This is a genomic window from Anaerostipes stercorihominis (assembly GCF_057535655.1).
This window is the reverse complement of record NZ_BAAJCL010000011.1, coordinates 1-97,775: the sequence shown is the minus strand read 5'-3', so window position 1 is coordinate 97,775 and position 97,775 is coordinate 1. Positions and strand designations below refer to the sequence as shown.

The 97,775-nt window shown below is 37.4% G+C and carries 75 protein-coding genes and 1 pseudogene; 60 read left to right on the top strand and 16 right to left on the bottom strand.

Translation table 11 applies throughout. The annotated features are described in order from the left end of the window. The first annotated feature begins 438 nt into the window (after window positions 1-438). The 10 genes from kdpF (at window position 439) to AC27EF_RS10420 (ending at window position 11,648) form a co-directional block, all read left to right on the top strand. Window positions 439-522, top strand: a complete 84-nt coding sequence (kdpF, locus tag AC27EF_RS10465; protein WP_487110703.1) for a K(+)-transporting ATPase subunit F — start codon at window positions 439-441, stop codon at window positions 520-522. A 36-nt stretch (window positions 523-558) separates the two neighbouring features. Beyond that, complete coding sequence (gene kdpA, locus AC27EF_RS10460; RefSeq protein ID WP_487110701.1) at window positions 559-2,292, top strand: potassium-transporting ATPase subunit KdpA; 1,734 nt, start codon at window positions 559-561, stop codon at window positions 2,290-2,292. A gap of 32 nt (window positions 2,293-2,324) precedes the next feature. Then, window positions 2,325-4,379 carry a potassium-transporting ATPase subunit KdpB gene (gene kdpB, locus AC27EF_RS10455; RefSeq protein ID WP_487110700.1) on the top strand — a complete coding sequence of 685 codons (2,055 nt, stop codon included), beginning with the start codon at window positions 2,325-2,327 and terminating at the stop codon, window positions 4,377-4,379. A gap of 11 nt (window positions 4,380-4,390) precedes the next feature. Next, on the top strand, window positions 4,391-5,038 hold the full coding sequence (gene kdpC, locus AC27EF_RS10450) for a potassium-transporting ATPase subunit KdpC (protein ID WP_487110699.1): 648 nt from the start codon (window positions 4,391-4,393) through the stop codon (window positions 5,036-5,038). 61 nt (window positions 5,039-5,099) lie between these two features. Then, window positions 5,100-7,100, top strand: coding sequence for a DUF4118 domain-containing protein (locus AC27EF_RS10445; protein WP_487110698.1), 2,001 nt, complete (start codon window positions 5,100-5,102; stop codon window positions 7,098-7,100). Between the two features lie 87 nt (window positions 7,101-7,187). Beyond that, window positions 7,188-7,643: a hypothetical protein gene (locus AC27EF_RS10440; RefSeq protein ID WP_487110697.1), complete on the top strand. Its 456-nt coding sequence runs from the start codon at window positions 7,188-7,190 to the stop codon at window positions 7,641-7,643. Then, window positions 7,621-8,604, top strand: a complete 984-nt coding sequence (locus AC27EF_RS10435) for a hypothetical protein (protein ID WP_487110696.1) — start codon at window positions 7,621-7,623, stop codon at window positions 8,602-8,604. Before AC27EF_RS10440 ends, AC27EF_RS10435 begins: the two co-directional genes overlap by 23 nt. Before the next feature lie 53 nt (window positions 8,605-8,657). Next, window positions 8,658-9,473, top strand: a complete 816-nt coding sequence (gene cdaA / locus AC27EF_RS10430; RefSeq protein WP_487110702.1) for a diadenylate cyclase CdaA — start codon at window positions 8,658-8,660, stop codon at window positions 9,471-9,473. Beyond that, window positions 9,457-10,680, top strand: a complete 1,224-nt coding sequence (locus AC27EF_RS10425) for a CdaR family protein (RefSeq protein ID WP_487110695.1) — start codon at window positions 9,457-9,459, stop codon at window positions 10,678-10,680. The genes cdaA and AC27EF_RS10425 overlap by 17 nt, the downstream gene beginning before the upstream one ends. A 32-nt stretch (window positions 10,681-10,712) precedes the next feature. Further along, a complete protein-coding gene (locus AC27EF_RS10420; RefSeq protein WP_487110694.1) occupies window positions 10,713-11,648 on the top strand; it encodes a glycosyltransferase family 2 protein in 936 nt (311 codons plus the stop codon). Window positions 11,649-11,730: 82 nt separating this feature from the next. Here the strand turns inward: AC27EF_RS10420 and AC27EF_RS10415 are convergent, their stop codons facing one another. Then, a complete protein-coding gene (locus tag AC27EF_RS10415; protein ID WP_487110693.1) occupies window positions 11,731-12,162 on the bottom strand; it encodes a GtrA family protein in 432 nt (143 codons plus the stop codon). Between the two features lie 149 nt (window positions 12,163-12,311). Between AC27EF_RS10415 and AC27EF_RS10410 the strand changes: the two genes are divergently transcribed. The 16 genes from AC27EF_RS10410 (at window position 12,312) to AC27EF_RS10335 (ending at window position 34,778) form a co-directional block, all read left to right on the top strand. Next, window positions 12,312-15,023, top strand: coding sequence for a YfhO family protein (locus AC27EF_RS10410; RefSeq protein WP_487110692.1), 2,712 nt, complete (start codon window positions 12,312-12,314; stop codon window positions 15,021-15,023). Window positions 15,024-15,156: 133 nt separating this feature from the next. Continuing rightward, window positions 15,157-16,542, top strand: coding sequence for a glycerophosphodiester phosphodiesterase family protein (locus AC27EF_RS10405; RefSeq protein WP_487110691.1), 1,386 nt, complete (start codon window positions 15,157-15,159; stop codon window positions 16,540-16,542). Window positions 16,543-16,705: 163 nt separating this feature from the next. Then, the gene (locus tag AC27EF_RS10400; protein WP_487110690.1) at window positions 16,706-17,320 is read left to right on the top strand and encodes a YveK family protein; all 615 of its coding nucleotides are present in this window, start codon (window positions 16,706-16,708) and stop codon (window positions 17,318-17,320) included. A gap of 25 nt (window positions 17,321-17,345) precedes the next feature. Next, window positions 17,346-18,770 (top strand): sugar transferase, encoded by a 1,425-nt coding sequence (locus AC27EF_RS10395; protein WP_487110689.1) that lies wholly within the window; start codon window positions 17,346-17,348, stop codon window positions 18,768-18,770. Between the two features lie 43 nt (window positions 18,771-18,813). Further along, the gene (locus AC27EF_RS10390; protein ID WP_487110688.1) at window positions 18,814-19,926 is read left to right on the top strand and encodes a glycosyltransferase family 4 protein; all 1,113 of its coding nucleotides are present in this window, start codon (window positions 18,814-18,816) and stop codon (window positions 19,924-19,926) included. Window positions 19,927-19,929: 3 nt separating this feature from the next. Further along, entirely contained in the window at window positions 19,930-21,129 is a 1,200-nt protein-coding gene (locus tag AC27EF_RS10385) for a glycosyltransferase (RefSeq protein WP_487110687.1), read from the top strand. Window positions 21,130-21,168: 39 nt separating this feature from the next. Further along, window positions 21,169-22,416 carry a nucleotide sugar dehydrogenase gene (locus tag AC27EF_RS10380; protein ID WP_487110686.1) on the top strand — a complete coding sequence of 416 codons (1,248 nt, stop codon included), beginning with the start codon at window positions 21,169-21,171 and terminating at the stop codon, window positions 22,414-22,416. Between the two features lie 12 nt (window positions 22,417-22,428). Beyond that, window positions 22,429-23,445, top strand: a complete 1,017-nt coding sequence (locus AC27EF_RS10375) for an acyltransferase family protein (protein ID WP_487110685.1) — start codon at window positions 22,429-22,431, stop codon at window positions 23,443-23,445. Next, the gene (locus AC27EF_RS10370; protein ID WP_487110684.1) at window positions 23,438-24,619 is read left to right on the top strand and encodes a radical SAM protein; all 1,182 of its coding nucleotides are present in this window, start codon (window positions 23,438-23,440) and stop codon (window positions 24,617-24,619) included. Before AC27EF_RS10375 ends, AC27EF_RS10370 begins: the two co-directional genes overlap by 8 nt. After that, complete coding sequence (locus AC27EF_RS10365) at window positions 24,619-25,626, top strand: acyltransferase family protein (protein ID WP_487110683.1); 1,008 nt, start codon at window positions 24,619-24,621, stop codon at window positions 25,624-25,626. The genes AC27EF_RS10370 and AC27EF_RS10365 overlap by 1 nt, the downstream gene beginning before the upstream one ends. Before the next feature lie 423 nt (window positions 25,627-26,049). Then, window positions 26,050-27,210, top strand: a complete 1,161-nt coding sequence (locus AC27EF_RS10360; RefSeq protein WP_487110682.1) for a glycosyltransferase family 4 protein — start codon at window positions 26,050-26,052, stop codon at window positions 27,208-27,210. Window positions 27,211-27,218: 8 nt separating this feature from the next. After that, window positions 27,219-28,115, top strand: a complete 897-nt coding sequence (locus AC27EF_RS10355; RefSeq protein ID WP_487110681.1) for a DUF6625 family protein — start codon at window positions 27,219-27,221, stop codon at window positions 28,113-28,115. A 62-nt stretch (window positions 28,116-28,177) separates the two neighbouring features. Continuing rightward, entirely contained in the window at window positions 28,178-29,287 is a 1,110-nt protein-coding gene (locus AC27EF_RS10350; protein WP_487110680.1) for a hypothetical protein, read from the top strand. Further along, on the top strand, window positions 29,274-30,695 hold the full coding sequence (locus AC27EF_RS10345; RefSeq protein WP_487110679.1) for an oligosaccharide flippase family protein: 1,422 nt from the start codon (window positions 29,274-29,276) through the stop codon (window positions 30,693-30,695). Before AC27EF_RS10350 ends, AC27EF_RS10345 begins: the two co-directional genes overlap by 14 nt. A 150-nt stretch (window positions 30,696-30,845) precedes the next feature. Next, entirely contained in the window at window positions 30,846-31,277 is a 432-nt protein-coding gene (locus AC27EF_RS10340; RefSeq protein ID WP_487110678.1) for a hypothetical protein, read from the top strand. A 3-nt stretch (window positions 31,278-31,280) separates the two neighbouring features. Then, window positions 31,281-34,778 (top strand): hypothetical protein, encoded by a 3,498-nt coding sequence (locus AC27EF_RS10335; RefSeq protein ID WP_487110677.1) that lies wholly within the window; start codon window positions 31,281-31,283, stop codon window positions 34,776-34,778. A gap of 58 nt (window positions 34,779-34,836) precedes the next feature. On the opposite strand, the gene AC27EF_RS10330 is transcribed toward AC27EF_RS10335, so the two are convergent. From AC27EF_RS10330 to AC27EF_RS10275, 12 genes are read right to left on the bottom strand one after another with little or no spacing between them, the layout of a single operon-like run. Beyond that, complete coding sequence (locus AC27EF_RS10330; RefSeq protein WP_487110676.1) at window positions 34,837-36,297, bottom strand: oligosaccharide flippase family protein; 1,461 nt, start codon at window positions 36,295-36,297, stop codon at window positions 34,837-34,839. 6 nt (window positions 36,298-36,303) lie between these two features. Further along, window positions 36,304-37,284 carry a WaaS/CpsH family glycosyltransferase gene (locus tag AC27EF_RS10325; RefSeq protein WP_487110675.1) on the bottom strand — a complete coding sequence of 327 codons (981 nt, stop codon included), beginning with the start codon at window positions 37,282-37,284 and terminating at the stop codon, window positions 36,304-36,306. A 3-nt stretch (window positions 37,285-37,287) separates the two neighbouring features. Further along, entirely contained in the window at window positions 37,288-38,121 is an 834-nt protein-coding gene (locus tag AC27EF_RS10320) for an SDR family NAD(P)-dependent oxidoreductase (RefSeq protein ID WP_487110674.1), read from the bottom strand. Continuing rightward, window positions 38,118-39,236: an acyltransferase family protein gene (locus AC27EF_RS10315; protein WP_487110673.1), complete on the bottom strand. Its 1,119-nt coding sequence runs from the start codon at window positions 39,234-39,236 to the stop codon at window positions 38,118-38,120. Before AC27EF_RS10315 ends, AC27EF_RS10320 begins: the two co-directional genes overlap by 4 nt. Next, window positions 39,236-40,411, bottom strand: a complete 1,176-nt coding sequence (locus tag AC27EF_RS10310; protein WP_487110672.1) for a Coenzyme F420 hydrogenase/dehydrogenase, beta subunit C-terminal domain — start codon at window positions 40,409-40,411, stop codon at window positions 39,236-39,238. The genes AC27EF_RS10315 and AC27EF_RS10310 overlap by 1 nt, the downstream gene beginning before the upstream one ends. Then, entirely contained in the window at window positions 40,404-41,048 is a 645-nt protein-coding gene (locus tag AC27EF_RS10305; RefSeq protein WP_487110671.1) for a CatB-related O-acetyltransferase, read from the bottom strand. Before AC27EF_RS10305 ends, AC27EF_RS10310 begins: the two co-directional genes overlap by 8 nt. Before the next feature lie 27 nt (window positions 41,049-41,075). Then, the gene (locus AC27EF_RS10300; protein WP_487110670.1) at window positions 41,076-42,236 is read right to left on the bottom strand and encodes a polysaccharide pyruvyl transferase family protein; all 1,161 of its coding nucleotides are present in this window, start codon (window positions 42,234-42,236) and stop codon (window positions 41,076-41,078) included. Between the two features lie 4 nt (window positions 42,237-42,240). After that, window positions 42,241-43,131: a glycosyltransferase gene (locus AC27EF_RS10295; protein WP_487110669.1), complete on the bottom strand. Its 891-nt coding sequence runs from the start codon at window positions 43,129-43,131 to the stop codon at window positions 42,241-42,243. Between the two features lie 4 nt (window positions 43,132-43,135). Further along, window positions 43,136-44,038: a glycosyltransferase family 2 protein gene (locus AC27EF_RS10290; protein ID WP_487110668.1), complete on the bottom strand. Its 903-nt coding sequence runs from the start codon at window positions 44,036-44,038 to the stop codon at window positions 43,136-43,138. Continuing rightward, window positions 44,031-45,122, bottom strand: a complete 1,092-nt coding sequence (locus AC27EF_RS10285; protein ID WP_487110667.1) for a hypothetical protein — start codon at window positions 45,120-45,122, stop codon at window positions 44,031-44,033. Before AC27EF_RS10285 ends, AC27EF_RS10290 begins: the two co-directional genes overlap by 8 nt. Next, window positions 45,122-45,865, bottom strand: a complete 744-nt coding sequence (locus AC27EF_RS10280) for a glycosyltransferase family 32 protein (RefSeq protein WP_487110666.1) — start codon at window positions 45,863-45,865, stop codon at window positions 45,122-45,124. The genes AC27EF_RS10285 and AC27EF_RS10280 overlap by 1 nt, the downstream gene beginning before the upstream one ends. Beyond that, complete coding sequence (locus AC27EF_RS10275; RefSeq protein ID WP_487110665.1) at window positions 45,865-46,998, bottom strand: glycosyltransferase family 4 protein; 1,134 nt, start codon at window positions 46,996-46,998, stop codon at window positions 45,865-45,867. Before AC27EF_RS10275 ends, AC27EF_RS10280 begins: the two co-directional genes overlap by 1 nt. Before the next feature lie 189 nt (window positions 46,999-47,187). Here AC27EF_RS10275 and fic point away from each other — a divergent pair, with 189 nt between their 5' ends. Then, window positions 47,188-47,793: a protein adenylyltransferase Fic gene (fic, locus tag AC27EF_RS10270; RefSeq protein WP_487110664.1), complete on the top strand. Its 606-nt coding sequence runs from the start codon at window positions 47,188-47,190 to the stop codon at window positions 47,791-47,793. A 120-nt stretch (window positions 47,794-47,913) separates the two neighbouring features. On the opposite strand, the gene AC27EF_RS10265 is transcribed toward fic, so the two are convergent. Further along, on the bottom strand, window positions 47,914-48,855 hold the full coding sequence (locus tag AC27EF_RS10265) for a tyrosine-type recombinase/integrase (protein ID WP_487110663.1): 942 nt from the start codon (window positions 48,853-48,855) through the stop codon (window positions 47,914-47,916). A 227-nt stretch (window positions 48,856-49,082) separates the two neighbouring features. Between AC27EF_RS10265 and AC27EF_RS10260 the strand changes: the two genes are divergently transcribed. From AC27EF_RS10260 to AC27EF_RS10175, 18 genes are all read left to right on the top strand, one after another. Next, window positions 49,083-50,330, top strand: a complete 1,248-nt coding sequence (locus tag AC27EF_RS10260) for a DUF1015 domain-containing protein (RefSeq protein WP_487110662.1) — start codon at window positions 49,083-49,085, stop codon at window positions 50,328-50,330. 104 nt (window positions 50,331-50,434) lie between these two features. Further along, a complete protein-coding gene (gene galE, locus AC27EF_RS10255; RefSeq protein WP_487110661.1) occupies window positions 50,435-51,451 on the top strand; it encodes a UDP-glucose 4-epimerase GalE in 1,017 nt (338 codons plus the stop codon). 21 nt (window positions 51,452-51,472) lie between these two features. Continuing rightward, window positions 51,473-52,684: a hypothetical protein gene (locus AC27EF_RS10250; protein ID WP_487110660.1), complete on the top strand. Its 1,212-nt coding sequence runs from the start codon at window positions 51,473-51,475 to the stop codon at window positions 52,682-52,684. A 26-nt stretch (window positions 52,685-52,710) separates the two neighbouring features. Beyond that, on the top strand, window positions 52,711-54,375 hold the full coding sequence (locus AC27EF_RS10245; protein ID WP_487110659.1) for a DUF6020 family protein: 1,665 nt from the start codon (window positions 52,711-52,713) through the stop codon (window positions 54,373-54,375). A 21-nt stretch (window positions 54,376-54,396) separates the two neighbouring features. After that, on the top strand, window positions 54,397-55,332 hold the full coding sequence (locus AC27EF_RS10240) for a glycosyltransferase family 2 protein (RefSeq protein WP_487110658.1): 936 nt from the start codon (window positions 54,397-54,399) through the stop codon (window positions 55,330-55,332). 167 nt (window positions 55,333-55,499) lie between these two features. Next, a complete protein-coding gene (locus tag AC27EF_RS10235) occupies window positions 55,500-56,597 on the top strand; it encodes an acyltransferase family protein (RefSeq protein ID WP_487110657.1) in 1,098 nt (365 codons plus the stop codon). Window positions 56,598-56,695: 98 nt separating this feature from the next. Continuing rightward, complete coding sequence (locus AC27EF_RS10230) at window positions 56,696-59,230, top strand: CDP-glycerol glycerophosphotransferase family protein (protein WP_487110656.1); 2,535 nt, start codon at window positions 56,696-56,698, stop codon at window positions 59,228-59,230. A gap of 10 nt (window positions 59,231-59,240) precedes the next feature. Next, complete coding sequence (locus AC27EF_RS10225; protein ID WP_487110655.1) at window positions 59,241-61,082, top strand: hypothetical protein; 1,842 nt, start codon at window positions 59,241-59,243, stop codon at window positions 61,080-61,082. Window positions 61,083-61,124: 42 nt separating this feature from the next. Further along, window positions 61,125-64,778 (top strand): CDP-glycerol glycerophosphotransferase family protein, encoded by a 3,654-nt coding sequence (locus tag AC27EF_RS10220; protein ID WP_487110654.1) that lies wholly within the window; start codon window positions 61,125-61,127, stop codon window positions 64,776-64,778. Window positions 64,779-64,795: 17 nt separating this feature from the next. After that, complete coding sequence (locus AC27EF_RS10215) at window positions 64,796-65,851, top strand: acyltransferase family protein (RefSeq protein ID WP_487110653.1); 1,056 nt, start codon at window positions 64,796-64,798, stop codon at window positions 65,849-65,851. A gap of 104 nt (window positions 65,852-65,955) precedes the next feature. After that, window positions 65,956-66,732 (top strand): ABC transporter permease, encoded by a 777-nt coding sequence (locus AC27EF_RS10210; RefSeq protein WP_487110652.1) that lies wholly within the window; start codon window positions 65,956-65,958, stop codon window positions 66,730-66,732. 9 nt (window positions 66,733-66,741) lie between these two features. Then, a complete protein-coding gene (locus AC27EF_RS10205; protein WP_487110651.1) occupies window positions 66,742-67,482 on the top strand; it encodes an ABC transporter ATP-binding protein in 741 nt (246 codons plus the stop codon). 23 nt (window positions 67,483-67,505) lie between these two features. Further along, a complete protein-coding gene (tagD, locus tag AC27EF_RS10200) occupies window positions 67,506-67,904 on the top strand; it encodes a glycerol-3-phosphate cytidylyltransferase (RefSeq protein ID WP_487110650.1) in 399 nt (132 codons plus the stop codon). 34 nt (window positions 67,905-67,938) lie between these two features. Then, window positions 67,939-68,832 (top strand): UTP--glucose-1-phosphate uridylyltransferase GalU, encoded by an 894-nt coding sequence (gene galU, locus AC27EF_RS10195; RefSeq protein WP_487110649.1) that lies wholly within the window; start codon window positions 67,939-67,941, stop codon window positions 68,830-68,832. A gap of 148 nt (window positions 68,833-68,980) precedes the next feature. Continuing rightward, window positions 68,981-71,035: an LTA synthase family protein gene (locus AC27EF_RS10190; protein WP_487110648.1), complete on the top strand. Its 2,055-nt coding sequence runs from the start codon at window positions 68,981-68,983 to the stop codon at window positions 71,033-71,035. A 15-nt stretch (window positions 71,036-71,050) separates the two neighbouring features. Then, the gene (locus tag AC27EF_RS10185; protein WP_487110647.1) at window positions 71,051-72,223 is read left to right on the top strand and encodes a CDP-glycerol glycerophosphotransferase family protein; all 1,173 of its coding nucleotides are present in this window, start codon (window positions 71,051-71,053) and stop codon (window positions 72,221-72,223) included. Between the two features lie 19 nt (window positions 72,224-72,242). Then, a complete protein-coding gene (locus AC27EF_RS10180; RefSeq protein ID WP_487110646.1) occupies window positions 72,243-73,178 on the top strand; it encodes a glycosyltransferase family 2 protein in 936 nt (311 codons plus the stop codon). 9 nt (window positions 73,179-73,187) lie between these two features. Continuing rightward, the gene (locus AC27EF_RS10175) at window positions 73,188-74,357 is read left to right on the top strand and encodes a CDP-glycerol glycerophosphotransferase family protein (RefSeq protein ID WP_487110645.1); all 1,170 of its coding nucleotides are present in this window, start codon (window positions 73,188-73,190) and stop codon (window positions 74,355-74,357) included. 118 nt (window positions 74,358-74,475) lie between these two features. Here AC27EF_RS10175 and AC27EF_RS10170 read toward each other — a convergent pair whose 3' ends face one another. Further along, complete coding sequence (locus AC27EF_RS10170) at window positions 74,476-75,501, bottom strand: LCP family protein (RefSeq protein WP_487110644.1); 1,026 nt, start codon at window positions 75,499-75,501, stop codon at window positions 74,476-74,478. Between the two features lie 35 nt (window positions 75,502-75,536). Next, the gene (locus AC27EF_RS10165) at window positions 75,537-76,967 is read right to left on the bottom strand and encodes an undecaprenyl-phosphate glucose phosphotransferase (RefSeq protein WP_487110643.1); all 1,431 of its coding nucleotides are present in this window, start codon (window positions 76,965-76,967) and stop codon (window positions 75,537-75,539) included. A 167-nt stretch (window positions 76,968-77,134) separates the two neighbouring features. On the opposite strand from AC27EF_RS10165, the gene AC27EF_RS10160 reads away from it, so the two are divergent. From AC27EF_RS10160 to AC27EF_RS10090, 15 genes and pseudogenes are all read left to right on the top strand, one after another. Next, window positions 77,135-78,463: a S1C family serine protease gene (locus AC27EF_RS10160; protein WP_487110642.1), complete on the top strand. Its 1,329-nt coding sequence runs from the start codon at window positions 77,135-77,137 to the stop codon at window positions 78,461-78,463. Between the two features lie 120 nt (window positions 78,464-78,583). Then, on the top strand, window positions 78,584-79,063 hold the full coding sequence (locus tag AC27EF_RS10155; protein ID WP_487110641.1) for a DUF5721 family protein: 480 nt from the start codon (window positions 78,584-78,586) through the stop codon (window positions 79,061-79,063). Between the two features lie 4 nt (window positions 79,064-79,067). Beyond that, window positions 79,068-79,925: a DUF368 domain-containing protein gene (locus AC27EF_RS10150; protein ID WP_487110640.1), complete on the top strand. Its 858-nt coding sequence runs from the start codon at window positions 79,068-79,070 to the stop codon at window positions 79,923-79,925. 86 nt (window positions 79,926-80,011) lie between these two features. Continuing rightward, window positions 80,012-80,854, top strand: a complete 843-nt coding sequence (locus AC27EF_RS10145) for a DegV family protein (protein ID WP_487110639.1) — start codon at window positions 80,012-80,014, stop codon at window positions 80,852-80,854. Between the two features lie 244 nt (window positions 80,855-81,098). Further along, window positions 81,099-82,931 (top strand): NAD(P)-binding protein, encoded by a 1,833-nt coding sequence (locus AC27EF_RS10140; RefSeq protein WP_487110638.1) that lies wholly within the window; start codon window positions 81,099-81,101, stop codon window positions 82,929-82,931. After that, window positions 82,925-84,655 (top strand): [FeFe] hydrogenase, group A, encoded by a 1,731-nt coding sequence (locus AC27EF_RS10135; RefSeq protein ID WP_487110637.1) that lies wholly within the window; start codon window positions 82,925-82,927, stop codon window positions 84,653-84,655. The genes AC27EF_RS10140 and AC27EF_RS10135 overlap by 7 nt, the downstream gene beginning before the upstream one ends. 257 nt (window positions 84,656-84,912) lie before the next feature. After that, window positions 84,913-86,118, top strand: a complete 1,206-nt coding sequence (locus AC27EF_RS10130) for an NADP-dependent isocitrate dehydrogenase (RefSeq protein ID WP_487110636.1) — start codon at window positions 84,913-84,915, stop codon at window positions 86,116-86,118. 308 nt (window positions 86,119-86,426) lie between these two features. Beyond that, window positions 86,427-87,134, top strand: coding sequence for a response regulator transcription factor (locus tag AC27EF_RS10125; RefSeq protein ID WP_487110635.1), 708 nt, complete (start codon window positions 86,427-86,429; stop codon window positions 87,132-87,134). Continuing rightward, window positions 87,106-89,214: a sensor histidine kinase gene (locus tag AC27EF_RS10120; RefSeq protein ID WP_487110634.1), complete on the top strand. Its 2,109-nt coding sequence runs from the start codon at window positions 87,106-87,108 to the stop codon at window positions 89,212-89,214. Before AC27EF_RS10125 ends, AC27EF_RS10120 begins: the two co-directional genes overlap by 29 nt. 456 nt (window positions 89,215-89,670) lie before the next feature. Then, window positions 89,671-90,876 (top strand): glycoside hydrolase family 3 protein, encoded by a 1,206-nt coding sequence (locus AC27EF_RS10115; protein ID WP_487110633.1) that lies wholly within the window; start codon window positions 89,671-89,673, stop codon window positions 90,874-90,876. A gap of 93 nt (window positions 90,877-90,969) precedes the next feature. Next, a complete protein-coding gene (gene purF / locus AC27EF_RS10110) occupies window positions 90,970-92,397 on the top strand; it encodes an amidophosphoribosyltransferase (RefSeq protein WP_487110632.1) in 1,428 nt (475 codons plus the stop codon). A 10-nt stretch (window positions 92,398-92,407) separates the two neighbouring features. After that, complete coding sequence (gene purB / locus AC27EF_RS10105) at window positions 92,408-93,838, top strand: adenylosuccinate lyase (RefSeq protein WP_487110631.1); 1,431 nt, start codon at window positions 92,408-92,410, stop codon at window positions 93,836-93,838. A 165-nt stretch (window positions 93,839-94,003) separates the two neighbouring features. Then, window positions 94,004-95,041 (top strand): diacylglycerol/lipid kinase family protein, encoded by a 1,038-nt coding sequence (locus tag AC27EF_RS10100; protein WP_487110630.1) that lies wholly within the window; start codon window positions 94,004-94,006, stop codon window positions 95,039-95,041. Between the two features lie 2 nt (window positions 95,042-95,043). After that, window positions 95,044-96,907, top strand: a pseudogene (locus AC27EF_RS10095) (polysaccharide biosynthesis protein). A gap of 4 nt (window positions 96,908-96,911) precedes the next feature. Further along, window positions 96,912-97,634 (top strand): DegT/DnrJ/EryC1/StrS family aminotransferase, encoded by a 723-nt coding sequence (locus AC27EF_RS10090; RefSeq protein ID WP_487110629.1) that lies wholly within the window; start codon window positions 96,912-96,914, stop codon window positions 97,632-97,634. The last annotated feature ends 141 nt before the right edge of the window (window positions 97,635-97,775 follow it).

Below are 97,775 nucleotides of genomic sequence, written 5' to 3'. Positions count from 1 at the left end.
CCGAGTTCCCTTGCCACCTGTGTCGCCGGTATCCCCGACTGTACACGTTTACATGCCTCTTCCTTGAATTCGATACTGTACGTCTGTGCCATAATTCTTCCTCCTGACTTTCTGGATAGATTATACCACTCGTTCTATGTGTCTATCAAATGGGGTATAAGGCATTGTCTGCTCTGACCTCTATCATAACATGAAGGAAACCTTCTGTCATGTTTTATGGCGGAATATTTTTGTTAATATAATCTTAATGCGAAATAGAGATTTCTTGATGCCAAATTTATAGAGAAGCGAATATAATAAGCCAAAGTAAAGGAGGAAACAAAAAATGATGGACATTATTATGATCGCAATTTTGTTGGGAAGTTTCTTATTGGTCAAATTATTTACAGATTTTTGTGATTCTCAAGTGAATCCAAAAGAGAAGTAGGAGGGCAGGTCATGGATATGATCATTTTGGGACTGATGATTTTCGTATTGGGTGTTTATCTGGTTTATGCATTGATTCACCCGGAAAAATTATAAAATGAGACATGCAGAGAAACAACAGGAGGAAAAGAGATGTTACAAATCATTTTGACGTTGGCGATATTTCTGATACTGGTGATTCCAATGGGAAAATACATGTATCATATTGCTGCCGGGCAGAAAACCTTTGCAGATCGGGTATTTGATCCGATTGATCATCTGATCTATAAAGTCTGCGGTATCAAAGGTGAAAATATGGGCTGGAAAAAATATGCTCTTTCGCTTTTATTGGCAAATGCGGTAATGGTGTTTGCAGGATATGTCATTTTGAGAATTCAGGGAATTTTGTTTTTGAATCCCAACGGAATTGAAGGAATGGATGCTTCCCTTTCCTTTAATACAATCATAAGCTTTATGACAAATACAAACCTGCAGCATTATTCGGGGGAAGCGGGACTTTCTTACGCCAGTCAGATGTGCGTTATTATTTTTATGATGTTTACATCGGCAGCCAGCGGCTATGCTGCATGTATGGCATTTTGCCGGGGGCTTGCAGGAAAGAAACTTGGAAATTTTTATCGGGATATGGTGCGGATTACCACACGAATTTTAATTCCGGTATCTTTTCTTCTGGCGCTGATACTGGTAAGTCAGGGGACGCCTCAAACTCTGGGAGGAAACTTTACGATACATACAATCGAAGGAAAACTTCAGGATTTGGCAATGGGACCAGTTGCGGCACTGGAAGCCATTAAGCATCTGGGAACCAACGGAGGAGGTTTTTTTGGAGCCAATTCCGCGACTCCATTTGAAAACCCTACCATTATTTCTAATATCGTAGAATTAATATCTATGATGATTCTTCCGGGGAGCTGTGTCGTCACATTTGGGCATATGCTTGCAGATAAAAAAAGAGAGAGAAAGGCAGTTGCCGCACAAGGCGTTGCGCCGATCCAAAAGAAAATTTTCATAGGACGTCAGGGCACCGTTGTGTTTGGAGCTATGGCAATTCTATTTGTAATTGGATTGGTCCTCTGTTATCATTCTGAGCTGGCAGGCAATCCGGTGATTGACAAGATGGGAATTGACCAGAGTCTGGGAAGTATGGAGGGAAAGGAAGTACGGTTTGGAATTGCCCAGTCGTCTCTGTTTACGACGGTAACAACCTCTTTTACTACCGGCACAGTCAATAATATGCATGATACGCTCACACCACTTGGCGGTATGGTTCCACTCTTACATATGATGCTGAACTGTGTTTTCGGAGGTAAGGGCGTTGGTCTGATGAACATGGTGATGTATGTAATTTTGGCAGTGTTTATCTGCGGACTGATGGTTGGAAGGACTCCGGAATATTTAAATAAAAAAATTGAAGGCAAAGAAATGAAGCTGGTTGCCATTTGCATTCTTATTCATCCGCTTTTAATTTTAGGGTTTTCAGCATTGGCAGTTTCTGTTCAGGCAGGATTGGACGGCATTACGAATCCAAGCTTTCATGGATTAAGTCAGGTGTTGTATGAATATGCATCTTCGGCGGCTAATAACGGTTCTGGATTTGAGGGACTGGCAGATAACAGTTTCTTTTGGAATATAACGGCTGGACTTGCCATGTTTTTTGGAAGATATATTACAATGATTGCTCAGCTTGCCATCGCAGGATCGCTTCTGGCAAAGAAAGAGGTAAATGAGACAATTGGAACTTTAAGAACAGACAATATAACTTTTATGATTATCCTTGTATTGATTGTTTACATTTTTGCAGCGCTGACATTTTTCCCGGCTCTGGCACTCGGACCGATTGGAGAACATCTGTCGCTGTGGATGTAGAGGAAAAGAAATAGAAGGAAAGGAGCAGATAAATGTCAAAGAATGAAAAGACAAAATTTATTACGCAGGATATTTTGAAATCATCCATTCTTGGTTCTTTCCAGAAACTGGACCCAAGGTATATGATAAAAAATCCGGTTATGTTTGTTGTGGAAATGGGTTTTTTTATTACCGTAATTCTGACCCTATTTCCTACATTGTTCGGAGGAGAGACAGAGTATAGAATTTATAATGGAATTGTAGCGGTGATTTTGTTTCTTACAGTATTGTTTGCAAATTTTGCAGAATCTGTAGCGGAGGGCAGAGGAAAAGCGCAGGCAGCTTCCTTGAAAAAGACAAAACAGGATACCAAAGCAAGGCTTCTCTTAAAAAAGGGAGAAGAAAAAACAGTGAATGCATCAGAACTTAAAAAAGGAGATATTGTTCTGGTAAAAATGGGAGAAGTGATTCCCAATGACGGCGAAGTCATCGAGGGGATTGCATCGGTGGATGAATCTGCAATTACCGGGGAATCTGCACCGGTTACCCGGGAAGCCGGAGGAGATTTTTCTTCTGTCACCGGAGGTACGACAGTGGTATCGGATTGGCTGAAAATTCGGATTGCGGCAGAGCCGGGACAGTCGTTCTTAGATAAAATGATTTCGTTGGTGGAAGGAGCGTCCAGGCAAAAGACGCCAAATGAAATTGCTTTAAATACATTATTGATTGTATTAACTTTAATTTTTATGATTGTTGTCGTAACATTATATCCATTTGCCCGCTATTTGGGAGCAGATATTCCAATTTCATGGGCAGTAGCGCTGATGGTGTGCTTGATTCCCACAACCATCGGAGGGCTTTTGTCCGCCATCGGTATTGCAGGTATGGATCGAGTGACCCGATTTAATGTCATTGCAATGTCCGGAAAAGCGGTAGAGGCATGCGGGGATGTGGATACCATGATTTTGGATAAAACCGGAACGATTACCTTCGGAAACCGTCTGGCGGCAGAGTTTTATCCGGTAGAGGGAGCAGAAAAGAAGGATTTAATTTATTATAGTGTTCAGACTTCTCTGTTAGATGAAACTCCGGAAGGAAAATCCATCGTAGATCTGGGGAGAAAAATGGGATGTGAGCTGAAGAAAGAGAATGCAGGTCCGATGGAATTTATTGAGTTTACCGCACAGTCAAGAATGAGCGGGGTAGATTTGCCGGATGGCACCATGATCAGAAAAGGTGCCTATGATGCAATTCAGTCTTTGGTTTTGGGTGCAGACGGAAACATACCATCAGATTTAGGCTCCATTGTAACACAAGTTTCAAATCTCGGAGGAACACCGCTGGTTGTTTGTGCAAATTATCGGATATATGGTGTCATTTATTTAAAGGATACGGTAAAACCGGGATTGGCAGAGCGCTTTGAAAGACTTCGTGAAATCGGGATCAAAACCATTATGTGTACTGGTGATAATCCTCTGACAGCAGCTACCATTGCAAAAGAAGCCGGAGTGGATGGATTTATTGCAGAGTGCAAACCTGAAGATAAAATTGAAGCCATTCAGAAAGAGCAGGCAGAAGGAAAGCTGGTCGCCATGACCGGAGACGGTACCAATGATGCCCCGGCATTGGCACAGGCAGACGTAGGACTTGCAATGAATTCTGGTACACAGGCGGCAAAAGAAGCGGCAAATATGGTAGATTTGGATTCAGATCCTACAAAAGTTTTGGAAGTCGTTGAGATTGGAAAACAGCTTTTAATTACAAGAGGTTCTCTGACAACATTCAGTATTGCAAACGACATTGCAAAGTATTTTGCAATTATTCCGGCAATGTTCACCCTTGTACTTCCACAGATGCAGATTTTAAATATTATGCATCTGGCGACACCTGCAAGCGCAATTCTTTCGGCATTAATCTTCAACGCGATTATTATTCCGGGGCTGATTCCGATTGCAATGAAAGGCGTAAAATATAAACCGATGAAAGCGGAAAAATTACTTTTAAGAAATATGGGGATTTATGGATTGGGAGGCATCATTGTACCGTTCGCTGGAATTAAAATTATTGACTTGGCGGTGGCTCCAATCCTGCATATGCTTGGAATCTAGGAGGAGAGAATATGAAAAAAATTGGAAAATCAATTGGAAAAGCATTTGTTTTCTGTATTGTTATGATGATATTATGCTCTTTTGTCTATCCGTTGGCATTAACCGGAGTCAGTCAGCTGACAATGAAAGAAAAGGCAAATGGAAATTTAATTGATAAACATGGAAATGCAACAGCTAAGAAGGAAGAAGCGGTTGGCTCAGCGCTTGTAGGACAGGATTTTACAGAGGATTATTATTTCCAGGGAAGAGTTTCTTCTGTGAATTATAATACATACACAAAAGAGCAGAAGGAAAAAGGGGAATACGCGGGAGTATCTTCCGGAAGTTTTAATTACGGAAACTCCAACAAGGAATTAAAAAAAAGAATCGAAGATTCTGTTAAAAAATTCCTTGCAGATCATCCGGGTGTAAAGAGGAGTGATATTCCATCGGATCTGGTGACAGCTTCCGGTTCTGGTTTGGATCCGAATATCAGTCCGAAATCTGCGCAAATTCAGGTAAAAACTGTAGCAAAGAATTCCGGGCTTTCAGAAAAGACAGTAAGAGACATTGTAAAAAGGAATACGGAGCATAAATTTCTGGGAATTTATGGAGAGGAACGTGTAAATGTATTAAAATGCAATCTGGAAATTGCAGGGGAAATGGGATTATTAAAATAAATTGGTGATAAGGAGGATAGGCATAGCGTCTGTCCTCTTTATCGTGAGAGGAGGATGGAATATGGGGACTGAGCGGCCAAGTTCTGAAATGATATTAAAAAAAATACAGTATGAAGAAGAGCAAAAAAAGAAAGAAAAACGAGGCAAATTAAAAATATTTCTGGGATATGCTGCCGGTTGTGGAAAAACATATGCAATGTTAGAAGCTGCGCAGCAGGCAAAAAAAAATAATATAGACGTAGTGGCAGGTTATATTGAACCACATGACCGTCCGGATACGCAGAGACTTGCGCAAGGTCTGGAGGCAATTCCATTTTTGGAAATCGAGTACAGAGGTGTGATGCTTCGGGAATTTGACCTGGATGCAGCCTTGAAACGTCATCCGCAGCTGATTCTGGTAGATGAGCTTGCACATACCAACGCAAAGGACTGCAGAAATGAGAAACGGTATCAAGATGTCAAAGAATTGCTCCGGGCAGGAATTAGTGTATATACAACCATCAACATTCAGCATTTGGAAAGTCTCAATGATGTAGTTGAAAATATTACAAAAATTAAAGTGAAGGAGCGGGTTCCCGACCATGTATTTGATCATGCGGAGCAGGTGGAAATGATAGATATTGAACCTGAGAGTCTGATTGACAGGATGAAAGAAGGCAAAATCTATCGAAAGAATCAAGCGATGCGTGCTCTGGAAAATTTTTTCCGCAAAGAAAAGCTGGCTGCGCTGCGCGAAATCACACTTCGGAGAATGGCAGAACGAGTTAAGAGAATTTCAGAAGAAGAGCGCGAAATTCAGGGAAATTTAGATTATCATACGGGGGAACATGTTTTAGTATGTATTTCGGCGGCACAATCCAATGCCAAAGTCATTCGGACAGCCGCACGTCTTTCTTATGCATTTCGATGTCAGTTTACCGCGTTATATGTGGAAACGCCTGCGATGCAGGAAGCAGACAGCAAAACAAAAGAACAGCTGAGAATTCATATCGAACTGGCAAAAACGCTGGGAGCAAAAATAGTTACTGTTTTTGGAGATGATATCGGCCGGCAGATTGCCGAATATGCAGTGATCAGCAATGTCTCAAAAGTAGTAATAGGAAGAACCAATCACCGGTTTTTGCTGGAAAAAACGGGTTCGGGAATTTTGGAGAAGTTAAGTGAAATTGCTTCCAATATCGACATTTATGTAATTCCGGATATGAAAAGAAAGAATCCCGATCAGACAAAAATTTTATTGAGGAAACGTCAAAATAACTGGAAGGGCATCGGCAGAGACTTGCTGGGAATCACCCTCGTCATGATTCTCACATCATTTGCAGCATGGATTCTCCAAAGGCTGAATTTTCCGGAATCAAATATCATTATGGTATATATTCTGGGAGTACTGTTGTCTTCTTATATTGCCGATCGAAAGATATATGCGGTTTATTCGTCGTTTCTTGGTGTGCTTGCCTTTAATTTCTTTTTCACCGAACCGTATTTTTCTTTGAAAGTCTATGACAGAGGGTATCCAAGCACCTTTATCATGTTGTTTATCGTAGGAGTTTTTACGGCAACTCTGACAAGAAAGTTGAAACAACAGAACAAAGAAAATGCAAGAAAAGCCTATCGGATGGAAATTCTCTTAGAAAATAGCCGGAAACTCAGAAGATGCAAATCCGAAATCGAGGTATGGAATCAGATTGCCGCCCAAGTTGTGAAGCTGCTGAATCTCTCGCTGATTATTTATCCTGTAAAGGAAAACGGTGAAATAGAAGCCCCGTTTCTATATCCCAAAAAAGGTGAGGAAAAAATTCAGCGAATGCAAGACTGGAAAGATCAGGATAAAGCAGTGGTACAATGGGTGGTTGCCAATGGTCATCGCGCCGGAGCGGGGACTCATACGCTGCCCGGTGCAAGTGCAATGTATTTACCGGTTCAGGATGAAAATAGAATGAAAGGAGTAATAGGGATTCTCATGGAAGAAGGAGGGATTCAGGAATTTGAATACGGTTTGTTAATTGCCATGCTCAATGAGACCGCTGTAAAGCTGCAGGATAAATTTATGGTTCCGCTGTAGAATTCTCTTATGATATAGGAAAGGCTTTCGCTTTCCTATATTACATGCTATAATAAAAAACAAGACCAAAAAGGCAGGTGATATCCCATGATTTCAGAAGAAAAAGTAAAGATTATGACAGAAATGGCAAAGTATGAAAAAAATCATGGACGCAGAGATTTTCGTGTGAATCGTTTTAAAAAAAGAGATTATATTCGGTTTGAGACGATTAAAATGAGCGTTGCGCTGATTCTTGCTTTTTTGATTTTTACAGGAGCTATTTGTATTTTTGAGATGGATCAGGTGATCATTCATCTCAAAGAGGGAAAACTGTTTTTGATGGCAGCAGTTCTAATTGTGTTTTATATAAGCATTTATTTGATTTATTTGCATTTTACAAAGAAAAAGGCTGCCAGAGTTTATGATGAAGTACAGACACGAGTGAAAATTTATGATAAATATTTAGAAGAGCTGCAGGAACTTTACGAAGAAGAAGAGAAAGAAGACGTAAGTCCGACGATTGTTCCGAAGGAGGAAGAAGATGGAAAAATTATTGATATATAGAGAGAGACTGCTTAGATTTCTCTCAGCCAAAGAAAAATATGTGCAGGTCTTCATTCGATTTGCGGCAGGCGTCTTATTATTTTTCGTAGTTGCTCAGATCTATGGATATTCAGAAGTTCTGGATCAATCCTTTTTCCTGATTGTCTTGGGGCTGCTTTGTGTTTTTGTACCGGTATCTGCAATTTCACTGGTATTTCATATCGTCATTGTTTTGCAGCTGGCACATGTCTCGGTGGAAATTATGCTGTGTTATCTGGTGATGATTCTTTTTTATTATCTGACGTATCAGAGGAATTTTCCGGAATCCAGGGTTTATTTGATGATGACTCCAGTCTTTTTTTATTTTCATCTGCCGGCATTTTTGCCGCTTTTTATAGGCTCTTTTGTGGGAATTATGGGACTGCCGGCAATTTTGATGGGGGCAGTCTGTTATTATCTGGCATTCATTGTGCAGCATGCAGTCATTCAGATTGATGCTGGATCTTCCGGCGAAGCCGTCTACAGTGTGGTAGTTGAAAGATTTTTTGACAGCACAGAACTGCTTCTTTGCTTGATTGTATTTAGTTTGGTGGCGGGAGTTGTTTCTGTAATTCGGAAAAAAAGGGGAAACGGATGGAATACGGCAATTGTTACAGGAGGAGTCCTATATCTTGTAATGATGTTTATTGGAGGATATTTCACATATAGTGATGTTTCAATTTTTTCAGAGATCTTCATGATTTCTCTTAGCATATTTTTGGTGTTGGTTTTGCAGTTTTTCTATATTGTAGTGGATTATACAAGAGAAGAAACCTTTGAATTTGAAGACGAAGAGTATTATTATTATGTAAAGGCAGTACCAAAAGTATCTGTGAAAGAGGAAGAATTTAATATTACCAATATCACAAAGCCGTCCAGGCGTTTTAGTTTGAAAAGAAAAGACCGCGAGAATGAAGACAAAGGAGAGGGAGAAGAAACTTGAAAGATTTTTTTAATGTTCTTGAAAAATATATATACTGGACATCCATACCAAAGATGAATTTGACAGATATTCTGGATATTCTCATTGTTAGTTTTTTAATGTATCAGATTATAAAATGGGTGAGAACGACACGTGCGTGGGTGCTGCTCAAGGGAATTATTTTACTGTTATGTATTGCCTTCGCCGCGTATCTGTTACAGCTTCATACCATCAGCTGGATTTTGTCAAATACAATGGGAATGGGAATTACAGCGATTTTGATTGTATTTCAGCCGGAACTTCGGAATGCTTTGGAGCAGTTGGGAAGAAAAAAGTGGTTTTCTGATATCTTTTCTCCGGATACAAAACAGGTGGAAGAGGAATATACTGCAAAGACACTGCAGGAAATTTCCAGAGCCGCGATTGAAATGGGAAAGGTAAAGACAGGCGCGCTGATTGTTTTGGAACGGGAAGTCATGCTGGGAGAATATGAGCGTACCGGTATTCCCATTGACGGAAAAGTCAGCAGTCAGCTTTTGATTAATATCTTTGAACACAATACGCCGCTTCACGACGGTGCGGTAATTATAAGAAATAATCGCATCGTATCGGCAACCTGTTATTTGCCGTTGAGCGACAGCGTGGAGATCGGAAAAGAGATGGGAACCAGGCATCGTGCGGCAGTGGGGATCAGCGAGGTATCTGATAGCCTGACCGTTGTGGTATCCGAGGAAACCGGATCTATTTCCATTGCCAGAAATGGAAAAATTACCCGTCATCTGGACCCACAGGGACTTCGAGATGAGCTGTCTGTTTTGAGAGAAGAAAAGAGTCAAAGTAAGAAATTTAAATTATGGAAAGGGCGGAATCGTAATGAGAGAAAAAATTGAAAGTGACCTGCTGTTAAAAATATTTTCCGTCATTTTTGCATTTTTGCTCTGGATGTTTGTAATTAACACGGATAATCCGGTCATAAAAAAGACATTTTCTGACGTACCGGTGGATATGTTAAATGAACAGGTTTTAGATGAGCTGAATCAAACCTATAAAATCGAAGACGGCGAGACGGTCAGTTTTACGGTTCGAGGGAAAAAGGATGTGGTTGACCGGTTGAATAAGTCAGATTTTCGTGCAACCGCGGATGTGTCTTCAATGTCCGATGTGCATGCAATTCTGATCAAGGTAGAGGCGCTGCGTTATAAAAGCCAGCTGGATATTGATACCGGAGGCGCAACTGTGAAAGTTGTTTTAGAGGATGTAAAAAGTGATCAGATTCCGGTTGTAGTTCAAATTAAAGGGAAACCGGCAGAAGGATATACCGTCAGCAGTCAGACCGCAACGCCGAATCTGATTTCCGTATCGGGACCAAAGAGTGTGGTCAGCAGAATTAAGCAAATCGGCGCAACCGTCGATGTTACGGGGCTGAAGAAAAATGTTTCCATGACCCAGCAGGTGAGGTGTTATGATGAGGACGGAGATATAATCAGTGAAAATCGTATCAAGCTTGATACAAATAAAATTAAGATCAATGTCATTTTATCGAAGACAAAGACGGTGCCATTCTCTGTGAAAACTACCGGAACTCCGGGAAAAGGCTATGCATTGGGCAGCATTGATTATGAGCCGAAAGAAATCGAAATCACAGGGGATGAAGAGGATCTCGACAAGGTAGACAGCATTCGTCTGGCGAGTATTGATATCGGAGACAGCACCAAGAGCATTGAGAAGACAATTAAAGCTTCGGATATTGAGCTTCCGGATGGTATTAGCTTTGTAAAATCCGCAGATAAGATAGATAATATTGTAATTCGGGCAAATATCGAAAAGCGAAAAGAGCGGACATTGGAAATTCCGACCAGCCAGATTGCCCTGATGAACAACACAAAGAATTATGATGTTACTTTTGATGAGGAAACCATTGAAGTAAAAATCAGCGGACTGCGTTCTGTCGTGGATAAAGTTGTCATTAAAGATTTGAATCCTAAAATCAACATGGAATTATACGAACCGGGAACACATACCGTTCAGGTGCAGCTCACAAAGATAAAAAATATGACCGTTGAGGACAATGTCAGCGCTAAAATTACCGTAAAATAAGATAAGAAAAGCAATAAGGAGAAAGAATAGTCGTGGATAAAATACTGTCAGTGGTTCTTCCGGCATACAATGAAGAACAAATGATTGAGAAAACAGCGAAGGTAATCGGGGACTTGCTGAGAGAAGAACAGATTCCATACGAATTGGTATTTGTCAATGATGGATCAAAAGATCGTACCTGGGAAAAGATACTCGAAGTAAGGGAAAAAAATTCCCGGATCAAAGGGATTTGCTTTTCCAGAAACTTTGGAAAAGAGGCGGCGGTATTTGCCGGAATGGAGCAATCCGAGGGAAATTGTATTGCAGTGATGGACTGCGATCTTCAGCATCCGCCGGAGACTCTGGTTACCATGTACCGTCTCTGGGAATCTGGATTTCAGGTTGTGGAGGGGGTGAAAGCATCAAGAGGAAAAGAGGGATTGGTTTATAAAATATTTGCCAGGACCTTTTATAAAATAATCAGCAGCGCCACAGGAATTGACATGTCAAGAGCCTCTGATTTCAAATTGCTGGATCGGCAGGCAGTGGACGAGCTTTTGAAAATGCCGGAGCGAAACGTTTTTTTTCGGGCGCTTTCTTCCTGGGTTGGTTTTTCAACCACCTATGTAGAATTTGATGTAAAAGAACGGGAAGCGGGAGCATCGAAGTGGTCGTTTCGCTCTCTGTTTCGCTATGCAGTCAACAATATTACCTCCTTTAGCGCAGCGCCGATGCAGATTGTAACCGTTTGCGGGGTGATCTTCTTTTTCTTTGCGGTGTTTCTTGGAATGCAGTCCTTATATATGTATTTTGCAGGACATGCGGTAGAAGGATTTACTACGGTAATTTTACTGATTTTGATGCTGGGAAGTATTTTGATGTTTAGTCTTGGGGTGATTGGATATTATCTGGCAAAAATTTACGACGAGGTAAAGATGCGTCCGAAGTACATTATCTCTCAGATAGTAAAATCCAAAGAACATGTATAAAAATAAAAAAAACAGGAAGACTCTTTTGTAGCGGCCTCCAATCATTAGATGTAAATCTAACAATTGAGAGGCAATATGCTTTTTAAGAAGTCCTCCTGTTTTTTGAAACTGTTTTGAAAACAAGGAATTTACTGATAAAGTAGTTAACAATCATAACAATTACCTGAGTTTCTATTTTAGCAATCATTTCAGGCTGGCGAACGATCTCCACGCAAAAGGGGACCCCACCCACTTCAACTGCCATGGTAACAAGCCTGCCTAAGATAAATTTGGACAGCTCCTGTAATGTCTCAGAAAAGGAATCTGTTTTGGACTGGAATACATAAAGCTTATTTACGACAAAAGCAAAAAGGATCGCTGCAGCTACAGAAAAAAAGTTGCTGATCTTATAATCAATGCCGAAAGGACCTTTGAGCAGAGCAAAAAGGGACAAATTCACCAGAGTGGTCAGACCTCCGAAAAATAAGTAGCGAATTCTGGAATCGCGGTATAATTTCTTTACAGTATTCAGCATAGATGGTCTCCTTACATTTTATTTTTACATATGGTTGATTGCAGTATGATACCTGGCATCCTATTATCTTAAGATATTTTTCACATTTTTTCAACTGAAAATATGATATGATACTGATAAAACGAAGGATAAAGAGGTAGGTAAACGTTATGAGAAGGAAAAAAGGAAACAATTATTTGTTGTACTCGGCGCTGTTTTTGTTGATGTGTGCGGCTGCCTTTGCTCCGTTTTTGCAGGAAGGAAAGAGCTTGATCTGGGGAGCGGGAGTGGAAGACGGATTGAGCCAGCATTATTCTGCACTGGCATATTATGGAGAATCTCTGAGGGAGTTCTTTTCCAATTTGCTGGCAGGACATCCCAAACTTCCGATGTGGGAAATGAGTCTGGGCTATGGCGCAGATCTTTTGGCGACGTTAAATTATTATGCAATTGGAGATCCGCTGAATCTTCTCTATGGTTTTGTATCAAAAGAAAATACAGAAGCAATGTACAATTTTATGATTCTTTTGCGTATGTATCTTGCAGGACTTGCATTTTTGGCATATGCCAAAAAAATGAAAAAAAGAGAATATGCGTCCGTGATGGGCGCGCTGGTTTATGTTTTTTGTGGTTTTTGTTTTCGATTGGGCTTGAGACACCCCTTCTTTTTAAATCCGATGATTTATTTTCCGCTGTTATGTCTTGGAATCGAGAAGATTTATAAAAAAGAAAAGCCCTATGTATTCATTTTATCTGTCTGTCTTGCAGCTATGAGCAATTATTATTTCTTGTATATGCTTACTATTTTCTCCGTGATTTATGCATGGATTCGATTTTGTCATTATGTAAAAGAAGAGAGAATCAAAATATTTTTTCAGACCATCGGAAGGTTTGCGGGATGGTTTGCTCTGGGAATTACCATGTCGGCAGTGATTCTGATTCCTTCTGTGATTGGCTTTTTAGGAAACGGGCGCAATGGTGTCGGCGTCGACTGGCGAACCCTGATTTTATATCCCGGGAAATATTATTTGCTTTTACTGGAAAATATCACAGGATATGGGAACGTAGGAAGCAATACAAATGTAGGATATCTGCCGATTGCCGGAATTGCAATTTTATTTACGCTGTTTTCACAGAGGATGAAGCATAAAAAATATCGAATGGCATTTGTCTCAAGCATCATTGCGTTGGCACTTCCGGTGTTTGGATTTGCCTTCAATGGTTTTTCTTATGCAAATAACCGATGGGCGTTTGTACTGAGTTTTATTGTAGCGCTGTTGACGGCAGAAATGTATCCTCGATTTTACAAAATGTCCCAACGTCAGAAGATTGGGATTGGATTTGGCATTTTTGTTTATATCGTTTTTTGTCAGATTGTCAATACTTCTTTGGAGGAGCTTACGGAAAACAAAGGAATTCTCGCTGCAGGAATTATGGCTCTCATTGTCTATCTGGTCTTGCTTTTGTTTCAAAAATGGAATTACGATGATCGAAAGCTGCTGACAGAAATTGTTTTTGCAATTCTTATGGTGACATCGGCAGGTATGCATGGATATTATCGGTTTCACAGCGATCAAGGCGGATATACACAAGAATTTTTAGATCAGGGATCCGCGCTGGAAACTTTGAAACAGGACAATGTAAGCTTGCTTACATCCATCAAAGACTCTTCTGTCTACCGTGTTCATGCAGAAGGATATAAATATAAGAATTATGGGTTGGTTAATGATTTAAATACGATCAGCGGCTATTACAGCATTACCTGCGGCAACGTGGCAGAAACAATGAAAAGCTATGAGACACTGGGCATGAAATATGCAGATAAATACAAAGGGCTGGACCAAAGGACAGGCCTATTATCTTTGGCAGGGGTGAAATATATGACAGTTGCCAAAGAATCTGTTGATGATGAGAAAAAGGCTCAGGAGAAGATTCCGTATGGATTTATACCGATCAAAAAGAAGGAGTATATAACGCTGTATAAAAATCCATATGCTTTGCCGTTGGCTTATGCCTATGATTCCTATATTACAAAGAAAGAATATGATGGTTTGAATGGCGTTGAGCGGGAACAGGCGCTGCTTTGTCAGATGATATTAAATGAAAATCCGGAAGAAATAGAGTTGGAGCATCAGAAAAAGAAATATCACAGTGCGGTTTCAGAGATTCCATTGTCTGAAAAGAGAATTTCATCTCCCAAGGGAACCGGGAATTCTGTCATTACCATTCCCGCAGATCCTCATAAGGAAACCTATGTGTATGTTCAAAATTTAGTATACCATGACCAGCCTTCGGTTCGAGGTGATTTTTGGCTCACCGGACAGAAAGGGACAAAGGGAATTTTAGTCACACAGGGGCAGATGCAGCAAAATATTTATATACAAAGTACCTTCAGCCCTTACTATTTTGGCCGAAAAGATTATATGATTCGGATTCAGACTCCAAAGAAAAAGAAGAAAGAAAAAATAAATTTGCAGTTCTTATCACCGGGAACCTATAAATTCGATGAAATTTCTTTGATTACTGTGGATAAAAAACAGACATTTGCCAAGTTGAAACAGCTTCAGAAACACACTTTGAAGAAAATTCGATACGAAGGGAATCATTTTTCTGGAACATTTCAGGGGGAAAAAGATCAAATGGTCTGTGTGACAATTCCTTATTCTAAAGGATGGAAAGCCCGGGTGGATGGAAGAGAAACAAAAATTTACAAAGCCAATGGGATGTATATGGGGATCCCTGTAAAAAAAGGAACTCATAAAATAACATTGTCCTATGTAACACCTGGAATACAGGCAGGGGCAATCCTAAGCGTTCTGGGATGGAGTGCTTTTGCTTTATTGATTGGCATCGGAATAAGAAAAAAGAAGAGCGGAAGTTGACGAGATGATAAAAAATACAGACGCTAAAAAAGATATTAATATTTTTTTAGGACTGGCATCATGGGGGAAAATATGTTAAAATAGTTAAGGAATAATGAAGAATATTACAAAAGTATTAAAAAGGAGAGGAAAAATGAAAAAGCATTTGTTAAAGCTGCTGGTTGTCGGAATGATTGCAGGATTTTTAGGGGCGGCGACAGCGCCGGTATCTGCTGCAACTCCAAAAGTCAGAAAAATTAAATGGTCCAATGTGAAGACCAAAAGAAGTATGTATGCCAAAACTTCCAAGAAGTTTAAAGTGAAAATCACACCGTCAAAGGCAAAAAAACGCGCCCTAAAATGGAAGAGCAGCAACAAGAAAGTGGCAACGGTCAGTTCCTCCGGTACGGTCAAAGCGCTGAAACCGGGAAAGGCAACCATTACCTGTTATGTAAAATCTCAAAAATATCGGAAAGTTACATGCAGGGTTACGGTAAAGAAGAAAAAAGTAACAAGTGTAAAATTTTCATCTGGAACTCCGGTCGTACAGAAGGGAAAAACTTATCGAAGAACCCCGAGTGTTTCTCCCTCCTATGCCTATGATCGAAGAGTGAGCTATAAATCCTCCAATACAAAGATCGCAACGGTAAATTCCAGCGGAACGGTTACCGGAAAAGCAGAAGGATATGCGACCATCACTGCAACTGCCAGAGACGGTTCTAAGAAAAAAAGCAGCTATAAAATCAGAGTGATCGGTAATATCCACAGCGATAGTGCAAAGTTTGTTGCACATCGCGGGTTAAGTTCTGAAGCGCCGGAAAACACGATACAAGCCTATGAGCTTGCCGGAGCCGCAGGATTCTGGGGTGCAGAAGCAGACGTGAGAATGACAAAGGACGGAGAATTTGTTTTAATGCATGATGCCACTTTGCAAAGAATGTGCAAAGTAAACAAACGTCCGGAGGACATGACACTGGCGGAGATTCAAAAGCAGAAGATCGTTGCAGGCAATAATATTTCAAAATATAAGAACACAGCATCCGCAACAACCATTCCTACATTGGAAGAATATTTAGAAACGTGCAAGAAATACGGAATGACTCCGGTGATTGAAATTAAGATGGAGTATGTAAAATACGGAGATACACAAAACAACCGCTCCATGCAACGTATGACAACTGATAATATGGAAGATCTCTATGACGCTACAAAAAAAGTAATGGGAGATCGGCAATACATGTTTATTGCCTACGATTTCTATACGATGGAGAGAATGAATGATGTATTGATGGTTGAAAAACTGCCCAATGTATCTTTACAGCATGTTACGAACAATCCGGATCAGGGAATGATAAATTATTATAAAAATGAAAAGATTGCATTGGATGCCAATTATACAAAAATCACCAACTCTGAAATTGCGGCATTTAAAAACGCAGGAATTCCCGTAAATCTATGGACAGTGGATGATCAGGGAAAGGTCTGGGATTATATCAAACAAAAAGTAGACTACATTACAACAAATAAGAAATTTTGGTAGGACAGAGAAATACGCGGCTGAATGAAGAAGTCGTGTATTTTTTTGAAAAATCCTGGGAAATGACGAAAAAAAGTAGAAATTCGACAGCATCTGTGATAAAATACCTTAAGTATATGAGAAAATATTTCATAAATATAGATATATTGAAAAGTGGGAGAGTAAGATGGAACAGCAAAGTGAAGAGATGGAAATTGACTTGATTGATATGTGTAAGTATTTTATATCCAAGTGGATATGGATTCTGCTGGCAATCCTTCTTTGCGGAGGGGCTGCGTTTGGATATGCAAAAATAAAAAGTGTGACAGAATACACTTCCAGGGCAAAAGTATATGTGACTGTGCCAAAAACATCAGACAAAGTCCTGATTCGTGATAATGCCAATGAGCTTCTTGCCGATTATATGAAATTAATCAATACGGATCTGATCACAAAGGAGATTGCAGATCGCACGGACATGAAGAAAGCAAAAATTAAAGGGGCATTAACAGCAGAGCAGGAAGAGGGGTCCAGGCTGCTGACCATTACAGTGAGAACACAATCCGGGGAAGATACCGATGCAATTGCGGAAGAGGTCATCCCGGTATTTCAGGATGTTGTTACCAATACGTTGAAAAAAGATCCCGTGATTGTTGTGGAAGATCCGTCAAAACCAAAAGCGGAGGAATCCGTGAATGCAAAAAAAATGATTTTGATGGGAGCTGCCGGCGGTTTTGTTCTGGCCATCGGAATCTTGTTTGTTCTTTATCTGGTGAAGATCAATCGCGAGTTGAGAAGATAAAATGTTTTCGCAGAGGATAGGATATATGGGAGTCAAGCGTTCACAGGTTCAGAATTTTATTATTTATGTAGGTGATGTCATAGGAATTACAGTTGGTTACTTCTTGATGACATATCTTCGGTTTTACTATGATGCTTATATGGCATGGACAACAGACAATCGAGTGATTTACCGTTGGCTGATTGCACTCTTTGTATTAACTTTAGTATATTTGATGTTCAACCCAAATTATGATTTCTTCAAAAGAAAATTTGGGAAGGAATTTCTATGCAATATGAAGACCAATATCGCAGCAGCCGCTTTTATGGCAACCATTGCATATTTGATTGATGATGCCAGAGATTATTCGAGGTTTATCTATCTGACAACCATGTCCTTTAGTTTTGTGTGGATGCAGATTACCCATTGTATTTACCGTTGGTATATTTTGACTTATCGTAAATATAGTTCCATTACAAGAAAAATGCTGATTATTACAACCCATGACCGCGCCGACGAGGTGGTGAGGAACATTGTAAAAGAGAAGACATGGGACCTTTGGATCACCGGAATTATTATCATAGATCGAGATGAGGTTGGAAAGAAGATTCTGAATATTCCGATTGTCGCAAATCGAGATACGATGCTTCAGTATGCGGTACGGGAAGTTGTGGATGAAGTTTTCCTTCATGTTCCATATGAAGATGATGAGAAGATCCGAAAGATTGTACAGCAGTTTGAAGAAATGGGTATTACGGTAGATCTGAACATTCGGCTCTTTGAAATGGATGTGGAAAGCAGTAAAAAATATCTGGATAAAATCGGAGGATATCACACGGTAACCTTTGCTGCGAAAGAGATACCGCTTCATATGATTATTCTAAAAAGAGTGATTGATGTCATAGGGGCGTTGGTGGGTTTGACTGTTACGTTTTTTGTAACGATGATATTGGGACCTGCGATCAAACTGGAGTCACCCGGTCCGTTGTTTTTTTCACAAAAGAGGGTTGGACGGAACGGACGAATCTTTAAGATCTATAAATTCCGGTCCATGTATGCAGATGCAGAGGAACGAAAAAAGGAATTGATGGAACAAAATGAGATGAGTGGTCTGATGTTTAAAATGACAGATGATCCTCGTATTACAAAGATTGGGAAGTTTATTCGCAAAACAAGTCTGGACGAACTGCCACAGTTTCTCAATGTATTAAAAGGAGAGATGAGTCTGGTGGGGACAAGACCACCGACAGTGGATGAGTTTGAACAATATGAAGGATATCACAAGCGGCGATTGAGTATGACGCCCGGACTAACCGGCGTATGGCAGGTTAGCGGAAGAAGTGACATCGTGGATTTTGAAGAGATTGTAGCGATGGACGTAGAATATATCAGTAACTGGTCATTAAAGAGAGATTTTGAAATTATCTTAAGAACCGTGCAGGTAGTGCTTCATAGCAGCGGGGCAAGATAAAATATATTATTTGAGGTTGAAGGATGAAGGAACGGAGGGGAAGATGAAACTCGCTGTTTTCGGACAAAAACGTCTTTCCCGTGAGGGCGGGATAGAAATTGTTGTAAAAGAACTATGCACCAGGATGACACAGAATGGATGTCAGGTTACCTGCTACAACAGATCGGGGCATCATGTAAGCGGCGCAGAGTACGACAAGAAAATTGAATATGATGGTATCTGTCAAAAGTTTGTTCCAACCATTGAGCAAAAAGGTCTTGCAGCGGTGAGTTCCTCTTTCTTCGCAGCTCTCTACAGCGCATTTGGGAAATATGATGTAGTTCATATACATGCAGAAGGTCCTGCTTTTTTCTCTTGGCTGCCAAAGATGTTTGGTAAGAGAGTCATAGTCACAATCCACGGTCTCGACTGGCAACGTGAAAAATGGAACTCTGGTTTTGGTTCCAAGTTCATTCGACAGGGTGAAAAAAACGCTGTGAAATATGCAGATGAAATTATCGTCTTGAGTAAAGGCGTCCGTGATTATTTCAGAGATACTTACGGCAGGGAAACGAATTTCATTCCCAATGGAGTGAATCGACCAAAGACTCACGAAGCAAACTTGATAACAGAAAAATTTGGCTTGGTAAAAGATTCCTATGTATTGTTTCTGGGCAGACTGGTGCCGGAAAAAGGTATTCGCTATTTGGTTGAGGCATTTAAGGCAGTCAAGACAGATAAGAAGCTGGTGATTGCCGGTGGTTCCAGCGATACAGATTCTTTTATGGAGGAATTAAAAGTTCTGGCAAAGGACGATGAGAGAATTCTTTTTACAGGCTTTGTTCAAGGACAAATGCTGGACGAATTGTACAGTAACGCCTATATTTATACATTACCCTCAGATTTGGAAGGAATGCCATTGAGCTTGTTAGAAGCTATGAGTTACGGTAACTGCTGTTTGGTGTCTGATATTCCGGAGTGTGCAGAGGTTGTGGAAGATCGGGCTTTGGTCTTTAAGAAATCGAATACAGAGGACTTGCAAGAGAAGCTGCAAGATGCTTGTAACCATCCTGAAAATGTAGATAAATATAAAAAACAAGCAGCAGATTTTATCTGTGAGAAATACAACTGGGATGATGTGGCAAAAGAAACAATGAAGCTGTACGGGAGAAAATAACACATGAGAGTTTTGATGATAAATAAGTTTTTGTATCCGAATGGTGGGTCAGAAACTTACATATTTAAGTTGGGCGAGTATCTGGAAAAAATGGGACATGAAGTCCAGTACTTCGGTATGGAACACAAGGGGCGTTGTGTTGGCAACAAGGTCAACGCTTATACGTCTGACATGGATTTCCACGGTGGCAGCAAGTTGTCCAAGCTGACCTATCCGATTAAGACGATTTACAGCAACGAGGCCAGAAAGAAACTGCGTCTGGTTCTGGATGACTTTCGACCGGATGTCTGTCACCTAAATAATTTTAACTATCAGCTGACGCCATCCATAATTCTGGAAATCGCGAAATGGCGCGGGGAGACCAGACATAAATGTAAGATCATTTTTACGGCACATGATTACCAATTGGTCTGTCCGAATCACATGCTGAACAATCCAAACACACATCAGAACTGTGAGAAGTGTCTCGGCGGTCATTTTGCGAACTGCATGAAGGGAAAATGTATTCACGGGTCAACTATAAAGTCTGTCATCGGTACGATGGAAGCAGAGTTCTGGAAGTTGAAGGGTGCATATAAGTACATCGACACGATGATCTGCTGCTCTGAGTTCATGAAGAAAAAGATGGACAGTAATCCACTATTTGCATCTAAGACCATAGCGATGCACAACTTTGTAGAAAAAATTGAGAGGAAAGAAGTTGAGAAGAAAGACTATGTTCTTTACTTCGGTCGTTTCTCTGAGGAGAAGGGCATCGGCACACTCATCAAGGTCTGTAAAGAACTTCCGGATGTCCAGTTTATCTTCGCAGGTACTGGTCCGCTGGAAGAGATGGTAAATGGTGTTAAGAACATCAAAAACGTTGGTTTCCAGAAGGGCGAGGGATTAGAAAAGCTCATCTGTGAGGCACGGTTCTCCGTTTATCCGTCTGAGTGGTATGAAAACTGCCCGTTTTCTGTGATGGAATCCCAGATGTATGGCACACCGGTGCTTGGGGCGGACATTGGTGGTATTCCGGAATTGATTCAAGTTGGAAAGACCGGCGATTTGTTTGAAAGCAACAATGGCAAAGATCTGAAGAAGAAGATCCAGAAGTTTTGGGAGAATAAGATGTTGTGTGCTGAGTGCAGCTCGAACTGCAAAGACATTAGCTTCGATACCATTGATGAGTACTACGAGAAAATTATGAAGGTGTATCGGTAAAGCTGATTCGCAACTAGTTTTAATGGAGGATAGAAGAAAATGAAAAAATATAATATTGCCGTGGCTGGAACAGGATATGTTGGCTTGTCAATTGCAATACTGCTCTCCCAACATCATCAAGTGACGGCTTTGGATGTTACTCCAGAAAAAGTGGAACTGATTAATAAGCGTAAATCGCCAATTCAGGATGATTATATTGAAAAATATCTTGCAGAAAAAGAACTGAATCTGACTGCAACGCTAGATGCAAAAGTTGCATATTCTGATGCAGACTTTGTTGTTATTGCGGCACCTACAAACTATGATAACCACACTCAGCATTTTGATACATCTGCGGTTGAAGCCGTGATTAAGCTAGTTATAGAATATAATCCGAATGCAATTATGATTATCAAGTCCACGATTCCTGTAGGCTATACGACAAGTATAAGGAAAAAATTCAACAGTAAAAATATTATCTTCAGCCCGGAGTTCCTACGTGAATCTAAGGCACTTTACGATAATCTGTATCCTTCTCGTATCATCGTTGGCACTGATTTAGGTGATGAGCGTTTGATTGAGGCTGCACATGAGTTTGCTAATTTGTTACAGGAAGGTGCTATCAAGGAAAATATTGACACGCTGTTTATGGGCTTCACTGAAGCAGAGGCCGTTAAGTTATTTGCTAATACTTATTTAGCGTTGCGTGTTGCTTACTTTAATGAACTGGATACTTATGCAGAAAGTAAGGGTCTGAATACTCGGGAAATCATTGAGGGTGTTTGCCTTGATCCTCGAATTGGCAATCACTACAACAATCCAAGCTTTGGTTATGGCGGTTATTGCTTACCCAAAGACACTAAGCAGCTGTTGGCAAACTATGCGGACATACCGGAAAACTTAATTGAGGCAATTGTGGAAAGCAATCGCACTCGTAAAGACTTTATTGCTGACCGTGTGTTGAAATTGGCGGATTATTATGGCTATGACGAGGATAACGAGTATCGTAAAGATCAAGAAAAGTCTGTAACCATTGGTGTTTATCGCCTGACCATGAAGTCCAATTCTGATAACTTTCGTCAGAGTTCTATTCAAGGAGTCATGAAGCGTATTAAGGCAAAGGGAGCAACGGTCATCATTTATGAGCCAACTATGAAGAATGGGGAGACATTTTTCGGCAGCGTCGTTGTGAATGATTTGGCTAAGTTCAAGGAAATGAGTCATGCGATCATCTCCAATCGTTATGACAAGTGTTTGAATGATGTGAAAGAAAAAGTATATACACGTGATATTTTTCAGCGTGATTAAAGGGGCTGTACTATGCAGAAAGAAAGATATGAAGGAATCGATGGACTAAAAGCATATGCCGTTCTTGGCATTGCTTTGATGCACATCTTTGCAAACGGAGAATATGAATTGGGAGGCTTTGTATTCGGAAGACTTATTCCAAATTTCACAAATTTCGTGTTCCTTTTTATGATGGTCAGCGGCTTTGGTATGTGCTGCGGCTACTATCAGAAAATTATAAACCGAACGATCAGCATGGAGGAGTTCTATAAAAAACGGTATATCAAAATTTGGCCGTATTTTGCACTACTCTGTGCATTGGATTTTGTAATTTCGCCGAGCTGGAATTCTTTGTTTGAAGTCTTTGCAAATCTGACATTGTGTCAGGGGTTGTTGCCGAATGCAAACATTTCAGTTATTGGTGTGAGCTGGACGTTGGCTGTAATTTTTGTATTCTATTTGCTGTTCCCATTTTTCTGTTTCCTGCTTGGAAACAAAAAAAGAGCATGGAGTGTGACAGTAGCAGCGCTGGTATTTAATTATTTGTGTGGCAGCTACTTTAACGCTGGAAGAAAGAATATTATCTATGATGCAATTTACTTTATTGTCGGTGGTTTGATTTTTCTTTATCGAAAAGAATTGACCGAATTTGCACAAAAGCATAAGGTAGTCGCCGGTATGACTCTGCTGATAGCCACAGCTGTTTATTTTGCATTGGGCAGTTCTACGCTTACGATGCTGTTTTTCTGCGTGGCGGCATTAATCTACACTCTCGGATGTAATCGGATGGGAGTACTGGTCAATCCGGTTGCCAAGTTCCTCGGTGGAATCTGCTTTGAGATCTACTTGTGTCACATGTTAGTTTACCGTGTTCTTGAAAAATTGCATCTTATTCATTTATTTGGAAATGACCTGTTGGCATATATCTTTACAGCGACTACAGTCATCTGTGGATCGGTTGTTTTCTCAGTATGTGCCAGATGGTTCTTAAATAAAATTGAAATATTCTTAAAAGAGAGCATAAATAATAGGAGAAGTCATCATGTCTGAAGAAAAAAAGTTAAATGGTACGGTCATTGTAACTTATCGCTGCAATGCCCGTTGCTCTATGTGTAACCGCTATAAAGCGCCTTCCAATCCGGAAGAAGAAATCAGCATTGAAACGATCAAGAAGCTACCGAGGATGTATTTCACGAACATTACCGGCGGTGAACCATTCATCCGTACCGATTTGAAGGATATCGTCCGAGAACTATACAAAAAGTCTGATCGTATCGTTATTTCGACCAATGGTTTCTTCACAGATCGTATCGTGGATTTGTGCAAAGAGTTCCCACAGATTGGTATCCGTATTTCTATCGAGGGCCTGGAACAGACCAACAACGAAATTCGTGGTTTGCAAAATGGATACCAGCGTGGTTACGGTACGTTGAAGAAATTGCGTGAAATGGGCATGAAGGATGTTGGTTTCGGTATGACTGTTCAGGACAAGAATGCTCCTGACTTAGTACCGCTATACAAGATCTCTGACGAGATGGGCATGGAGTTTGCGACTGCTTCTCTTCACAACAGTTTCTATTTCGTCGAGGCAAAAAACATTATCCATGACCGCCCGATGGTCGCGAAGAATTTCGAGAATCTGGTCAACGAATTGCTGTGTAGCAATAGCCCAAAGAAGTGGTTCCGTGCGTACTTCAACCACGGCTTAATCAACTACATTTATGGTCAGAAACGTTTGCTACCTTGTGACATGAGCTTTGATACTTTCTTTATCGATCCGTATGGTGATGTTATGCCTTGCAACGGAACTAAGGATAAAGAAGTTATGGGCAATCTGAATAATCAGACTTGGAAGGAGTTGTGGAATAGCCCGCAGGCAAAAGAAGTCCGTAAGAAGGTTCGCTGCTGTGACCGTGACTGTTGGATGATCGGTTCTGTTTCTCCTGCTATGCACAAATATATCTGGAAGCCTGCTGTCTGGGTTCTGGTCCACAGGGTTAAGGCTTTGTTTACCAAGCATCCGTATAGTATGTACGAGCTGAAAATTTGCCGCGACTACCGTGATGGTAAAGTCACTAGGGAAGAACTGGACAAATGCAGCACCTGCGACATAAATTGTATCATCAATAATGGTCTGAGTGAAGCCTCTAAGGAGCAGCTGAAGCACAAGACCGGTGAGGAAATCGTAGATGCTGATATTGCGCAGCAAATGGAGAATAAGTGATGGATGGACAAATAGAGGTAAGAACAAAAGAAAAATGGATCGATGATGTAAAAGTTATTGCCTGTATATTGGTTGCACTAGGACATTTCTTTCAAAGTATGACGAAATCCAATATTTTGCCGGAAAACGACTTATATAAATGGTTTAATATGACGATTTATTATTTCCATGTACCACTTTTCTTCATCTGTAGCGGATACCTTTATCAGAAATACAGCAAGGTGAATAGCGTTATAAGCTGGAAGAAAAATATAACAAAAAAGGCACTGGCACTCGGTGTGCCGTATGTAACTTTTACAACAGTTACATGGATACTGAAAACATTGTTTTCAAATAGTGTGAATGATCAAATTGGAGGCTTGAGCGATACGTTATTACTTCATCCGACAGCTCCGTATTGGTATCTGTATACTCTGTTCTTGATTTTTCTTATCACTCCAACTTTTTCTAATGTGAAGATGGCTGCTATAGGCTTGATGGCTGCAGTAGCTGCGAAAATCTTTATTTTAACGGGAGATATAGGAATATATGCTGTATCAACCGCCCTTACAAACGAAATCTGGTTTGTGCTAGGAATGAGTATCTGTGTATTCAATTTACGAGTACAAGGGAAGAAGTTCCAAGGAATAATATTGGGGGTATTGTTCTTTGGATTGAGCGTGGCTGTGTATATGGCTGATGTTCATAGTTTGGCACTGTCCTTTGCTTTAGGTCTAATGGCTTGTATTGCAGTGATTCAATTGGTGACAGCCTTTGAAGAAAAGTTTGGGAAAGTAATGAGCTTCCTTGCCAAATATACTATGCCAATTTTTCTGATGCATACGCTCTTTGCAGCTCCATTGCGCTCAGTTCTACTGAAAATTGGTGTTGTAAATCCTGTGGTTCATGTGATATTGGGACTTGGAATTAGCTTTGCAGGACCAATTATAGCTGCATGGATTATGAAGAAAACAAAGTGGCTAGAATTCTTTTTGTATCCGAACAAGATCATGAAACATTACTTTTAAGCATACAAATTATTCTCTTGTTATGGAGAATTAATATAAAATAACGGTTTGAGTCATTCGTCCAAGAAATAGAGGAAGCATAGAATCGGTCAAAAGATTGTAAATGCGATATCACACAGCAGATAGAAAACAAAGAATAGGAGAATAGATAATGCTATTAAAGGTAGAAAAACTCATAAAACTATATAAAGTTCCAATTTTGGGGGGTGGCAAAGGAATTGAATTATCTCCTCGGAGTTGATATTCCAAGATGTGTTGTTATTGGGAAGAATGCCGTAGTAGGCGCAAATACAGTTTTGTTAAATTCGATTGGAGACAATGAAATTTGGGCCGGTGTTCCGGCTAGATTCATTGGAATGCGAGAGATAGATGCTGATATGTCATGAAGATTTTGAACCCAATGACCAAAAAGGGATATAGTATATGAAGATATTGATTATTAGAAATTTTCCAAGTTATATGGATGTAGAAAAAAACACATATAACATACAAGAGGTTGGATTGGCGAAAGCACTGATCCGTAAAGGAAATGTTTGTGATATTGTTTTTTGGACCGATAAGAAAGAAAAGGAAGTTAATATTTCGGTGGATGATATAGGAAAAGTAACTGTTTTTTACAAACATGGGAAAACCGCCTTAAAAAATACTGTGTACACCGGATGTGATAAATTATTTGCACAGTACGACGTACTGCAAACAGCTGAGTACAATCAAATACAATCATGGATTCTTGCAAAAAAATATCCAAAAAAACACATTATTTATCATGGACCGTATTATGCGGCAGTTAATAAACGATATAATTTGATGTGTGCTATTTTTGATTTATTTTTCTTAAAAAGATACTTGAAACTAGGGACCAATTTTATAACAAAAAGTAGACTTGCACAGAAATTTCTTGAAAGTAAAAGTATAAAAACTTCTAGTATAAAGACAATTGGTGTTGGAATAGATACACAAATGCTTTCAAACGGAAAAACCGAATGCAATGAGCCTCTATTTCTGACAATGAAGAATGACAGAAAAATAAAAATTCTGTATATAGGCCGTTTTGAGGAAAGACGGAACATTCCATTCATACTTGAGATTTTTTTCGAAATTTTGAAAAGGAACGCTAATGTAACCCTATATATGATTGGTACCGGTAACAAAGATTATATAGATAACTGTTGGAGTTATGCTGACAAACTTGGTATACGAGAAAATATTGTATATCAGAAAAAAATGGAACAAAAGTATCTATCCGGTGTTTACAATTTGGCAGATTTCTTTTTGCTTCCAACGGCATACGAAATTTTTGGGATGGTGCTTCTGGAAGCCATGTATTACAAGACTGTTGTATTAACGACGAATAATGGAGGATCCAGTACTCTAATTGAAGATGGAAAAAACGGTTATATTCTTGAAAATATGGAAGCAAGCCAATGGGCAAAAATAGTATCCGAGATTGCTGACGAAGAAATGAATAAGGTGAAGAATGCCGCACATGACACGATTGCCAATCAGTATACGTGGGATGAATTGGCAGACTCGTTTATAGAGAGTTATAAGGAGCTGCAGAACAATATTAATAGGAAGGATTAAAGATACAGATGAAGTCAATAGCATTTATTGTACCGTGGGGTGGAAAACTTCCAACATATTTTCAATTATGGTTAGAGACATGTAGACGGAATCCAAGTGTGGATTTTCTTATTTTTACAGATGATGATACAAAATATAATTATCCGAATAATGTAAAAGTACATTATATGAGTTTTAAACAGATGAAGGAACTGTTTCAAAAACATTATGATTTTCCGATTTCCATTAATGCTCCATATAAGTTCTGTGATTTCAAACCTGCGTTTGGTGAAATTTTCTCTGATTATTTGAAGGATTATGACTATTGGGGTCATTGTGATGTTGACTTAATATGGGGGAATATAAGAAAATTTGTCACAGATGATATATTAACAAGTTATAAAAGAATTTTTTCAAGAGGACATTGTAGTATTTACGAAAATTCCCTAGAAGTTAATGCTTTGTACAGAACGCTACCTGCGTGTAATTGCCAAAATTGGAAAAACGTATTTCAAAGTGAAAAATCTTGTTGTTTTGATGAATGGGCTGGACACTGCGGTGGTGGACTGTCGCAAATAATGCTTGAAAATAATGTGGAAATTTTTGACGAAGTATACAGTGCAGATATAAATGTTAATAAGGGAAAATTTGAGATCAATAGAATGGGGAAGAATAAGAATCTATATTTTGTATATAAAAGCGGGAGTCTGGAATTAAAAGGTTCAGATATTGACAGAGAGGTTTTATATGCACATTTTCAAAAAAGAAACGTAAAAATAGACGAAAATGTGAATTATGATATGTTCTATTTTGTGGCGCCAATTTACATAACCAGTGATGGCAGTCAAATAAAATCCCATATTGCAGAAAATAAGCTGTTTGAAATTAGGAGAATATTTAAACGTTTGCAGAATAAACTGCGATAAAATTATAGGGAGGTTTTATAGAAAAGTGATGTTATATTTGCAAAAAGGATTAAGAAAGAGAAATGAGTAAATTAACTATTTCAATGACTAAATCATTGTTCTATATTTTTTGGACCGTCTTGCTTGTTGGAAAAGGTCTGGGTATGACATCTGAAAATCTAGCCATGATAGCAATTACTTGGGTAGCAATTGTCTTTGCTATTTTTAAACTGATTGCGACTAAATGGAAAAAACAAGAACTTCTTGTATCAGTTGTTTTATTAATAATAGGACTTCTTGTTTTCGTAAAAGCAAGAGATGCAGCTGTTCTTTTAACGATAATATCTATTTGTGCAGTAAAGGATATTGATTTAAGGGAACTGTTCAGGTATAGTTTTTGGCTAAAATTTGGACTGTTTTTTGTCAGAACATCATTGGCATTGACAAATGTGATGGATCGACAAGTTCTTGTGAGAAATGATTCTGGGAATATTCACACTGTAAGATACGCATTAGGATATGGACAGCCAAATTCAACACATTATACGCTATTTGTGATATGTGTTCTATTATTTTTGGCTTATAAAAATCTCAAGTCATGGACATTTATATTGCTGGAATTATACAATGTTTTTATATTTTCATACACAAATTCAAGGACAGGATTTTTAATGACAACTTTACTTATTTTGTGTGTATGGATAATAAAAAGTAAAATGATCCACAAGGTTTTCAACGGATTAGGAAAGCCGCTGTGTTATTCTTATGTTGTACTTGCGGGTTTGAGCTTCATAACACCATATTTTATAGATCTTCTAATGAAGCATGTGGGAATGGGAACTTTCTTAATTAGGCTTAAATCAGGAACAGTAATTCTGGCTACAAATACATTGACACTTCTGGGAACCGGAGATATTAAGACGGACTATGGATTTGTTTTTATCGGATTTCAGTATGGATTGATTGTTTTATTGCTTTATATAATCGCTAACACAGCTTTGATGAGGATCTTTTTTAAACGGCGGTATTACATTGAGTTCTTTGTAGTTCTTATATATGCGATATATACAATCGCTGAATCTTATAGTGCTTCGGTTCTTATGAATCCATCTTTAATTCTGCTTTCAATATTGTTATATAAAAATAATAAAAATAAGTACATGAATGGAGATGAAATTAATGACAAGCCTTAAGAAAAATTTGATTTATCAAAGTGCTTATCAGCTGCTAATGGTTATTAGTCCACTGATTACATCTCCGTATATTGCAAGAACCTTAGGCAATGAAATGTACGGTATATACTCTTACTATTATTCAATTGCATACTATTTTGGAATATTTACGATGCTGGGTCTTGCTAATTATGGAAATAGAACTGTAGCAAAAGCAAAGTCTGCTGGTAAGGAGGAACTAGGCAAGCTGTTTTTACAGATGATGTTAATGCAGATAGGGATGCTTATCTTGGTCAGTGTTGTATATTTTTTGAGTATTCCAGTTTGGGGTGGAGAATATAAGTTAAATGCTGTTATTGAATGGTTGTACATTTTGTCTGTTGGACTTGATATCAGCTGGTTCTATTTCGGGATAGAGGAATTCAAAACAACAACCCAAAGGAGTTTTGTAGTAAAGATTAGCATAATTGCCTGTATTTTAATGTTTGTTAAGAGTCCGGCTGATCTCAATAAATATACAATGATTATGGCAGGAGGTATGTTGATTAGCAGTCTGATTTTGTGGATTCAATTACCTAAATACATGAAATTCACGAATATCTGCCTGAACGATATTGTGCGTCATATAAAGCCAAATTTAATTCTGTTTGTCCCAGTTGTATCACTAGCGCTATTTCATTATACAGACAAGGTAATGCTTGGTGTAATGAGTACATGGAAGGAATTAGGATATTATACAAATTCAGATAAAATAGTAAATATACCAATGGGACTTATCAATGGTCTCGGTGTGGTTATGCTTCCACGTATTTCTGCGTTGAGTGCTTCTAATAATTCAAATAAAATCGAAAAATATATAAACATATCAATCGTGTTATCGCTTTGGGCAGGAATCGCATTGTGTTTTGGGATTAAAACAATTGATAGCGACTTTATTCCGTTTTTCTTTGGAAAAGGATATATGAGATGCGCCGAATTGTTGGAATGGTTATCAATTATTATAGTAATTAAAGCAATATCAAATGTACTGAGAATGCAGTATCTTATTCCAATGGAGAAGGATAGAGAATTTAATATTTCTGTTATTGTTGCCACAGTTGTAAATATTATACTTAATTATATTTTGATTCCAATACATGGAGCCATGGGAGCAGTGGTAGGAACGCTAGTGGCTGAAACAATCGTTCTGTTACTTTATGGAATATTTTCAAAGCAAGTTATTAAGTTTCATAAGGTAATTCTGCCAGGTATGTTATTCATAATTGCAGGGGTGATAATGAATGGGGTTGTTGATACTTTAAAAGATAAGGTAGTTGCTGATAATCTGCTTATACGACTTATAATTGAAGTATGCATAGGTGGAATCATATATTGTGTCTTAACATTGGTCGGAATGCTGTTGATAAAGAAATCGAAAAAAGATCTGTAAACAAGACCTTCTAAAGCATTATTCACATGAAAAGTGTATTTTCTTAACTCTTCACTTGTCTTGCAGCCTATTTTCATATATAATAAAATATAGTTTCATAATTATTCATACAATACTTTACAGAGATTAAAGTTCTGAAAGGAGACTTTTATGCAGATAGGAATGAATTTGACAGCAAAATTAGAACGAAACAACGAGGGCAGTACAGGCAGCGAAAGTAAAAAACTTGTGGAATTATATGATATTAGTTTAAATATACCGACTTCCATGAGTCAAAGCCAGCCTTTTGAATTTGAAGTTGTTCAGGAAATTCAGGAAAAAGAGGACAGTTCACCGGCAGCATCTGCCAAAACACTTTCCAAAGAAAGTATTATGAAGATCGCATTCTGTGATGCTAAGAATGTTTATGCACAGGTAAAACCGCCGAAGAGCCTTCTGGAATTGGCAAAAATTGATGATTATATTGAGAGCTTCGATGCCACGGTTACAGAGGGTATCTATGACAATGAACACAACAAATTTATTACCGCCGAAGAATCAGACAAACAAAATACTGCTCAAACAGAGACGAAAGGGGAATAATACATGGTTTTTGATGTATCCGCAACATTAAAAACCGGAACCTTAGTACATAGTTCGAAAGCCTGGCCTTTATCGCTGAGCTTTCATGGCAATGCAAATTTTCAATTGTTTTGTGTGCAGTTAAAAGAAGATATGGAACAATCGTCTGAGGAATTTTTTAAAGATGTAACGAATAATGTTTATTCAGATATATTAAAAAATGTTTCTTTCGAAAATATTGGTTTGATTTTCATGAATTGTCCTCTCACAGAAGTTTCGACAAACACTTTGTCTGTTCTGCCTTTATCGCATCTTATAGCGAGCATGAACGGTTTAATTCATGAGAAAGATTTTGGGAAATCATCTAGTTTTTTTATTTGGTTTGAAGCTGAATTAAAAAATCTCCATTTTTTGAATGATTTGATTCGGATTGGTTATGATGGAAACACAACTTTTTTATGTATAACGTGGCTTTCCAAACAAACGCTGGATACCAAATATTTTTATGCCTGTCTTCCGGATCTTCAGTTGTTTCATACACTGGATTTTACCAATCTTCACTTAAAAGTACTGCTGCAGTCGGGAAATAATGTTTATTCTATTTCCGGTCAGATTGTACTTACCATTTATAATGCAGTGTTTACCTTCGGTGGAGATTTAAGATTCTGCGAAAGCGGATATTCTGCTGTTCTGGAGTGTAGCCAGCAGACAAAGGATTTAAAGTTACCGGATCCTATTGGCAATTACCTGCAGTTTCAGCAGCTTCGTCTATGCATTCAGCACATTTATGAAACGGAGTCAGCAGATGCTGAAACGGAGTATTATCTTAACACTTCTGTCCGCATTGCACACCTTGTCACCAGCGGAAGTCTGCATTTTCAACATCAAAAGATTCAGTCAGCCGGTATTTCCCTAAATACCGGTTTTTCTCTATCCCATATTTGGAATTGTTTTTTCCCTTCCTGTGTTTGGGATGAAGAAGTTTTTGATTTAACGTTTCAGCCGGGGAGTTTTTTAAAATACGAAAATGTTATAGGGAAAGACGGCGCGGATGTTCCCACGTATCAGATAGAATTAAAAACAAGTATAACTTTAATAGAAAAATTTGATTTAACAGGGAAACTTGACATTACGGAAGATGAAATTCAGGCGTCTTTAAATTTTATGAAACCGATAGATTTTGGATTTTTGGTGTTGCGTACACAAGATTCATTATCAGATCCGTTGGTAAAAGGTCCGGAATGCTCTTTCACCTTTTCCAAATCGGGAAAACCAAATCGAAAAGAAATGAAGCTTTCTGCCTGTATTATATTTTTAGAACAAAAGATTATGAATGGTGTCATTGATTATATTGCAGAAAAGAATCAATGGAGTTTTAATCTTATAATTCCGGTTTCCGGAGATTTGAAAGCTATATTTGGAGATACTCTTGGGATATCTTATTCTTCTGCCAAAGGATTTTCGTTGACAGCCCCAGGTGCAGAAGATTCCCAAAGTAATATGTTCAATTTTGCAGAGCGTTTGGAGCGGTATCTGCAAATGAAAAAAGGCAGCTGCAAAAAACTTGATTTTCAAAAACAAAAGAATAAATTGAAAGTACGTTATAAGACACAAATTGCCATTGCATCCGATGAGGATCCGTCCGGTAAGATTTGTCGATTAGAAATCGGCGGAAAAATATTGGTTCAAAAGGAGACAGAAACAACGGTGCTGCAGCATGATATATCTCCTGGGATCATCATTGAATTAAAAAAGGGAGTGACTGCACAGGATATTTTTTCACAATTTCAAAAAAATATATATGCGATTTTAGATTCCATGGTACAGTTGATGTTTGATGCGGCAAATGTAGATGTGTTGAAGCAAGTTCTAAAAGTTCTTGTGGAAGATGAACTGCGAGATTATGCACAGGGACTCTTGTGCAGAAAATTGATCAAGAAGGAAACCTTTGAAAAATTGTCACCGAAGGAACCTGGAGGGCAGTCTTCTTCCGGAGGTAATGCGGAATATTGCGAGGATGTGCTGGCAGGAGGAGGCGCTGCGTTTGGAGCAGGGGAGCTTTTTGCAGACTTCGGATCTGTTTTTGCGGGATTTGTATTGATTATGCTCTTTCCCGGAGGAAGCTCCGGCGGAGGTTCTTCACAGAAGGACCCTCTTCCTTATCCTACGTTTTATGGAAACATACAAAACGGACAATTACTGCTGCAAATCGAAGATCTGATCTTTGCCGAAAAGTATGAGATCAATCTGTTCTGGAAAGCTTCCGGAAAACGATATGACAAAAAATATGAATATCGAAAAGGTGGTTCCATGCCTAAGATCTCTTTACTAGAAACTCCTGTTCTGGGGGAATTGTATTTATCCGTTCGGGCAATCCATAAAAATCCGAAACTTTCCAGTGACTGGTGTCCGGCTCATTATTTGACAGAGGCTACAGCATCTGATTTAATTCAATGGGCATGGAATGCTGATTTATGTCTTAGAGATTGTTTTGTGATGTTGAAGCAGCACACAGTGGATTTATCCGATCAGGTACTGAAACAGATCACCTGTATTTACGGACAGCCGGATACCAAAGAAACCATTGCAAAGCGTCATTATATTGCGAAAGATGATATCCTTCTATGCTATCAACATCTGGAGCAGGCATATCCAAATTTATCAACAACGGAACTGATAGAATGTCTTTGGAACGCCGGTTACCATAAAGAACAAATCTGTCAAATGCTTGTTATCTGCCGTCCGAATATTCAGGAAGCAGAACGAAATGCAATATTTATGAGCTTATTTTACAAAGAGAAAGGAAATCAAATGACACTAAAAGAAAAAGTATCTTTTTTAACAACCATGTGGAAATCACGGGGAATTTCAGATAATGAATGGATTGCTGCAATGGCGGAAATCTATGCCGGATATGATCCGATTGAGTTTGCAAAAGTATTAAAAGAGGAGATGAATTTCAGTGCCCGTGATATTGCGAAGGCACTAAAAGGTATTGCAGTACAATATAAAGCAATTACAGTTGGGGGTATCCTGTTGAATACTTCTATTTATCCAAACACTTCCAGAGAAGATATGCTTTCTATTTTGAAAGAGGTTTTTCCTGACGAAAATCTGTTAAAAGCGATTCAAATTTTATATCCAACCATAATAGAAGTTTCTGCGGCAACTCCTTGGAATGATACAGGTATTTTTATTGAGACGGATGAATCAGTTCAGGTAGAATATCAGTCCGGGAATTGGATGATAAATCCGCAATGGGGGATCTGTGGTCCGGAAGGCAATCCCAAGTTCATTGCCAAAAGATTTTATTTACTACCGGGAGCTCCGGAAGGCTGTCTGGTGGGAAAAGTAGGAGAAAATTCTGATACTATTATAAAAATCGGACGCGCAGCCATGATACCACAATCGGAGGGCTATTTGTATCTGGGTGCCAATGATGATGAGAAGGCCCTATACGGTGCGGGATATCGGGATAATCACGGAGCAATTCAGGTTGTTGTGAAAAAAAGCCTTCGGTGATGGTATATTGATAAGCATTAATTAATATTATTATAAAATTCCTTTCATCATGTTAATTTTAATTATTTTTTATGCCCTGAAATAAATTTATAATAGTTTTTCTAAATTTAATAATTATTAACAGTATTAGTAATATAATTAAATATCTAAGAATTGTAAAAGAATATAGTACATTACAAAATAAACAAATAAATACAGTGATACATGACATGAAGCATAAAAATTTCAGATTGTATATTCTTCGATTGGCTACGAGATTCATAAAAATACATTGCATACAAACTAATATTACATATGAAAATAATGTAGTATAAGCAGCTGCAATATAACCGAATTTAGGAATACATAAATAATTTAATACTATATTAGCACCGGCTGCAACAAGTGTTGATATCATAATAAATAATGTTTTTTTATAATAGGTTAAGACATCTCCAAATAAATTATATAAACATGTCAAAAAAATTCCAGCAGCTACTGGCGGCATTATTGCAATTGCCTTATAGTATTCAGGAGTTGTTAATAAGTTAATAATTTCTGGTGAAATCAATGTAACAGCAATACAGGCAACTCCATAAAAAGACATTAATGGATTTACAGTTTTGGAAATATCTTTATCTATATCTGAATTACTATCTTTAAGTTTATTAAATAAATAAGGAATAAATGAGCTATTAATAGCATTCCAAATAATAAGGGACAACGTGCTTAAATTATATAGTGTTGAATATACTCCCGTTGCATTATTACCGCAAAATTTACTAATCATAGTTCGGTCAGAAACATCTAAAATACTTTTACTAAATCCATGTATTATCAACGGTAAGCTTAATTTTAATGAAAAAGTCCAAAAAGTTTTATTATAAAAAGTTTTTCCTCTTTTTATGATTTGAAAAAATAAAATAATATCAAATGCAAAAAAAGCCATATATGTAGAGCAGACTCGAAGAATTCCTAAGTCATTTGTATGATTGTAATTACCCATAATAACTACTACAAATGACATCAAGGTAGCAAAAACAGTTGAGATAATTGTGAAGAAAAACACATTTTTATATTGGTATTCATAGCGCTGTCGAGCTAACCAAATTTCTTTTGCTGGTTCTAATACAAATGCGGCAATCATAATAAAAATTAAAATTGGATCAAGATTTAATATATTACTCCAATAATCGGGCTTTAGCATGAATATTATAAAAAAAATGAAAGCAACAATAGAGGTTAAGGTTAAAATAGATGATTGATACTCATCTCTTTTAACCTTGTATTCTACTAGTGCAATATTTATTCCGCCAGAAGTAAGTGCCAATGAAGCAATAATGGATATTAGGGTATACCAGGATGTAAACGTATAAAAAATTCCAATTTCGGAACTGGACATAATCCGTGTAAATACAGGAATTGTAATAACATTAAACCCCTTTATCAATATACTTGCAAATGTATATACAATCGCAGCTTTTGCGCCAATTGGCATTTTTTTTATTAAATTCAAAAAATATGTTACTTTATTTTTCATTAGCAATTAAATATCCTTTAAATAATTTATTTTTAAGTCTTTACAAATAAATGCTGACCACGTAGGTAAATCAAAATATTTTAAATATTGATCTGTAGATACATCATATGGAGAATTTAAGAATGTATCTAATTTCTCATAGTTGTCTTCTTCTATAATAAAAATATTGTGTTTATTATAAATTTTAAAATTTTTAATATCTGTATTTGTAGTAATCAGTTTTTTATGTAAGAATAAAGATTCCAAAACTCGAATTGTAAAACCAATTTGTCCTTCCTGCGGAACATCAAGAATTGCTTTACTTTTGGCAATTAAGTTTAAGTAGGAATGATACGAAATTTTCAAGCTGGTAATATTAAAATCAGTTGTATTGCTTTTTTCAGCAGTTGGCGAATATATATGATAGTATTGTTTATAATTCAATTTTTGTATATTCTTAAAAATGGTTTTCAGCAATTTTAATCGTCCTTTTTCTGTCCCTAAGAAAACAACATCATATACACTAGCTGTCTTTTTTAGTACTACATCTTTGGAATAAGGCTGAGGGCAATATTCCAGTCCATATTTCTCACAATCCTCTTTATCAAATGAATATACATGATTAAAACAAGATTTTATATAGTCTATATCAATATTTGGATTGCCTTTTTTTAGTCGTTCCATAAAATCTTTCATAATATTCCAAATATATAAATTGACATTAGAATGATTCTTCTTTAAAAATCGTAAATTATAACTATCGCATGCACAATCAAAAACAATAACTCCATTGTATTTTTCTTCTAAGGAGAAGTTATATAGATAATTTGTAAAATCCATACCCATTTTTCTTTTTACTCTAAAAATAAAATAGCTTAATTTATTCATTCTTTTATATGGATGTACAATATCCATATGTTCATTTTTAACATATGGATAAAAATAAGAGTCAAGCATTGACGTAACAATTAAATATTTTCCGTACATTATGGTATCTACACCTTTCATTTTTTAAAGCACTTGTCCACCATCCGAAATAATAACTTCACCAACTATATTTTGTCCCAAATCACTTGCTAAAAATAAAATTAAATTAGCCATTTCATCAGGTAGTGCTAACCGCATATTGGGAGTTATCATATGTGTTAAAGAATCCCCTTCTTGATAATGAGCCATGTTAGTTGCCGTTCCCCCCGGTGCAATTCCGTTTACAACAATCCCATAAGGAGCCAGTAAACGTGCTAATCCCTTTGTAAATCCTACACATCCCCATTTTGATACGGAATAAGGCGATGCTTCACCTATAAATCCCTTGATACTTGCAACATTTACAATATGTCCCTTTATTTTATTATCTATCATATATTTTGAAATGAATTGCGACCAAAAGAATACTGCTTTTAGATTAGTGTTTATAACAGAATCAAATTCATCAAAAGAATATTGAAAAAATCTTTCATCATTTCCATTCTTAGCCCCGGCACAATTTATCAAAATAGAAATTGGACGGTGATTAATTTTATTACAAATTGAATAAAAATTTTTCTCTAAATTTTGTAAATCGGATATATCACACACATGTGGTATAAATTTATTGCCCCAATCGTTTGATAATTGGCTCAATACAGCTTCATTTCTTCCAATTCCAATTACCGTAGCTCCCGAATTTATAAATTTTTTAGCAGTAGCTTTTCCAATTCCGCTGGTTACACCTGTGATAATTGCTATTTTATTTTCCAGAAGATTATTAGATGTAACCTCAACGTTATTTAATTGTACTTCAACGTCTTTAAAACATTCTAACACTTTCCTAATTACACTTTTTATAGAACTAACTTTACTCATTTTTTTGCCTTTCTTTTAATCTTTAAAATATGGATAAACATTCTAAATATATATTCTGTTAACAATGGAACTGTTATTCCTGCAAAAGTATATAAAATCCACCAGCCGGAATCGGTTCTGTATGTAGGAAAAGACGCTAAGTGATAAGAGTCCAAATGAAATATCTGAATTTGAATTAGAGTAACTAATTTAAAAGCCAAAAACTGTAAAAATAAAATTGGTAACGTATGTTGTCCTATATATACTATTTTTTGATTCCATGTAAAATTATTGAGTAATTCTGCAATACTCCATATAAGAAACCATCCGCTGATCGATACTATAATTAATAAAAGCGGATTATTGTATTTATTAACTGCAATTGCCACATGTTCATAATGTCCCACCCAAAATAAAATGAAGATGTTTCCAATAATACACAGGATACTTTTATATAATGATCCATATAAAAAATTGGAAATCTTCTTATAATATATTCGAAATAGACAGCCAACACTAAACATAAAAAAACATGTGCATACTGAGGATAATCCAAATTTTAATGTAATGTTCTTAACGTTTAAAAAGTAACCAAAAACCAACATTAAACAAGATACAAGAGAAATTATCAGTAATTTATTTTTAAAATGCTGATTTTTAAAAATAAATAACAAAATTGCCCACAAGATGGTGATAACAAAAAGTACTTTAACAAACCATGCTGCACCGCCCAATTGCTCGCTGGAAGAAAACAGCCATGTTTTAACCAAATTTTTCAGTTCTTCTATAACAGTATATTTTTGTAAGACTCCATATGTATTTCCTAGCACCCCATTTGAAAAGTTCGGATTATTTGTATAGATAAATAATGTGAAAAAAAGATTATGAAAAATAACAAAGACTGTCATATACAAAACATATGGTATATATAATGACTTCATTCTTTTTTTCACCAGGTTGAAAAGTGAGGATAAGTCTTTGGAATAAGAAACATTATAGCAATATCCCGCTGCTATAAAAAATAATGCCATATGGAATAAATTAATATACTTTGAAATAGGACAGCCGGCATGTGCGAGAACAACTAAAAATATTCCGATTCCTTTTACAATATCTATTCTGTAATCTCGTTTCATTAATTGTAAATCTTCCTTTTTAGTAATTGTTTTATAAAATTTTTTATAGTTCTTTTCATGTTTTCCTTTTTATTGCATGAACTATATTTAAAAATCAGTTTATCAAAAGGGATTGTTCCCAATTCTGAAAAAAATGCATCACGTTTCGGATTATCTTTCATTGATTGATTCAATGTAAAATTTCCTTTGGCAATTATATCAATTTGAGTTTCAAAATAAAAAACCTTTGATTTTATAGCCTTAAAAAGTTCATGTCCCTTTTCTGTATTGATTATAACGGCAGATACACCCCTCTCATCAGAATATTGTGGATATATATTCTCTACTCCCCAAAAATCTCCCAGTGTAATGTCACTGTAATGTTGATTTTGCTTAAAATCACATTGATAACAACTTGTTCTTAAATCTAATCCTGATTCTATATAAGCAATCATATAAGGATCAACGTTAGATCTTCTTAAATATGTTTTATTATTTCTAAATAAGATTTTTGTACTTAAGCTGTGCCATCCAAAGGTTTTATTTTTAAACCATATTTTAGTTATCTGAGAGTGATTTTCTTTTTCTAAAAAATTGATATATTCTTTATACACTTTTGGAGACGGAACTCCGCAGCAAATAAAATCTATAGTTAACAGGTTTTTATAATCCTTTCCTAAAAAACTTTTTAAAGCGGCAACCTGACATGGAGTACCCGAAAAAACAACCTTTGAGTTTTCATCCAATAATTTTTTTACTTTTTTATATATTCCTTCAGTATCACTTTGTACATACTTTGATTGTTGTAATTGATTTAAAAATTCTCTTTTTTCAACAATTTTGTGCTTTACAGATAAATTTGTACCATATGCTGCACCGACAAAAAATCCTTGTTTATCTACCCATTTTAAAGCAAGTTCAGTAAATATGCCGCCAGATGTACTATTTATTCTTCTTTTTTCGTTTAACGTCCACGCACCGTAAGCAGCAATACCAAATTCCCTGTCTTTTTTTAACTCACGATTTATAGGACATTTTATTTTACAAAGATTACATTGTATACATTTGCTAAGTTCAATTGATGGATACCAAAATCCCTCTCGATTTTCTACAAATTTGATAGCATTATGATTACAAACCTGGGAACACATTTTACATCCGGTACATTTTTCTTTGGGAATAATATAATCATTCATTATCAGCTCTCCTGTATTGGTTGATTTCTCTACAAAAAAGGGATGGATTTTCAATATATTTTGCAAAATTTTTCAATTCTTTTGGCTCAAGATCATACCATCTGGATTTTTCTAATTCATTTTGAATCTGAATATCAAAGCGTTTTTTAACAATTTTAGCTGGGATACCTGCAACAATAGCATAAGAAGGTACATCAGATGTTACAACAGCTCCGGCTGCTACTACAGATCCATTACCTATTTTTTTACATTTGCTGCAGATAATTGCATTTTGTCCAATCCATACATCATTTCCAATCTCCAAATCATTAAATTCTATCGTATCTTCCTTTACATAACCTAAAGCACTATTAAAAAAAAATGGGTGGGTAGAAGCGTATGAAAGAGGATGTTCCCGTCTGGGTACAATACTAACATTTTTTGCAAACGAACAATATCTTCCTATTTTTATTTTAGGTGCAAAATTTATATCAAAGCACCCATAAGATCCTATTCCAATATCAATTCCATAAACAGATTTAAATAAATTTCTTAATGGAACTGAATAAAATTCTCCTTTGGTAAATTTTTTCATAATAGATATATAAATTTTTTTTATAATTGTCGGTGATTTTTTATAAAACCAATAGCTCTGCATTCTATATTCTCCTCATAGTCGACTTAATTATATTAGTATTTTCTTTAATCCATTAATAAACTGAGTATTCTTTTGCTCTATAATTTTTTGTGAATTTATACGTTTTTTTTCTAGAACAGAAATATCTTGAATCCATTCTGAAATCAAACTTATTGTTTCGCTTGTATTTTTCTCTTTTGCGTCAATTACGTATGGATAATCTAAATTTTTATATAGACCTGCAAATTTCCGGCTATATGCAATTGAAATAGTAGGGACCTTTGAAGTGAACGCCGCTACTGTGGCGTGCATTCTGGAGCCAATAAATAAATCCATTTGAGATATCGAAGTCTTTGCATCTATTGGATTGCTATAAGAATCTACTATAATGCATTGTGGATATTTTTCTTTCAACAAACGGCAAACTTTCAAATCATTTTCTATTGAATCATAATCAGGAGTAATTACATGAGGAAAAAGAAAAATTTCATATTCCTTTTGCAGTAGTTCAATTAGTTTAAAACAAAACTCAGGATAATGTGTTTTTAGTTGGAATTGATTATTCATGGTATAACCTCCATGATACAATAAACCGGATGGATTAAATCCAACTCTCTTTTTCTTATGCTCCAATTTCTGACATTTATATGGAAGCAAGGTTGCAACATCAGTAACACAAATACTTGAAATATTTGACATTTCTTTTAAATATACGGAGGATAAGCGATCTCGCGTATAAATTGACATACTTCTCTTTAAAATATACTTTGCCCAAAATTGTGCGAATTTGGAGTTAAAAGGACCAATGGTTTGAGGTCCGATCACAAATGGATTTTTACTTAAAACTGCTATCATTTTTAGATTTGTTGTTAGTATAAAACGTTTTATTCCATAAATATCTGTAAAACTATCTCCTTCAGTGAAATCTATAATTAAATTGCTTTTTTTACAAAGATTATAAAGTTTTCTAAAAAAATTAAAGTTTTTGAATTCTTTTAGATGTAACTCAATAATCAAATTAGAATAATTATAATTTTCATGTTCAGGAATTGCATAAGTAATGATATTTACTTTAAATATTTCATTTTGTTCTTTGGCAATCTCATTTAATATATATAGAAATGAAATTGCTAAAGCACTACAACCAAAATTATTTGCATAAAGTTCTAAACCTAAGGTTGTAATAATTTTTTGATTCTTTTTTGTCATAGTCTTACCCTTTTCTAAAACATAATAATTTATCTTTTATAAAACACCCAATATGCAATTCAAGCTTTGAATAAAATATAGCTATTTTTAAGAGCAGTCGTTTACATTTTCCAATATGATTGTAATGAGTTTGATAATAATATTTTGAATCTAATCCGATACAATTTCGATATATAATATTAGTTGTTTTAGTAATTGTTGTTCCGTGATTATGTATATAATTTTCATCGGTTATTATAGCTGATTTTAACCCTTTTTCTTGAAGTTTTCTTCCTAGTATACTTTCTTCATAGTAAAGAAAAGTATTTTCATCAAAACTATTAATTTCCAGGAAAGCTTTTTTTGTAATAGCAAATAATGATCCCCAAACAACTTCAACTAATTGCAACGATTTTGTATAATCGATTTTTTTCTTTCGTTGATACATTAAATAGTAACGATATAAATAAAAGCAACTAAATAAGTCTTCATAAAAAGAAGGAAAATCCCCATATGGCATTTTTACATCAACATCTTCAACGGTGTGCATAACGCCTGACAGTAAACCAATATCCTTATTTTTTTCAAATTGAATTTTTATTTGTTCAATCAAACTTTCTTTGAAAATTACATCCGGATTACATATGACAAAATAAAAAATCTCCGGATAATATTTCAATAAATAGTGAATTCCATAATTATTTCCATAGGCATAACCGCCATTATAAGGTGTTCGTATAACCGAACACTTACGAATACATTTTTTCTTAAGGATATTGTATGATTGATCTTTAGAGCAATTATCGACAATTACAATTTTATCTATTGCCTGAAAATCCACAATAAGTTTATATAGTTTTAATACTGATTCAGAATCATTAAAATTTAAGATTACAACGCCTGTTTTCTTTTTCATTTTTTCAATCCTTTTTCCCAATTTTAACTGCATGTTTAAATTTTACATAATAAATTGGTATAGACAGTAAAAACAGTAATACACTTCCTATTTTACTTGGTGTATTTTCCAAAATATTTTTTTTAGCTCCAAGGCAGAAACAATTCCATTGCAATAATATTTTCACTTTTTTTTTCATAATTTCCCAAACAGAAAGTTTCATTACATGAAAATATTTTGTGTTTAAAAGTAAAGTAGTTGATTGAGGATTTTTTATCCAATTTGTAAACCAATTGTTTGTCAATCCATCATTTAAATACTCCATAATGTAAATGGCTCGCGGCATAATAAGTAAATTTCCTTCGTAATCTAATTGACTATATAAAATTTCCTCACTTAAGAAATTTTCTTTGTCAAATTTAGGGAATGGATACTTTTTTAGAATGTCTGTTTTGAATATAAGAGCTGTTTCTCCCTTTTTATTATATGAATAATATAGTTGATTGTAAGTGACGGCTACCGTATCAGGAAATTTATCACCGGAAATTTTTCCATCTGGAAATTTTCTATAAGCAACTATACCAACCACATTCTTTCGATGTAATATTGAGTTATATTTTAGAATTTCTTCTATGGCATCAACGGTTAAGATATCGTCAGAATCTACACAGAAAAATAACGGTGCATTACTATACTTTACCCCAAGATTAAAAGCAATATGTTTTCCGGAATTTTTTTGATAAATATAAATAATGTTAAATATAGATTTGTCAAATTTTTCTACTATTTCCTTCGTGTTATCATTGGAACCATCATCAACAATAATCCATTCAAAAGTTTGGACACTTTGTTTTTTTAAAGAATTATATAATTGTTTTAGGTATTTCCCACGATTATAAGTTGGTGTAAATATTGTTAATTCAACCATAAAAACTTCCTTTTTTAGATTTTATAAAAATAAGTTTACTTACGAATACCAAAGAAAAATTTAAAAATATATTAGCAGTAAATTCTTCCGTTACTGCATATACTAAAAACCCCAGTAATATTACTAACTCTGGTAGCATTTTTTCTATATAAAATTTTCTTATCATAAAAAAATTAGCAAGTACAAATAAAAGAAAAAGAACTATACCATATCTGAACAAAATCATTGCGTATCCACAATCTAATATAATCACTTCTGAACCCCAATTTGTTCCGAATAAATTTATTTTTATATTTTCAAAACAATAATTAATCCACATGATTCTGCCTTGCAATAAATCACTTACTTTTTGTATCATCGCTGAATCGGAATACAAATACCCCATATCCAGACATACAAATGGTAAAATAATCGGGAAAACAATAATCGGAACTTTCAATATTTTGTAAATAATTTTATTTTTTAAAGTAAAAGATATAGTTAACGTAAAAACGATAACAAGAAATCCGGTTCGACTTTTAGTAAATTGATATAAAAATAAATTTGCCATCATCCAAAAAAAATAATTTCTTATTTTAAATTTTGCAAAATTACAGTACATGCTTAAACAAATAATAATAAATAGCGTAGCATGAACTAAATTTGGATGTCCGATTCCGAAGCCGTATTTTGTAACATTTTCTCCAATTCTCACATCTTCGAATACCGTATTTTCTCTGATGCCTAAGAAAGAAAGTAATATTAAGCCAAAAAAAAGAATACTTTTTATATAATAAGTTTTTTTTAATAAATCTTTTAATTGAATATCTTTTAATCCAATGATTGCTAAAATAGTTAAAAAAGCCCCCTCTCTTTTGCAAATAAAAAAAGAGACCATCCCGATTAGTCCTAGGAAAGCACAATTAACCAGTTCTTTTATTTCCCATTTGGTACAAAATAGCTTTAGTATTAAAAACGCAAGACCTATTATTGTACATAATCGCATAACAAAATTTGAAGAACTTAAATTAAAACTTTTCCCGATGGTAACTACGAACCAAAAAAAATAAAAACAAATTTGTGCTATAGTATATTGTGTTTTCATTATGTTCTCCTATCTTTAGCAATAAATAAAGAACGCAAATAATTATATCTTTTTGTTCCAAATATTCTTTTTGTAGTCTTAATAATCCAATGTTTTAATTTTACACGTCCTGAAACCCAACTTCCGTCACACCAATGAATAGTATAACTGTTATTTGTGATATTAGCTTCTTGATCTCCCATTGCATACGGACAAAAGTACTCTATTGGAAATATTTCTATAGAATTGTGATTTAGTGTTTGCTGACTACCATCTAATAATAACCCTTGTTCTTGCAAAATATTAGTAAGGTATTGCACATTCGTGGTTAAGTCTAACTTTCCAAGTTGTTTGAATTTTCTATTATGATACTGATTCATCCAGGCTTTCAATAACGGATGCTCTTTTTTAAACATCATAATTGCTGTAGCTACCCTGTTGTTACTCTCAAATCCCAATACAGCCTTATACTTAAGAAATATATCTAAATTTTTTAATACTTCGACATCTGTATCGAAATATATTCCTCCATATTTATGTAATGCCCAAAGCCTTGCATAATCTGACACAAAGGCATATTTTTGTTCTTGGTAAGCATCATACACATAAGAACAGCAATTAATATCAAAGTTTTTTTCTGACCACTCCATAAACTGATAATCTGGCAAATACTTTTTCCAACTTCGTATGCAGTTTAATAAAAAATCATTTTTCGTTTGTTTCCCAAACCAACAGAAATGAATAATTTTAGGAATTTGATACATTATTTTATTTGTAGCCTTTCATATAAATTAATAGTTTTATTTGTGACTGTTTCCCAAGAATAATGTTTAGAAACATATTCACGCATGCTTATTTTTTTTGATTTAACTTCATCCGAGGAATGCAATAATCTATCTAATTGTAACGTTAGGTCTGAGACATTTCCTTTTTGAAAACTAACTAATTTTTTTGGAAATATTTCAATATTTTCAGGAATATTACTAACTAAACAGCAATTTCCATAACTCATTGCTTCTAATAAACTTATTGGCATTCCCTCTACATCACTGGGCAAAACATAAATATAAGCATTGCTATATAATTCTTCTAGTTCTCGTCCCTGTACAAATCCGGTCATAATGACTCTTGAATCTTGTTGAGCCAGATTTACAATTCTTTTATAGTAAGCTTCTGTATTACTGCTTCCACCGGCAATCACAAGCTTTTTTGTAGTGTTTAATTTTTTATATGCACTTAATAAATAATGAACTCCTTTTTCAGGAACAATTCTGGCTAAAAATAAAATATAATCATTCTTACAAATTTGATATTTTTTCGTAATGATGTTCGCAGATTTAATATTGGGCTTACTTACTCCATTTGGAATATAATGAGTCTTTCTTTTATATTTCTCCTCGAAATAATTTTGCATATTCTTAGAAAGAACAATTATCTCATCTGCATATTTAACAGCCATCTTTTCTCCAAAAAGTAAAAACCTGCTTGCAAAATTTCCCCATTTTGAACGTTGCCAATCCAAACCATGTATAGTTGCTACTGTATGAATTTTAAATAATGCCGGAATCCAAAGCATAGAACAAGGACCTTCGGCATGATAATGAATAACATCATAACAGCAAAAAACTGCATGCAATGTCGCCAAAATTGAATATATGAATGCATTTAATTTGCTATTTGAAAAAGTGGGAATTGTATGAATTTTTATATTTTTGTACACTTTCTTTCTTTGAGAACTCGTCTCATATTCACTTCCCGAAACATGAGTTCCTTTACGATTATATACATGAACTTCATGTCCTTGCTTTACCATTTGAATCGCTAATTGCTCCACAACAATTTCGATACCACCTTCACGAGAAGGAATACGTTTGTGTCCAATCACTGCAATTTTCATCCTTCAACCTCAAATAATATATTTTACTTAAAAACCTCAAAGGAGCTTAGTTGATATGCTGTATACGATATGATAAGATTGCAATATAACCGAAAATAGCGACGTGAGAACATAGAGAGGTTTGTCAATCCAGATGACTGAGCATTTTAAACAGCATTGATTTTGAAATTTGAAGGAGGAGTGGATTTTATGGCGCTAAAGAACAAACTGGGAATTATCGATTCAACGGAATTGGCAAGAATGGAAGAGAAGATAAGCAAGAAAAGAGCAATGGAACTCTTTGAAAGTGATTATTTGAAAGGGTGCAAAGTCGGTACTTTTCAGATGCTTGCTGCAATCCATAAGTATTTATTTGAACAAATCTATGATTTTGCCGGAAAGATAAGAGATGTCAATATTGCGAAAGGTAATTTCAGGTTTGCATCGGTGATGTATCTGCAGGCAGCCATTGAAAATGTTGAAAAGATGCCGCAGTCAACCTTTGATGAAATTATTGAAAAATATGTAGAAATGAATATTGTACATCCATTTCGGGAGGGAAATGGTCGCAGTACAAGAATTTGGCTTGATTTTATATTAAAAGAAGAACTGAATGTCGTAATTGATTGGAGTCTGGTTGAGAAAGATGACTATTTATTGGCAATGGAGAGGAGCCCGATCAAAGATATTGAAATCAAACATATTTTAAAGCAAGCATTAACCAACGAGATTGAGGATCGGGAGATTTATATGAAAGGCATTGACTATAGCTATTATTATGAGGGGTATTCGGTTTATAAAACAGAAGAATTATAAACCGGGTGTGTTATGGAAGAAGAACAGGGCAGAGTCATTTTGATTCTGCCCTTTCATAGTGATTCAGAATGTAAAAATTTATCCTCTTTAAGCAAGAAGACTCTGACCTCTAAGAAGACGTCACTCAAATAAGAAATTTCTTGCATTGAATTTGGTTAAGACTTCTTGTTTGCGCTTTAAGGAAATTTCTGTATAGATTTGAGTGGTAGAGATGTTTTTATGTCCTAATATTTCCTGAACATCTCTAAGAGATGCTCCATTGTTTAGTAAGTGAGTTGCAAAGGTGTGTCGCAGATAATGAGGAGTTGCATTGGGATTAATGCCCGACAGACAGCGATATTTTTGAAAGATATCTTCGATGGCGTGGACAGATAAAGGATTTCCGAAACGATTTACAAAAAGAGAAGCAGAAGTGGGCTGCAGTTGCTTGCGGTGAGTGGAAATCCAGAGAGATAACTTATCAATTACATCAGAGCTGGAAATATATAAGAGACGTTCGCGATTTCCCTTGGAATGGATGAGGATGGAAGCTTCATCTGGCTGATAGTCTTGTAAAGTTAAATTTGAGATTTCACTGATGCGCAATCCCAGGCAAAAAAGAAGTTCAATAATGGTACCGTCTCGAAAAATCAGAGCCTTATGATAGGAGGAATCTGCTTTGAGATACTGATTCTCTGTGGAATGGATTAAAAGTTTTACTTCAGAAAGGCTTAATGTCTTCGGAAGGGCATGAGGAATCCGAAATTTTCGGCTGTTGAAGCGAAAAAATTTTTCACTGGCATAATGCTCTTCATTTAAAAAGGAAAGAAATTGTTTAATGGAGGCGTACTTTCGCAGGATGCTTTTGGCAGAAAGCCGGCGCTTGGTCTGCAGGTAGTCAAAATATTCAATGATACTTAATTGATTGATGGAAGACCGCGTATTTGCTTCATGCCAGGTGATAAACTGATATAGATCATAGGAATAAGAAGTTAAAGTAAGCGGAGAAAGATTACGCTCAATTTTCATAAGTGATAAGAATTGCTGAATTTGTCGATGCTGTTCTTCATAGGAAAAAATCATAAAAAACCTCCTTTGTCAAAATAATTCTAAAAATCAAAGTTTTCCGATAAAGAGTATTATAACAAATCATGTAAAATTCAGAAAATATAGTAGGATGCTTATTATAAAATTAGTGGGGAATGTATAGTTCACAAGACGGTGGTTCCGTGTTAAAATCGTAGTATGCAAACGCAGTGAAAACAGGATAAAAGAAATTTGACCCTATAATTAAAAGAGGAGAGGAAACGTTGAATACTTTTTTACCATCAGATATTTTAATTCCACAAACAGATGCCATGAATCAGTGGGCAGTTATTGCCTGTGATCAGTATTCTTCCCAGCCGGAGTATTGGAAAGAGGTGGAAAGCATTGTAAAGGATGCGCCGTCCGCCTTGCATTTAATTTTGCCGGAATACGAGCTGGGAAGGAAGGATGAGGTATCACGAATTAAAAATATACAAAATACAATGAATCGCTACTTTCAAAATGAACTGTTTAAAAATTATAAAGATGCATTTATTTATATTGAAAGAACCTTGCAAAACGGGAAAATCCGGCGCGGTGTGGTCGGTGCCATTGATTTGGAAGAATATAGCTATACACCGGAGGATAAGGCAAAAGTTCGGGCGACAGAAAAAACCGTGATTGAGCGTATTCCTCCCCGCATGAATATTCGCTATTATGCGTCAATGGAGCTGCCTCATGTTATTTTGCTGTGTGATGATCCTCAGAAAGAATTATTAAATTCTTTAACAGAACGCAAGAGCCAGCTTCCGAAATTGTATGAGTTTGATCTGATGCAAAATGGAGGACATATTGTCGGATGGCTGGTACAGGGAGAGGATGCGGCTGCATTTTCATCAAAAATTACAGAATATGAACAGGAGCTTTCAAAACGTTATAAGAATTTAAACGGTCAGCCGATGGCGTATGCAGTGGGAGATGGAAATCATTCTCTTGCAGCAGCGAAAGCCTGCTATGAAAAATTGAAGCGAAATCATGAAGGTGAGGATTTATCGGGCCATCCGGCAAGATATGCTTTGGTGGAGCTTGAAAATCTGCATGATGCATCGCAGAATTTTGAGCCGATTCACCGAATTGTAAAGGGGGCAGACTGGGAACAATTATTGAACGGTTTCAAGGAACGGTGCTGCGAAGAAGGTGGGTATCCAATTCAGTGGTACGCAGGAGAAAGCAGAGGAACAATAGGGCTTGATCTTCATAAAAATCAGCTGGCGGTAGATAAATTACAGACCTTTTTGGATGGTTACTTAAAAGAACATTCAGGAGAGGTAGATTATATTCACGGCGAAGATGTTGTAAAAAAATTAGCGGCTGAGCAGAATTCCATTGGTTTTTTGCTGCCATCAATAGAAAAAGATCAGCTGTTTCCGAGCGTTATGACAGACGGGACACTTCCGAGAAAAACATTTTCTATGGGGCATGCATGTGAAAAACGATATTATATCGAAGGGAGAAGGATTCGACGGTCTTAAAATTGTACTGGATAAATAATAAAACTTTGATATATATTTAAAATGTGGTATGATAAAAAACAATGAAAATATGTAGGAACGATGTTTTATAACGGAGGAAAATTATGTCTATTTTGGTAGCGGGCGGCGCCGGATATATCGGCAGTCATACATGTGTGGAGCTGTTAAATGAAGGTTATGAAGTACTAGTGGTAGATAATCTGTATAATTCCAGTGCAGAGGCATTGAAAAGGGTAGAAAAAATCACAGGGAAATCTGTGAAGTTTTATGAAGCAGATATTTTGGACCGTGAGGCTTTAAATCATATTTTTGAAACCGAGGAAATAGATTCTGTGATAAATTTTGCCGGTTTAAAAGCAGTTGGGGAGTCTGTGCAAAAGCCATTGGAATATTATCACAATAATATTACGGGAACCTTAGTTCTCTGTGATGTGATGAGAAATCACGGAGTGAAAAACATTATTTTCAGTTCTTCTGCAACTGTTTATGGGGATCCGGCGTTTATCCCGATTACGGAGGAATGCCCGAAGGGACAGATTACCAATCCGTATGGACAGACGAAGGGAATGCTGGAGCAGATTTTGACAGATTTCCATGTGGCAGATCCGGAGTGGAATGTGGTATTACTGCGTTATTTTAATCCGATTGGGGCTCATGAGAGCGGACTGATCGGAGAAGATCCGAAAGGAATTCCAAATAATCTGGTTCCGTATATTGCACAGGTAGCAGTTGGAAAGCTTGAAAAGCTTGGTGTATTTGGAGATGATTATGATACGCCGGATGGAACGGGAGTTCGTGATTATATTCATGTTGTGGATCTTGCCAAAGGTCATGTAAAAGCATTAAAGAAATTTAAAGAAAAACCGGAAGTAAGTATTTATAATCTTGGAACCGGAATCGGGTACAGCGTTCTGGATGTACTTCATGCATATGAGGAGGCATGTGGGAAAGAATTGTCGTATGAGATTAAGCCAAGAAGAGCGGGGGATATTGCCACTTGTTATTGTGATGCAACAAAGGCAAAAGAAGAACTTGGATGGGTTGCAGAAAAAGGGATCAAAGAGATGTGTGCTGATTCATGGAAATGGCAGTCAATGAATCCGGATGGGTATCGAGTATAAAAGTAGGAAATGAGGACTGGTATGCAACAAAAGAATAAAGATACGATACAAAAAGGAACGGAGATCTTATATTTAGTAGGGATCGGCTTATACGCATTCTATTTTATGTATTATGTTGTTTGCTTTTGGAGAACAAAAAATTTGCCAGAAAGGCAAATTCCTGTGCAGAGTATATTTTATATTGCAATGGCTGTGATGATTTTGAAAATAGTAATTACAATATGGCAATATAATAAAATTGAAATTGCTTTAGGAGTGATAGCAGCAATAGTTTTATATTGTTGCTGGAAAACCTCAGGGACGATTGATTTTGCAATTAATTTTCTGCTTTTGTTTGCAATTAAAAATGTAGAACTAAAGAAAGTGATGAAAGTAGTATTTGTAGTGGGGATAGTAATGTTTATCTATGGTTTTGCATTTACATTTCTCACAAACCCTGCAGGGATTGCAGTGACAAGAAATTTTGGAAGGGGTGCAATTGAAACAAGATATCAATTTTTTACTTGGCATCCGAATATTCTACATTTGGTAGTTTCATCGTTTATTTTGATCTTTTTGTATGTATATCATGGATCATGTAAATGGTGGGTTTATATAGTTGTGTTTTTTGCAAATTATGAACTGTTCCTTTTGACAAAATCAAGAACTGGCTATATAACAGCATGTATTGGAATTGGAATGTTTTTTGTTTTAAAATATTTAAGAAAAATATTTCAAAGTAAGATCGTGTTTTTGATATTTGAAATATTAAATATGCTTATGATTTCTGGAAGTTTATATTTTGGATTTATAGCTCAAAGTGAATCAAAGTGGTATCAGTTTATCAATGTTAAATTAACAGGAAGATTGGATGTTTTCCGTACTTTTATATCGGGGAGTGGATATCATTTGTTTGGAAGTTCTCTAGGGAACAAATTGGATGGGTTTGGTCTGTTCAAAAAGCAGGTACCAGGAGCTGTGCCGGAACTTGGATTTCCAAGAATGTTATTAGAATATGGACCTCTTATACTTATTGGAGTTATATTGATTATATTGATTGCTATTTGGGTCATGTACCGAATAGAGCATTATGAAGGAATAGTATTTCTTACTGCGTGTATTTTAAGTTTTACTGTAGATGCCCTATACCCGGCAGCTTGGAATCCAATGCCCTTTGTTTTGGGATATGGAATTTTTGGATGTTCCAGAATATTTGAAAAAAGAGAAAAGATTAATTTGGAGGAAAGGATTTAGAAGTGAGATAAAGAGGAGTAGCGTTTATGAGTAAACTGGTTTGGAAACAGAATAAAAGAAATTGTATAGGAGCAGCTGTGTTAGCTGCTCTGTTAGCGTTCGTTCAAGTAGTTGGATATAGCTTTTCAAAGGTCAATAGTTGGGATCTTTGGTTTCAAAATGGAACATCAATAAGGAGATTCATTTCAATATATCTTTTTTTGACGGCTTTCTTTTTTTTTATAATATTTATATTTTGGAACTTGCTTGATAGGGTAAAGCAGAATAATGAGAAGGTAGAATTTGGGAAAATGAACACTAGAAGCTGGTTGTTAATAACCGGAGGAATGCTTCTTTTCTGGATACCGTATTTAATTATTTTATATCCATGTTCAGCAAATCCAGATGTAGTAGATCAATTGGGGCAATTTTTTCATATAGATTCTATGTGTTGGACTCAGAGATACGTGAATCTTCCTAATCCGGAAATATCTTTTTGGAATAATCATCATCCTGTATTTCATACATTAATTCTTGGAATTTTTGCACAAATAGGAAAAGGAATCGGTAGCATTGGGATAGGACTCTTCCTTTTAGTTATCATTCAAGCAGTTCTGATGGCAATGACTTTTTCTTATATGGTATTGTATATGCGAGAAGAAGGCGTGTCCCCTAAAATATGTTTAATAGCAATATTATTTTATATGCTATGGCCATTAAATGGAATTACTGCAACGACTCTTTGTAAAGATACATTGTTCACTGTACTAATTCTTTACAATACGGTTCGAATGTTGAAGATATTGAGAAGACCAGAGAAGATGTTTAAGAAAAAAGAGTTGGTATTAAATATTATTACTTTTACATTAATGGGATTAGTTCGAAATAATGGGTTATATTTATTATTATTCATGGCTTTGATTCTGCTAATTTTACTTAAGCATTATAGAAAGCAGGTAACAATTTTAATGGGGGTTCCAATTTTGGTTTTAGGTATTATATTACCTAAAATTTTATTTCCGATGTTGGAAATTGTACCGGGAAGTGAACGGGAAATGTTGTCGATCCCATTTCAACAAGTGGTTCGAGTACTAAAAGAAGAAAAAGTTGAGAACAGTGATATAAAGGTTATTGAGAGAACTTTGGCGCCGGATGGAGAAAAATATCATGCTATTGTGAAACGCTATGATCCCAAAAGGGCGGATAGTGTAAAAAGCCATTATAATTTAAAATTAACATCTGAAGAAAAGATAGAATTTTTGAAAGTCTGGTTAAAATATTTATTTAAGTATCCAATGACATATATTCAGGCAGCAGTTAATAATAATTATCAATATCTTTATTATGAAAGATATTCAGATAGTTTGGCTTATGTATATTATAATGGAATCGATATTGGAGACTATTATTTTATGGGAGTAAAAAATAATGAAAAGTTTGAGGATCTTAGAAATACTATATATAATACGATAACAAAAGTACAGCATAATAAATACTTGGGGTGGATATTCAATATAGGATTCTACATGTGCATATTTATAATTTTAATGGGGAAAAGTGTTGTAAATCGAGATTACAGACTGTTTTGGGGATTTGGATTGATATTGGGTAATATCTTGATTAATTTTTTGGGTCCGGTGGTTTATATGCGTTATGCATACTATTTTATTGTTAGTATACCATTGTGCTTGGGACTTTTAACAAGAAAGTAAAAAACAGAGGAGAAGAAGTTTATGGAAAAAATAGCAGTTCTAATACCTTGTTATAATGAAGAAAAAACAATCAAAAAGGTAATTGAAGATTGGAAAAAGGAATTACCTGAGGCAAAAATTTATGTGTATAATAATAATTCAGTTGATAGGACAGCTGAGATTGCGGCAGAAGCAGGTGCAATTGTCAGAAATGAGTATCAGCAGGGAAAAGGAAATGTAATACGCAGAATGTTTCGAGAGATTGATGCGGAATGTTATATTATGATTGATGGTGATGATACATATCCAGCAGAATTCGGAAGGGAAATGGCTCAAAAAGTCTTGGAGAAAAAAGTGGATATGGTAGTGGGAGACCGATTGTCATCAACATATTTTGAAGAAAATAAGCGTCCTTTTCATAATTTTGGGAATAGTTTGGTAAGAGGGACGATCAATCGACTGTTTAAAAGTAATATTAGAGATATTATGACTGGATATCGTGCATTTAGCTATCAGTTTGTAAAGACGTTTCCAGTTTTATCAAAAGGGTTTGAAATCGAGACTGAAATGAGTATTCATGCGGTAGATAAAAATATGTTTGTTGAGAATGTAATTATTGATTATCGAGATCGACCAGAGGGCAGTGAGTCGAAGTTGAGTACCTATACAGATGGAGCTAAAGTTCTGAAGACAATTCTAGAATTATATAAAAATTATAAACCAATGAACTTTTTTGGAATATTATCATTAATATTATTGATAATTGCTTTTGTGATGTTTGCTCCGGTCCTATTAGTCTATTTAAAAACGGGATTAGTACCTAATTTTCCCACTTTGATTGTAAGTGGATTTATAGCGGTAGCGGCACTTCAATCTTTTTTTGGAGGGCTGATTTTGTCCACAATTGTACAAAAGGATAGGCAATTGTTTGAATATAAATTGCAGATGGTCCAGAGTGAAATGAAAGAAAAAATATAAAGGCTGGTTGATTTATAAAATAAGCTGAATTTTCTTATTATAAAGAAATTCAGCTTATTTTGAAGTTGAGGTTGTTGCATAGTTGAAAAGAAAATGATAGAATTTAGAAATAAAAATGTAACAAATAATAAAAAATAGATGGATAAATATGAAAAGGAAGAAGAATTATGAAGTTTACAAAGAATGATACCTTGTGTATGAAAGGGATTGCTATTTTAATTATGTTCTTTCATCACAATTATCTGGGACCAGATCGATGGCTTGATTCGCCAATTAGTTTTTATCCTTTTTCAGAGAGTCAAGTTGTATATATAGCTAAATTTTTTAAGATTTGCGTAGGGATGTTTGTGTTTTTAACTGGATATGGGATGATGGCCTCTGCAAAAGAAAAAATAAAAGATAATCTGGCAATGCGTAGATATGTTGTGAACAGGTATTTGTCTATGATGTTAGGATTTTGGTTTATTTTTTTATTCGTTCAGATTGTGTCGGGTATTTTTACAAATCGATTTACGCTAATCTATGGAAATGGTATGTATGCTTGGATTTATTTTTTTATTGATGGTATGGGATTAGCACATTTATTTTCGACACCGACGTTTTGTGCTACATGGTGGTATATGAGTCTGGCAATTTTTCTGATTCTTTTATTTCCTTTTTTTAAAAAAATAATAGAAAATTATCATGAAGTTGCTTTAATCTTAACAGTATTTCTGCCGACAGCATTGAAATTGCCATATTCTGATTTTTGGAGATGGATTTTCTGTTATAGTCTGGGCATATATTTTGCGAAATACAATATTTTTACAAAGTTAAAGGAATGGTATGATTCTTTGAAATGGATAGCACAAATAGGAAGTTTTATTTGTATGACTATTTGTATGATTGTGATAGTTTTATTAAGACAAAGTGCAGGATTTGGAGTTAAGTTTCTTTATCTTTGGGAAGGTGTTGCACCGATGTATCTTATTTTGTATATCTATTTGTTTTTTACCTGGTGCAGACCACTTATGCAATTTTTTAGATTTTTAGGGAAACATAGTATGAATATGTTTTTGATTCACACTATGTTTCGGGCAATTTATTTTCACGATTTTATTTATTCTTTTTATTATATATGGCTAGATTATATTGTGCTGATTATAGTATCTTTAGCGGCATCAATTATCATCGAATTTTTAAAAAAATTAATTCATTTTCATGATATATCTAACACTGTTAAGAACATCATACTAGAGAAAATAAAGTTTGTTGAATGCAGTTAAGGATGTACGAAAGTTAAGGGCTGATAATAGTTTTTGAATTGAAAATATGGTAAACTAACATATGTACTCATATGTAGTAAGGAAAAGGAAGAGCAGAGATGAATTTATTTAGAAGAATGAAAAATATTCAGGAAGAATGGCAGGAGATTAAGCAGGAACGCTATATTTTTATGAATCAGACCGAATCGCGTCGCCTTAGTATGCAGTATGCATATCAATATAAGAATAAAAAAATAGATGACTCAATGATTCTATACGAGAGTTATTGGGGGCGAGGTATGGTTGATAATCCATATGCATTATTTCTGGAATTGCGAAAACGTGATAAACATAAGAGTTTTAAGCATGTTTGGGTATTGGATGATTTTCAGAGTAATCGACAGGTAATTGATCGCTTTCAAAATGAGAATGTTCGATTTGTATTATTTGGAAGTGAGGAGTATTTAGAAGTTTTAGCGAGTGCAAAATATTTAATTAATAATGTAACTTTTCCGCCGTATTTTATCAAGAAAGAGGGACAAGTTTATGTAAATACATGGCATGGAACTCCATTAAAAAGTATGGGGTATGAAATGGTGGATGGGAATAGTGGATCGGCAAATACAGAAAGAAATTTTCTGCATGCTGATTATTTGCTTTCGGCAAATGAAATTATGACTAGAATGTATTTAAAAAGTTATAAATTAGAAGGAATTTTGCCAGGACAAGTTATTGAAGAGGGATACCCTAGAAATGATTTGTTATTAAATACAGAGAGGGAAAACGAGTATAATTTATTAGAGTCTTACGGGGTATCAATTGATAAAGATAAAAAAATTATTTTATTTGCTCCTACTTGGAGAGAAAATGAAAATGGAGGGGCTGAGGTAAATCCAGAAGAATTATTAGGTGTGAAAGAACTTTTGGAAAAAGAGATTGATACAGAAAAATATCAAATTTTAATTAAACCACACCAATATGTGTATAAACAGTTAAAAGATTTGGAGGAATATAAGGGGCTATTGGTGCCTGCTACAGTAGATGCTAATGAATTGATGGCTGTAGTAGATATATTGATTTCTGATTACTCTAGTATTTTTTTGGATTATATGGTATTAGAACGGCCGGTTTTGTTCTATATTCCAGACCTAGAATCTTACAAGGAAAAAAGAGGGTTAGATCTTCAACCAGAAGATTTGCCGGGACCATATAGCGATAATTTGTTGGACATTGCAGATTATATTAACAATATAGAAAAGATTCAAGAAAAATATTTCGATAGTTATCAGTCTATGAGAAAAAGAGTGTGTAAGTATGATGATGGAAATGTTTCCAAAAGAATTATAGATATTGTATTTGAAGGAAAGCAAACGGACAATTCTTTTAAGGGGAAACATGACAAAAAAAGACTCTTGATTTCCTGTGGAGGATTATTAGAAAATGGAATTACTCATTCTTTCTTAAGCCTGCTAGAGCAGATTGATTATAATGAGTGGGATGTGACCGCATTGGTGGGAGATAATATAAAAGATTATGATCGACATTACAAAGTAAATCATATGAACTCCAATGTGAGAGCGTTGGTTTTGTGTGGATTTCGTGTAGCAACTTTGGAAGAAGAACAGAGACGAATGATTACCGTAAAACGAGGTTTTTATAAATCATTTTGGAAAAGAGTCTGCCCTTGGAATATGATTCGACGGGAGGTTCGGAGATTATTTGGAGAGGCAGAATTTGATTATGTAGTTGACTTTCAGGGATATGATGTGGTTTTATCCACGATATTATCACAGTGTCATGCTAAGAAAAAGTCAATTTGGCTTCATAATGATATGAAAGCAGATATGCTTAAAAAAGTTAACGGAGTGAGAAAAAACTGGGAATGTCTTTATTATAATGTTTCTTTGTATCAATATTTTGATAATTTAGTTTCCTGTAGTAATGAGGTTATGAAAGTAAATAGGGAAAAATTATCAGAGAAGAATACTTACAAAAAATTTAAAGCAGCCCCAAATACAGTAAATGAAAAAAGAATTCAAAAATTCTTAAAGAAAGAGTCCAAAATCTGTTTAAATGGAAAAGAATACTTAATAAAGAATGATATAAAAGAAGACAATGATTCAAAATCTTTAGAGATCGTTGAATTACCGGAACAAGAGTATATTAATTTTGTTACAATGGGAAGGATGTCAGTGGAGAAAAATCATTTAGCTTTAATTGAGGCGTTTGCAAAATTTCATAGACAATGTGAGAAGGCAAGATTATATTTATTGGGTTCAGGACCGTTAGAATTAAAGATCAGAAAGAGGATTGAAGAGTTAGGAATACGGGACTTTATTATTTTAACAGGAAATATCAGTAATCCGTTTGCAATTATGAAACGTTGTGATTGTTTTATTCTCCCGTCAAAACATGAGGGACAGCCTATGGTATTACTGGAAGCAAGAAGTTGTGGGCTGCCGATTATAGTTTCTGATTTTTCTACGGTCAAAGATAGCTTATATCCTGAAGGGCAACTAGTGATTGGGAATGACGAGGATAGTATATATCAGGGATTAAAGACATTTGTTGAAGGGAAAGTTCCTACTTGTGATTTTTCACTCAGTGATTACAATCAGGAAGCCTATGAAGAATTTAAGAAAGCGATACAATAGGAGAGTGGAAATGGATACATTAATTTCTTTAAAGAATTCGTACAGTGATTTTAAACAGTCATATAAAGTGCAGCTGGAACGGGCAAAAGGACAATTAAAGGACAGCATGGATTATGGAGAATTTTATCATATGCCAATTGACAGAAATAAAATGGTATTTTACTTCAGTAATTCAGATCAATATATTGAACGGATGTCGAGGGTATTGGAGATTTGTGGTGAAGGAGAATTAGAAGATTCATATGAGTTGGCGATTGTTATTGGTTCCAAGTTTCCAGAAGATTCTATACCGGTAAAATTAAGAAAATTCATCAAAAAGGAATCAACAAAAGATGCCAAAAAATTTTTTGCAGTAGCAAAATATATTATAGCGGGTGAGAGTCTTCCGAAATATTTTGTAAAAAGACCAGAACAAAAAGTTATAAGAATTTTAGAAAATATTGATAGAACTTTGTCAAGAATAGACATGGCACAACATGTAATTTCATGGATGTTAAATAGTTCCTTGATTGTCGTGGAAAATGAAGAAGACAAAAAAATTCTAAAGGAAAAATATTATTTATCAGATATTTATCAAGGAGATTTTTTAATAGTTCCGTCAACAAAGCCGAATGCTGGAAAAGAAATATTAGAGTATATAGCAGGTGAAGCCTGTTGGAAAGAAAAAATTGAATTACAAAAAAAGAATATTCTTCTTATTATGAGCACATGGGATCAAGGATTTGACGAAGAAAAATATTTACATTTAATAGCAAATGCTATAGATTATAACGAATATGATATAACATTAGTCACGAAGCGTCCGGAAAATCCAAATTCGGAAGAACTTCTTCATGATCTTAGGAAAGAAGTTCGGATTTTGTATCGAAGAGGGACATTTTCTTGCACACCGGAAGAATACACAGATATACAATATTTACTGAAAAATTTTGATTCTTTTGAGGATTTAGAGAAGGCATATACGTTATTAAATAATGAAATACTTCGGAGAGAATGTAGGCGTCTGTTTGGAGATATACAATTTTCGAAAGTGATATATATTGGGAAGCATAGTGCAATTTGGACATCAATTGCAGGATCTATACAAAATGCCTATAAAATTAGAATTGAGACAAATGACTTGGCAAGTGAATTACAGAAATGTGATACAGAGACTAAGAAAAGAGCTCACTTGAATAAAGTGAAATTACATGATTTTATATTTGATCAAATTATTTTTTCAGAAGTGTCGTTAAAAGATAGTGTTTTGAATTTGGGATATTTTAACGAAAAAAAAGTAAGGGAATTCTCTTTTCCGAGTATAATAGAAGAATTAGCACAAGAAGAATTGGGACAATATGTGGAATATCTTGAAAAGAGATATTTTATAGGACGGAGATATCAATATTTACATGGTGGCATGCATTTAGATCTTTTTCCATTACCTAAAGAAAATGAGAAAGCATATATTGCCAATGGTACGCTATGTGATATTGAAAAGCTGGTAATGTTATTTTCTGTGCTTGCAACAGAAGATGAGAATAGTTTGCTTGTTGTATATGGAGTAAGTGGAGAAGAACTAAGGGAAGTTGGGAAACGATACGGGTTGGATGATACCAAACTTGAGGTTATCGAAAGTGGAAAACTAGAGATAATCAAAGGATTGAAGACATATTTATCATTCTTTGAGGGGTATTTGACGGATGGAATAGAATGGAAATATTGCCCGATTAGATCCGCAATAGAATTATTAGATAAAAAAATCCTTTTTTATGAACAAGGAGATAAAAAAGAGGAATTAGAGAAAAGGTTTAACAATTTACAGGAATATAATAAGTATTTGAAAGATTGCTGGAGCAGTTTTTTAAATTAGCAGAACTGTCTTTGAGAAAGTCATTGAAAGGTTTAAAGTAACATGGATAAGATCAGAAAAATCATCCGATTTGTAAAAAGATTATTTTTAAAGACGCCAAAATTAAAGTTTATTTATGCTTGGCATTATAAGCATTCAAAGATTCGGGATGAACAGGTGTTGTTTGAATCCTTCCACGGAAAGGATATCTCAGATTCATCTTTGGCGATTCTTCAGGAATTTTTAAAGATGGAAGAATCAAAGAATTTTAAGATTTTCTTTGCAACGAATGATATAAACAGAGATAAGGAATTTATTGCGAAGATGCATCTTCCGGTTCAACTGGTTGATATCAATACATTTCGATATACAAAGGTATTGGCGACATCTAAATATCTCATTAATAATAGCTCATTTCCGGCCTATTTTATTCGAAGACCGGAGCAGACCTATTTGCAGACTTGGCATGGAACGCCGCTAAAAACTCTTGGAAAGCGAATGCGCTTAGGAATTGAGTCTATGTATAATGTACAACATAATTTCCTGCATGCTGATTACATTATGTTTCCAAATGAATTTACCAGAAAAGTTATTATGGAAGATTACAATTTGGAATCTCTGTATACTGGAAAAGTTGTAATGAATGGTTATCCGAGAAACAGTATTTTTATGGATCGTGAGAAAGAAAAAGAAGTTCGTCATAGGCTTGGAAATGAAAATTATACAACGATGGCTTACATGCCAACCTGGAGAGGACAGAGCAACCATGATATAAATACCGCAGAATATAATCAGCAGATCAATCAGCTGTTGAAATATTTGGATGGAAATTTGAAGGAAAATCAGAAGTTATATGTGAATTTCCATCCGATTGTACAAAAGTCAGTGAAGTTAGATCATTATGAGCATATTTATTCGTTTCCGTCAGGAATTGATAAGTATGAATTTTTGAATAGTGTGGATGCTTTGATTACAGATTATTCCAGTGTGTTTTTTGATTATTCAATTACCAGGAAACCGATTATTCTCTATATGTATGATTATGAAGAGTATATGCATGACAGAGGAATGTACTTTGATATTAAGGAACTGCCATTTAGAAAAATTTATGATCGGGAGGAATTAAAAGATTGCTTGGTATATGAGACGTTCCGTGCCGATTCTTACGATGGGGATGAGGGATATATTAAGAAGTTTCTTCCGTATGATTCAATTGATGCTGCAAAAAACATGGCAGAGTTAGTATTCCATCAGAAGAGTTGCGGTATACCAATCATTGATTATGGAAAAAATAAAGAAACGAAGAGACGGGTTCTTTATTATCCAAGTGTCAAGTCGGCACAAACAATTGATACCATAGCCAAGACTGCAAGAAAAGATAAAGATGTTGTGATTTTTGAAAAGAGATTCTTTAATCCGCCATTGAGCAGTCATCTGCATGACAATTATCTGGATGATTTTGATTATATTTTCATTACGAGAACACTTCCGCGAACTTATGCAGAAGAGGTTTTAAAGCGCAAGAGTGCAAAAGTTAGATCTCAGCTTCATAAACGGGAAATAAAACGCTGTTTCGCAGGTTTGACGATTGAACCGAAATTTCAGACGGAATATTATTATGGAGATGCCGGACAAACATTTTTCTTTCAAAGCAAGAAAATGATGGATGCTGTGATGACAGTCAATAACGATGGTATAGAGGTAGATTTTAAAGTCAAAGGTGATGGGAATCCAGAGAAACTTCTCTTGGTGAATAAGAAGAATCAAATTATCTGGACAAGAGAACTTTCAGAAAAAGAGAAAAAGGATCGTCATCTGGAAGAAAATTTCAGAGAGTTTTTGGATCTGAAACTGGCTGATATCCATGGAAGATATCAGTTGATGATTGAGGTTAGGGATCAAAAAGGCAAAAGAGTGCCATATTATCTGATTGACCGGAAAGAATATGCCAGACGGAAAGAAACATTTGATGCAATGGATAAATCATCTGTTTATATGACGGAAATTCCACAGGCACAGGTATTTTTTGAAAATATTCTGGAGCCAATGGATACAGCAATTATTCCATATATGAATGAAGCAGATGGTCGTTTTTCGATTTTTATTGGGAATCAGGCAGATTTATCGATCCGAAATATGAGAGGAGAGGTACAAAGCTTTAAAATCCGAGGATCTGTTGTTCATGTAAAGATGAAGTTTAAAAATCCGGAGGCGCCGATTGAAAATGTAATTCTGGCTTATCGAAGTAAAGTGGAGATGATAGAGTATCCATTTGATTATACGGTAAAGGAAGTTCAGGGATATTGGATGGTTGATGCGAAGATTGATATGAAAAATCTGGCATTGGAAGAATTATTCTGGGACGTATTTGCGGTGACAAAAAAGAATGGTGCAAGGATAAGAATTCATGCATTTTGGACCAAATGGCAGAGATTGAAACTGCTGTTTATGAACTATCAGTGTAATGTGGATGAGGCACATGTGATTTTCCCATATTCAACAATTACATGTAAGATGGCTTTTACCTACCGGACGAAGTCTCGTTATGATGGTTTTGATACAAAAATGAAGGAAGTGGCGGCATTTGGGGTTTATGTGTTATTGCTTCCTTACTGGAAGAGAAAAAGAGTTTGGCTTGTTTTTGAAAAGTTTTGTTCTATGGCACAGGATAATGGGTATTACTTTTTTAAATATTGTATGGAGCAGTTGCCAAAAGAAAAAAATAAACATATCTATTACATTTTGGAGAAAGATTCAGTGGATTGCGACAAAATGAAGAAGTATGGAAAACAAGTCATACCGTTTATGAGTTTTCGGCATATTCTATATAGTTTGATTGCAAATTTATACATTGCATCGGATTCAAAGAAGCATCTATATACATGGAGAGCAAAACCAAATGTAATTTCTAATAGAATCTCAAAACACAATATTCTTTTTTTACAGCATGGTGTTACTGCATTAAAAAGAGTTCACGGAATTTTCGGAACAAAGGGTTCCAGTCCAATGACACATTTTACGACGACATCAAAATTTGAACATGAAATTATAGTAGATTATTTTGGCTATGAAGCAGGAGATGCCCCGATTCTTGGATTCACTCGATGGGATGTATTAGAAGATACTTCGAGGGAAGACGAACGGATCATTCTTGCGATGCCGACATGGCGTTCATGGCTGGAAGAAAAGAGTGCAGAAGAATTTAAAAAGAGTGATTATTATCACAATTATATGCGCCTTTTACAGAGTGAGAAGCTTGCAGCAATGCTGAAAAAGAATGATGTAACTTTAATTTTCTATATTCATCCGAAGTTTAAGGATTATTTAAGTGAGTTTAATGTCAGCGGTGAAAATATTCAGCTGATTCCGTTTGGAGTGGAACCATTAAATGAAATTATAAAAAAATGTTCGATGTTGATTACGGATTACTCCAGCGTCTGTTGGGATGTCTGTTACTTAGACAAACCGGTGTTGTTTTATCAATTTGACTATGAAATGTATATGCAGGCGCATGGAAGTTATCTTGATATGGAACATGAACTGTTCGGTGATCGATACGTGGAATATGAGGCGTTGATTGATGGAATTGAAGAGTATATTGAAAATGGGTTTAAAGAAAAAGAAGAGTATGCAAAATTAAAAGATTATTATTTTGAGTATCGGGACAATGATAATAGCAAACGAACCTATGAATATATCATAGGAAAAGGCTATTAGAGTAAGGGAATGGAGAAATGGAACAGAAGAAGAGAATTAAATATATAGATCTTTGCAAAGGTCTTGGAATCTTAATGGTAACATGGGGACACATTACAAAGCTTGGGAATCCCGTAGATGTCTGGGCATCCTCCTTTAAAATGGCGATTTTTTTTGTGGCGGCAGGATATTTGATTTGCTACGCAGATTCCTATAAAAATCTGACATTGCAAAAGTATGTATGGAAATTAACAAAGTCTCTGGCTGTGCCGTATGTGACATTTAGTATTGCATCGATCGGATTTCGTTTTTTGACCATGATTATGAAACATGCAGTAGATATGGCAACTATTAAGTCTTACATTTTTGCCACGATTTCTTTGAGGGGGGTTTTTGCACTCTGGTTTTTGCCGGTTTTGATGATAGCAGAACTTATCTTTTTTTGCCTGGTAAAGTACGGAAAGTGCTGGATTCGCATAATGGTGTTATTAACCTTACCATTTCTTGGTGCATATATAGAAAATGTTATTATGGACTTTAAGATATCGTTGTCTCCATTGATGTTTGAACGTATTTCCTTTTTCCTTTTAACCATTGGAAAGGTTGCGATTGCTTTGTGGTTTTTGCAAATTGGACATTTAGGTTGCAGCTTTCTTCGAAGAGTGTCAGGTAAGTATTTTCGATTTTTGCTTGGAATTGCCTTAACTTTAGCCAATGTAATGATTTCTCAATGGAATCTTGGAGTAGATTTAAATAATATGGCTTTGGGTAACTATACTGCATTATTCTTTTTGTGTGGAGTTATGGGGTCTTTTGGAGCACTTTTAGTTTTTGAATTTTTAGAAAATTATTGGAATTTCTATATTTTAAATTATTTTGGAAAGAATTCTTTAATTCTAATGTGTACACAGCGTCCGTTTTATATTATTTCAACGGCAGCAGCAGGATGGAAAATTATTTCAGGTATGCCAGGAGTGCTGGCGTGGAGATATTATGTAGATTGTACAGGGGTCTTAATTTTAGTTATGATAATTGAATATTCTGTGATTACTTTTATGAATAGAAAGGGAAAATTTTTGTTGGGTAAATTTTAATACGTACTTTCGATCTTTTTCGGTACAAAAGGTGTCGACAAAAGTTGAATAATTGGGGATAGAATAGTATAATAACGGAAGAACGTTTAAAAATGGAGAAAGATATGAGAACATATATTGAAAATTTTAAGAAGTACAGATTCTTACTGGTAGAATTGGTGAAAAAGGGTGTGAAGCTTAAATATCGGCGCTCTTATCTTGGAATTCTTTGGACTTTACTTGAGCCGCTGTTAACAATGATTGTATTAAGTATTGTATTTGGGACACTGTTCGGAAATGATGATCCAAAGTTCCCTGTATATATTCTTTGCGGAAGGTTAATGTACAGCTTTTTTTCATCTGCAACCAATGGAGCAATGAAAGCCATTCGGACAAATTCAGGTATGATTAAAAAAGTGTATGTCCCAAAATATATTTACCCATTGTCCAGTGTACTGTTCAATTATATTATTTTTTTGATTTCATTGATTGTGTTAGTTGTGGTGGGGGTTGTACTCAAAGTATATCCAACGATCTATATGCTTCAGGCGTTAATCCCACTGATTTTGATTTTAATTACAGCATTTGGAGTTGGTATGATTTTGTCTACAATGGCTGTTTTTTTTCGAGATCTGGAATACTTGTGGTCTGTAGGATTAATGATTATAATGTATGCATCGGCAATTTTTTATTATCCTGAAAAGTTATTGAAGTCAGGATTTGATTGGATTTTGAAATGTAATCCATTGTATTTATTGATTCATAATTTTAGACAGGCGGTTTTTGGCATGCCGATGAATATGAAGTTTCTAGCCGCATCTGTTGTTTTTGCAGTTGTTAGTGTTGTTGTGGGATTGATTTTCTTCTATAAGAAGCAAGATGAATTTATTCTGCATATATAGGAGGGCATCATGGCAAAAAAAGAAGTTTTAAAAGTTGAACATGTCGGTATGAAATTTAATCTAAGTCAGGAAAAGATAGATGACTTAAAGGATTATATTATAAAATTAATAAAACGTCAGATATCATATAATGAATTTTGGGCATTAAAGGATGTTAATTTTACTTTAAATAAAGGAGACCGGCTTGGGATTTTGGGATTGAACGGAGCCGGAAAAAGTACGCTGTTAAAAGTAATTGCAGGAGTATTGAAGGCAACAGAAGGAACTGTGATGTCCAAAGGAAAGATTGCCCCTCTTTTGGAATTGGGCGCTGGGTTTGATATGCAATATACAGGAAGGGAAAATATTTATCTTTATGGTGCAGTTCTAGGATTTTCAAAAAAATTTTTAGACGAAAAGTTAGATGAAATTATAGAATTTTCTGAATTAGGGAAATTTATTGACGTACCTGTAAAAAATTATTCCTCTGGTATGAAATCAAGGCTGGGATTTTCTGTGGCCACATTGGTGGAACCGGACATCCTGATTTTGGATGAAGTACTTTCCGTTGGAGATGCAAAATTCCGTAAAAAGAGCGAGGCGAAAATTATGAGTATGTTTGATAAAGGTGTTACAGTATTGTTCGTTTCGCATTCTCTGGACCAGGTAAAGCGTCTCTGTAATAGGGCAATCTTATTAGAGAAGGGACGCATTATTTCAGAAGGTTCTATTGATGTGGTTAGTAAAGTATATGAGGAGAAGACAAAATAGGAATACGTGGAGGTATTGTAAAAATGAAAAAAGTGATTACCTACGGAACTTTTGATTTGCTTCATGCAGGTCATATTAATTTATTAAGGAGAGCAAAGGAACTTGGAGATTACCTGATTGTTGTAGTGTCTTCTGATGAATTTAACTGGAATGAGAAGCACAAGAAATGTTATTTTAGTTATGAAGATCGTAAGCAATTAGTGGAAGCTGTACGTTATGTAGATTTGGTAATTCCAGAGAATAGCTGGGATCAGAAAATCTCTGATGTAAAAGAGTTTAAAGTGGATACTTTTGTTATGGGAAATGACTGGGAAGGAAAGTTTGATTTCCTGAAAGAATATTGCGAGGTAGTGTATCTTCCGAGAACAGAAGGCATTTCCACAACAAAGATTAAGCAGGATTTGGGATTAAGTGGAAAATAATAATTGTACAAAAGAAGGACGACAGGAGGTTCTTATGAATATAAAAAAAGTAAGAAAAGCAGTGATTCCGGCAGCTGGACTGGGGACAAGGTTTTTACCGGCAACAAAGGCCATTCCAAAAGAAATGCTTCCAATTGTAGATGTTCCGACCGTTCAATATATTGTGGAGGAAGCAGTAGAAAGTGGAATTGAAGAAATTCTGATTATTACAAATTCTAATAAGCATTGTATGGAAAATCATTTTGATAAGGATTATGAGCTGGAAATTCGACTGAAGGAGTCAGGAAAGATGGCTCAGGTAAAGATGATTAATGATATTGCAGATCTTGCTAATATTTATTATGTACGTCAAAAAGAACCAAAGGGATTGGGACATGCAGTTTTATGTGCGAAATCTTTTATCGGCAATGAACCTTTTGCAGTTCTTCTTGGAGATGATGTGGTTGTGAATAAAGAAGGAGACCCGGCATTAAAACAGTTGATTAGCGCTTATAATAAGCATGGTGCTTCTGTTGTGGGAGTTCAGACTGTGCCGCAGGATCAGGTCAGCAAGTATGGAATTGTGGCACCCAATAAGAATGTTCTCGCGGATGGCCGGGCAGTAAAACTTGATAATATGGTTGAGAAGCCATCGGTGAAAGAGGCTCCGAGTCAGATGGCTGTTCTTGGACGTTATGTTTTGACACCGGAGATTTTTGAATTATTAGAAAATCAGGGTGTCGGAGCAGGAGGAGAGATTCAGTTAACAGATGCGATTTGCCGTCTGATTGATACGCAGGCTGTTTATGCTTACGATTTCGAGGGAATTCGATATGATGTGGGAGATAAATTCGGATTTATTAAAGCCACCATTGATTTTGCCTTGGAACGTCCGGAGTTAAAGGAGCAAGTAATGGGCTATATTCAGTCAATTGCAGAAAATAAATAAGTGTTCGGCAAGAATGATGTGATGATTCTTGGATTTTGAGAGGAATTCTGACCGTGATGGATAAAGAAATATCTTTTACCGACGGAATTCTTCTTTTCTTTATGATAGAACACTTTTCGAATTTTTTATAAATATGCAGGAGTAAAAAATGCAGAAGATAGAAATTACCACTATATGGAAATGTAAAAAAAAGCGGAAAATTGCAGCAGCAATCATAAAATTATTGGCAGCGGTGATGGTATTTGGATATTTTGTATCTCAGCAGATGTATATGGCACATGGAGACTTTTTTGTAAAACGGAGCCTGTTTGTCGGATGTGGTTTTCTGTTTATGATCTTTGTGTCAGTCACAAGCATAAAATTAAATCCGATATTTGATCGTATTATTTCAATTGCAGTTGCTTTGATAGCGCCGATTACAGCATGGATTTTCACAGAAATACTGGTCAACGAAGCAAAGTGTGCCTTTCCGCCGACACCAATTCTGGAAAAAGAACCTCTTTGGATTGGGCTTAGCCTTTTAACGATTATATTAATTTATCTTGTGATTATGGTCATAACAAACAGTCTGCGGGTGGCAGCGTTTGCAATCCATGCAATTTGTATTGGTCTTAGTATTGCCATTTGTATTGTTTATGATTTTCGGGGAATTCCGATGATGGCACCGGATGTATTGACTGTGAAGACGGCAACCAGTGTCATGGGAAATTATACCATTGAATTGACTTTCAAGCAGTATGCAGCTGTATTTTTTACGATGTTGGTTCTATATTTATTTTTAAGTCTGAGAGAGGTAAAATTTATTAAAAAAATTTGGCTCAGAGGAGCCGCAGCGATTCTCATTTGTATCTGCTCCGTAATGTTTGTGCAAAAAACTGTGTTTTCAGATTACATGCAAAATAAAGGCATCAATATACGGATGTTTCGCCCTATGGAAAGTTATCAAAAATATGGGATGGCTGTAACGTTTGTTCGGAGTGCAGGATATGCCAGAATCAAGAAGCCGGATGGATACAGTCTGGAGAAAGTAAAAGAAATTACGAAACAATATGAAAAAACAAGTAAAGCAGCGCACCTTAAGGAGAGTAAAAATCCTAATATTATTACAGTTTTAAATGAGTCTTTTTCTGATCTCAGTGTACTTGGAGATTTTAAAACGAACCAGGATTATATGCCGTTTTTCCATAGTTTAAAGAAAAATTGTGTAAAAGGGTACACCTATGCATCCATTGTAGGAGGACAAACTGCGAATACGGAGTTTGAATTGTTAACTGGGAATTCCCTTGGATTTTTGTCGGCAGGTACAACTGCGTTTCAGCTTTACATTCATGATACAATGCCGTCGTTGGTCAGCAATTTAAAGAAAGATGGATATTCTGGAAATAAAGCAATGCATCCGTTTAACCCTTATAATTATAACCGACCGGCTGTTTATAAATACTTAGAATTGACTGATTTTATTGATAAGTATGATTTTGCCAAAGATACAAAAAAAGTACGAGAATATATCTCAGATGAAGCAATGGTGGAAAAAATCATTGAAGAATATGAAAAGAATCGAAAAAAGACAAATGCTCCATTTTTTATGTACAATTTAACAATTCAAAATCATAGTCCTTATGATAAGGACAGCAGTAATTTTGATCAGCCAATTAGGATTGAAGACAGCAAATTTGATTCAGAGGCAAACCGCTATTTAAATCTAATCAAATACTCTGATGACAGTTTAAAAAAATTAGTAGGATATTTTGCACGGCAGAGCGATCCAACAATCATTATTTTTTTAGGAGACCATCAGCCAAGATTGACTGATCGATTTATGAATAAAATTACCAATGGAAAGTACCAGACGTGGAACAGCGAAGAAATGATGAAACGATATCAGGTACCGTTTGTGATTTGGGCAAATTATGATATTGATGAAAAATATATTGAGAAGACCAGTATGAATTATTTACAGAGTATTCTTGCTGAAACAGCAGATATTAAAATGTCCGGGTATCAAAGATTTTTAAATGATGTAAGAAAGAGTGTGCCTGTGATAACTTCTCAAGGATATTGGGGGAAAAATGGAAAGTTTTATCAGTTAGAGGATAAGAACTCACCATATTATGATATAATACAAGAGTATCGTATTATTCAGTATAATATGATGTTTGATACAAGAAACAGGGAAGATAGTTTCTTTTATGTAAAAAAATGATAGAGGAGTTTGCAGATGAAGCAGTTGATAAAACAAATTACAATTCAAATTTATAAAGTTTTGACGTATCTGATTCCGGTGAACAAAAAAATTGTAATATTTCAAAGCAGCAATGGACGAAATTATACGGGAAATCCTAAATATATTTATGAGGAAATGGTTCGTCAGGGTTTGGATCGGGAATATGAGTGTATATGGTTTTTATTTGATACCAGGTTAAATATTCCAGGTAGATGCAAAAAGATCAGAAATAATTATTTTCCTTATTTTTGGTATTTGATGCGCGGCGGAATTTGGATTTTTGATAGTCGACAGCCGCTTTATGTGCGAAAGAAAAAGAGTGTTACCTATATACAAACATGGCATGGTACTCCTTTAAAGAAATTAGCATTGGATATGGATCGAATGGATATGGGAGGAAGTTCTAATATTGAGGAATATCACAGGCAATTTCGTTTGACATGCAGAGATTGGGACTATTTAGTTTCACAAAATAGATTTTCTACGGAAATTTTTCGATCATGTTTTGACTTTCGTGATCGTCCTATATTGGAAATTGGATACCCGAGAAATGATATTCTGATTCGGGAAAATGTTCCGGAAAGAGTGCAGAAATATAAGAAAATACTGGGGCTCCCATTGGACAAAAAAATTATTTTATATGCACCTACATGGAGAGATAATGAGTACAGTGAAAAAGGTAAATATAAATTTGCATCAAAGCTGGATTTTGATATGATGAAGAAAGCCTTAGAGGATGAGTATATTTTTATTGTAAAATATCATTATCTGGTATCTGATCAAATTGACTGGAGTCCGTATCGAGGCTTTGTTTATACGTTTGATGAGACAAAGGACATTGCATGGTTGTATTTGGTTTCGGATATGCTTATTACAGATTACTCATCTGTGATGTTTGATTATAGTTTGCTCCGAAGACCAATGCTGTTCTTTGCTTATGATTTGGAAGAGTATAAGGAGAATTTAAGAGGTTTTTATTTTGACTTTGTGGGCGAGGTGCCTGGACCGGTTTCTCAGACTACGGAACAGCTGATTGAAGATATCAAACAATATGATGAGAAAATATGGAAAGATAAATATGAGGTTTATCATAAGAAATTCAATCATATAGATAATGGGCATGCATCTGAAAAAATTATTGATATAATGCAAAAAGGAAGCATATAAAGTCAGGAGGTTGAAAGTTATGGTAACGATTCTTTTAGCGACATTGAACGGAGAGGATTATTTAAAAGCGCAGTTAGAATCCATTGCAGCTCAGACCTATGAAAACTGGCAGCTGGTGGTGGGAGATGACGGTTCTACGGATTCTACCATCAGTATTTTAGAGGAATTCAGCAGACAGCATGCAAATCAGGTGACCATTCTTAAAAATGATCCGCCGACCGGAAGCGCTAAAGATAATTTTATCTCGCTGCTGCGCAATTCTTACGGACCATATTTTATGTTTTGCGATCAGGACGATGTGTGGAAACCGGATAAAATTTATTTGACGCTTCAAAAAATGGAGTCTCTTGAGACGCGGTATGGAGAAAAGACACCGATTTTAGTTCACACGGATTTATCTGTGACCGATCATAATTTAGAGATGATTGCAGAGTCATTCTTTCAATATGCCAATATTCCGAAACGAATTTTTTTGAATCAGCTCATTGTACAAAACTCTGTGACAGGATGCACTGTTATGATGAACCGGTGTTTGCAGCAATATTTTTTAAGGGTTCTGCCGGTTTCTAAGATTATTATGCATGACTATTGGGCGGCGTTGATTGCAAAAGTTTTTGGAAAGATCGGGTTTGTCAATGAACCAACACTGTATTACAGACAGCATGGCAAAAACACGTTGGGGGCAAAGGATTCTAAGAATCCTGCCTTTTTATACCAGAGGCTGAAAGACGGAAAAAATTATTATCGCCGTATGATGATTGAATCTATGGAACAGATTCAGGGATTTGTGGATGTCTACGGAGAGGAAATTGATAATCTGGATGTATTTGAGTTGCTGAAATGCTATGGCGAATTGTATTATAAAGGAAAGATTCGCAGGCTGGCATTTTACAGAAATCATCATGTATTAAAGGAAGGGAATATCCGAAAGCTTATGCAGTGGCTTTGGGGGTAATGAATTTTTATGAAAAAAGCAGCGGGACTTTTTATAAAATATCTAGTGATGTATTTATCATGTCTATTTCCCAGAAGCCGAAAAATTTATATTTTCGGTGCCTGGCTGGGACAGCAGTATGCGGATAATCCCAAATACCTGTTCCTGGAAGCTCAAAATCATTCGGGGATACGCCCGATCTGGATTACAAAGAATCCGGAGGTTTGTAAAAGAATCCGAAATATGGGATATGAAGCGTATATGTTCGGAAGTTTCAGGGGCATCTGGATGCAGCTGCGTGCAAAATATGTGGTGGTCTGCAATGGAATCAGTGATGTTAATCATACGTTTATGGGGCGGGCGGTGTTCTTAAATCTCTGGCATGGAGTTCCATTGAAAAAGATTGGCTATGATGATGACAAAATGAAAAATTGGGACAGCAGAGGACAAAAAATACGCAGAGCGATTCAGCAGTTTCCTCTCGGAAAAGAATATGTTACGGCAACCAGTTCCTTTTACGGAAAAGTTTATGAGAGTGCATTTCGCAGACCCAAAAGCCATATATTAATTACCGGACAACCGCGAAATGATCTGTTTTACGACCACAAGAAAATTTTTGACCCGGAGCATGCACTTCGGAATGCAGCGCGAGGGAGAAAGGTTATTTTGTATACGCCGACGCATCGGAAAGAAGGAAGAGAAACATTTCCTCTTTTGCAGCAGTTTGATTTGCAGAGACTGGATGCGTGGTGCGGCGAACATCACAGCGTATTTGTCATAAAGCTTCATTTTTATCATAAAAATGAGAAGATGGACGTGTCATCCTATCCTAATATTTTAGATATGACGGATCAATCGGCAGACATTCAGGAATTGCTGATGGATACGGACCTTCTGGTAACGGACTATTCCAGTGCCTATATTGATTATCTGCTTCTGAATCGTCCGGTGGTATTTTATAATTTTGATTTTGAGGATTATCTTTTGAATGATCGGGAAATGTATTATGAATATGATTGCGTGACCCCCGGATACAAAGCGGAAAATTTTGATCAGCTATTGGAAGAATTTGAACGTCTGGCAGACGGAGAAGACCGATTTGTAAAAGAAAGAGAAGAAGTCAGGAATCTTTTCTACTGCAAAGAAGGACAGCGGGCTGTGGGAGAACATCTCCTGAGGTTTTTAAGTACCGTCAGATAGATATCAAAATCGCAGAAAGCGGACTCTTCGGAGTCCGCTTTCTCATGATATAGGAAAGTCAGAACTTTTCTATATCATAAAATGTTCTGCGACAAGGAAATATTGTTTGGAATTCAAATCAGTAGCCCGCTCGCCATATAATTTTTTGATTGATTTTTGATAACTCTTCGCTGACTTGATAGTTGGAAGTGCCGAACAAATATTTATGAGCACGGATGGCATTTTCCTCCAGAGTTGTGGGAAATCCGTAGTACGTGCCGTAATAACGCATTTCTTTTTGATCCCACGGAAAGCCCTGCTGGTCTTTGATATCATATTTCATCACAGATAAAAACATAGAAAACAGTTCGCTCTGTTCCATGTTGGTTTTTACCTGCGGAAGAATCTGATCCATCATAGACATCAGTTTCAGAGGACTGCGTTTTCCTTTTTCAAAAATCTTTTGAAGCACCTCTCTTTGGCGTCCGGCACGTGCCAAATCACCTCCGCTTGTGTAGCGGATGCGGGAGTAGGCAACTGCCTGATTTCCATCCAGAGTATAGGTTCCTGCCTTTGGAATCTGACTGGAATTACCGCCGTTGATGCGATTCATATCTTTGATGTAACTATTTAAATTCTTTAAAATATCTTTTGGAATTTCTACTTCAATTCCGCCCAGAGAATCCACTAAATCTGCAAGAATTTTAAAATTCACAGTGGCATATTTTTCGATGTTCAAGTCCAGATTCCGGTTGATGGTGCTGACAGCCAGTTCCGGTCCGCCCCAGGAATAGGCAGCGTTGATTTTGCTGTACTTTCCATTGATGCTCAGAAAAGTATCCCGGTAAATGGATAAGAGTTTTACTTCCTTTGTCTGATTATGAATACTGACTACGATAATGGAATCGGAGCGGTTTCCGCGGTCAGACATGCTTCCGGTCTGGGAGTCGATTCCGAAAAATGCATAGTTGGTATAATTCTTCATATTGGTATCTTCATTGACTGTAACAAGCTGTGTTTGATCCAGTTTTTTTGTCTGAATATTTCCAAGCTTCATATAAACGGTTCCCAGAAGAATTCCGATGAATAAAAGAAAAAGAAACAGCAGAAAGATGAGAGTCCGGATTGGGGAATGTCGTCTTTTTTTCACATGTGATTTACTCATAAGTACCTCCCAAATGATGGACGGATGTCCATTTTTTAATACGCATTTTTATTGACAAAGCCTTTGAATACAGTTAAAAATAAAATCTTAATATCAAGACCAAGAGACCAGTTTTCGATATAATACAGATCATGTTCAATGCGGCCCCGAATGGAAGTGTCTCCGCGGAAGCCATTGACCTGAGCCCATCCTGTGATTCCCGGCCGAACCTGATGTTTGATCATATAACGTGGAATTTCTTCCTTAAATTTCTCTACAAACAGAGGACGTTCCGGTCGGGGACCAATCAGACTCATATCACCGCGCAGAACATTCCAGAATTGAGGAAGCTCATCAAGGCTTGTTTTGCGGATGATTTTCCCGATTGGTGTAACGCGGGCGTCATTTTTGGTTGTCCATTGTTTGGCTTCTTTTTTCGGATCTTGTACTCCCATGGAACGGAATTTATACATTTTAAAAGGTTTGTTTCCAAGTCCGATCCGCTCCTGAGCGAAAAGAATCGGTCCGGGAGAGCTCTTTTTGACTAAAAGTGCAACAATGAGCATAATCGGAGAAAATAAAATCAGTGCAAACACAGAGCCGATAATGTCAATGAGACGTTTGACCATCCGGTTGAACGTGTTGGTTAAAGGAACGTTCCGAATATTAATGACCGGAAGACCGTCTAAGTCTTCTGTATATGGATTGGTGGAGATGAAATTATAATAATCCGGAACAAATTTTGTGTGAACCCCGGATTTTTCACAGATACTGACGATATTTTCCAATTTGTTGTATTCGTTCAAGTTGAGTGTTATGGCAACTTCATCTAAAGAAGTATTTTCCAGATAAGATGCAAGATCTGCCAAAGTTCCGATTTTTTCAATTCCCCGGTATTCAAAATTTTCACTGACGATATCATCAAAAATTCCGTGAATCTGCAGTCCCCAATGCGGGTTTGCTTTGATTCGATCGATATAAGCGGCGGCGGATGTGCTGAATCCCACAAAAACTGTATGTTTGATGTTCCGTCCCTTTTTTCGGTTTGCTTTTAAGAATTTGCGGAGAATATACCGTGAGAGAACTCCGAATGTAAAGTTAAATGCATAGAATAGCAGATACAGCGCTCGAGGAAAGTTCTGGATCTGGAATATGGTAATAATAAAAGCCGAAATACCCAGTCCCAGAAGATTGGCTTTTAACAGGTTTATAAGTTCTCTTGAGCCTCGTTGGTAACGTTTTGGAGTATATAATCCAAAAAAAGAATATAATAGCAGAAGAATGATCAAAGCGCCGATCAAAGGCTGCTGGTATCTGAGGAACTCAAAATAATAGCGATTTCGTTCAAATAAATCTCCGTTAAATTCAAAATTAAAAATATGAAATTTGAATCGGGCAAAGTAAGCCGCATAGCCTGAAAGGTAGATGCAAAGGGCGTCCAGCAGCACGTGTAGCCGATTTAAATAGGTTTGGTTTTGCTTAATCATAAAAATACTCCTTTTTCACTCTCTACATTATATAAGAAAAAATCATTTGGTACAATGGGAAGTTTTCTTATCTTTTTCTTATTTTTATAACAAATTAAACACAATTTTTACACATTTATCGGGTATATTGAAAACATGAAGAACGCAGATGAAAGGAGAACAATATCATGAATGAATATAATCATAAAAATCAGGATGACAAATGGAAGACCTCGGAGGAATGGCGTGCGGAGGAGAATGATAAGAAAAAGAACAAAAGGGGAAGACGATACTGGCTGAAGCTTGCCGGCTCCGCGGTTGCCTTCGGTTTGGTTGCAGGACTTGTGATGCAGGGAGTAAACTATGGGTTTTCAAAAGCCGGAATTGGAGGAAGCACAACTCAGCTGGCAACGACAAAGACGGTCAGCAGCTCCGGTTCGAGCAGTTCCGGCAATGATTTATCAGAGGTTGCAGAAAATGTAATGCCATCCATTGTATCCATTACAGGTAAATTTGAAACAACATCTCAGGGATGGTTTGGACAGCAGCAAAGCAGCGAGACAGAGGGTGTTGGATCTGGAATTATCATTGGAAAAGAAGATGGGAAGCTTTTGATTGTCACAAACAATCATGTGGTAGAAGATGCAAAATCTCTTTCTGTTGGATTTGTAGATGGAGAGAGCGCAAGCGCAACCATTCGAGGAACAGATTCGGATGCGGACCTTGCCGTGGTGGAAGTAAAAACAAGTGATATGAAATCTTCAACACAGAAAAAAATTGCGGTGATTACGCTGGGAGACTCTGACAGCCTGAAGACCGGTGAGCGTGCGATTGCCATTGGAAATGCGCTGGGCTATGGCCAGTCTGTAACCGGAGGCTATATTAGCGCCAAGGATCGAGAGGTTCAGCTGACCGATACTACAATGACATTGATTCAGACCGACGCCGCAATCAATCCGGGAAACAGCGGAGGCGCTTTGTTAAACAGCAAAGGGGAACTGATTGGTATTAATACTGTAAAATATGCATCTGAGGATGTGGAGGGAATGGGCTATGCAATTCCGATCAATACAGCAAAACCGATTATCAATAGTCTGATTAAAAACGAGGCGGTAAAAGAATCAGAACAGGCATATCTCGGAGTTTCCGGACAGACCATTGATAATTCTATGGGAAGCCAGTTTGATATGCCGTCCGGCGTCTATGTACAGCAGGTGGTAAAGGGATCACCGGCACAGTCTGCAGGCATCAGCGCAGGGGATATCATTGTAAAATTTGATGGAAGAGATGTCTCCACAATGGACGGATTAAAAGAAAGAATTTCCAATATGAAAGCTGGAAAGAAAGTGAAGGTTGTAGTAAAACGGCAAAATCAGATGGGAACTTACGTTTCTAAGACTTTAACGGTGACTCTTGGCAAAAAATCTGATGCGCCGAGCACAAGCAGTAATCGTAACAGCAATAACAGCAGCAGCGACAGCTACAGCAATCAAAGCGCTTATGATTTCGCGCAGTAAAATCTATTGAAGAAGTATTGTAAAAAAGATATAATGGATCTATAGAGAAAGGAACACTCTGCATTGGCAAGTGTTCCTTTTCACAGTTTATTCATTGATACAAGAGGAAAGGAGTGGAGCATGGTCTTACTGGAGATAGAGCAGATTAAGAAGTTTATGGCGGGATTTCTTGGCGGAAATTTATTTGATGATTTTTTAATGAGAGAAGGAAAGTTAGCAATGAATATTGCATATGAATTTAATGGAAGGGTTCTGAAAGAGTTTTATGATACGGAAGAATGGGAACAATATCAACAATATCCCTGTGTTCCGTGGGAGCAGGAAAAAGAAAAAGTTTTTGCTTTGATGAAGGGGAAAAAAACGCCGTTATCCTTTCAATTTGTGATGATGCTGAAACCGGACTTGATTCATGAGTTTTTAGAGAAGTATCGTTTGTCGGTCCGCGAGGAGGAAATTGCGGGTTTGTTTTTAAATATGATGTATGATCGGAAGCGTTTAAAATGTACTGGCGGCGTGTCCAGAAAAACATTTGTGATGGATCGGACGCTGGAAGAGGCGTGGGACCTGGAAGTCAAAAATCGTTTAAAGGAGCTGATGTAATTTTATGAAATTTTTTAAGCAGCTTTGTCAGGGAGCTCTCATTGGCATGGCAGGATTTATGCCCGGAGTCAGCGGAGGTACGCTGGCAGTTTCTATGGGGATCTACGATAAAATTCTTTATGCAGTAAATCATTTTACGAGAGCGCCAAAACAGAGTCTGCGAATTTTACTGCCGATTGCCATTGGCGGAGCGGCTGGACTGCTGGGACTGTCCTATGGACTTCGGGGGTTGTTTGAGAAGTTCCCGGTTCAGACCAATTTACTGTTTGCCGGTTTAATTCTCGGAGGAATTCCGGATCTGATCAGAACTGCCGGGAAAGAGAAGGCTTCCTTGGGAAATATTTTGCTGTTTCTTCTTTTTTTCGGAGTGATTGCAGGACTTCCATTTTTGGGAAACAATGGAACCAAGGTGGTGTTAGAGCCTGCAGCTTTGACGGCGTTTAAAATGTTTGGAATTGGAGTTTTGGCTGCGCTGACTATGGTTGTTCCTGGAGTCAGCGGGTCTGCCATTTTATTGGTAATGGGATATTATCAGCCGATTTTAAATGAGATGACAGATTGTATCAGTGGATTTTTTCAAATGGATTCCTGGTGGATGGTGCGGGGAATTCTGATTTTCGGACCGATGGCTCTCGGTATGGCGGCAGGGGTCATTTGGACGGCGTCTTTGATGGAATATTTATTGGAACATCAGCGTGGAAAGACTTATTGGGGAATTCTGGGTTTGGTTTTTGCATCGTCTGTAGGGATTTTCACAGAAATTGGAAAGTTTTCTGTTGATTTTTTCACAATCTTAACCGGGATAGCAGCCGTTGCGGCGGGAATTTTGTGGTCAGGCAAGATCGGAGAGAAAGAATCCTAGTTTCTGTATTTCTTTTTTGATCAGGGTATGATAGAATAAGTAGTAATCAATACTATATAAGAAAGTGTTTAAAAGGAGATACGATCATGAGTTTCCATATTGTGTGCGACAGCTGTACAGATTTAGTGAAAGAAGATTTTGACAGAGGATGTTATTCGTGGGTTCCTCTGACTTTGTTGGTAGACGGAGAAGAGATTGTTGATGATCAGACGTTTGATCAGGACGTTTTTTTAAAGAAAGTGGCGCAGAGCAGGGGTGAGGTGAAATCTGCATGTCCCGCACCGGAAAGTTATATGGACGCTTATCATAAAGCAGATGATATTTATGTTGTAACATTATCCGCAGAATTAAGCGGTTCCTATAACAGTGCAGTCTTGGGGAAAAATCTCTATGAAGAAGAACATGGAAAAAAGAACATTCATGTTTTCAATTCCAGAGGGGCGTCCACAACTCAGCTTTTAACGGCAAGAAAAATTTATGAATTGGCAGAGCAGGGGCTTTCTTTTTCTGAGGTGGTGGAAAAAACAGAAACATATATTACAGATCTCAGGACTTATTTTGTACTGGAGACATTAGAGGTGCTGAAACGAAACGGACGTCTTTCCAGACTGTCTGCAACGATTGCAGGCGCACTGAACATCAAGCCGGTTATGATTGGAACCAGAGAGGGCGTCATACAGAAAGCGGCGCAGGCCCGCGGAATTAAGAAGGCTTTGGCAAAAATGATAGATCATATAGCTCAGGAGAACGGAAGTTTAGAAGGTCATTCTATGGCAATTGCCCACTGTAATTGCCCGCAGAGAGCTGAGTATGTAAAAGAACTTGCAAAGAAGAATCTGAATATAGAAGATGTGTCGATCATTGATACAAAAGGGGTCAGTAGTCTGTATGCATGCGATGGAGGAATCATCGTGTCGTTTGAGGCGTAGGAGTCTATGGAGTACAAAGAAAGGGAGATGCCAATGGATGGATTGGCGTCTCCCTTTCTTTGTTATTATTTTAACGTTATTTTGCACAAAAATTGAAAAGATTGTCATGAAATTAACGTTAAAATTGCACAAAAATCGGTTGCGTTTCCAAGCTTTGAAAGTTATAATAATAAGAACTAAATTCTATTTTTGCTTTGCGAAAAAATAAGAACGGATGGCTCCGTTGTATAAAAGGAGGAAATGTATGAGTCGTTTAGAATTATGGACTCCGAATCAGGCTCAGCTGGTGGTTGAGGGACTGTATAAAGATTTGGAGCGAAGAATTGAATCCAGCCCTCCGGGATTATGTCCGGTTGATATGTCCAGAGCCTTTTTGGAGATTTGCCATGCCCAGAGCTGTGGAAAATGTGTGCCGTGCCGCGTAGGACTCGGACAATTAAAAAATTTAATTACGGATGTATTGGATGGGAAAGGAGATTTGAAGACTCTTGATTTAATTCAGGAGACGGCACAGTCTGTGATGGAATCAGCAGACTGTGCCATTGGTTATGAGGCGGCAAATATGGTGTATAAGGGAGTAATTGGATTCCGTGAGGATTATCTGGAGCACATTTTGCATCACCGTTGCTTAAGTACCTTAAAGCAGCCGGTTCCGTGTGTATCACGATGTCCGGCAAGAGTGGATATTCCGGGATACATTGCGTTGGTTCGGGAAGGAAGATATGAGGACGCCATTCGTCTGATTCGGAAGGATAATCCATTTCCGACAACCTGCGGATTCATTTGTGAACATCCTTGCGAGGCTTTGTGCAGAAGAAATATGATTGACGATGCAGTGAATATCAGAGGTTTGAAACGGATGGCAGCGGATGCGGCGGGATATGTGGCACCGCCGGAATGTGCGCCGTCTACCGGAAAAAATGTAGCGGTTGTGGGCGGAGGTCCGGGAGGATTAAGCGCCGCCTATTTTCTTCAGCTGATGGGGCATCAGGTTACGGTATATGAGATGCTTCCGAAACTGGGTGGAATGCTTCGCTATGGAATTCCAAATTACCGCCTTCCGAAAGAACGATTGGATGATGATATTCAGGCAATTTTAGATACGGGAGTACAGGTTGACTGCGGAAAAGTGATCGGAAAAGACTATTCCATTGCAGATTTGAAGGAACAATATGATGCTGTGTTAATTACCATTGGCGCCAGCACCGATAAGAAATTAGGTTTGGAAGGTGAAGATGCACAGGGTGTGATTTCGGCAGTGCAATTTCTTAGAAATGTCGGTCACGGTACACAGGATCATTTGGAAGGAAAAGAAGTTGCAGTAATTGGAGGCGGAAACGTTTCGATGGATGCAGTACGCACCGCAGTCCGGCTTGGAGCGAAAAAAGTCAGCATCGTTTACCGCAGAAGAGTGGCAGATATGACGGCGCTTCCGGATGAAATCCGCGGAGCAGAAGCGGAAGGAGTGGAAATCAGGACCTTGATGGCGCCTTCCAAAATTGAAAAAGATCAGGATGGCAATGTCAAGGGAATTTGGGTAACACCGCAAATGATTAGTGAAATTCAAGACGGAAGAGCCAGTGTAAAATCAACGGGAGAAAAGGATCAGCTGATTCCGTGTCAGTGTCTGATTGTTGCAATTGGGCAGGATATCGAGTATCAGCACTTTGAGGAAGCCGGAGTACCGGTTCAGCGGGGAAGAATCAACACGGAAAAATTCGGCGGTTTTGATAAGATGCCGGGGGTATTTGCCGGCGGGGACTGTGCTACGGGACCGTCTACGGTAATTTCTGCCATTGCGGCGGGAAAAGTAATCGCTGCCAATATTGACGAATATCTAGGATATCATCATGAAATTACTTCCGGAGTCTTGGTTCCGGAACCGAAAGCCGAAGATAAACCGTCTTGTGGAAGAGTGAATCTGACAGAAAGAGAGGCGGGAGAGAGAGTTCTTGATTTTGAAGGCGTAGAAAATTGTATGACGAAGAGGGAAGCCTGTCAGGAGGCATCCAGATGTCTGCGCTGCGACCACTTTGGCTTTGGCGTTTTTAAAGGAGGGAGGGATATGAAATGGTAAATATCACCATCGACCATAGAAAGGTTTCAGTGCCGGAAGGTACGACAATTATGGATGCGGCTGCATTGTTAAATATTACAATTCCGAGACTTTGTTTTTTGAAAGATATCAACGAGATTGGCGCGTGCCGTGTTTGCGTGGTGGAAGTTCAGGGGCAGAACCGGCTGGTGACTTCCTGCAATAATGTGGCAGAAGAAGGAATGGTCATTTTTACCAACAGTCCCAAAGTGCGGAGAAACCGAAGAGATACGGTTTCTATGATTATGTCCCAGCATGACGGAAATTGCATGAATTGCGTCCGAAGCAGGAACTGCAGTCTTCAAGCCATTGCAAATGATTTAAATATTGTAGATAATCCATATAAAAAAGAGCTGACGCTCCAGGAGTGGGATACAAAATATCCTCTGATTCGAGATGCAAATAAATGTATGAAATGCATGCGGTGCATTCAAATTTGTGATAAAGTTCAGGGGATGCATATTTGGGATGTGATTGGAACCGGCTCTCGAACAACGGTTGGGGTTTCGGGAAATCGTGAAATCCGGGAAGCAGATTGTGCGCTTTGCGGTCAGTGTATTACCCATTGTCCGACAGGAGCATTAAGAGAGAGAGATGACACCGACGAGTTTTATCGCGCTCTTGCAGATCCGAAGAAAGTGGTTGCGGTTCAGGTAGCGCCGGCGGTGAGAACTGCATGGGGAGAATCACTGGGATTAACAAGACAGGAGGCGGATGTCAGGAAAATTGCAGATGCACTTCGGAGAATGGGAGCGGACTACGTGTTTGACACGACATTTTCTGCAGATTTAACAATTATGGAGGAGGGAACGGAGTTTCTGAATCGTTTACAAGCAGGGGATCTCGAAGAATATCCGATGTTTACATCCTGCTGCCCGGGCTGGATTCGTTTTATCAAAAGCCAGTACCCGGAAATGGTGGGAAGACTTTCTACTGCAAAATCGCCTCAGCAAATGTTTGGTGCAGTGATGAAAGGTATTTTTGCCGAGAAAATCGGAGTCAAACCGGAGAATTTATTTACGGTTTCCATTATGCCTTGTCTGGCAAAAAAAGCAGAGAAGGAAATGGATTTATATTATAAGGAGTATGCCGGGAAAGAAGTGGACTGCGTTTTAACTACAAGGGAACTGGACCGACTGATTCAGGCGGATCATATTGATCCCAAGACACTGCAAATTACAGAGTTCGATCAGCCGTTTGCGGAAGGAACCGGAGCCGGGGTCATTTTCGGGGCAACCGGAGGTGTGATGGAGGCTGCGCTCAGATCTGCGTATTATCTGGTAACAGGAGAAAATCCGGAGGTCGATGCATTTCAGGAGGTGCGAGGGTGCGAAAGAGACGGCTGGAAGGAGGCAAAATTTAAGATTGCCGGAAATGAAATTGCCATCGCTGTGGTCAGTGGTTTAAAGAACACGAGGGATTTGATGGAGGCTGTAAAAAACAAAGAAGTGAAGTATCAATTTGTGGAAGTGATGGCCTGTCCGGGCGGCTGCTCCGGAGGAGGCGGGCAGCCGATTCACGAGGGGTGTGAGCTGGCGGAAGAGAGAGGAGAGAATCTATATTTTCTGGATCAGAATGCCAAGTTGAGATTTTCCCATGAAAATCCGGATATTACAGCCCTTTATCAGAAGGAGCTGGCTGCGCCAAACTCTCCAAAAGCGCATCAACTTCTCCATACAGAGCATATTGCACGGAAAGAAATATAATATTTATATTAAAATGTATTCCAAGAAAAGGAAGGGAAGTTGTACCAAAAGGCATAGTCGGACGACTGTGCTTTTTTGGTATTTAATTAATAGATGTTTGTTTTATGCTTTGATGCTTTATCATGTAAAATTGCTTCTTTTTTTGTACATTTATTTACAGAAGCCTGTTTTTTCGCTATAATATAGCCTAATAGTCTGAAAGGAAATTCAGACAAGAGGATGGAGCATATGTACCGAATACGATGAGGAGGACAACCATGAGCAAAATTCAGATGACAACCCCATTGGTTGAAATGGACGGAGATGAAATGACAAGGATTCTTTGGAAGATGATCAAAGAAGAGCTGCTGCTGCCATTTATTGATTTAAAAACGGAATATTATGATTTGGGGTTAGAGCACAGAAATGAAACCAACGATCAAGTAACTTTTGATTCCGCACAGGCAACAAAGAAATACGGTGTCGCTGTAAAATGCGCAACCATTACGCCAAATGCGGCGCGCATGGATGAGTACGATTTGAAAGAAATGTGGAAGAGTCCGAACGGAACCATCCGGGCGATTTTGGATGGAACTGTGTTCCGTGCACCGATTACGGTGAAGGGAATCGAGCCAACTGTCAGCAAATGGAAGAAACCGATTACCATTGCCAGACATGCGTATGGAGATGTATACAAAGGCGTTGAAATGAAGGCGCCGGGAGCAGGAAAAGCAGAGCTTGTGTTTACCGATGCAAATGGAAACGAAATTCGGGAAACCATTCATACATTTGACGGACCGGGAATTCTTCAGGGAATGCATAATGTGGATGAATCCATTGAAAGCTTTGCGAGAAGCTGTTTTAAATATGCGCTGGATACCAAACAGGATCTCTGGTTTGCCACAAAGGATACAATTTCTAAAAAATACGATCACACATTCAAAGATATTTTCCAGGAAATTTATGATGGGGAATATGCAGCTCAGTTTGAAGCAGCAGGGATTGAGTATTTTTATACGCTGATTGATGATGCAGTTGCCCGTGTTATGAAAGCTGAGGGCGGATTTATCTGGGCTTGTAAGAATTATGACGGAGATGTTATGAGCGACATGGTTTCTTCTGCGTTCGGGTCCCTGGCAATGATGACGTCGGTTCTTGTTTCGCCGCATGGTTATTACGAGTATGAAGCTGCCCATGGAACGGTACAGCGTCATTACTATAAGCACTTAAAAGGGGAAGAAACATCCACAAATTCTGTGGCAACGATTTTTGCATGGACCGGAGCGCTTCGCAAACGCGGAGAACTGGATGGAAATAAGGAATTAATGGATTTTGCCGACCGGCTTGAAAAGGCAACGTTAGATACCATTGAAGCAGGAACGATGACAAAGGATTTAGCTTTGATTACAACCCTCGAAACTGTGAATGCAGTAAACAGTGAGGATTTTATTAAAGCAATTGCAGAGAGAATGCGTACAGAATAAAAATGTCAGATTAGTAAAATCATGCAGGGACTGTTGTTAAGTCTCGGAGTTCTTCTTGCGGTGGCGTTTACATCCTTCGCTGCGGCATGGCTTTTGGGAAAAGAAAAACAGGATCGTCGAATATGGATTTCAGAAAGAAGTTGTTCGTTCTTTGCGTCAGCTTCTTTTTTTGTTATGATAAAGGGAGATTTTTTTACGGTTCGCTATTTGAAAGGCTTGACGAAATGTAAGAAATATGAAAGATTTGTATCCGAAAAAATAAAGAAATTGCTGATAGAATAGAAGTATCAACGAGAAGGAGGAAAATTATGGGTCAGCCAAAGATTCTGGTTGTAGACGATGACAGAGAAATTGTTGGGGCAATTAAAAAACGTTTGGAAATGGAGGGGTATGAAATTCTCACTGCTTATGACGGACTGGAAGCTATGGATTGTCTGATGGAACATGATGTAAAGCTTTTGATCATTGATGTTATGATGCCCAGAATGGACGGACTGTCTGCGACGATGAAAATTCGAGAGAGCAAAAATATTCCGATTATCATTTTATCTGCCAAAACGGAGGAGAGTGATAAAATTTTGGGATTGTCAATGGGAGCAGACGATTATATCAGCAAGCCGTTTCGGCCGGATGAACTGGTGGCAAGGGTAAAATCACAATTGAGAAGATATATGCAGCTTGGAAGTATGAATACGACAGCTTCTAGCGGGCAGCGAATTGTAAACGGCGGATTAATTCTTGATCTGGAAGGCAAACAAATTCTTGTGGATGGAGAGTCGGTGAAGCTTACCGCAACAGAATATAAGATTGTTTCTTTGCTGATGAGAAATCTTGGGAGAGTATTTTCCGCAGATGAAATTTATGAGCGGGTGTGGGAGGAGGAAGCCTATGCAACGGAAAATACAGTAATGGTTCACATTCGCAGAATTCGTGAGAAAATAGAAATTGACACAAAAAATCCCAGATATTTGAAGGTGGTGTGGGGAATTGGATATAAAATGGAAAAAATGGATTAATACGATTTGCATTGCGGCTGTTCTTGTCATGATGTCGGCGGCAGGAATCTATGGATTGATGGAATGCAATGCGATTGCATCGTCAGGGGCAGAATATGCTTCGCTGGACTCCTTTGAGGATAATGCAGGATATAAGACTCAGATCCAGTCGGATTTAGTGGAGCTATGGGCAGAACAAGAAGAGCTGATTGGGGGAAGTGATGTTTCTTGTGGGATTTCAAAGAAAAAATTAGAGGAAATTGCCAAGGAATCAAGAGTTAAGGCGGAGCTTGTGATAAAGCCCTACGGAAGAAAGCAGCAAAAAAAATCTTTTGTCTATGGCGGGGCAAAAGAAGGGGAGCAGGGCGGAACAAGCTCAACTTTGAAAATCAGCAGAAATAAAAATGAGAAGCTGGATCGTCAGGGAAGGTTTGTTTCGTGGGGAAATTATATAACAGGGGATGCCTCCTATTTTTATATATTTTCGGGAGAACCGTATATACCGTTGGAGGTTCCGGGGAATCTGCTGATCAACGATGACGCCGGCTGGCGTCTGGAGTCTGGGCAGATTTCTGTAAAATTAACGCCGAAAGCAATTGAGATCATGGAGGATGTTTACGATCAGGCGCAGAATACACTGATTTCTTCTTTGAAAAGTTTTGTAGTGATTGGTGCGGTGGAAGTGCTGGGGCTTTTGCTTTTGATCATTCTATTTGCATTTCAGAAGAAACGGACCAGATTCTTTTGCTGGCTGGATCGTATCTGGTGGGAAGCGGTTGTGATTGCGTCAGGTGCGCTTCTCGGATGTGCGGGCGGACTGTATTTTGCCGTTTGGGAATTTACTGTACGGTATGCGTCAGGCAGCGGCGGGGGAACAGAGGCAGAGCTGGCAATGATGCTGTGCAGCATCGCAATGCCGGCGGTGATTTCTCTGTTTGCAGTATGTCTGCAGACCACGGTATGGAGAGTGAAACAAAGAAAATTATTGGATTCTACGCTGTGTCTTGGATATTTCAGGAGATGGTTTCGGAAAGAAAGAGAACGCAGGAGTTTGGAATATCAGGCGATGTCTTTTTCAGAGCAGCATGCACAGGACCGAATCAGGCAGTACCGGGCAGTGCGAATTTTCCTGCTTGTGTTTATTCTTTGCTGCATTCTTTCTACGGGTGCCACCGGAGGAATGGGAATCATATTTGCAGTTCTCGGAGGTTTTGGAATTTATAAGCTAAACGAGTATTCCGATAAATATGCCAGAGAACAATTGGATTTATCAAAGCTAATGGAGCAAATTCAGCAGATTTCGGATGGGAAGTTATCAGCAGAGGCGGACCTTGACCGTGATTCGGCATACTATGAGTACAGCAAGAAACTGACCAACATCGGAAATGGTATGGAAAAGGCTTTGGAAACTCAGATGAAGGGTGAGCGGATGAAAATAGATTTGATTACCAACGTTTCCCATGATTTGAAAACACCTTTGACCTCCATTATCGGATATGTGGATTTATTGAGCCGGGATCCGAGTCTGTCCGGGGAGGCAAAGGATTATGTAAAGATTCTGAATCAAAAAACAGAGCGGTTAAAGCATATTATAGCAGATCTTTTTGAACTTGCGAAATCTACCAGCGGAGACGCAAAGGTGGAGCTTGAGCCAATGGATATGAAAAGATTAATTGAGCAGACTCTGGGAGATATGGAGGATCAGATTCATGATTCCGGGTTTGAGATACGATTCCAGTGTACAAGCGAGCAGACAAGATTTCTCGGAGATGTAAACCGGATGTACAGAGTCGTACAAAATATCATTGAAAACGCATTAAAGTATTCGCTTCAAGGAACTCGGATTTTTATTAGAATCACAGAGGAAGCTTCAAAAATAAAATTGGAAGTTATGAATACAGCATCCTATGAGATGGATTTTACAGAAGAAGAAATTATGGAACGGTTTGCAAGAGCTGAAAAATCCAGAACCAGTGAGGGAAACGGATTGGGTCTTTCTATTGCCGACAGCTTTACAAAAAACTGCGGAGGCACGTTTGAGATCAAAATTAATGGAGATCAATTTAAAGTTACTGTGCAATTTCCACAATATTTGGAATAGAAGATTGTCAATATATTATAGAATATGAAAAAAATTGAGAAATTTGCAAATATCAGTGGAAAAAACTTATATAAGAGTATATACTAAAAATATGTCAAAGATATGCAGGGACACTTCCCGATTGAGGGACTGGAATCCTTTCATGAAAGGTCTGATACATGGTTGCTTTTAGAGGACTGCATATTCTGAGACATACATTTTGGGGAAACTCTTTCAGATCATCCTGTCTGGAAGAGTTTCTTTTTGTAATATAGGAAAGTCAAAACTTTCCTATATTACAAAAATACTCTGCAAAATACCCTCTGGGGCATTCGTGAATGCATAGCGCTGCGCACTGGACGAGTTTTGCTCGATAAGGTATACCCTCTGGGGTACTCGTAAATGCATAGCGCTGCGCACTGGACGAGCTTTGCTCGATAAGGTATAATATTTGTAGAATTTACGAAAGGATACCGGATGATGAAGAAATATTGGAAGGGCTTGCTGTTCATCTTGACTTTGCTGTGTCTGACGGGCTGCGGAAAAGACAAGAAGGAGGAAAAGCTAAAAACAGAGGATTTGGATGAAGCAACGTTAGAGGGGATGTCGGAAGATATTACCAAGGAGATGTCTTTAAAAAATAAGATCGGACAGTTGTTTACGGTTTCTTTGTATTCGCTGGATACGTCGGAAGGCAAAAATCAGACGGCAGTGACAGATCAGATGAAGGAGACCTTGAAAAAATATCCTGTAGGAGGGATTCTTTTATTTTCAAAAAATATCCGGACGCCCGAACAGACAAAGAAGCTGACAAAGGAACTTCAAAGGGCGTCCTATGTTCCGCTGTTTCTCGCAGTGGATGAAGAGGGAGGAAGTGTCTCAAGAGCGGCGTCCAATCAAAAAATGGGGATGACACAGTATCCTTCTGCCAGGGAAATTGGGGAAACTTATGATGAGGATCAGATTGCGGAAATGGGCAGAACTCAGAGTAAAGAGCTGAAAGAGCTTGGCTTTAATATGAACCTTGCTCCGGTAGCAGATGTTTTGACCAATGAAAATAACACGGAGATCGGAGACCGCAGTTTCGGTTCCGATGCGTCGAAGGTATCAGAGATTGTCTCGATTTTGGTGAAACATATGCAAAAGGAACAGCTTTCAGCGACCTTGAAGCATTTTCCAGGGAGCGGAGACACCAGTGGAGATACCCATCGCAGCGGAGTGGAGACAAAACAGAATATTGAGACTCTTCGCAAGACAGATTTTGAACCGTTTAAAGCAGGAATTAAGGCAAAGGCAGATGCGATTATGGTATCTCATTTGATGCTCAGCAATGTAACCGATGAGAAAGAGCCTTCCAGCTTAAGTTATCGTGTGATTCATGACATTTTGAGAGAAGAGCTGGAGTACAAAGGAATCGTTATGACAGATGCCATGAATATGAAAGCAATTACAGATAATTACACATCGGCAGAAGCCGCGGTAAAAGCAGTGAAGGCGGGAGCGGATCTGATTGTGATGCCGGAGGATTTGAAAGAAGCGTATCAAGCAGTTCGGCAGGCCGTTAAAAAAGGTGAGATCAGCGAATCAAGGATTGATGAATCGGTGGAACGAATTATTTATGTGAAATTAAAGCGGGGAGAGATTCCGCCGGATACGACACTTTTAAAGGAAAATCGGGATTAGAGCGTCTTGCAGATTGAAAAAGAATATGGTATGATCTAGAACGAGTAATTTGAGACACTAAAGATTACATGAACAGAAAGGTCTGAAAGTAGAATGAGCAGAGAGAACTTTGACAAGCTGGGTGAAGAGTGCGGAGTTTTTGGAATCTATGATTTTGATGGAAACGACGTAGCATCTACGATTTATTACGGATTATTCGCATTGCAGCACAGGGGACAGGAGAGCTGCGGAATTGCAGTTTCCAATACGGAAGGTCCAAAGCGTAATGTAAAGACACACAAAGGAATGGGACTTTGCAATGAGGTATTTACCCCGGATTCATTTCATGAGTTAAAGGGAGATATCGGTGTGGGACATGTCAGATATTCCACGGCAGGAGAGAGTGTGCCGGAGAATGCCCAGCCGTTGGTGTTAAACTATGTGAAAGGAATTCTCGGACTGGCTCATAATGGAAATTTGATCAATGCATTGGAGCTTCGAGAGGAATTGGAACAGACAGGGGCAATATTTCAGACAACCATTGATTCAGAAGTGATTGCTTATCATATTGCAAGAGAGCGAGTGAATACATCTTCGATTGAAAAAGCGGTTGCAAAGGCTATGCATAAGATTCAGGGAGCATATTCACTGATTGTGATGTCTCCGAGGAAGCTGATCGGGGCGAGAGATCCTTATGGATTTAAACCGCTTTGTATCGGAAGAAGGGACAATGCATTTATTCTGGCGTCAGAAAGCTGTGCACTGGATACGATCGGAGCAGAATTTATCCGCGATGTCATTCCCGGGGAGATTGTAACCATTACAAAAGACGGAATTCAATCGGACTGCAGTATGTGTCTGCCGCAGGATCAGACGGCACGCTGTGTGTTTGAATATATTTATTTCGCAAGACCGGACAGCGAGATTGACGGAGTCGGAGTCTATCACTCTCGCATTCAGGCAGGAAAATATCTTGCAATGGATTCGCCGGTGGAAGCTGATCTGGTGGTTGGGGTACCGGAATCCGGAAATGCCGCGGCATTGGGATATTCCTTGGAATCCGGAATTCCATATGGGACGGCGTTTGTGAAAAACTCTTATGTGGGCCGCACCTTTATTAAGCCGGGACAAAGCAGTCGTGAATCCAGTGTACAGATTAAGTTAAATGTGCTGAGAGAAGCCGTGGAAGGAAAGCGGATCATTATGATTGATGATTCCATTGTCCGGGGAACCACCAGTGACCGGATTGTATCTATGCTTCGAGCTGCAGGAGCAAAAGAAGTTCATGTAAGAATTAGTTCTCCGCCGTTTTTATGGCCATGCTATTTCGGCACAGATATACCGGAGCGGGAACAGTTAATCGCTTATAACCGCTCAATCAATGAGATTTGCCAGATTATTGGAGCAGATACTTTAGGATATTTAAGAGAAGAACGTCTGACAGAGATGGTGAGAGGACTGCCGATCTGCAAGGGCTGTTTTTCCGGCAAGTATCCGATGGAACCACCGACACGAAATATTCGTGGAGACTATGAAAGATAAGGAGTTGTTTATGAACGATCGTTACCAGAGCCCATTATCAGAGCGCTATGCAAGCAAAGAGATGCAGTACATTTTTTCACCGGATAAGAAATTTAAAACGTGGAGAAAACTTTGGATTGCTCTCGCAGAAACCGAGAAAGAATTAGGACTTGATATTACGCAGGAACAGATTGATGAGTTAAAGGCGCATGCAGAGGATATTAATTATGAGGTGGCAAAAGAGCGTGAAAAATTAGTGCGCCATGATGTAATGTCTCATGTATATGCATATGGTATGCAGTGTCCAAAGGCAAAGGGGATTATTCACTTGGGCGCTACTTCCTGCTATGTGGGGGATAATACAGATATTATTATTATGACAGAGGCTTTGAAGCTTGTTCGGAAGAAGCTGTTAAATGTCATCAATGAATTATCAAAGTTTGCGATGAAATATAAGGAGCTTCCGACCCTTGGGTTTACCCATTTTCAGCCGGCGCAGCCTACAACAGTAGGGAAAAGAGCGTCTTTATGGCTGATGGATTTGGTCTATGATCTGGAAGATCTGGATCACGTCATTGAAAATATGCGTCTTCTCGGTTCCAAAGGCACCACAGGAACGCAGGCAAGCTTTCTGGAGCTTTTTGAGGGAGATCATGAAACCATTAAGAAAATTGACGGAATGATTGCAGAAAAAATGGGCTTTGAGAAATGCCAGCCAGTATCTGGTCAGACGTATTCCAGAAAGATTGACTCCCGTGTTATCAATGTACTGAGTCAGATTGCTCAGTCTGCTCATAAGTTTTCCAATGATATCCGGCTTCTTCAGCATTTAAAAGAGGTGGAAGAGCCATTTGAAAAAAATCAGATTGGTTCCTCCGCTATGGCATATAAGAGAAATCCAATGAGAAGTGAGAGAATTGCATCGCTGGCGGATTATGTCATGGCAGACGCCATGAATCCGGCTTTGGTGGCTTCGACTCAATGGTTTGAGAGAACGTTAGACGATTCTGCCAATAAACGTCTGTCTGTGCCGGAAGGATTTCTTGCCGTTGACGGCATTTTGGACCTTTACTTAAATGTTGTAGATGGACTGGTTGTATATCCGAAAGTAATTGAAAGTCGTCTTATGAGCGAGCTTCCGTTTATGGCAACTGAAAATATTATGATGGATGCCGTAAAAGCAGGAGGAGATCGTCAGGAGCTCCATGAAAAAATTCGTGTACATTCTATGGCAGCTGGAAAAGTTGTGAAAGAAGAAGGAAAAGCAAATGATCTGTTGGAAAGAATTGCAGCGGACGATTCTTTTGGCATGACCATGGAACAGCTTCAGTCAATTATGAAACCGGAGAATTTTGTAGGGCGGGCGCCGCAGCAGACAGAAGAATTTATTCGGGAAGTGATACAACCGATTTTAGATGACAATCAAGACGTGCTTGGAATGACAGCAGAAATTCATGTTTAATTGAATATATAGCCTTTGAGACAGCTCCCATAAGAAATTGTGGGAGCGTTTTTGTGATAGTGATGAGTCAAGATCCGGGTCTGTCCCAGACCTTGGCGCCACTTCAATCCCGGAGTGTGCCTTCTGGCGCTTCCGGTGATTATAATCTCTGGAAAGGAGTTTATCATGTATTACTTTATGATCAATCCCAATGCAGGATCGAGGATGGGAAGAAAAGTCTGGGAACAGTTAAAATCCATTCTGATAGAAGAACAGATAAAATTCCGGGAATTTATAACAAGGAAGCCATCCGATGCAAAGAAAATTGCAGAAAAATTAAGTAAATTAAGAAAAACGGTGAAAATTGTTGTCGTAGGAGGCGATGGAACGCTTCATCAGGTGCTTTCCGGGCTTGGGAGCACAGAGCAAGTACAGCTCGGCTATCTTCCCGTAGGTTCCGGAAATGACTTTGCCAGAGGGATGGGATGGAATACTGATCCGGTCAGACAACTGGAATCAATTTTGCATCCGGTGAAACAAGATGCCATAGACTATGGCTGCGTTCGGTCAGATTGCGGGAACGGAAAATTTATGGTCAGCGCAGGCGTGGGATTTGATGCGGAAATTTGTGACAGAGTCAATCATTCATCATCCAAAGGTGTTCTGAATTTTCTGCATCTTGGGAAGCTGATCTATTTGTTCAGTGGACTTCGCACATTCTGCAAAGCGAAAGTGTTTCAGGCAGAAATTGAGCTGGATGGAAAGCGAAAAGTATTTGTAAAAAATATTTTGTTTTTATCTGTACATAACTTGCCATATGAAGGAGGCGGCATTCCGTTTTGTCCGATGGCAGACCCGAGAGACGGAGCTCTGGATGTTTGTATCGTTGCAAATGTGCCCAAACGAAAAGTGCCGTTTCTTCTGATGAAAGCGCTCAAAGGGGAACATGGGGGATATCGAGGAATTCATATCAAGAGATGTACTTCCATAAAAATCCAAACACAGAAACCTCAATATTTGCACATGGACGGGGAGATTTTGGGGAAAATACGGAGAGCAGAAATTTCAGTGTCCAAACATCAAATCTCAATGCTGTCAGCAGAGAGAACTTCCGATTTAAAAACGGATGAAATACGGCGGGGATGGAAGTGGGAAATAAGCAGGGAAAGTGGTATAATAAAACAAGTTATAGAGTTAAGAAAGAAAAAAGAGGAATTGAGATAATTATGAAAATAAAAGATATCATCCGAAAAAAAAGATGGTTTATTTTTTTGTTTCTTTTGGATGTTTTCACAATGGGTATTTCGTCTTATCTGGCGCTGCTGTCCAGATTTGAATTTTATCCATCGCAGATTGCTTCTGCCTTTTTGGAAACTGTGAGAAATTATATGCCGCTGAACATTTTCTGCACGGTTGTGATTTTTGCGGCGTTTCGATTATATTCCAGTCAATGGAGGTTTGCGGGAGTTACAGACTTTTTTAACATTGTGAAAGCTGTGTTTTTAACATGTATTTTCCAGATTGTCGGACTGCATCTGTTAACATGGGAAATTTCGAGAAGTTATTATTTTTTGTATACGATCTATTTTCTTTTAGGGACGATGCTTACTCGTCTTTCTTTTCGAATTGTGCGGGGCAGAGGACCGATTACAATGAAGCATATAGAGCACAAAGAGGTTGCGGTCATGCTGATTGGAGCCGGCGAAGCAGGGCATATTATTTTAAATGAAATTCAGAACAGCTCTTATGTAAATAAAAAAATAAAATGTATCATTGATGATGATCCCAACAAGAAGGGGATGTATCTGGGAGGCGTTCCGATTGTAGGGAATCGCAACGCAATTTTGAGGTATGCACTGCGCTATCAGATCGAAGAAATTATGGTTGCCATTCCGACGCTGGCACCCAGAGACCGAAAAGCAATTTTGGAAATTTGTAAACAAACCGGATGTCATCTGAAGATTCTTCCGGGATTATATCAGCTGATTAACAGCGATGTGACAGCATCGGCGCTGAGAGAAGTGCAGATCGAAGATTTGCTGGGAAGGGAAACCATTAAGTTAAATCTTCCTTCGATTATGAACTATGTAAAGGATCATGTGGTAATGGTAACCGGAGGCGGAGGTTCTATCGGAAGCGAGATTTGCCGTCAGGTAGCTGCTTATCATCCCAAACGTTTAATTATCATTGATAATTACGAAAATAATGCTTACACCTTGCAGATGGAACTGAATCGGAAATATCCGCAGCTGCAAGTCAAGGTTTTAATTGTTTCTGTGCAGAACCATTTAAGAATTCATAATATTTTTGCACAATACCGGCCGGAAATCGTATTTCATGCCGCGGCTCATAAACATGTACCGTTAATGGAGGACAGCCCTCATGATGCAATTAAAAATAATGTGTTTGGGACTTTAAACGTTGCAAAAGAAGCTGGAATTCACGGAGTCAAAAAAATGGTATTGATTTCTACTGACAAAGCAGTGCGACCGACAAATATTATGGGAGCTTCCAAACGAATTTGTGAAATGGTTGTACAGAGCATGAACACTTTGTATGATACAATTTGTAGCTGTTCGTTTTGGAAATGTTCTGGGAAGCAATGGAAGCGTTGTTCCTTTATTCCGAAAACAGATTGAGGAGGGCGGTCCGGTAACCGTAACACATCCGGATATTATCCGTTATTTTATGACTATACCTGAGGCAGTCAGTTTAGTGTTAGAGGCAGGAGCTTATGCCAAAGGAGGAGAAATCTTTATTTTGGATATGGGAGAGCCGGTGAAAATATTAGATCTTGCGGAAAATATGATTCGTCTTTCTGGATTAACACCGGGAGAAGATATTGAAATTCAATTTACCGGACTAAGACCGGGAGAAAAGCTTTATGAAGAGCTGCTAATCGATGAGGAAAATAAAAAAGAAACAGCAAATAAGAGAATTTTCATTGGCAGTCCTGCCATGATGGAACAGACAAAATTCGGAATTCTGCTGGGAGAGCTGGAACAGGCTGCTTTTTCAGAGAAACCGGAGATTCGTCAAATTGTAAAGAAACTGGTACCAGAATATACATTTCAGAGGAATGGGGAATAGGAATATGAAAGATCGGATCTATATGGCATCGCCGACGATGCACGGAGAGGAACAAAAATTTGTACAGGAAGCGTTTGATACAAATTGGATAGCGCCCCTTGGCCCCAATGTGGATCAATTTGAACGGGAAATGGAGCAATACACCGGTATTGCGCATTGCAGCGCTTTAAGCGCCGGAACGGCGGCGCTTCATTTGGCTGTAAAATTATTGGGAGTATCCGATGGGGATACAGTGATCTGCCCGTCCTTAACGTTTTCCGCAACGGCGAATCCGGTCGCTTATGAGAGAGGGAAACTGGTATTTGTGGATGCTGAGCCGGATACATGGAATATGTCACCAAAAGCTTTAAAGCGTGCATTGACAGATCATCCCGATGCCAAGGCGGTTTTGGTAACGCATTTGTACGGAACACCTGCCAAAATGGATGAAATTCTGAAAATTTGCAGAGAATATGACGTTCCGGTTATTGAAGATGCCGCAGAGAGTCTGGGGGCGTCCTATAAAGGAGTGCAGACGGGAAATTTTGGAGAGATGGCAGCGTTTTCTTTTAACGGGAATAAAATTATTACCACATCCGGAGGAGGTATGCTGGCATCCCACAAGGATGAGCATATCCGCCGCGCTACTTTTGTTTGCCCAGCATGGGCAAACTCTAACGGGTGTAAGTCCCGAACATGCCCAGATAGTGGGAAGTGTATAGCTGAACAGCAAGGGTGTTTGTCGTGAGGCAAAATCTGAAAGAAGCTGTAAGCAAACCTCTGGTCTGACGGACAGAAATCACATATAATGCTAGGTTCTGATAGATAAGCTTGCAAAATAAAGCAAAATCTAATAACTATCACTTTTGTAGGAACAGAGTAAATGTGG

Coding starts and splice junctions, on each gene's coding strand:
- kdpF (WP_487110703.1), top strand. CDS start 439: ATGGATATGATCATTTTGGGACTGATGATTTTCGTATTGGGTGTTTAT.
- kdpA (WP_487110701.1), top strand. CDS start 559: ATGTTACAAATCATTTTGACGTTGGCGATATTTCTGATACTGGTGATT.
- kdpB (WP_487110700.1), top strand. CDS start 2,325: ATGTCAAAGAATGAAAAGACAAAATTTATTACGCAGGATATTTTGAAA.
- kdpC (WP_487110699.1), top strand. CDS start 4,391: ATGAAAAAAATTGGAAAATCAATTGGAAAAGCATTTGTTTTCTGTATT.
- AC27EF_RS10445 (WP_487110698.1), top strand. CDS start 5,100: ATGGGGACTGAGCGGCCAAGTTCTGAAATGATATTAAAAAAAATACAG.
- AC27EF_RS10440 (WP_487110697.1), top strand. CDS start 7,188: ATGATTTCAGAAGAAAAAGTAAAGATTATGACAGAAATGGCAAAGTAT.
- AC27EF_RS10435 (WP_487110696.1), top strand. CDS start 7,621: ATGGAAAAATTATTGATATATAGAGAGAGACTGCTTAGATTTCTCTCA.
- cdaA (WP_487110702.1), top strand. CDS start 8,658: ATGAATTTGACAGATATTCTGGATATTCTCATTGTTAGTTTTTTAATG.
- AC27EF_RS10425 (WP_487110695.1), top strand. CDS start 9,457: ATGAGAGAAAAAATTGAAAGTGACCTGCTGTTAAAAATATTTTCCGTC.
- AC27EF_RS10415 (WP_487110693.1), bottom strand. CDS start 12,162: ATGCTGAATACTGTAAAGAAATTATACCGCGATTCCAGAATTCGCTAC.
- AC27EF_RS10410 (WP_487110692.1), top strand. CDS start 12,312: ATGAGAAGGAAAAAAGGAAACAATTATTTGTTGTACTCGGCGCTGTTT.
- AC27EF_RS10405 (WP_487110691.1), top strand. CDS start 15,157: ATGAAAAAGCATTTGTTAAAGCTGCTGGTTGTCGGAATGATTGCAGGA.
- AC27EF_RS10400 (WP_487110690.1), top strand. CDS start 16,706: ATGGAACAGCAAAGTGAAGAGATGGAAATTGACTTGATTGATATGTGT.
- AC27EF_RS10395 (WP_487110689.1), top strand. CDS start 17,346: ATGGGAGTCAAGCGTTCACAGGTTCAGAATTTTATTATTTATGTAGGT.
- AC27EF_RS10390 (WP_487110688.1), top strand. CDS start 18,814: ATGAAACTCGCTGTTTTCGGACAAAAACGTCTTTCCCGTGAGGGCGGG.
- AC27EF_RS10385 (WP_487110687.1), top strand. CDS start 19,930: ATGAGAGTTTTGATGATAAATAAGTTTTTGTATCCGAATGGTGGGTCA.
- AC27EF_RS10380 (WP_487110686.1), top strand. CDS start 21,169: ATGAAAAAATATAATATTGCCGTGGCTGGAACAGGATATGTTGGCTTG.
- AC27EF_RS10375 (WP_487110685.1), top strand. CDS start 22,429: ATGCAGAAAGAAAGATATGAAGGAATCGATGGACTAAAAGCATATGCC.
- AC27EF_RS10370 (WP_487110684.1), top strand. CDS start 23,438: ATGTCTGAAGAAAAAAAGTTAAATGGTACGGTCATTGTAACTTATCGC.
- AC27EF_RS10365 (WP_487110683.1), top strand. CDS start 24,619: ATGGATGGACAAATAGAGGTAAGAACAAAAGAAAAATGGATCGATGAT.
- AC27EF_RS10360 (WP_487110682.1), top strand. CDS start 26,050: ATGAAGATATTGATTATTAGAAATTTTCCAAGTTATATGGATGTAGAA.
- AC27EF_RS10355 (WP_487110681.1), top strand. CDS start 27,219: ATGAAGTCAATAGCATTTATTGTACCGTGGGGTGGAAAACTTCCAACA.
- AC27EF_RS10350 (WP_487110680.1), top strand. CDS start 28,178: ATGAGTAAATTAACTATTTCAATGACTAAATCATTGTTCTATATTTTT.
- AC27EF_RS10345 (WP_487110679.1), top strand. CDS start 29,274: ATGACAAGCCTTAAGAAAAATTTGATTTATCAAAGTGCTTATCAGCTG.
- AC27EF_RS10340 (WP_487110678.1), top strand. CDS start 30,846: ATGCAGATAGGAATGAATTTGACAGCAAAATTAGAACGAAACAACGAG.
- AC27EF_RS10335 (WP_487110677.1), top strand. CDS start 31,281: ATGGTTTTTGATGTATCCGCAACATTAAAAACCGGAACCTTAGTACAT.
- AC27EF_RS10330 (WP_487110676.1), bottom strand. CDS start 36,297: ATGAAAAATAAAGTAACATATTTTTTGAATTTAATAAAAAAAATGCCA.
- AC27EF_RS10325 (WP_487110675.1), bottom strand. CDS start 37,284: ATGAAAGGTGTAGATACCATAATGTACGGAAAATATTTAATTGTTACG.
- AC27EF_RS10320 (WP_487110674.1), bottom strand. CDS start 38,121: ATGAGTAAAGTTAGTTCTATAAAAAGTGTAATTAGGAAAGTGTTAGAA.
- AC27EF_RS10315 (WP_487110673.1), bottom strand. CDS start 39,236: ATGAAACGAGATTACAGAATAGATATTGTAAAAGGAATCGGAATATTT.
- AC27EF_RS10310 (WP_487110672.1), bottom strand. CDS start 40,411: ATGAATGATTATATTATTCCCAAAGAAAAATGTACCGGATGTAAAATG.
- AC27EF_RS10305 (WP_487110671.1), bottom strand. CDS start 41,048: ATGCAGAGCTATTGGTTTTATAAAAAATCACCGACAATTATAAAAAAA.
- AC27EF_RS10300 (WP_487110670.1), bottom strand. CDS start 42,236: ATGACAAAAAAGAATCAAAAAATTATTACAACCTTAGGTTTAGAACTT.
- AC27EF_RS10295 (WP_487110669.1), bottom strand. CDS start 43,131: ATGAAAAAGAAAACAGGCGTTGTAATCTTAAATTTTAATGATTCTGAA.
- AC27EF_RS10290 (WP_487110668.1), bottom strand. CDS start 44,038: ATGGTTGAATTAACAATATTTACACCAACTTATAATCGTGGGAAATAC.
- AC27EF_RS10285 (WP_487110667.1), bottom strand. CDS start 45,122: ATGAAAACACAATATACTATAGCACAAATTTGTTTTTATTTTTTTTGG.
- AC27EF_RS10280 (WP_487110666.1), bottom strand. CDS start 45,865: ATGTATCAAATTCCTAAAATTATTCATTTCTGTTGGTTTGGGAAACAA.
- AC27EF_RS10275 (WP_487110665.1), bottom strand. CDS start 46,998: ATGAAAATTGCAGTGATTGGACACAAACGTATTCCTTCTCGTGAAGGT.
- fic (WP_487110664.1), top strand. CDS start 47,188: ATGGCGCTAAAGAACAAACTGGGAATTATCGATTCAACGGAATTGGCA.
- AC27EF_RS10265 (WP_487110663.1), bottom strand. CDS start 48,855: ATGATTTTTTCCTATGAAGAACAGCATCGACAAATTCAGCAATTCTTA.
- galE (WP_487110661.1), top strand. CDS start 50,435: ATGTCTATTTTGGTAGCGGGCGGCGCCGGATATATCGGCAGTCATACA.
- AC27EF_RS10250 (WP_487110660.1), top strand. CDS start 51,473: ATGCAACAAAAGAATAAAGATACGATACAAAAAGGAACGGAGATCTTA.
- AC27EF_RS10245 (WP_487110659.1), top strand. CDS start 52,711: ATGAGTAAACTGGTTTGGAAACAGAATAAAAGAAATTGTATAGGAGCA.
- AC27EF_RS10240 (WP_487110658.1), top strand. CDS start 54,397: ATGGAAAAAATAGCAGTTCTAATACCTTGTTATAATGAAGAAAAAACA.
- AC27EF_RS10235 (WP_487110657.1), top strand. CDS start 55,500: ATGAAGTTTACAAAGAATGATACCTTGTGTATGAAAGGGATTGCTATT.
- AC27EF_RS10230 (WP_487110656.1), top strand. CDS start 56,696: ATGAATTTATTTAGAAGAATGAAAAATATTCAGGAAGAATGGCAGGAG.
- AC27EF_RS10225 (WP_487110655.1), top strand. CDS start 59,241: ATGGATACATTAATTTCTTTAAAGAATTCGTACAGTGATTTTAAACAG.
- AC27EF_RS10220 (WP_487110654.1), top strand. CDS start 61,125: ATGGATAAGATCAGAAAAATCATCCGATTTGTAAAAAGATTATTTTTA.
- AC27EF_RS10215 (WP_487110653.1), top strand. CDS start 64,796: ATGGAACAGAAGAAGAGAATTAAATATATAGATCTTTGCAAAGGTCTT.
- AC27EF_RS10210 (WP_487110652.1), top strand. CDS start 65,956: ATGAGAACATATATTGAAAATTTTAAGAAGTACAGATTCTTACTGGTA.
- AC27EF_RS10205 (WP_487110651.1), top strand. CDS start 66,742: ATGGCAAAAAAAGAAGTTTTAAAAGTTGAACATGTCGGTATGAAATTT.
- tagD (WP_487110650.1), top strand. CDS start 67,506: ATGAAAAAAGTGATTACCTACGGAACTTTTGATTTGCTTCATGCAGGT.
- galU (WP_487110649.1), top strand. CDS start 67,939: ATGAATATAAAAAAAGTAAGAAAAGCAGTGATTCCGGCAGCTGGACTG.
- AC27EF_RS10190 (WP_487110648.1), top strand. CDS start 68,981: ATGCAGAAGATAGAAATTACCACTATATGGAAATGTAAAAAAAAGCGG.
- AC27EF_RS10185 (WP_487110647.1), top strand. CDS start 71,051: ATGAAGCAGTTGATAAAACAAATTACAATTCAAATTTATAAAGTTTTG.
- AC27EF_RS10180 (WP_487110646.1), top strand. CDS start 72,243: ATGGTAACGATTCTTTTAGCGACATTGAACGGAGAGGATTATTTAAAA.
- AC27EF_RS10175 (WP_487110645.1), top strand. CDS start 73,188: ATGAAAAAAGCAGCGGGACTTTTTATAAAATATCTAGTGATGTATTTA.
- AC27EF_RS10170 (WP_487110644.1), bottom strand. CDS start 75,501: ATGAGTAAATCACATGTGAAAAAAAGACGACATTCCCCAATCCGGACT.
- AC27EF_RS10165 (WP_487110643.1), bottom strand. CDS start 76,967: ATGATTAAGCAAAACCAAACCTATTTAAATCGGCTACACGTGCTGCTG.
- AC27EF_RS10160 (WP_487110642.1), top strand. CDS start 77,135: ATGAATGAATATAATCATAAAAATCAGGATGACAAATGGAAGACCTCG.
- AC27EF_RS10155 (WP_487110641.1), top strand. CDS start 78,584: ATGGTCTTACTGGAGATAGAGCAGATTAAGAAGTTTATGGCGGGATTT.
- AC27EF_RS10150 (WP_487110640.1), top strand. CDS start 79,068: ATGAAATTTTTTAAGCAGCTTTGTCAGGGAGCTCTCATTGGCATGGCA.
- AC27EF_RS10145 (WP_487110639.1), top strand. CDS start 80,012: ATGAGTTTCCATATTGTGTGCGACAGCTGTACAGATTTAGTGAAAGAA.
- AC27EF_RS10140 (WP_487110638.1), top strand. CDS start 81,099: ATGAGTCGTTTAGAATTATGGACTCCGAATCAGGCTCAGCTGGTGGTT.
- AC27EF_RS10135 (WP_487110637.1), top strand. CDS start 82,925: ATGGTAAATATCACCATCGACCATAGAAAGGTTTCAGTGCCGGAAGGT.
- AC27EF_RS10130 (WP_487110636.1), top strand. CDS start 84,913: ATGAGCAAAATTCAGATGACAACCCCATTGGTTGAAATGGACGGAGAT.
- AC27EF_RS10125 (WP_487110635.1), top strand. CDS start 86,427: ATGGGTCAGCCAAAGATTCTGGTTGTAGACGATGACAGAGAAATTGTT.
- AC27EF_RS10115 (WP_487110633.1), top strand. CDS start 89,671: ATGATGAAGAAATATTGGAAGGGCTTGCTGTTCATCTTGACTTTGCTG.
- purF (WP_487110632.1), top strand. CDS start 90,970: ATGAGCAGAGAGAACTTTGACAAGCTGGGTGAAGAGTGCGGAGTTTTT.
- purB (WP_487110631.1), top strand. CDS start 92,408: ATGAACGATCGTTACCAGAGCCCATTATCAGAGCGCTATGCAAGCAAA.
- AC27EF_RS10100 (WP_487110630.1), top strand. CDS start 94,004: ATGTATTACTTTATGATCAATCCCAATGCAGGATCGAGGATGGGAAGA.
- AC27EF_RS10090 (WP_487110629.1), top strand. CDS start 96,912: ATGAAAGATCGGATCTATATGGCATCGCCGACGATGCACGGAGAGGAA.